Origin of the sequence: Trichocoleus sp. AS-A1, from assembly GCF_039962015.1 — a bacterium.
In the GTDB taxonomy this organism is placed as follows: Bacteria; Cyanobacteriota; Cyanobacteriia; order Cyanobacteriales; family FACHB-T130; genus FACHB-T130.
The window spans coordinates 1-113,324 of sequence record NZ_JAMPKG010000017.1 but is presented as its reverse complement, the minus strand read 5'-3'; the positions used below and the strand labels follow the sequence as shown (position 1 = coordinate 113,324).

The 113,324-nt window shown below is 45.7% G+C and carries 114 protein-coding genes, 20 tRNA genes and 7 pseudogenes (1 of these 141 running past the window's edge); 68 read left to right on the top strand and 73 right to left on the bottom strand.

Annotated elements, in window-relative coordinates; all coding sequences use genetic code 11:
- From NC994_RS15000 to NC994_RS14890, 23 genes are all read right to left on the bottom strand, one after another.
- Positions 1-452, bottom strand: the 5' portion of a protein-coding gene (locus tag NC994_RS15000; RefSeq protein ID WP_190433088.1) for a TIGR02452 family protein. 394 nt of this gene lie to the left of the window's left edge; only the first 452 of its 846 coding nucleotides appear in the window; it begins with the start codon at positions 450-452; its stop codon lies off the left edge, out of view.
- 181 nt (positions 453-633) lie between these two features.
- A tRNA-Thr gene (locus NC994_RS14995) sits at positions 634-705 on the bottom strand.
- 132 nt (positions 706-837) lie between these two features.
- A tRNA-Thr gene (locus tag NC994_RS14990) sits at positions 838-909 on the bottom strand.
- Positions 910-1,001: 92 nt separating this feature from the next.
- Positions 1,002-1,076: transfer RNA gene (locus tag NC994_RS14985), tRNA-Leu, on the bottom strand.
- A 117-nt stretch (positions 1,077-1,193) separates the two neighbouring features.
- A tRNA-Pro gene (locus NC994_RS14980) sits at positions 1,194-1,268 on the bottom strand.
- Positions 1,269-1,272: 4 nt separating this feature from the next.
- Positions 1,273-1,348, bottom strand: a tRNA-Leu gene (locus NC994_RS14975).
- A 9-nt stretch (positions 1,349-1,357) separates the two neighbouring features.
- A tRNA-Leu gene (locus tag NC994_RS14970) sits at positions 1,358-1,433 on the bottom strand.
- Between the two features lie 30 nt (positions 1,434-1,463).
- Positions 1,464-1,536: transfer RNA gene (locus NC994_RS14965), tRNA-Gln, on the bottom strand.
- 4 nt (positions 1,537-1,540) lie between these two features.
- Positions 1,541-1,612, bottom strand: a tRNA-Gln gene (locus NC994_RS14960).
- Positions 1,613-1,620: 8 nt separating this feature from the next.
- Positions 1,621-1,692 (bottom strand) — tRNA-Asn (locus tag NC994_RS14955).
- 7 nt (positions 1,693-1,699) lie between these two features.
- Positions 1,700-1,774: transfer RNA gene (locus NC994_RS14950), tRNA-Phe, on the bottom strand.
- Positions 1,775-1,783: 9 nt separating this feature from the next.
- Positions 1,784-1,869 (bottom strand) — tRNA-Ser (locus tag NC994_RS14945).
- A 7-nt stretch (positions 1,870-1,876) separates the two neighbouring features.
- A tRNA-Arg gene (locus NC994_RS14940) sits at positions 1,877-1,970 on the bottom strand.
- Positions 1,971-1,972: 2 nt separating this feature from the next.
- Positions 1,973-2,047: transfer RNA gene (locus tag NC994_RS14935), tRNA-Trp, on the bottom strand.
- A gap of 45 nt (positions 2,048-2,092) precedes the next feature.
- Positions 2,093-2,175: transfer RNA gene (locus NC994_RS14930), tRNA-Tyr, on the bottom strand.
- Positions 2,176-2,187: 12 nt separating this feature from the next.
- Positions 2,188-2,271: transfer RNA gene (locus NC994_RS14925), tRNA-Ser, on the bottom strand.
- Positions 2,272-2,374: 103 nt separating this feature from the next.
- Positions 2,375-2,447 (bottom strand) — tRNA-Met (locus tag NC994_RS14920).
- Between the two features lie 22 nt (positions 2,448-2,469).
- Positions 2,470-2,542, bottom strand: a tRNA-Lys gene (locus NC994_RS14915).
- Between the two features lie 6 nt (positions 2,543-2,548).
- Positions 2,549-2,622: transfer RNA gene (locus NC994_RS14910), tRNA-Cys, on the bottom strand.
- A 53-nt stretch (positions 2,623-2,675) separates the two neighbouring features.
- Positions 2,676-2,748 (bottom strand) — tRNA-Glu (locus NC994_RS14905).
- A gap of 44 nt (positions 2,749-2,792) precedes the next feature.
- Positions 2,793-2,866: transfer RNA gene (locus NC994_RS14900), tRNA-Asp, on the bottom strand.
- Between the two features lie 175 nt (positions 2,867-3,041).
- Positions 3,042-3,242 carry a hypothetical protein gene (locus NC994_RS14895; RefSeq protein ID WP_190433086.1) on the bottom strand — a complete coding sequence of 67 codons (201 nt, stop codon included), beginning with the start codon at positions 3,240-3,242 and terminating at the stop codon, positions 3,042-3,044.
- A gap of 324 nt (positions 3,243-3,566) precedes the next feature.
- The gene (locus NC994_RS14890) at positions 3,567-5,141 is read right to left on the bottom strand and encodes a metallophosphoesterase (protein WP_190433084.1); all 1,575 of its coding nucleotides are present in this window, start codon (positions 5,139-5,141) and stop codon (positions 3,567-3,569) included.
- Positions 5,142-5,334: 193 nt separating this feature from the next.
- Between NC994_RS14890 and NC994_RS14885 the strand changes: the two genes are divergently transcribed.
- A complete protein-coding gene (locus tag NC994_RS14885) occupies positions 5,335-6,666 on the top strand; it encodes a GTPase (protein WP_190433082.1) in 1,332 nt (443 codons plus the stop codon).
- Positions 6,667-6,738: 72 nt separating this feature from the next.
- On the opposite strand, the gene NC994_RS14880 is transcribed toward NC994_RS14885, so the two are convergent.
- Together NC994_RS14880 and NC994_RS14875 are read right to left on the bottom strand one after the other, a co-directional pair.
- Positions 6,739-7,254: a dihydrofolate reductase family protein gene (locus NC994_RS14880; RefSeq protein ID WP_190412520.1), complete on the bottom strand. Its 516-nt coding sequence runs from the start codon at positions 7,252-7,254 to the stop codon at positions 6,739-6,741.
- A gap of 11 nt (positions 7,255-7,265) precedes the next feature.
- Positions 7,266-8,498 (bottom strand): DUF4336 domain-containing protein, encoded by a 1,233-nt coding sequence (locus NC994_RS14875; protein ID WP_190433076.1) that lies wholly within the window; start codon positions 8,496-8,498, stop codon positions 7,266-7,268.
- 142 nt (positions 8,499-8,640) lie between these two features.
- Here NC994_RS14875 and NC994_RS14870 point away from each other — a divergent pair, with 142 nt between their 5' ends.
- Together NC994_RS14870 and NC994_RS14865 are read left to right on the top strand one after the other, a co-directional pair.
- Positions 8,641-8,778, top strand: a complete 138-nt coding sequence (locus tag NC994_RS14870) for a hypothetical protein (RefSeq protein ID WP_190433074.1) — start codon at positions 8,641-8,643, stop codon at positions 8,776-8,778.
- Between the two features lie 241 nt (positions 8,779-9,019).
- Positions 9,020-9,196 carry a hypothetical protein gene (locus NC994_RS14865; protein ID WP_190433072.1) on the top strand — a complete coding sequence of 59 codons (177 nt, stop codon included), beginning with the start codon at positions 9,020-9,022 and terminating at the stop codon, positions 9,194-9,196.
- Positions 9,197-9,353: 157 nt separating this feature from the next.
- Here NC994_RS14865 and NC994_RS14860 read toward each other — a convergent pair whose 3' ends face one another.
- Positions 9,354-10,226, bottom strand: coding sequence for a hypothetical protein (locus NC994_RS14860; RefSeq protein WP_190433070.1), 873 nt, complete (start codon positions 10,224-10,226; stop codon positions 9,354-9,356).
- Positions 10,227-10,804: 578 nt separating this feature from the next.
- Between NC994_RS14860 and NC994_RS14855 the strand changes: the two genes are divergently transcribed.
- Positions 10,805-10,993, top strand: a complete 189-nt coding sequence (locus tag NC994_RS14855; RefSeq protein ID WP_190412516.1) for a hypothetical protein — start codon at positions 10,805-10,807, stop codon at positions 10,991-10,993.
- A gap of 4 nt (positions 10,994-10,997) precedes the next feature.
- On the opposite strand, the gene NC994_RS14850 is transcribed toward NC994_RS14855, so the two are convergent.
- A complete protein-coding gene (locus tag NC994_RS14850; protein WP_190433068.1) occupies positions 10,998-11,534 on the bottom strand; it encodes a PadR family transcriptional regulator in 537 nt (178 codons plus the stop codon).
- Between the two features lie 306 nt (positions 11,535-11,840).
- Between NC994_RS14850 and NC994_RS14845 the strand changes: the two genes are divergently transcribed.
- The 3 genes from NC994_RS14845 (at position 11,841) to NC994_RS14835 (ending at position 14,156) form a co-directional block, all read left to right on the top strand.
- Positions 11,841-12,734 (top strand): pirin family protein, encoded by an 894-nt coding sequence (locus tag NC994_RS14845; protein ID WP_190433066.1) that lies wholly within the window; start codon positions 11,841-11,843, stop codon positions 12,732-12,734.
- Positions 12,724-13,137: a hypothetical protein gene (locus NC994_RS14840; RefSeq protein WP_199299475.1), complete on the top strand. Its 414-nt coding sequence runs from the start codon at positions 12,724-12,726 to the stop codon at positions 13,135-13,137. Before NC994_RS14845 ends, NC994_RS14840 begins: the two co-directional genes overlap by 11 nt.
- A 614-nt stretch (positions 13,138-13,751) precedes the next feature.
- Positions 13,752-14,156 carry a fasciclin domain-containing protein gene (locus tag NC994_RS14835; RefSeq protein WP_190433064.1) on the top strand — a complete coding sequence of 135 codons (405 nt, stop codon included), beginning with the start codon at positions 13,752-13,754 and terminating at the stop codon, positions 14,154-14,156.
- 264 nt (positions 14,157-14,420) lie between these two features.
- Here the strand turns inward: NC994_RS14835 and NC994_RS14830 are convergent, their stop codons facing one another.
- On the bottom strand, positions 14,421-15,059 hold the full coding sequence (locus NC994_RS14830) for a VTT domain-containing protein (protein WP_190433063.1): 639 nt from the start codon (positions 15,057-15,059) through the stop codon (positions 14,421-14,423).
- 20 nt (positions 15,060-15,079) lie between these two features.
- The gene (locus tag NC994_RS14825) at positions 15,080-15,259 is read right to left on the bottom strand and encodes a hypothetical protein (RefSeq protein WP_190433062.1); all 180 of its coding nucleotides are present in this window, start codon (positions 15,257-15,259) and stop codon (positions 15,080-15,082) included.
- A gap of 37 nt (positions 15,260-15,296) precedes the next feature.
- Here NC994_RS14825 and NC994_RS14820 point away from each other — a divergent pair, with 37 nt between their 5' ends.
- The 5 genes from NC994_RS14820 (at position 15,297) to NC994_RS14800 (ending at position 19,373) form a co-directional block, all read left to right on the top strand.
- Positions 15,297-15,737: a hypothetical protein gene (locus NC994_RS14820; RefSeq protein WP_190433061.1), complete on the top strand. Its 441-nt coding sequence runs from the start codon at positions 15,297-15,299 to the stop codon at positions 15,735-15,737.
- Positions 15,738-15,934: 197 nt separating this feature from the next.
- Entirely contained in the window at positions 15,935-16,378 is a 444-nt protein-coding gene (locus tag NC994_RS14815; protein ID WP_190433060.1) for a hypothetical protein, read from the top strand.
- A 164-nt stretch (positions 16,379-16,542) separates the two neighbouring features.
- Positions 16,543-17,007 carry a XisH family protein gene (locus NC994_RS14810; protein WP_190428882.1) on the top strand — a complete coding sequence of 155 codons (465 nt, stop codon included), beginning with the start codon at positions 16,543-16,545 and terminating at the stop codon, positions 17,005-17,007.
- Positions 16,974-17,297, top strand: a complete 324-nt coding sequence (locus NC994_RS14805; RefSeq protein ID WP_190433059.1) for a XisI protein — start codon at positions 16,974-16,976, stop codon at positions 17,295-17,297. The genes NC994_RS14810 and NC994_RS14805 overlap by 34 nt, the downstream gene beginning before the upstream one ends.
- 201 nt (positions 17,298-17,498) lie before the next feature.
- On the top strand, positions 17,499-19,373 hold the full coding sequence (locus NC994_RS14800; protein WP_190433058.1) for an ATP-binding protein: 1,875 nt from the start codon (positions 17,499-17,501) through the stop codon (positions 19,371-19,373).
- On the opposite strand, the gene NC994_RS14795 is transcribed toward NC994_RS14800, so the two are convergent.
- The 3 genes from NC994_RS14795 to NC994_RS14785 all read right to left on the bottom strand — a co-directional run bounded on the left by NC994_RS14795 (position 19,347) and on the right by NC994_RS14785 (position 20,297).
- Complete coding sequence (locus NC994_RS14795; RefSeq protein ID WP_190433056.1) at positions 19,347-19,517, bottom strand: hypothetical protein; 171 nt, start codon at positions 19,515-19,517, stop codon at positions 19,347-19,349. The two genes, NC994_RS14800 and NC994_RS14795, sit on opposite strands and share 27 nt — an antisense overlap.
- A gap of 61 nt (positions 19,518-19,578) precedes the next feature.
- Entirely contained in the window at positions 19,579-19,965 is a 387-nt protein-coding gene (locus tag NC994_RS14790) for a hypothetical protein (RefSeq protein WP_190433055.1), read from the bottom strand.
- Positions 19,962-20,297 carry a DUF5674 family protein gene (locus tag NC994_RS14785; RefSeq protein WP_190433053.1) on the bottom strand — a complete coding sequence of 112 codons (336 nt, stop codon included), beginning with the start codon at positions 20,295-20,297 and terminating at the stop codon, positions 19,962-19,964. Before NC994_RS14785 ends, NC994_RS14790 begins: the two co-directional genes overlap by 4 nt.
- Positions 20,298-20,506: 209 nt before the next feature.
- Here NC994_RS14785 and NC994_RS14780 point away from each other — a divergent pair, with 209 nt between their 5' ends.
- A complete protein-coding gene (locus tag NC994_RS14780; RefSeq protein WP_190433051.1) occupies positions 20,507-21,103 on the top strand; it encodes a Uma2 family endonuclease in 597 nt (198 codons plus the stop codon).
- 113 nt (positions 21,104-21,216) lie between these two features.
- On the opposite strand, the gene nudC is transcribed toward NC994_RS14780, so the two are convergent.
- Positions 21,217-22,035 carry an NAD(+) diphosphatase gene (gene nudC, locus NC994_RS14775; RefSeq protein WP_190433049.1) on the bottom strand — a complete coding sequence of 273 codons (819 nt, stop codon included), beginning with the start codon at positions 22,033-22,035 and terminating at the stop codon, positions 21,217-21,219.
- Positions 22,036-22,374: 339 nt separating this feature from the next.
- On the bottom strand, positions 22,375-24,075 hold the full coding sequence (gene leuA, locus NC994_RS14770; RefSeq protein WP_190433047.1) for a 2-isopropylmalate synthase: 1,701 nt from the start codon (positions 24,073-24,075) through the stop codon (positions 22,375-22,377).
- 568 nt (positions 24,076-24,643) lie between these two features.
- Here leuA and NC994_RS14765 point away from each other — a divergent pair.
- Positions 24,644-27,028, top strand: a complete 2,385-nt coding sequence (locus NC994_RS14765) for an MASE1 domain-containing protein (RefSeq protein WP_242030382.1) — start codon at positions 24,644-24,646, stop codon at positions 27,026-27,028.
- 58 nt (positions 27,029-27,086) lie between these two features.
- Positions 27,087-28,403, top strand: coding sequence for a response regulator (locus NC994_RS14760; RefSeq protein ID WP_190430561.1), 1,317 nt, complete (start codon positions 27,087-27,089; stop codon positions 28,401-28,403).
- Between the two features lie 280 nt (positions 28,404-28,683).
- On the opposite strand, the gene NC994_RS14755 is transcribed toward NC994_RS14760, so the two are convergent.
- Positions 28,684-29,826: an MFS transporter gene (locus tag NC994_RS14755; RefSeq protein ID WP_347276550.1), complete on the bottom strand. Its 1,143-nt coding sequence runs from the start codon at positions 29,824-29,826 to the stop codon at positions 28,684-28,686.
- 461 nt (positions 29,827-30,287) lie between these two features.
- Here NC994_RS14755 and NC994_RS14750 point away from each other — a divergent pair, with 461 nt between their 5' ends.
- The 4 genes from NC994_RS14750 (at position 30,288) to NC994_RS14735 (ending at position 34,247) form a co-directional block, all read left to right on the top strand.
- On the top strand, positions 30,288-32,771 hold the full coding sequence (locus NC994_RS14750; RefSeq protein WP_190433042.1) for a BsuBI/PstI family type II restriction endonuclease: 2,484 nt from the start codon (positions 30,288-30,290) through the stop codon (positions 32,769-32,771).
- A 115-nt stretch (positions 32,772-32,886) separates the two neighbouring features.
- Positions 32,887-33,237, top strand: coding sequence for a metalloregulator ArsR/SmtB family transcription factor (locus NC994_RS14745; protein WP_190433040.1), 351 nt, complete (start codon positions 32,887-32,889; stop codon positions 33,235-33,237).
- Positions 33,221-33,718 carry an SRPBCC domain-containing protein gene (locus tag NC994_RS14740; RefSeq protein WP_199299474.1) on the top strand — a complete coding sequence of 166 codons (498 nt, stop codon included), beginning with the start codon at positions 33,221-33,223 and terminating at the stop codon, positions 33,716-33,718. The genes NC994_RS14745 and NC994_RS14740 overlap by 17 nt, the downstream gene beginning before the upstream one ends.
- Before the next feature lie 121 nt (positions 33,719-33,839).
- Positions 33,840-34,247 carry a VOC family protein gene (locus NC994_RS14735; RefSeq protein ID WP_190427791.1) on the top strand — a complete coding sequence of 136 codons (408 nt, stop codon included), beginning with the start codon at positions 33,840-33,842 and terminating at the stop codon, positions 34,245-34,247.
- A gap of 23 nt (positions 34,248-34,270) precedes the next feature.
- Here the strand turns inward: NC994_RS14735 and NC994_RS14730 are convergent, their stop codons facing one another.
- Both NC994_RS14730 and NC994_RS14725 read right to left on the bottom strand, forming a co-directional pair.
- The gene (locus NC994_RS14730; RefSeq protein ID WP_277879692.1) at positions 34,271-34,399 is read right to left on the bottom strand and encodes a hypothetical protein; all 129 of its coding nucleotides are present in this window, start codon (positions 34,397-34,399) and stop codon (positions 34,271-34,273) included.
- An 86-nt stretch (positions 34,400-34,485) separates the two neighbouring features.
- Positions 34,486-35,103: a TetR/AcrR family transcriptional regulator gene (locus tag NC994_RS14725; RefSeq protein ID WP_190433038.1), complete on the bottom strand. Its 618-nt coding sequence runs from the start codon at positions 35,101-35,103 to the stop codon at positions 34,486-34,488.
- 169 nt (positions 35,104-35,272) lie between these two features.
- On the opposite strand from NC994_RS14725, the gene NC994_RS14720 reads away from it, so the two are divergent.
- The 4 genes from NC994_RS14720 (at position 35,273) to NC994_RS14705 (ending at position 40,210) form a co-directional block, all read left to right on the top strand.
- Complete coding sequence (locus NC994_RS14720; RefSeq protein WP_347276584.1) at positions 35,273-36,466, top strand: ABC exporter membrane fusion protein; 1,194 nt, start codon at positions 35,273-35,275, stop codon at positions 36,464-36,466.
- Positions 36,463-37,635 carry an ABC transporter permease DevC gene (gene devC / locus NC994_RS14715; RefSeq protein WP_190433034.1) on the top strand — a complete coding sequence of 391 codons (1,173 nt, stop codon included), beginning with the start codon at positions 36,463-36,465 and terminating at the stop codon, positions 37,633-37,635. Before NC994_RS14720 ends, devC begins: the two co-directional genes overlap by 4 nt.
- A 9-nt stretch (positions 37,636-37,644) precedes the next feature.
- Positions 37,645-38,352, top strand: coding sequence for a DevA family ABC transporter ATP-binding protein (locus NC994_RS14710; protein WP_190433031.1), 708 nt, complete (start codon positions 37,645-37,647; stop codon positions 38,350-38,352).
- A 142-nt stretch (positions 38,353-38,494) separates the two neighbouring features.
- On the top strand, positions 38,495-40,210 hold the full coding sequence (locus NC994_RS14705; RefSeq protein ID WP_190433029.1) for a pseudouridine synthase: 1,716 nt from the start codon (positions 38,495-38,497) through the stop codon (positions 40,208-40,210).
- Positions 40,211-40,255: 45 nt separating this feature from the next.
- On the opposite strand, the gene NC994_RS14700 is transcribed toward NC994_RS14705, so the two are convergent.
- Positions 40,256-41,350, bottom strand: coding sequence for a WD40 repeat domain-containing protein (locus tag NC994_RS14700; protein ID WP_190433027.1), 1,095 nt, complete (start codon positions 41,348-41,350; stop codon positions 40,256-40,258).
- A 368-nt stretch (positions 41,351-41,718) separates the two neighbouring features.
- On the opposite strand from NC994_RS14700, the gene NC994_RS14695 reads away from it, so the two are divergent.
- On the top strand, positions 41,719-43,599 hold the full coding sequence (locus NC994_RS14695) for an ABC transporter ATP-binding protein (RefSeq protein WP_242032501.1): 1,881 nt from the start codon (positions 41,719-41,721) through the stop codon (positions 43,597-43,599).
- Positions 43,600-43,810: 211 nt separating this feature from the next.
- The gene (locus NC994_RS14690; protein ID WP_190433026.1) at positions 43,811-44,470 is read left to right on the top strand and encodes an SDR family oxidoreductase; all 660 of its coding nucleotides are present in this window, start codon (positions 43,811-43,813) and stop codon (positions 44,468-44,470) included.
- An 11-nt stretch (positions 44,471-44,481) separates the two neighbouring features.
- Here NC994_RS14690 and NC994_RS14685 read toward each other — a convergent pair whose 3' ends face one another.
- Positions 44,482-45,642, bottom strand: a complete 1,161-nt coding sequence (locus tag NC994_RS14685) for a hypothetical protein (RefSeq protein ID WP_190433024.1) — start codon at positions 45,640-45,642, stop codon at positions 44,482-44,484.
- A 151-nt stretch (positions 45,643-45,793) separates the two neighbouring features.
- Between NC994_RS14685 and NC994_RS14680 the strand changes: the two are divergent.
- Both NC994_RS14680 and NC994_RS14675 read left to right on the top strand, forming a co-directional pair.
- Positions 45,794-46,033, top strand: a pseudogene (locus tag NC994_RS14680) (virulence-associated protein); the annotation flags it as partial.
- Positions 46,034-46,300: 267 nt separating this feature from the next.
- Entirely contained in the window at positions 46,301-48,127 is a 1,827-nt protein-coding gene (locus NC994_RS14675) for a DUF262 domain-containing protein (protein ID WP_190429563.1), read from the top strand.
- 40 nt (positions 48,128-48,167) lie between these two features.
- Here NC994_RS14675 and NC994_RS14670 read toward each other — a convergent pair whose 3' ends face one another.
- The gene (locus NC994_RS14670) at positions 48,168-48,434 is read right to left on the bottom strand and encodes a Precorrin-3B methylase (protein WP_190433020.1); all 267 of its coding nucleotides are present in this window, start codon (positions 48,432-48,434) and stop codon (positions 48,168-48,170) included.
- Positions 48,435-48,530: 96 nt separating this feature from the next.
- Between NC994_RS14670 and NC994_RS14665 the strand changes: the two genes are divergently transcribed.
- Both NC994_RS14665 and NC994_RS14660 read left to right on the top strand, forming a co-directional pair.
- Positions 48,531-48,794, top strand: a complete 264-nt coding sequence (locus NC994_RS14665; RefSeq protein WP_190433019.1) for an AbrB/MazE/SpoVT family DNA-binding domain-containing protein — start codon at positions 48,531-48,533, stop codon at positions 48,792-48,794.
- Positions 48,794-49,237, top strand: a complete 444-nt coding sequence (locus NC994_RS14660) for a type II toxin-antitoxin system VapC family toxin (RefSeq protein WP_190433016.1) — start codon at positions 48,794-48,796, stop codon at positions 49,235-49,237. Before NC994_RS14665 ends, NC994_RS14660 begins: the two co-directional genes overlap by 1 nt.
- A gap of 56 nt (positions 49,238-49,293) precedes the next feature.
- On the opposite strand, the gene NC994_RS14655 is transcribed toward NC994_RS14660, so the two are convergent.
- Both NC994_RS14655 and NC994_RS14650 read right to left on the bottom strand, forming a co-directional pair.
- On the bottom strand, positions 49,294-49,560 hold the full coding sequence (locus NC994_RS14655; protein WP_190433014.1) for a Precorrin-3B methylase: 267 nt from the start codon (positions 49,558-49,560) through the stop codon (positions 49,294-49,296).
- 147 nt (positions 49,561-49,707) lie between these two features.
- Positions 49,708-49,983 (bottom strand): UBP-type zinc finger domain-containing protein, encoded by a 276-nt coding sequence (locus tag NC994_RS14650; RefSeq protein ID WP_190433012.1) that lies wholly within the window; start codon positions 49,981-49,983, stop codon positions 49,708-49,710.
- Positions 49,984-50,024: 41 nt separating this feature from the next.
- Here NC994_RS14650 and NC994_RS14645 point away from each other — a divergent pair, with 41 nt between their 5' ends.
- The 3 genes from NC994_RS14645 (at position 50,025) to NC994_RS14635 (ending at position 51,909) form a co-directional block, all read left to right on the top strand.
- Complete coding sequence (locus tag NC994_RS14645) at positions 50,025-50,210, top strand: hypothetical protein (RefSeq protein WP_190433010.1); 186 nt, start codon at positions 50,025-50,027, stop codon at positions 50,208-50,210.
- Between the two features lie 118 nt (positions 50,211-50,328).
- The gene (locus NC994_RS14640) at positions 50,329-50,883 is read left to right on the top strand and encodes a DUF6438 domain-containing protein (protein WP_190433008.1); all 555 of its coding nucleotides are present in this window, start codon (positions 50,329-50,331) and stop codon (positions 50,881-50,883) included.
- Positions 50,884-51,222: 339 nt separating this feature from the next.
- Positions 51,223-51,909 (top strand): Coq4 family protein, encoded by a 687-nt coding sequence (locus tag NC994_RS14635; RefSeq protein WP_190433006.1) that lies wholly within the window; start codon positions 51,223-51,225, stop codon positions 51,907-51,909.
- A gap of 186 nt (positions 51,910-52,095) precedes the next feature.
- Here NC994_RS14635 and NC994_RS14630 read toward each other — a convergent pair whose 3' ends face one another.
- A complete protein-coding gene (locus NC994_RS14630; RefSeq protein ID WP_190433004.1) occupies positions 52,096-52,389 on the bottom strand; it encodes a hypothetical protein in 294 nt (97 codons plus the stop codon).
- Between the two features lie 173 nt (positions 52,390-52,562).
- Entirely contained in the window at positions 52,563-54,302 is a 1,740-nt protein-coding gene (locus NC994_RS14625) for an ABC transporter ATP-binding protein/permease (RefSeq protein WP_190433002.1), read from the bottom strand.
- 107 nt (positions 54,303-54,409) lie between these two features.
- Between NC994_RS14625 and NC994_RS14620 the strand changes: the two are divergent.
- Positions 54,410-54,517 (top strand): annotated as a pseudogene (locus NC994_RS14620) (aminoacyl-tRNA hydrolase); the annotation flags it as partial.
- 215 nt (positions 54,518-54,732) lie between these two features.
- Here the strand turns inward: NC994_RS14620 and NC994_RS14615 are convergent.
- Positions 54,733-55,350, bottom strand: a complete 618-nt coding sequence (locus tag NC994_RS14615) for a L,D-transpeptidase (protein ID WP_190432998.1) — start codon at positions 55,348-55,350, stop codon at positions 54,733-54,735.
- Between the two features lie 155 nt (positions 55,351-55,505).
- Positions 55,506-56,222 carry a class I SAM-dependent methyltransferase gene (locus NC994_RS14610; protein WP_190432995.1) on the bottom strand — a complete coding sequence of 239 codons (717 nt, stop codon included), beginning with the start codon at positions 56,220-56,222 and terminating at the stop codon, positions 55,506-55,508.
- Positions 56,223-56,492: 270 nt separating this feature from the next.
- Between NC994_RS14610 and arfB (NC994_RS14605) the strand changes: the two genes are divergently transcribed.
- Positions 56,493-56,909 (top strand): alternative ribosome rescue aminoacyl-tRNA hydrolase ArfB, encoded by a 417-nt coding sequence (arfB, locus tag NC994_RS14605; protein ID WP_190412468.1) that lies wholly within the window; start codon positions 56,493-56,495, stop codon positions 56,907-56,909.
- A 14-nt stretch (positions 56,910-56,923) separates the two neighbouring features.
- Here the strand turns inward: arfB (NC994_RS14605) and NC994_RS14600 are convergent, their stop codons facing one another.
- The 3 genes from NC994_RS14600 to NC994_RS14590 are packed head-to-tail and all read right to left on the bottom strand — an operon-like array spanning position 56,924 to position 59,579.
- A complete protein-coding gene (locus tag NC994_RS14600) occupies positions 56,924-57,517 on the bottom strand; it encodes a TetR/AcrR family transcriptional regulator (RefSeq protein ID WP_190432993.1) in 594 nt (197 codons plus the stop codon).
- A 5-nt stretch (positions 57,518-57,522) separates the two neighbouring features.
- Positions 57,523-58,272 (bottom strand): alpha/beta hydrolase, encoded by a 750-nt coding sequence (locus NC994_RS14595; protein WP_190432991.1) that lies wholly within the window; start codon positions 58,270-58,272, stop codon positions 57,523-57,525.
- Between the two features lie 41 nt (positions 58,273-58,313).
- On the bottom strand, positions 58,314-59,579 hold the full coding sequence (locus tag NC994_RS14590) for an IS701 family transposase (protein WP_190432989.1): 1,266 nt from the start codon (positions 59,577-59,579) through the stop codon (positions 58,314-58,316).
- A gap of 188 nt (positions 59,580-59,767) precedes the next feature.
- On the opposite strand from NC994_RS14590, the pseudogene arfB (NC994_RS14585) reads away from it, so the two are divergent.
- Positions 59,768-60,042 (top strand): annotated as a pseudogene (gene arfB, locus NC994_RS14585) (alternative ribosome rescue aminoacyl-tRNA hydrolase ArfB); the annotation flags it as partial.
- Positions 60,035-60,772: a class I SAM-dependent methyltransferase gene (locus tag NC994_RS14580; protein ID WP_190432987.1), complete on the top strand. Its 738-nt coding sequence runs from the start codon at positions 60,035-60,037 to the stop codon at positions 60,770-60,772. The pseudogene arfB (NC994_RS14585) and the gene NC994_RS14580, both read left to right, overlap by 8 nt.
- A gap of 102 nt (positions 60,773-60,874) precedes the next feature.
- Here the strand turns inward: NC994_RS14580 and NC994_RS14575 are convergent, their stop codons facing one another.
- Entirely contained in the window at positions 60,875-62,119 is a 1,245-nt protein-coding gene (locus NC994_RS14575) for a family 1 glycosylhydrolase (protein WP_190432985.1), read from the bottom strand.
- Between the two features lie 99 nt (positions 62,120-62,218).
- On the bottom strand, positions 62,219-63,052 hold the full coding sequence (locus tag NC994_RS14570; protein WP_190432983.1) for an aldo/keto reductase: 834 nt from the start codon (positions 63,050-63,052) through the stop codon (positions 62,219-62,221).
- A gap of 30 nt (positions 63,053-63,082) precedes the next feature.
- On the opposite strand from NC994_RS14570, the gene NC994_RS14565 reads away from it, so the two are divergent.
- Positions 63,083-63,271: a hypothetical protein gene (locus NC994_RS14565; protein ID WP_190412461.1), complete on the top strand. Its 189-nt coding sequence runs from the start codon at positions 63,083-63,085 to the stop codon at positions 63,269-63,271.
- A gap of 40 nt (positions 63,272-63,311) precedes the next feature.
- Here NC994_RS14565 and NC994_RS14560 read toward each other — a convergent pair.
- Positions 63,312-63,608 (bottom strand): annotated as a pseudogene (locus tag NC994_RS14560) (Uma2 family endonuclease); the annotation flags it as partial.
- 68 nt (positions 63,609-63,676) lie between these two features.
- On the opposite strand from NC994_RS14560, the gene NC994_RS14555 reads away from it, so the two are divergent.
- On the top strand, positions 63,677-63,868 hold the full coding sequence (locus NC994_RS14555; RefSeq protein WP_190432981.1) for a hypothetical protein: 192 nt from the start codon (positions 63,677-63,679) through the stop codon (positions 63,866-63,868).
- A 208-nt stretch (positions 63,869-64,076) separates the two neighbouring features.
- Positions 64,077-64,421: a hypothetical protein gene (locus NC994_RS14550; RefSeq protein ID WP_190432979.1), complete on the top strand. Its 345-nt coding sequence runs from the start codon at positions 64,077-64,079 to the stop codon at positions 64,419-64,421.
- Here NC994_RS14550 and NC994_RS14545 read toward each other — a convergent pair.
- Together NC994_RS14545 and NC994_RS14540 are read right to left on the bottom strand one after the other, a co-directional pair.
- Positions 64,358-64,939 carry a hypothetical protein gene (locus NC994_RS14545; protein ID WP_242030513.1) on the bottom strand — a complete coding sequence of 194 codons (582 nt, stop codon included), beginning with the start codon at positions 64,937-64,939 and terminating at the stop codon, positions 64,358-64,360. The genes NC994_RS14550 and NC994_RS14545 overlap by 64 nt on opposite strands.
- A gap of 131 nt (positions 64,940-65,070) precedes the next feature.
- Positions 65,071-68,058 carry an NACHT domain-containing protein gene (locus NC994_RS14540; RefSeq protein ID WP_190432977.1) on the bottom strand — a complete coding sequence of 996 codons (2,988 nt, stop codon included), beginning with the start codon at positions 68,056-68,058 and terminating at the stop codon, positions 65,071-65,073.
- Positions 68,059-68,214: 156 nt separating this feature from the next.
- Between NC994_RS14540 and NC994_RS14535 the strand changes: the two genes are divergently transcribed.
- From NC994_RS14535 to NC994_RS14525, 3 genes and pseudogenes are all read left to right on the top strand, one after another.
- Positions 68,215-68,457: a hypothetical protein gene (locus tag NC994_RS14535; RefSeq protein ID WP_199299473.1), complete on the top strand. Its 243-nt coding sequence runs from the start codon at positions 68,215-68,217 to the stop codon at positions 68,455-68,457.
- Between the two features lie 143 nt (positions 68,458-68,600).
- Positions 68,601-68,765, top strand: a pseudogene (locus tag NC994_RS14530) (TrpB-like pyridoxal-phosphate dependent enzyme); the annotation flags it as partial.
- Between the two features lie 46 nt (positions 68,766-68,811).
- Positions 68,812-69,396: an alpha-ketoglutarate-dependent dioxygenase AlkB gene (locus NC994_RS14525; RefSeq protein WP_190432975.1), complete on the top strand. Its 585-nt coding sequence runs from the start codon at positions 68,812-68,814 to the stop codon at positions 69,394-69,396.
- A 206-nt stretch (positions 69,397-69,602) separates the two neighbouring features.
- Here NC994_RS14525 and NC994_RS14520 read toward each other — a convergent pair whose 3' ends face one another.
- The 3 genes from NC994_RS14520 to NC994_RS14510 all read right to left on the bottom strand — a co-directional run bounded on the left by NC994_RS14520 (position 69,603) and on the right by NC994_RS14510 (position 71,697).
- Positions 69,603-70,796: a GUN4 domain-containing protein gene (locus tag NC994_RS14520; protein ID WP_190432973.1), complete on the bottom strand. Its 1,194-nt coding sequence runs from the start codon at positions 70,794-70,796 to the stop codon at positions 69,603-69,605.
- 206 nt (positions 70,797-71,002) lie between these two features.
- Positions 71,003-71,446, bottom strand: a complete 444-nt coding sequence (locus NC994_RS14515) for an ester cyclase (protein WP_242032499.1) — start codon at positions 71,444-71,446, stop codon at positions 71,003-71,005.
- An 83-nt stretch (positions 71,447-71,529) separates the two neighbouring features.
- Positions 71,530-71,697: a hypothetical protein gene (locus NC994_RS14510; RefSeq protein WP_190432972.1), complete on the bottom strand. Its 168-nt coding sequence runs from the start codon at positions 71,695-71,697 to the stop codon at positions 71,530-71,532.
- A 575-nt stretch (positions 71,698-72,272) separates the two neighbouring features.
- Between NC994_RS14510 and NC994_RS14505 the strand changes: the two genes are divergently transcribed.
- From NC994_RS14505 to NC994_RS14490, 4 genes are all read left to right on the top strand, one after another.
- Positions 72,273-72,863, top strand: a complete 591-nt coding sequence (locus NC994_RS14505) for a PadR family transcriptional regulator (RefSeq protein WP_190432970.1) — start codon at positions 72,273-72,275, stop codon at positions 72,861-72,863.
- 13 nt (positions 72,864-72,876) lie between these two features.
- A complete protein-coding gene (locus tag NC994_RS14500; protein WP_190432968.1) occupies positions 72,877-73,179 on the top strand; it encodes a hypothetical protein in 303 nt (100 codons plus the stop codon).
- A gap of 44 nt (positions 73,180-73,223) precedes the next feature.
- On the top strand, positions 73,224-73,703 hold the full coding sequence (locus tag NC994_RS14495) for a GNAT family N-acetyltransferase (RefSeq protein WP_190432966.1): 480 nt from the start codon (positions 73,224-73,226) through the stop codon (positions 73,701-73,703).
- 147 nt (positions 73,704-73,850) lie between these two features.
- A complete protein-coding gene (locus NC994_RS14490; protein ID WP_190432964.1) occupies positions 73,851-74,375 on the top strand; it encodes a hypothetical protein in 525 nt (174 codons plus the stop codon).
- A gap of 250 nt (positions 74,376-74,625) precedes the next feature.
- Here the strand turns inward: NC994_RS14490 and NC994_RS14485 are convergent, their stop codons facing one another.
- Positions 74,626-75,009 (bottom strand): profilin, encoded by a 384-nt coding sequence (locus NC994_RS14485; protein ID WP_190432962.1) that lies wholly within the window; start codon positions 75,007-75,009, stop codon positions 74,626-74,628.
- A 342-nt stretch (positions 75,010-75,351) separates the two neighbouring features.
- On the opposite strand from NC994_RS14485, the gene NC994_RS14480 reads away from it, so the two are divergent.
- The 4 genes from NC994_RS14480 to NC994_RS14465 all read left to right on the top strand — a co-directional run bounded on the left by NC994_RS14480 (position 75,352) and on the right by NC994_RS14465 (position 78,607).
- Positions 75,352-76,320, top strand: coding sequence for an alpha/beta hydrolase (locus NC994_RS14480; protein ID WP_190432961.1), 969 nt, complete (start codon positions 75,352-75,354; stop codon positions 76,318-76,320).
- Between the two features lie 209 nt (positions 76,321-76,529).
- Positions 76,530-76,829, top strand: coding sequence for a hypothetical protein (locus NC994_RS14475; protein ID WP_190432959.1), 300 nt, complete (start codon positions 76,530-76,532; stop codon positions 76,827-76,829).
- 173 nt (positions 76,830-77,002) lie between these two features.
- The gene (locus NC994_RS14470) at positions 77,003-77,473 is read left to right on the top strand and encodes a cupin domain-containing protein (RefSeq protein WP_190432957.1); all 471 of its coding nucleotides are present in this window, start codon (positions 77,003-77,005) and stop codon (positions 77,471-77,473) included.
- Positions 77,474-78,019: 546 nt separating this feature from the next.
- Complete coding sequence (locus NC994_RS14465) at positions 78,020-78,607, top strand: hypothetical protein (protein ID WP_190432955.1); 588 nt, start codon at positions 78,020-78,022, stop codon at positions 78,605-78,607.
- Between the two features lie 285 nt (positions 78,608-78,892).
- Here the strand turns inward: NC994_RS14465 and NC994_RS14460 are convergent, their stop codons facing one another.
- Complete coding sequence (locus NC994_RS14460) at positions 78,893-80,215, bottom strand: amino acid permease (RefSeq protein WP_190432952.1); 1,323 nt, start codon at positions 80,213-80,215, stop codon at positions 78,893-78,895.
- A gap of 192 nt (positions 80,216-80,407) precedes the next feature.
- Positions 80,408-81,631: an ROK family transcriptional regulator gene (locus NC994_RS14455; RefSeq protein WP_190432950.1), complete on the bottom strand. Its 1,224-nt coding sequence runs from the start codon at positions 81,629-81,631 to the stop codon at positions 80,408-80,410.
- A gap of 109 nt (positions 81,632-81,740) precedes the next feature.
- Between NC994_RS14455 and NC994_RS14450 the strand changes: the two genes are divergently transcribed.
- The 3 genes from NC994_RS14450 to NC994_RS14440 all read left to right on the top strand — a co-directional run bounded on the left by NC994_RS14450 (position 81,741) and on the right by NC994_RS14440 (position 84,581).
- A complete protein-coding gene (locus NC994_RS14450) occupies positions 81,741-82,043 on the top strand; it encodes a hypothetical protein (RefSeq protein ID WP_190432949.1) in 303 nt (100 codons plus the stop codon).
- A gap of 188 nt (positions 82,044-82,231) precedes the next feature.
- The gene (locus tag NC994_RS14445; protein ID WP_199299471.1) at positions 82,232-83,137 is read left to right on the top strand and encodes a type 1 glutamine amidotransferase domain-containing protein; all 906 of its coding nucleotides are present in this window, start codon (positions 82,232-82,234) and stop codon (positions 83,135-83,137) included.
- A 334-nt stretch (positions 83,138-83,471) separates the two neighbouring features.
- The gene (locus tag NC994_RS14440; protein ID WP_190432947.1) at positions 83,472-84,581 is read left to right on the top strand and encodes a vWA domain-containing protein; all 1,110 of its coding nucleotides are present in this window, start codon (positions 83,472-83,474) and stop codon (positions 84,579-84,581) included.
- 128 nt (positions 84,582-84,709) lie between these two features.
- Here the strand turns inward: NC994_RS14440 and ilvA are convergent, their stop codons facing one another.
- The gene (gene ilvA, locus NC994_RS14435; protein ID WP_190432945.1) at positions 84,710-86,254 is read right to left on the bottom strand and encodes a threonine ammonia-lyase, biosynthetic; all 1,545 of its coding nucleotides are present in this window, start codon (positions 86,252-86,254) and stop codon (positions 84,710-84,712) included.
- A 292-nt stretch (positions 86,255-86,546) separates the two neighbouring features.
- On the opposite strand from ilvA, the gene NC994_RS14430 reads away from it, so the two are divergent.
- The 6 genes from NC994_RS14430 (at position 86,547) to NC994_RS14405 (ending at position 93,014) form a co-directional block, all read left to right on the top strand.
- A complete protein-coding gene (locus NC994_RS14430; protein WP_242030510.1) occupies positions 86,547-88,535 on the top strand; it encodes a PAS domain-containing hybrid sensor histidine kinase/response regulator in 1,989 nt (662 codons plus the stop codon).
- Between the two features lie 8 nt (positions 88,536-88,543).
- Positions 88,544-89,875 carry a response regulator gene (locus NC994_RS14425; protein WP_190432943.1) on the top strand — a complete coding sequence of 444 codons (1,332 nt, stop codon included), beginning with the start codon at positions 88,544-88,546 and terminating at the stop codon, positions 89,873-89,875.
- A gap of 316 nt (positions 89,876-90,191) precedes the next feature.
- Positions 90,192-90,410 (top strand): hypothetical protein, encoded by a 219-nt coding sequence (locus NC994_RS14420; RefSeq protein WP_190432941.1) that lies wholly within the window; start codon positions 90,192-90,194, stop codon positions 90,408-90,410.
- Positions 90,407-90,676, top strand: a complete 270-nt coding sequence (locus NC994_RS14415) for a hypothetical protein (protein ID WP_190412439.1) — start codon at positions 90,407-90,409, stop codon at positions 90,674-90,676. The genes NC994_RS14420 and NC994_RS14415 overlap by 4 nt, the downstream gene beginning before the upstream one ends.
- Before the next feature lie 275 nt (positions 90,677-90,951).
- Complete coding sequence (locus tag NC994_RS14410) at positions 90,952-91,374, top strand: Spy/CpxP family protein refolding chaperone (RefSeq protein ID WP_190432940.1); 423 nt, start codon at positions 90,952-90,954, stop codon at positions 91,372-91,374.
- 335 nt (positions 91,375-91,709) lie between these two features.
- The gene (locus NC994_RS14405; RefSeq protein WP_190432938.1) at positions 91,710-93,014 is read left to right on the top strand and encodes an agenet domain-containing protein; all 1,305 of its coding nucleotides are present in this window, start codon (positions 91,710-91,712) and stop codon (positions 93,012-93,014) included.
- On the opposite strand, the gene NC994_RS14400 is transcribed toward NC994_RS14405, so the two are convergent.
- Positions 93,011-93,148 carry a hypothetical protein gene (locus tag NC994_RS14400; RefSeq protein ID WP_190432935.1) on the bottom strand — a complete coding sequence of 46 codons (138 nt, stop codon included), beginning with the start codon at positions 93,146-93,148 and terminating at the stop codon, positions 93,011-93,013. The genes NC994_RS14405 and NC994_RS14400 overlap by 4 nt on opposite strands.
- Before the next feature lie 43 nt (positions 93,149-93,191).
- Here NC994_RS14400 and NC994_RS14395 point away from each other — a divergent pair, with 43 nt between their 5' ends.
- From NC994_RS14395 to NC994_RS14375, 5 genes are all read left to right on the top strand, one after another.
- A complete protein-coding gene (locus NC994_RS14395) occupies positions 93,192-94,016 on the top strand; it encodes a M90 family metallopeptidase (RefSeq protein WP_190412436.1) in 825 nt (274 codons plus the stop codon).
- A 252-nt stretch (positions 94,017-94,268) separates the two neighbouring features.
- Complete coding sequence (locus NC994_RS14390) at positions 94,269-96,542, top strand: ATP-binding protein (RefSeq protein WP_190433111.1); 2,274 nt, start codon at positions 94,269-94,271, stop codon at positions 96,540-96,542.
- A 158-nt stretch (positions 96,543-96,700) separates the two neighbouring features.
- Complete coding sequence (locus tag NC994_RS14385) at positions 96,701-97,579, top strand: AraC family transcriptional regulator (RefSeq protein ID WP_190432933.1); 879 nt, start codon at positions 96,701-96,703, stop codon at positions 97,577-97,579.
- 126 nt (positions 97,580-97,705) lie between these two features.
- The gene (locus NC994_RS14380) at positions 97,706-98,359 is read left to right on the top strand and encodes an antibiotic biosynthesis monooxygenase (RefSeq protein WP_190432931.1); all 654 of its coding nucleotides are present in this window, start codon (positions 97,706-97,708) and stop codon (positions 98,357-98,359) included.
- 48 nt (positions 98,360-98,407) lie between these two features.
- A complete protein-coding gene (locus NC994_RS14375; RefSeq protein ID WP_190432930.1) occupies positions 98,408-99,031 on the top strand; it encodes an antibiotic biosynthesis monooxygenase in 624 nt (207 codons plus the stop codon).
- 125 nt (positions 99,032-99,156) lie between these two features.
- Here the strand turns inward: NC994_RS14375 and NC994_RS14370 are convergent, their stop codons facing one another.
- The 3 genes and pseudogenes from NC994_RS14370 to NC994_RS14360 form a co-directional block, all read right to left on the bottom strand.
- Positions 99,157-99,732 (bottom strand): hypothetical protein, encoded by a 576-nt coding sequence (locus NC994_RS14370; protein ID WP_190432929.1) that lies wholly within the window; start codon positions 99,730-99,732, stop codon positions 99,157-99,159.
- 257 nt (positions 99,733-99,989) lie between these two features.
- Positions 99,990-100,094: pseudogene (locus NC994_RS14365) on the bottom strand (TetR/AcrR family transcriptional regulator); the annotation flags it as partial.
- Between the two features lie 57 nt (positions 100,095-100,151).
- Positions 100,152-100,754: pseudogene (locus NC994_RS14360) on the bottom strand (TetR/AcrR family transcriptional regulator); the annotation flags it as partial.
- Positions 100,755-100,806: 52 nt separating this feature from the next.
- Here NC994_RS14360 and NC994_RS14355 point away from each other — a divergent pair.
- Positions 100,807-101,799 carry a Rieske 2Fe-2S domain-containing protein gene (locus NC994_RS14355; RefSeq protein ID WP_190432925.1) on the top strand — a complete coding sequence of 331 codons (993 nt, stop codon included), beginning with the start codon at positions 100,807-100,809 and terminating at the stop codon, positions 101,797-101,799.
- A gap of 151 nt (positions 101,800-101,950) precedes the next feature.
- On the opposite strand, the gene NC994_RS14350 is transcribed toward NC994_RS14355, so the two are convergent.
- The 4 genes from NC994_RS14350 to NC994_RS14335 form a co-directional block, all read right to left on the bottom strand.
- Positions 101,951-102,133, bottom strand: a complete 183-nt coding sequence (locus tag NC994_RS14350; protein WP_190432917.1) for a hypothetical protein — start codon at positions 102,131-102,133, stop codon at positions 101,951-101,953.
- Positions 102,103-102,966, bottom strand: coding sequence for a neutral zinc metallopeptidase (locus NC994_RS14345; protein WP_190432915.1), 864 nt, complete (start codon positions 102,964-102,966; stop codon positions 102,103-102,105). Before NC994_RS14345 ends, NC994_RS14350 begins: the two co-directional genes overlap by 31 nt.
- A gap of 294 nt (positions 102,967-103,260) precedes the next feature.
- Complete coding sequence (locus tag NC994_RS14340) at positions 103,261-103,854, bottom strand: HPP family protein (protein ID WP_190412428.1); 594 nt, start codon at positions 103,852-103,854, stop codon at positions 103,261-103,263.
- Positions 103,855-104,363: 509 nt separating this feature from the next.
- Positions 104,364-105,614 (bottom strand): glycoside hydrolase family 10 protein, encoded by a 1,251-nt coding sequence (locus NC994_RS14335; protein WP_190432914.1) that lies wholly within the window; start codon positions 105,612-105,614, stop codon positions 104,364-104,366.
- An 847-nt stretch (positions 105,615-106,461) separates the two neighbouring features.
- Here NC994_RS14335 and NC994_RS14330 point away from each other — a divergent pair.
- Positions 106,462-107,070: a DVUA0089 family protein gene (locus NC994_RS14330; RefSeq protein ID WP_190432913.1), complete on the top strand. Its 609-nt coding sequence runs from the start codon at positions 106,462-106,464 to the stop codon at positions 107,068-107,070.
- Between the two features lie 52 nt (positions 107,071-107,122).
- A complete protein-coding gene (locus tag NC994_RS14325; RefSeq protein ID WP_190667669.1) occupies positions 107,123-107,263 on the top strand; it encodes a hypothetical protein in 141 nt (46 codons plus the stop codon).
- Positions 107,264-107,361: 98 nt separating this feature from the next.
- Here NC994_RS14325 and NC994_RS14320 read toward each other — a convergent pair whose 3' ends face one another.
- Positions 107,362-108,561 (bottom strand): PEP-CTERM sorting domain-containing protein, encoded by a 1,200-nt coding sequence (locus NC994_RS14320; RefSeq protein WP_190432912.1) that lies wholly within the window; start codon positions 108,559-108,561, stop codon positions 107,362-107,364.
- A 633-nt stretch (positions 108,562-109,194) separates the two neighbouring features.
- Positions 109,195-109,383, bottom strand: a complete 189-nt coding sequence (locus NC994_RS14315; protein WP_190429758.1) for a hypothetical protein — start codon at positions 109,381-109,383, stop codon at positions 109,195-109,197.
- 49 nt (positions 109,384-109,432) lie between these two features.
- Here NC994_RS14315 and NC994_RS14310 point away from each other — a divergent pair, with 49 nt between their 5' ends.
- The gene (locus NC994_RS14310) at positions 109,433-110,836 is read left to right on the top strand and encodes a sugar porter family MFS transporter (protein ID WP_190432911.1); all 1,404 of its coding nucleotides are present in this window, start codon (positions 109,433-109,435) and stop codon (positions 110,834-110,836) included.
- 90 nt (positions 110,837-110,926) lie between these two features.
- On the opposite strand, the gene NC994_RS14305 is transcribed toward NC994_RS14310, so the two are convergent.
- Positions 110,927-112,711, bottom strand: a complete 1,785-nt coding sequence (locus tag NC994_RS14305) for an ABC transporter ATP-binding protein (RefSeq protein WP_190432910.1) — start codon at positions 112,709-112,711, stop codon at positions 110,927-110,929.
- Positions 112,712-112,817: 106 nt separating this feature from the next.
- A partial coding sequence (locus NC994_RS14300) for a transposase (protein ID WP_347276931.1) occupies positions 112,818-113,324 on the bottom strand: 507 nt, incomplete at its 5' end.

Sequence of the window (113,324 nt, the reverse complement as noted above, 5' to 3'; positions counted from 1 at the left end):
GAGTAGATGATGCGATCGGAGTATAGGAGCGATCGCTGAGAACGATGGAAATCGTAGTATTCGGGACATTTTAACAGGCTTTTATAAAGTGCCGAACTACGCGCCAGACTCTCTTCTTGGGCTTGAGCGCCTTTGAGAAATCCACCTCCAGGGTTTTTAGCAGAAGCAAAATTGAGAACGGCAATTTTTTGAAAGTTTTGCGATTGCGTTATGCGTTCTGCTCCCATCAGAGTTGTCTCATTCCTAACCTCAAATTCTATATTTGAGAATTGAGGAGAGCTAGAGAGAACGTTTTGTTTGATAGTTGAGAGGGTATCGGGTTCGTAGTATTTTGTCTGAGCAAGACAGGATACCAATCCTTGACCAATATCGACCTGTTTACCTTCAGGGGAGTAGTAGTAGCCTGCTTCGAGAATTTCTAGCGTGTCTTGAGCGATCGCAATCCGCCTCATGATTTCTGCTCTAATTCGTTAGCACAAAATTAACAGACGATTAGCCTCTGCATTTTAGCCATGCCATTCAGTTCAACAAGATATAGAGAAGAAGTGAGCTAAAGCATCTGTAACCGTCATCGTTGTCATATTTCCCTCCTCTTTAAACTCAAAAAATAGACTGTTAGCATAGCCACACCCAAGCAGATGGCGAGACTCGAACTCGCATAGGCAGTTTACAAGGCTGCTGTGTTGCCATTAACACCACACCTGCAATCAGAAAGCAGACGGCGGGGGTTGTTCGCGTCAGCGTTCCCGTTCGGCGTTAGCCGTTACCGAAGGCTAGGGTACACACATCAAGGGCTTACCATGCCCTTATGTTTCCGGTTACGCCACATCTGCTTGAAGCAGGCGGCGAGAGTCGAACTCGCATCAGAAGATTACGAAACTTCTATGCTTGCCATTGCACCACGCCTGCAATTTGGTGGCGGGGGCAGGAGTTGAACCTGCTGATAAGAGGCTTATGAGACCTCCAAGCCTACCCTGGCTACTTCACCCGCATCGCACCAATACCCCTGACTGGACTTGAACCAGTAACCTCTTCGTTCTAAGCGAAGCGCCTCGTGCCAATTGGGCTACAGGGGCAAAATGATTGGTCTATTCGTATTCGGGCTTTAACACCCAATATCCCTGGCTGGGAGCGAACCAGCATAAACTTTGCACTCAACAAAGTATGTCTACCTGTTGCATCACAGGGATAAATCGGGGTGGCAGGATTTGAACCTGCGACCTTCAGCTCCCAAAGCTGCCGCGCTAGCCAAGCTGCGCCACACCCCGTTAATGCTCCTGGTGGGATTTGAACCCACACATAGACTGTTTTTAAGACAGCCGCCTACTTCCAATTGGGCTACAGGAGCGAGTTTTGATGCTCCCGGTGAGACTCGAACTCACACATAGACTGTTTTTGAGACAGCCGCCTACTTCCAATTGGGCTACAGGAGCGTGATGAAAGCTGCCCTCTTAGGGACAGAACTGGGGAGGCAGGGCTTGAACCTGCATTTTTCCGCTTTCAAAGAGCGGTGCCATACCATTAGGCGACTCCCCAATAAATGCCGAGGTAGGATTCGCACCTACAACTTCATAATTCAGAGTTATGCGACTTGCTATTCGTCCACTCGGCAATGAAAGGCTGCCCTGGTAGGGATTGAACCTACGACCGTTCGCTTAACAGGCGACTGCTCTTCCACTGAGCTACAAGGCAATGACAGCCCCCCAGGTCAGAATCGAACTGACGACCTCCTGTGCTTCAAACAGGCGCTAACTACCAACTGAGCTACCGGGGGAAGTTTCAACGGAGAGGACAGGATTTGAACCTGCGTTAGGTAAAACCTAATCAGACTTTCCAAGTCTGCGCCTTAAGCCACTCGACCACCTCTCCAAGTTGACGAGAGCGGAGGAACTTGAACCCCCACGTCTACCCTCCGGGAAGCAAGCTACGGTTTCGTAGACCGATGTTTTATCCAGTTAAACTACGCTCTCAATGGCGAGGGGACTGAGATTTGAACTCAGATCATCGGTTTTGGAGACCGAGATGTTGCCAATTACACCATCCCCACATACGATTTGAACTTTGAATCTAAAATTAAAAATCCAAAGTCCAATGAGTCGGGCAGGATTCGCACCTGCAATGCATAAAAGCGGCGGTTTTACAGACCACTGCCCACGCTAATAGGCGAGCCGACCCAAATGAAAAAGGCGGAGAGGACAGGACTCGAACCTGCAATGGGTTGCCCCAAACTTCTTTAGCAGAAAAGCGCTTTTACCATTCAGCCACCTCTCCAGATAGCCCCAAAGGGATTTGTAGGCGAAGCCTTCTCGAAGGGTACCCTTGTACTCGCCTTGAGGGGGCGATGTCCTAAACCGCTAGACGATGAGGCTTTGAGTAGGAGTAGTAGGAATTGAACCTACGACGAGCCTCTTATGAGAAGGCTGCTCTACCACCTGAGCTATACTCCCTCGATTGCAGTCTTGAGGGCAGTGGGAGTAGCAGGACTCGAACCTGCAACCATACGGTTAAGAGCCGCCTGCTCTGCCAATTGAGCTATACTCCCTTTGAGAGGTCGAGGTGGGATTTGAACCCACGAATTTCTCTTTTGCAGAGAGACGCCTTAAGCCTCTTGGCGACTCGACCTCGGCGATTTGGGCAATTTACAATCTGAAAGAAACAGATACTAAATCGCCCCATAGTCCCAACGGGGTTTGAACCCGTATTCCAGTATTGAAAGCACTGTGTCCTAGCCGCTTAGACGATGGGACCTTGTAGCGAGATGAGATTAAGAATTTTTATCTCTATTTGCTGAACGAGGCTGACGGGACTTGAACCCGCGACATCTTGTTCGACAGACAAGCACTCTACGCAACTGAGTTACAGCCTCATCAATTCAGCAATCTTGCTACAAACGTGTTACATCTCCGGGCTGTGGGGGGCATTGCTTGCTAGGCTATCCCCCCACTTGAGATGTCTGTGCTTAATTAAAAATGCACAGTATCAATCGTTAAATAGGTGATTTCTTATTCAGTTTTCAAGGTTCAGAAAAAGATGGAAAATATTTACAGAAATAATCGCCTTTCTAGGTAATAAACCTGTTGGGTATTACGCCTAGATTCAGCAGTTTTGGTTTGAGTGAGGTGTGTATTATCCGCTTGTTCAGTATCTACTTCAGATTTTTGGGAAGTAGGCTGATGCTGCACCTCAAAGGATTCTGGCAGATGCCAGCCTTTATCGATTCGTTGGATGTAAAGTAACATCATGACTTTTTTGGGTTAGAGGTTTTTGTCTCTTTCCCTCTTTCAATATATTTATACTACATAAATACTACACAAGGTGTCAAGGGGTTGGAAAAAATATTTTTATAATTTTGGAAAGATGCAGGAAATCAACCTAAACTCCTGACTGAGCTTAAGTTTGATGCCTGACATTTTGCCAAGTCATCTATATATATAAGGAATTGCAGGCTGTAGTATGGGATGTGCGATCGCTCATCCCCTGGCGGATGGTTCCCTGGCAGATAGCACTGACGCAAGACAAAATCGAGGGTCACTGACCCTAGAGCGATCGCTCATCCCCACAAAAACTCAGATCGAAAACGCTTCAATCTCGCTATTACTCCACTCTCGTTTCGAGCGCTCAGCGATAAACGGTCGGACTTTGAACTTCGGAGGGCGACCGTCAAAGACATCAATTCGCAAAAATGAGTAAGGTCGTCGCTTCTGCAACCCCTGACCATGACGACCGACAAAAAGCAGCGATTTTGCTACCAAGCGGGTGTCATCGCCCTTGATACCCCCAAAATTCTCCGTCAATTCCGCTCCCTCAGACCGCTGACGGCGGAGACTGTGACCGCTGCCACCACAAACAATCCAATTGATATTGGAGTCCCCGTATCCGGTATCGCCAGTTTGGAGATATTCCAGGCAGTGAGCGTGACCGTTTAGAATCAGATCGACCAGCGGACGCCCCTCCGCCTGGTTTCCGACTGCTTGCTTCACCGCATCCAACACCCGGCGGAGGCGGTGGCGAACCGCTAAAGTTTGCGCCTGGTGCCACTTCGTCGCCTCCGTGACGTAGGGGGGATGGTGGAAATAAATGACCCGCCCGCGCACCTCGGCAGTATTCCAAGATTCGATCAGCCTTTGCCGCAGCCAGTCCAGCTGCTCAACGTCAGTGACTGTTGTTTCGTCCGCTGCCAGTTGCTTGTTGATGTCAATCAACAGTTCGTCGATTTGCTCTAGTTTGGCTTGATTGTCATCCAGCTGTTCAGCCTCTTCAGGTCGCCCCGAACTCAGTAGAGCGGAGGCTTCCATGATTTGAAGTTTCTGCCGTTCCAGGTCAGACCGACGATTTTCCAACTCGCTACGGTAGTCGTCCCCCTCTTTCGTTGTTGGCAGGGGTATTGGCGCATTGAAAGTATTTGAATCGAGCGCAAAGAAATCAATCCCACCGCTGCGAAACGTGTAATAGCGGTTAGGTAAGCGGGTGAAGCGTCCTGGTTGATAAGAAAGACAGCGACCTGTATCCGTCTTGGCAGTGTAATGACGATCTAGATGACGAGCCAGTTCGCTCTCGCTATTGAACGCTTTGAGGTAGTCAAGAAACGCTCGTGCATAGGCATTCCCTTGACCCGAACCATGCCAGCCAATGTCCAAATCTAACTGGGAGCGCAGCAGGCGGCGTAAGGGCAGCGAAGCCTGGGCAATTAAACCATAGATAAAGGGTAGGTCATAGTAATCGTGGTTCCCTGGCACCGGCAAGAACGGCATATTAAAGACCATTTGATCGTAGGCAATGCGTTCCGGGCGATCGCCTCCTACCAAAAACTCTCGGTAGGGAGAAATAAAGTTTTTTAGATAGTATTCGCTAGAGCCAACCAGATAGATCACGTCGCCGGTGTGCAACACGAAACGGCTCTGTTCGCGGTGGGCAAGCATGAGTTCTGCGATTTGTCGTTGGGGGTTGTATCCTCGATAGGAGCCAGAGCCACTATCCCCCACGACTAAAAATGAGAACTCCGGAGTGTCAGAAGCGCCATCGTCTAAAACCATCCGGGTTTGATCGATTCCTCGTTCCACAAGACTCGGTGCAAGCCATCGCACTCTTTCGTTCATCTTACGGATTTTGACCGAGATCGGTGGATCGGATACAAATTGCATAGCTGCTTTACTCCCAGATTTCTCTGTGCCCTCGTTGCTCGTCCCACTGCATGCTGATTGTACCTGCCTGCGTTCGCAGAAGGCTTCTATCGGTTTATATTAGTTTTCCGATCGGCGAGAGCGACGAGTAGCTTGCTTGTAGTCTAGAAGATAGACACGATGTAATCTGAATCTATCCGCCGTTTTAATCTCTATGACTGAGCAACGTGATGCTGATTCGTCGTCAATAGATTCTCAGCAACCTAGCGAACCAAAGGATGCTGTGACGACTGAGTCGGTCAATGATTCTCCCAAAAACCGCATTGCGGGTGTTTGGAACGACGCAACCGCACGCTTGAGGCAACTGCTACCTGTAGAACAAGTGGCACAAAAGACTGTTGGGTGGTTTAGTGTCAGCGAAGACCGAGTTGCAGAGATTTTGGAGACGGTTCGAGCCGAACTCCCAACTACGGAAGCCTTGTTGATTGGGAAACCTCAAGCTGGAAAAAGTTCGATTGTGCGGGGGCTGACGGGCGTTTCTGCTGAGATTGTCGGTCAGGGATTTCGCCCTCACACGCAACACACGGAACGGTATGCTTATCCTTCTAGCGACGTGCCGTTACTCATTTTTACAGATACGGTCGGGCTGGGAGATGTAAACCAGGACACTCAGGCGATCGTTAAGGAGTTGGTTGGCGATTTGCAACAGGAGAGCCGTTCTGCCAGAATTCTGATTCTGACGGTCAAAATTAATGATTTTGCAACCGACACACTGCGACAGATTACGACTCAGCTGCGTCAGCAGTATCCAGATATTCCTTGTCTGCTAGCTGTCACCTGCTTGCATGAGGTTTATCCTCCCGGTACTAACGATCATCCCGCTTATCCACCCGATTATGAGGAGGTTAACCGAGCTTTCGGTGCCATTCAACAAGCGTTTGCCGGAGTGTGCGATCGCTCCGTTATGATTGACTTCACCCTGGAAGAAGATGGTTACACGCCAGTATTTTATGGCTTAGAGGCGCTGCGAGATACCTTGGCAGACCTCCTACCAGAAGCGGAAGCGCGGGCGATTTATCAATTATTAGATAAGGGCGCTAGCGAACAAATTGGCAACCTCTACCGAGATGTTGGACGCCGTTATATGTTGGCATTTTCCATCATGGCAGCCGCGATTGAGGCGGTACCGTTGCCATTTGCCACCATGCCTGTCCTAACTGCCTTGCAAGTCTCAATGGTCGGTTTGTTAGGAAAATTGTACGGGCAAACCCTGAGTCCATCGCAGGCGGGGGGGGTCGTTAGCGCGATCGCGAGTGGTTTCCTAGCACGGGCAATCGGACGGGAGTTAATTAAATTCTTACCGGGTTTTGGGAGCGCGATCGCTGCTTCCTGGGCAGCTGCCTACACCTGGTCATTGGGCGAAGGTGCCTGCGTCTATTTCGGTGACTTAATGGGAGGTAAAAAACCCGATCCGCAGAAAATTCAATCTGTGATGCAAGAAGCGTTTAAAACAGCGCAAGAACGATTTAAAGGAATCAAGCATTGAGAAAACCTGTGCCAATTTGCATTGCAGCAAGAATTGAAACAGCGCATCGATCGCGATTGCCATTTACTCACTTTAATGCACTACATCATAAGACAGTTGCACAAGACCAGAATCATAAGTTTGACATTTAGTAAGATTCAAAGATTGAGAAATTGTTCCATTATCAAATAATGGAATTCCTTCACCCAATATCGTTGGATGTATTGAAAGAATTAGCTCATCTACTAGGTTCTGACTCATCAAGGCATGAGTCAGTTGAGATCCGCCAACTAACCAGATATTCTTTCCATCTACCTGACGCAATTGCTCTACAAATTCCGTGATGTCTTCCCTGATAACTTCAGCATTGCTATCTGCTGGAAAGAGAGGATTTTTTGTAAACACATAGCTTTTTACACCTTTGTAAGGATACTCACCGAAAGTCAGCACTTGCTCGTAAGTTTTCCTACCCATCAGAAGAGTATCAACACTGGCGAAGAATTCTGAATAGCCGTAATCTTGGTCTGTAAATAACCAGTCAATGTCGCCAGACTGCCGCGCAATATAACCGTCTAAACTGGATGCAATGAACAGGATAACTTTACGCATTGCTCTTTTTCCTATACCTTTTCCTTTGCTGGTGGTACGATGCCAAGCTTATTCAAACCTTTATCCAGTACCTTTAGTAACTGAAAATCTTGCTCTGGCAAGGGATAAGTGCTACTGGTGAACAATCCTGCACTTTGAGAAGGGCGCTTTTCTAGGAAGGAGAATGCTTGTCGAAACTGATGCGGTTCTGCTTGAATTGGCGAGTCAAAATGGCAGGGAATAATTCGCTGAAAGTCCCAACTTGCTACCTTATCTGCCCATTCGATAGTTTCTTTCGGTGCGCGGTTGAGAATCAAAGTTTGTAGAATTGGTGCCACAAACAGACGACCATCTCCTCGCAGCGCATCGAACGACCGCTTCCAATCTGGCTTCCATCTAAAGGGAAACAAACCGAAATAAGCTTTCTTAGAACGTTCCGGTGCTTTGAGAGCATTGCGAAACACTTCACCCCATTTGGGGACTTCTAGTACGCCTGGTTGGAAGTACAAAGTAAATAGGGAGATGCGCTGCCATCCCTTCCGACGATTTGCCTGAGTGTTGGCAACGATATCAGACGCTTGCTCCTTGGCATGGAACAGCAAAGGATAGGGGTCTAATTGGACAATTGCCGGCGGATCTTCTGGTATGGAAATTACCGAGTCGGTTACAAGTAGCGTGCGCGATCGCGCATGAAAAAATGCAACTTCCGCGAACTTACCCGGTCCCAGGTAGATGGGACCCAGTATCGCGTAGTCAAACTGGTTGGCAAAGGGGGTAGTGCTGCTGTCTTGTGGAAGTACCTGAGTGCGTTTGGAAGGCAAACCCAGCCAACTGAGGGGGAGATTGAGGGGAAAACTCCACTGAGAAGGAGCCACAAAAACCTGTGCAAGCGGAAAACATCTAGCAAAGGGACCCACGAAGACTTTGTGTTCTAGTCCAGAAATCGTGGGTAGGATGATGTACTTGACATCTCCGTGTTCTGCTACCAATTCTTTGACAAGCCGGATACACTCAGGAGTCGGCGCAACAGGCGCATAGACGAGCAAACCCCCTTCATCTAGCTTAACGACTGTCATGCGAATCGGCACGACAACGTAGAAGATGCCCTGAAGCTGGTCAAAAGTCCAGACTGTATCCTGAACAACTTCTTTGCGAATAGTCCGCCGACTGCCAAAAGGATAGAGAGGCAAAGTGAACCAGAAAGACCAGGAAAAGTCCCTCAGATGAATCTGTTCTTCGTTTAGTGTGCGTTCATCATCAGCCACTTCACGACCCCCTTCCGCATTCGCTCAATCTGTGTTTATTTGAACTTCAGAAGTTGGAGTGTAGCAAATTGTTGTCACAATAAACTACATTTTTGTTAAAACTCAGCCTGCTTATACCATTTTAGATTTTAGATTTCAAATTTTGGATGGTAGAAGACTGGCAGCGATCGCGTACAGCCCTTTGGGCATGAAAACAGCGAAGCGAGGCGTTAGCCTAGCGCTGACTTGTCAGTTCGCGTCCTTGCCAGTAGCCACTAACAACAATTTATTTGTACTCTAGCGCCCCTAAATGATTCCTGAAGGCGAGATACCCGAAAACTCTTACGGAGTCGGGTATCTGAAGGGTTAGCTCACCATTCAAATGCTAGGATTGCGACTACACGCTATTGAAGGCTGGACGAGGTTTCTGGCGATTGCACAAGAACCCCGGAATTTGGGATTTTACGGTTGAAGTCTTTGAGATGGTTTTTTAAAAAGAGCGATCGCGTCTATATGTCACGGCTAACGGAGTGTGGCTTGAGATGAACCCCATTTATTTAGTTACAGCCATTTTTCTCGTCTTTGTCACCTACACAAAACCTAGTTGGTTTTGGCAAACCCGAAAGACACTCCTCATTAGACGTAGAATTGGCGATCGCGCTACAGCTATTTTTTGTTACGCACTTGCAGTAGCGCTCATCATCAGCGCGATTATTTAATAATTGCTCCCACAAGCCTTTCCTTCTGCAAGGCTTGCTAGTATGCCAATGCCCTTGGTAAATCTTTGGCATACTAGCGCTTTCTCCTTGCGTTCTTTTCCCTAAAATTCAAGCTAGAAATAACAGTTTATAACTCAACTTTGTGTTGGGAGAATTGTTAGGGAGATACGGCTTTCAATCCTTTAGCTGTTAGGATTACCTCAGCTCCTTTCTTTACGGTTAAGGTTGTTGAAGAGTCAGATCCTTCAGGCTGATCGGGATTGCTGATTGGTGTCTCAAGAATGTAAAAATAATCCCCATTCGCCCACCCTGTGGTGCAACTTCCATCCCGGCAAGTGATTTTACCTCCAGTTAAATTGATGCATTTCCCATTAGCATCACAACCACGGTAGCTAAGGTTTCCCGTTCCATTGACCCCTGACCAAGATTTGGCATTACCAACCGTTATTGTCCACTCACCATTACTGAGAGTTTGTGAGTCAGTTGGAGCTTGAGAGTTTCCATCATCGATAATCTCCATTTTGGTAATGAGAGATTCTTGTTTGCTTTTGCCGCAAGGTTCGATGCTTTCACAATCATTAACGGAGAGGATTTCATAAGAGTTACGAACTTTCTTATTCAAGAAAGTTTTTTCTTGTTCGCAGACTTCAAATGATGCGCCAACATTCCTCTCGATTCTGTTTTCATCCACTAGGGTGACGTAGCATTTGAGGTCGCCTTGTACCATGCTTGTGACGGTACCAATGGTTGGCTGCTTGGTTGAAACTTGCTTATTTTTATCGCGTTTAACTTCGGTATTCGTTTGAGCTTTATTAGAAGAATTAGTGCTAATCTCGGTATTTGTTTGAGTCTTATTAGAAGAATTAGCTTGAACTTCGGTATCTGTTTCAACTTTATTAGAAGAATCCGCCTTCGTTTCTGGGGCGTTATTTGGTTGATTTTGCTGAGAAGCATTAGGAAGCGAGTTACCACAACTCACAAGCCAGACAGAGCAAATCGTGAATGCAATTGTCTTTGTCAACTTTTTCATGTTTGAGTTTTTTCCAAAATTGAGTGAGTGCATTCTTGATAACTACGCTTTTGGGTCAGTAATGGGTATCTTCACTTTAAATTCTGTGTTTCCCGAAGCGCTAGAAAGTCTATGTTTTCCCAATAAGTTCTAAAATCCATATAGACCAAGGGTTTTAGTTCGGAAAAAAGAAATTAATATTTGCTGTTTTTTGGCTAATCCCCTTCCATTTTGGTGAGGCTACACATACAGATACCCCCAAACTCTGCCAAGGGCGCGATCGCATTGCACAGGGATGACTGAGTGCATACGCCTATGCGATCGCTTGAAAAAAGAAGCTATTTTTTCTCTTTGCAAGGAGTATCGGGGAGAAATCAGGATTCTCACTACCGTTTTTAAAAAGAAGGATATTTTCTCCCTTTTTCAAGGGAGTTTAGGCAAGCTCGTACCTTATCCGAAAAGGATTAGAGTCTGCCTTTGATCAAGAAATTTAGCAATTTTGGGTGGACTTGTTTGGATAGTGTACTTACTAGAGTGATTTTTCCCGTTTAACTGATTCAAACCTGTAAGAAGAATCACAGTAAAGGGAATTCAGAGTTATGACCGATGCCCGTCAAATGAAGATTCAATGGATTACTGCTGAATTCAAGCGGTTAAATGCACAGCTTTCCGAGCTTTTGGAACAACAAAAGCAGATACCGAGGGAATCTTGCGATTGGTGGCAATTGCAGGATCTGATTAGCGAAGTGGAAGACGAGATAGAGGCGTTGGTTTTTACCTCTAGTTGATTCATTATGCGTTCCCGATCGCTTCTATAGCAGTCTTGAGCCAATCAATGTAAGTTTGTTCTCTGCGGATCGCTAATTCTAGTCCGAGCCGTTGCAGAATCTGCTCGCGGCTCGCAGAGCGATCGCTCAGGGTTGGCAAGTCAATACTTTCACACTCAGCTAGCTTTTGGCGGCGTCCAGTTAGTTGCTGTTCTAACAGTTGAAGGATGGCTTCATCCGGTAACTGCGCCGCAAAATGCAACTGCACGAGTAAGGGATCTCGCACGGTTGGCAAGGGCTGAGGACATTGCAGCCATCGGATTAATTCGGCTTGTCCTGCCTCAGTCACGCTGTAAACTTTGCGATTTGGGCGATCGCTCTGAATCTCTACAGTACAGGTAATCCACCCTTGCCCAACCAGTTTATCGAGGGTTCTGTAGATTTGTGCTTGGTCTGCGGGCCACAAGTGAGCAATACATCGATCGAAGCAGCTGGTTTTCAGGTCGTAACCCGTCCTCTCTTCTTGGTGAAGTAAACCCAGAATTGCGTGTGCTAGAGACATAGACGGTTTTCCGAAGAATGAAGTAGTGGAAGCTCTATTGGTTCCTTACGATCTTATGCTAATATATGATTAATCATATATAGGAGCAATCAAAGTAAATGAGACGAATGATGGTTTGCTCCGATGTTGGTTCTGATAAAGAACCTAACGGCTTGGTCTTGAGTTGAACCAGGCACCAGCTTCTTGCCGACTGGGGTTGATGACCCAATTTAGATAGACTTTCATACTCTGCAAGTGCTGGTTATCTGCATATTCTTCGCCAGGGTTCTGATTAAACTGATAACTAAGGCATCAAGGAGACAGTTGATGACGACTCAAATACGAACGATGCGAACGGTTGCAGGCATTATTAACAGTGTCGAAACGCTGGAAGGTGAAGGGATGCTTGTGCGCCGCCCATTCCCCAAAAGCACCTTTTCCCACTTCGACCCCTTCCTCCTCCTTGATGAATTAGGGCCGGTTGATATTGCGCCGGGTCAAGCAAAAGGAGCGCCAGATCATCCCCATCGGGGCTTTGAGACGGTTTCCTATGTTCTTGAAGGGCGCTTGGAACACAAAGATTCACAGGGTCATGCAGGACAGTTGGGTTCTGGTGATGTGCAGTGGATGACCGCAGGAGCCGGTGTTGTCCATTCAGAAATGCCAGAGCGGGAATTTGCTCGGACTGGTGGACGGCTTCACGGACTGCAACTTTGGGTCAATCTGCCTCGGCGGGACAAGATGATGAAACCTCGTTATCAGGAAATCTCGGCGGAGCAAATTCCCACTGCTCAGACTGATGATGGCTTGGTAAGGGTAAAAGCGATCGCTGGAGAAGCGCTGGGAGTCAAGTCAGCGATCGCAACGCAAACTCCGATAATGTACCTGCACTTCACGCTCCAACCGGGCGGAACAGTGGTTCAGCCTGTGCCAAAAGAATACAATGCCTTTACATACGTGCTAGATGGAGAAGGTTTGTTTGGTGCAGACAAGGAACGCGCAGGAGATGGGCAGATGGTGTTGTTTGCACAAGATGGTGAGGAAGTAGCAATTTCAAATCCATCGGATGCGCGATCGCCATTGGACGTGTTGCTCATTGCAGGTGTACCGCTAAACGAGCCAGTTGTCCGCTACGGGCCATTCGTAATGAATACCCAAGCAGAAATTGTTCAAGCAATTGAAGATTATCGTAACGGGAGGATGGGTTCCATTGACTTCTAACACACTGCTACAACGAATACATCAACATCAATATCTGCGCGATCTGCGGAACAAATTGCTGCACCTCCACCGGATGTTGCTTGACACAGAACGCATCACTTACGAACAGGTGCGCGGACGGGTATCCAACACAGAACTCCTGAAACTCGTGATTGAGCACGAACAATTTGCGTGGCTGCATCGCCTTTCTGAGCTGGTTGTGCAAATTGATGAAATGCTCTCTAGCGATGAACCTGTATCGCTGGATGATATCCAAAATCTGATTACCAATGCCCGCACGCTGCTGACGCCGTCAGAGCTAGGCAATGAATTTGCCCGGAAATACTACAATGCTTTCCAACGCGAACCGGGCGTTGTGTTAGCACACGCAGCGGTATCAGAGCTTCTTGCATCTGATAAATAAGGACAAGTGAAGGAAAAGCACCGCAAGTAACTTGCGGTGCTTTTCTATGTGTAGGGAAATCTTGGAGAGTCCTTTAGTGCAAGCAACGATCTAGGCTTCATTTGAGAGAAGTATGCGATCGCGCTTAGCAACTTTCGGCATCTCTTCAGACAGGTGCTGGGCTTTTCCCAATCACACTTACTCTTACAGAACAGAAAATACAGAACCGAAAATCTGCTTTCGCTGAATCGCTGCTTCAGGTTTCCAGCGTTTTACATTTGCTAAATGCAGCCGAGCAAGTTAGTCTAGCAAGAGTAGAATAAAACTACATGAATTTATATTAAAAATATGAGGGACTGGTGCCTCAACTGCATTTGCAGTAATGTAGGCTCTCTCAGTAATTATTGTTATAAAAACGCTCAGTAATCTTCTTAAATAAAGTTGAAGTTTATCCTATAACTTTTGCATAAACTCAACTTAACCTAAATCAAATCTATGACTTTGTTAGTATAAACGATATCTAGTATTTGTGTGGCTCTCGACTCAACAAATTGGGGATATGCCTAAAGGTACAGACAATTTATTAAAATAAACTTTATAGTTGTTAACAAGAGACAAAAAACTAGGTAAAAAACTTGGCTAATATCGTTGATACCGCCGTTCAGGCTGGTTCATTTAACACCCTAGTTGCTGCCGTCAAAGCTGCTGGTTTGGTTGATACACTACAAGGCGCTGGTCCCTTCACTGTGTTTGCGCCTACTGATGAAGCTTTCGCTAAACTTCCCGCAGGTACAGTAGATTCTTTGCTTCAAGATATTCCGAAGCTTAAGCAAATCCTGACCTATCATGTCGTTTCCGGCAAAGTGATGGCAGCTGACGTAGTTAAGCTGAAGTCAGCTACTACAGTTCAGGGTTCAGATGTGAAAATTGATGCTTCCAATGGTGGCGTCAAAGTGAATGATGCAACAGTTGCAACAGCGGATGTTACTGCTGATAATGGTGTCATCCACGTCATTGACACAGTATTGCTTCCTGCGTAAGTAACGCAAGAAATAGTGAATACTCTGTGTGGGGCAGCGATTATTTATAATCGCTGCCCCACAACTATTTAAATGTGTTTTCTCTATGGGAAAGTTGCGAGTACGGTTCTCAAATTATTACGGTTAATATGCGATCGCGTACAGCCCTTTGGGCATGAAAACAGCGAAGCGAGACGTTAGCTTAGCGCTGAGTTGTCAGTTTGCTCTGTTTGTGTGAAGTTGCGATCGCTTTTATCAGCTCGCCGCCATGCAGCACCTAGCCGATTATTGCTTCGACTGGCGTTGGACAATAGCGGTGACGATGCCGATGCCAAATGCTCCGAGGATCGCAAAGCCTAAGAGTAACTGACTGCCTTCAAAGATTCCAGCGCCAGCAGCGACCCAAAGCGGTTTGGCAATCAGAATGCTGACGACGAGAGCTAAGAAATAGCTTTGCCAACGCATTGTGGTCATTCCGGCAGCATAAGCGACAAAATCAAACAGTCCGGTCATCAAAAGACCCGTCATCAGGAAAAAGTTGCCTTCTAAATGTTGTTGAGCGAGGCGATCGACTTTTTCCATAAATTGCTGACCGACAAATCGCTCTACTAAACCCCGTCCGTAACGACGAGCAATATAGAAATTGAACGTACACGAGGCTAAATCTGCCAACGCAACGACTAGCAATCCTTGAGCGAACCCAAACAGACCTCCTGCTAAAATCGCGTAAGCAGTACCTGGAAGCACTGGCACAATGATACTGGTAAAGCGCAGCCCAAACACGATCGCGGGTGCCCAGATGCCAAACCGATCCACCTGTTCTCGAACTTGCTCAATCCCATATTTGTTGAGCAGCCAGATTGCTAAAGTAATGAGAACTCCAATCGCAAACCAGCGCAGAATTTTGATCCAGTTGTATTTCATGCGGCTCAACTACTCGAAACCTATTTGGTATGGTTGCATGAAATTGATGGCACCGTGATGGAGCGATCGCGTTGCGCTGACAAGTCAGTTCGCGCAAGTTTATTTGTAGGTTGCGATCGCAAGTGCGGGTGATGAATGCGATCGCTGTTGAAGGGAACTGAGAAGTCATGCTGAGTGTCATACAGGTTAAAGCATGGCACGCTCCAATCTTTTTTCTTTTATTAATAGAAACCGACCATGAAGACTCTGCTACTCGCCAGTGTATTCGCTTCTCTTTTGGCGTCCAATGCCTTGAATGTGTCCTCAACGAACACGCCTTCTCAAGCAGACTGGTTTCGTTTCATTGCTCAACCACGTACCTCAGGGCAAGCGTTAGAACGTCCTTTGGTGAGTGCAAAAGGTGGCGCGGGAAGTATTGTAATTCGTGCAGACCTATCTGCATCAGATCCTTGCCAGAAGCTCAGCGGTGCGGCGGAACGCAAAGGCAAGAAAGTAACAGTGCGCGTTACCATCCGTCAACCTGAGGGTGGATGTATCGCTACAATCGGCAATTTTCGCTATGAAGCGACTCTTAACAAGCTTACCCCTGGCAAGTACCAGGTTGAAGTAATCCACGATTATGTGAATAATGGTTGGCCAAGTGGAACAGTATTCAAGCGTAAGGTGAGCGTAAGATAAGACAGGAAATCTTCCACCAAGAGCGATCGCGTTGCGCTGACAAGTCAGTTCGCGCAAGTTTATTTGAAGTTGCGATCGCAAGTGCGGGTGATGAATGCGATCGCTGTTGAAGGGAACTGAGAAGTCATGCTGAGTGTCATAAAGGTTAAAGCATCGCACGCTCCAATCTTTTTTCCTTTTATTAATAGCAACCGACCATGAAGACTCTGCTACTCGCCAGTGTATTCGCTTCTTTTTTGGCGTCCAATCCCTTGAATGTATCCTCAACGAACACGCCTTCTCAAGCTGACTGGTTTCGTTTCATCGTTCAGCCGGGTACGCCTGGACAAGTGTTAGAACGTCCTTTGGTGAGTGCAAAAGGTGGTGCGGGAAATATTACGGTTCGTACAGACTTATCTGCCTCAACTCCTTGCCAGAAGCTCAGCGGTGCGGCGGAACGCAAAGGCAAGAAAGTAACAGTGCGCGTTACCATCCGTCCACGTGAGACTGGTGGATGTATCCTCATGGTCGGCAATTTCCGCTATGAAGCTAATCTTAACAAGCTTACCCCTGGCAAGTACCAGGTTGAAGTAATCCACGAATACCCGAATAGTGGTTGGTTAAGTGAGACGGTATTCAAGCGTCAGGTGAGCGTAAGATAAGACAGGAAATCTTCCACGAAGAGCGATCGCTTGCATTTGTTTGAGGATGCGATCGCGCTTCTACGTGCAGTCAAAATTTAGAAAGAATGCGATCGCGTTGCGCTGACAAGTCAGTTCGCGTAGCGTACCATAGGCTAGTCATGCGGCTTATGACCGATTAAGTCATGCCTCAACGAGATGCGATCCATAACATCATTAGGCAAGCTCTTATCAAAGAGGGTTGGGAAATCACGGACGATCCCTATGTCATATCCTATGGCGAGCGATTTCTGTTTATCGACTTAGCAGCAAGATTAGATGCCGTCAGCGGTATTGCAGGACGCTTTATCGGTGCGAGACGCGGTAGTAGTCGAATTGCAGTTGAAATCAAGGAGTTTCGAGGCAATTCGGCAATTGCTGATTTGGAGCAAGCGATTGGTCAATATGTTCTTTATCGACTTCTACTTGAACAGGTCGATCCAGATCGTGAATTGTATCTCGCTATTGCAGACACAACTTTTGACGAGATTTTCAGCGAACCGATTGGTGAGTTGGTGAGGCGTGAGTTACCGATAAAATTGCTTATTGTAGATGTAGCGGCGCAAGAGGTGAAGCAATGGATACCACCACTCAAGAACGGGACATTGTAAAGCAAGTAATTCAACGATACGCCCAGTTCAAACCTTCTCACGGCGATATTCGACTCGATACGGTATTTGACGACACGCAAAACCGCTATGCACTGATGCAAGTGGGTTGGGATAGAGGACGACGAGTGAGGGGAAATTTGATTTATGTGACTCTGCGTGAAGGTAAGGTTTGGGTGGAGTATGACGGGATGGAACAGGGAATCACTAAAGACCTAATCGCCGCAGGCATTCCAAGAGAGCGAATTGTTCTAGCATTTCTCCCTGAAGAGCAAACTGCCGCAACGGCTTAAACTCAAACTCTGACGATGATAGAAAGGTTTATTAACTCAGTTAACGAGGAAAATCTCGACTGCCTGCGGGAGTTGTATCAGAAGGTTAAAGACCAGATTTAGGGGGTAGAATAAGTTAAAAGGGTAAGCAGGATGCCCAAGCTTTTAGGTTTTCATACATTTTGAAAACTCATTTCATTTATTTTTTCTAAAAATATTAAAATGAATAATGTCTTAAAAGAAGAACTATCTAAACAAGAAGTAGGACAGATACGTTCTAATATTGAAAGGATTATATCTAGTTACAGACATGTGTGGGATATTTATACAGAGCTTTTGCAAAATAGTGCAGATGCAATCATTGAGTATTTTGGGGAAGATGATATTAGTCAAGGTAAAATACAACTAGAAATTGAGCCAAACGAAAGAAAAATTACAATTATAGATAACGGTGTTGGGATAGAAGAATCTGAAATATCAAAGATTCTTGTTACGGGCAAATCTCTGAAAAGAGAGCGAAATACTGGTAAATTTGGCTTTATGGGTTACGGATTTACCTTTGTAGCTTTTCAAAGTGACTATTTAAAAATAGAAAGCATTAAAAATGAAATAAAAGCATCAAGAACTTATAGAAACTTATATAAATTTGTTTACTCTGGTTCTGATATACCCAACTCAGAAGAAGAAGAAGCTGGTTATACAGCACAACAAACCAGCGAACCTAATAGTACAAAAATTACAGTGAGTTTCCCAAAACAATTTCCCAATGAGGTTGTAGAAGAAGCTCTTGCTGCTACATTCCGTATAGCGCAATCGGACGATACGATTAGATCTGTACTAAGAACTCGATCTATCGTTGGAATGTTAGAGCCAGTTTTTAATAATAGCGATTGTTTTAAATTTAAGCTAATAATTTCTAATAGAGAAGTCAATATTAAGACTGGTTACTTAGCGGTTAAAGAGATAGTAAACACTGTACTTAACAGCGACAGTCAATTTTATGATCGACCTACTCAGTATGAACTACTTGTAAAGGCAACAGCAGCTCTGCCTACAGTAGCACAAGATTTAGCTAGAAAAGCTATAGTGTTAGAAGAAAAAATAGATAATGTAAGAATTGGTGAAAGAAATCCATTAAATGTTCGCGTTTTTATTTCTGCAACAAGTAAGTCGCATATTAATGAATTTAATGAGCGCTTTAGGAATAAAGATGACATTTCATCAGACTTTAACTTAGAACACGGGCTATGGCTAGCAATTGGCGGTATGCCTATAGGTGTTTGTTTAGATCCATTTGAGCATAGTAACTATCTTCCCTATACTGTAATCGTTGATGTAAAAGATACATCAATAAGAAAAGAATTAGATGCAGGAAGAAAAGGAATTAGTGCTTATCGAATGAAGCAAATAACGGATAAAGTTTTAGAAATATTAAAAGAAAAGAACTTCATTAAATATCGTCGATATATTGTTGGGGGTGGTGATAGCAGAATTGGTAATCCGCTTTACGATCCTAAAAAGGAGCTTAGTGATAAGCTGGAAGATAAAAAGTGGTTTGATTCATATTTGACACAAAAATATTTTCCTCCTTTAGAAGAACAAGAGGTTATCAGTCTTTTTGTAGAATTAGTTGCGAAACAAATAATAAAAGGTTACTATCTCAAGGTACTTTCAGGTTATCAAGTATATGATGGATTGTATGACTACGATCTAGAGCAGACAGAAGAAGTAGAGTACTCTGAAAATAATAAGCTGGGGATTTATAGAAATATTTTTAATGCTAATGGAGGTAGGCTTAGGAAAGAAATTTTGATAGAGTTTAAAAAAGATTTGAAGAATATATACAACGATATAAATACTAATAAAAAAGACATAAGCCACATTGATGTTTTAGTATGTTGGGATGTTGATTTTGAAAACAAAGAAAAGTTGCAAAAAGAAAAAGGCGATGTTCTTGCTGAGAAAGGTGTGACTACTAACGTTTTCTATGGTTCTACACACCAGTTGATTGGAGCAGGACGACAACAAGCATTACCAATCATTGAACTCAAAAAGGTTCTAGAAATTACATTAAATTATAAAGGTGGAATACTCTAACGGTAGTGTAGTGTTGCCAATGTTGTAGAAAAAAACATCTACAGTTGTACCACTATCCACCAGCCCAACAACTTCTATGGCTTGGTCGTTGTTGCGAAGGATGAAGGGAATGTGAGGCAGGCTATCAAACTCGCGCGATCGCACACTCTGGATGTGGAGGATTAACAGTGCGATCGCAGATTTTGTAAGGTAGTTTAATAACTCATCACATAAAATTTCGGCTTTGACTTGCTGATGTCACTGGCTCAGACAGCAATCCTGACATTTCTAATATACGGTCTGACCAAACTTTAGCTTGTTGGGCAACCTTCATTCGTTGTGCATCATCTGCCCAAATGTTTGACCAGTTTAGTTGCCAACGAGCTAATTGCACTTGTAATTCAACTAACTCTCCTGCAATGTCTATTTCAGCATCGATGGCTGTCCACTCGATGAAAAACTTGCTTTCCTCTATCAAATGGGCAACTGCATCGCAGTTCAAGTCATTATTAGAAAATGACTGAATTCGAGCTAAGTTTCCAGCGAGTTCCCCTAAGCGAGTGGGTACAGATTCACGCAAATAACGCTCTCGCTTTGCCGTCCAATCTTTCATACACCTCCTAATAACTTCTGAGTAATTTGGGCAACTTGCTCTCGAATTGCTGGGTCAAGAATCTCCATCGAGCGATTATTTTGACGAGGGCGGATATTAATCAGCGATTCATAGAACACTTCCTGCGTCAATGGGTTCCAACTCGCTCCCCATATATTTTCCTGCCTACTCCCATCTTCTAGCAACACCGCTTCGCAATCCGCATGAAGCTCCCCACCACCTGCAAGAATGCCACGCTCGATATCTACTGCCAGTTTAATGTAGAAACCATGAGCCGACCGCATTTCATCAATTTGCGCCTTTGTAGCGCGATCGCGGATGATGAGAATCATTCAAAGTCCATCTGAGTAAATCGCTCCATAGTTTATCAGGGGTGGTGGCGTGGAAGCGATCGCACACTCTGGATGCGGAGAATTAACAGCGAGAGCGATCGCTCAAGATTGAAACTGGGATAATAACCAAACATTCAGTTTGTCATAATTTATTTACCGACTTAGCCAAAAGGTCTATCCCAATAGTGTAATTTGCGAAACTAGAAACAATGATTATACAAGCTGAAGATAAAAAAGTTTACACAGATGAAGAATATCTTGAGTTTGAGGTTAACTCAGAAGAACGGCATGAATATATCAATGGTGAAATTGCCCTGATGACTGGCGGAACCCCTAATCACAATCAAATTGCGCTTAACCTAAGTGGTGCGCTCAATTTTGCACTCAAGCGTCAACCTTATCGAGTATTCGTCACCGATCAGCGTCTCTGGATTCCTAGAAAACGCATCTATACTTATCCTGATGTCATGGTAGTTCAGGGTGAATTGCAATTACAAGAAGGACGGCGAGACACCATTACTAACCCCTTGATGATTGCTGAAGTGTTGTCAGCATCTACTAGAAGCTATGACAAAGACGCAAAATTTACCGCCTATCGTACCATTCCCAGTTTTCAAGAATATATCTTAATTGACCAATACACTATGCACATTGAGCAATACTTCAAAACTGAGCAAAAACGCTGGACATTTACTGAGTATGACGATGCCAATGAATTAGTATCTCTAAATTCCCTTTCTTTTCAAATATCGCTTGCCGATATATATGACAAGGTTGAGTTTGAGTCAGTAGAAGTAAGCACCTGAAGCTATTATTGCTAAAATTATTTCAACGTCTTGATTTTTGCCAATCGCGATCGCATCAACGAATGCAGAGAATAAACAGTGCGATCGCTTCTTTTATTACAGACTCGAATCGCTTAATCCGTAGAAACAAACCAGTCGAGAAGTTTTCGAGCGATGCTCAGTTTAGGAGGAATCAACGGTAGGTTGTCTCGACTAAACCAAGCAGCATCCTCCAATTCTTGCGGGTCGATGATAATGTCGCCACTGGCATAGATGGCGGTGAATCCAATCATCAGCGAGTTCGGAAAAGGCCAAGGTTGCGAACCAAAATAGCAAATATCCTTGACTGCTATCCCAACTTCCTCCCGGACTTCGCGCACGATTGTTTCTTCGAGTGATTCTCCCGGTTCGACAAATCCAGCAATCAAACCGTACATTCCTGCGGGAAACCGAGAAGCGCGAGCTAATAATATCTCCTCACCACGCGAGATGAGTACAATCACCGCAGGCGAGAGGCGAGGATAATTGACTAACCCACACTTAAGACAACGCTTGGCACGTTCGTTGGGTAATTGGGTTGTCGGAGCCGCACACTGTCCGCAATACTGATGGGTGCGATCCCATTCCATAATCTGAATCGCACGACTGCTGAGCGCATACAAGTCTTCGTCTAAGGTGCCGTACAATTCGCGCAGTCCTTGCAAAGTCATGCCATCGGCTATCACGGCATCTTTCCCTAGTTCCGCCGAGTAACAAGGTCTATCGTCCAGGGTGCCAAGAAATTGCGATCGCACGGGCACCAAGCCAATCTCTGCCAAACTGATGAGGGTGGGAATTGTGCTGAGTGTCCCTTCCCGTCGAACCAACAGCTGATTCCCGACAAAGGCGAACCACCACGCAGGTTCAGATTGTACTGGAGGTGGAGCAATGCCAGGGATGAAAGTTCGATACATATCCGAGTAGAGTGCGATCGCGTAGCCTGCCGGAGGCAGTCGCCTTCATCGTATCATTGCGATCGCATACAGCATCATACAAAAAGCCGCCCGATCGGGGCGGGACTTTATACCCAGTTTTCGATAATACGATGTGTAATTCGTAGCCGTGCGGGGCAAGTTTTAGCCAAAAAACGCTAAAAAGCCCAAGGGCGTCTTTCCGTGTTTCGACTCCAAGGGCTTTTCGCTATAACTTTCACTCCTCACACTTACATCATGTTGCTAAAGACATAATTTTGCTATACACCTTCTGACATATATTGAAGTGGATCGGCGATCGCTCTTACTCAAGAATCAGGTTCAAACCGACTCACAGCCTTGTAATATCTGGGTTTGAGTTTCTGGATCGACTTGCTGCCAAGCACGGTTAACCGCACCCAGAACAGCGAGTAACGATGCCGTGACGATATTGGAGTGGATGCCAACGCCATAGAAAGAACCTGGGAAGCGATCGCCAGCCACCTCAACATAAGCGATCGCAGACGCATTGCTTCCCTGACTGAGTGAGTGTTCGTCATAACGATCGATGCGAATGCCAAGATTTAGCGCCTTTAGGAATGCATCAATAGGGCCGTTGCCTTTTCCGGTTAGAGCGATGCGTTTCCCGTTCATCTCTAGCGATACTGCGATCGCTTGTTCATCGCCGTCTGTTTCCGACAAGTGGTGAGAGAGGTACTTAAACGGGGATACTGCGTGCAAATACTCTTGCTCGAATAGCTTCCACAGATCCGTTGCAGACATTTCCTGCCCGGAAGCATCCATTGCCTTTTGCACCACTTGGCTAAACTCGATTTGCAACCTGCGGGGCAATACCAGGCTGTAATCCCGTTCTAGCAAGAAAGTAATGCCACCCTTACCCGATTGGCTATTCACCCGAATCACAGATTCGTAGCTGCGTCCCACTTCGGTTGGATCGAGTGGCAGATACGGAACTTCCCAGATTCCATCCGATTCCTGTACCGCCAAGCCTTTCTTGATCGCATCTTGGTGAGAACCAGAAAAGGCAGTAAATACCAAATCCCCAACATACGGATGGCGGGGATGAATTGGCAATTGCGTGCAATCTTCCACCGTTCTCGCCACCATGTTTATATCAGAAAAATCCAAACCGGGATGGATGCCTTGGGTGTAGAGGTTCAGCGCCAGCGTCACCAGATCCACATTTCCAGTGCGTTCGCCATTGCCAAACAGACAGCCTTCAACTCGATCCGCACCTGCCATCTGCGCCAGTTCTGCTGCTGCAACGCCGCACCCGCGATCGTTATGGGGATGGACGCACAAAATTACGCTATCCCGTCGCGCCAAGTTACGATGCATCCACTCGACTTGATCTGCGAATACATTAGGCGTTGCCACTTCAACAGTTGCAGGCAAATTGATAATGGCTTTGTGCTGCGGTGTGGGTTGCCAAACATCCAGAACGGCATCGCAAATATCTTTAGCAAAATCCAGTTCCGTTGCGGTAAAGGTTTCCGGCGAATATTGGAAATACCAATCAGTCTCCGGTTGCGCTGCGGCAAGTTCGTTCATCAGTTGCGCTGCTGATGTTGCCATCTCGATAGTGCCCGCGCGATCGAGATTAAAGACAGTGCGGCGGAAGACTGGAGAGGTGGCGTTGTAAAGATGCACGATCGCTCGTTTTGCACCTTGCAATGCTTCAAAGGTACGACGAATTAGATGTTCGCGGGCAGGGGTTAAAACCTGAATTGTGACGTTATCGGGTATTAATTGCTGCTCGATCAGGCGGCGGACGAAATCAAAGTCAGTTTGTGAAGCGGAGGGGAATGCAACTTCGATTTCTTGAAACCCGATCTCGACTAAAAGCTTAAACAGACGTAACTTGCGTTCAACGTGCATCGGCTCGATTAGTGCCTGATTGCCATCGCGCAAATCGGTACTCAGCCAGATGGGAGGATGGGTAATGGTTTTCGAGGGCCAAGTGCGGTCTGGTAAGTTAATTGGCGCAAATGAACGATATTTGGTTCCGGGATGCTTCAACACGATCGATATTTCCTATATTTTTGGTGTTTGTGAGATGCTGTGGCGATCGCAATCGAGTTAAACAAGGAGTTGCCAGGTTGCGACGCAGACCAATCCTGACAACCCATCAACAGTCGCAGTAACATCTCAAGTGCTGTATGAACTCGCATAAAAATCTCCAAAAAAATTGGTGAATCAATGGCAATGCCGCACTTGCCCGCGTAGGCAAGGAGGTTTAGGCTTGGAATGGAAAAACTTGGTTTAAGTGGTAAAAAATTATTTGCGCCCAAGGCGCAGCAGCAGCCCTAGCCCTAGTAGTTGGCTAGTGGAGTGGTGTAGAGATTGCTGCCGTGGAAGCATGAGATTGAGACAATAAACTATGGATATATTAGCCCTAGACCTTACAGGGGTCAATATTCAGATGGACATACTTTGGTAACATAACGCCAATCAACTTGCGATCGCACGGGCACCAACTCAATCTCACCCGCTGTTAACTTCAAATTCAATTTGGGAACTATAAGGGTAGCAGCCTTCCTAGAAGTTTGCTGCTTTTATGCTCTGTGCGCGGAGACAGGAAATGCAGCCGATGGCGATAACGCAGAAATTCCCAATTAAACTCGATCGCACTTTTTTGATAGCAGCGCTGGTAATTCCGATTGTTCACCTCTATTTAGGATACGTAGGATTATCCACGACCTTTGTAAATGGTGCCTCCGTATTTTGGCCTTCACTCGGTGTCTTTTTGGCAGCGATGCTGCTACTAGGCTATCGCGTCTGGCCTATTTTATTTGTGAGTGATTTCATTGTTAGTCATATTCTTTTTTTCCCAAACAATCTTTTAATCAGTCTGATTATTCCCGCTGTCAACCTGATTACTCCATTCAGCGGGACTTTTTTAATTAATCGTTATATCAAACGCCACAATTTTTTAGAGCGATCGCAAGATGTTTTTAAATTTATCATCCTGACTATCCCCACCCCCCTGATTAGTTCCCTCTTGGCTGCCGTCACGCTTTGCACCAGTGGGATTGCGCCCTGGACAGCATTTGCAGAAGTGTGTCGAACCTGGTTGGCATCAGACACCACGGGAATTTTGGTTGTCACACCTCTATTACTAGCATGGTTGCAAAAATCTGAACGTTTCAGAAAATTTGACAAGCAACAAATTCTCGAATTTGTATTTGTATTGGTCTGGGTAATCGCGCTCGATCATATTGCCTTTTCGGGAGGATACCCAATCGAATACATGGTAATCCCCCCCCTGATTTGGGCGGCATTTCGGTTTGAAGCGCGGGTATCAACGCTACTCGTGCTAATTGTGTCAGCGATCGCAGTTTTTGGAACCGTTCGCGGCTTCGGCTCGTTCGCCAAACAAGCCACTCCCAACGAATCGCTGATCCTGCTGCAATCGTTTATTTGTGTCATTGCTATCACCACATTTGTCATCTCTGCGGTGACGAATGAAAACCGCAAGGCAGAAAGAAAACTTCGGCAAGCGAATGATGAATTAGAGCAACGAGTTGAAGAACGGACGACTGAACTCAATGAGGCGAAAAATTCTGCCGAAGTTGCCAACCAAGCTAAAAGTGAATTTCTTGCCAACATGAGCCACGAACTACGCACCCCTCTCAATGGTGTCCTGGGGTATGCTCAAGTTCTTTCTGCCGCCCCCAATCTTACCGAACAGCAACAACACGGCATCGAAATTATCTATAACTGCGGCTCTCATTTACTCACGCTGATCGAAGACGTACTCGATCTCTCTAAAATCGAAGCGCGTAAGATGGAACTGCATTTGAGCGATTTACATCTACCTGGCTTCCTGCAAGGAGTCGAGGAAATTTGCCGCATTCGCGCCGAGCAAAAAGGCATTCAGTTCATTTATCAGCCACCCGATAATTTGCCCATAGCGATCGCAACTGACGAGAAACGCTTGCGGCAAGTGTTGCTGAACCTCTTGGGCAATGCGATTAAATTCACCGACGCCGGTAGCGTGACATTCCGAGTGGAGGTGACTGAAAATCCGCAGCAACCAGCGTTCGCGAAGCTTCGCTTTGCGGTTGAAGACACGGGTATTGGGATGTTACCCGAACAACTAGAGCAAATTTTCCTCCCCTTTGAGCAGGTTGGCGATACCAAGCGACAAGCGGAGGGGACGGGATTGGGACTTGCGATCGCCAAAAAAATTGTCGAACTCATGGGAGGGGACATCTACGTTAAGAGCTTACCGAAGGTCGGTAGTACCTTTGAGTTTGAGATCGAGTGTGCTTTCTCGACGAACTCAATAGTAAGCAACATTTCCAGGGGGCGAATTTCTGGTTATTCGGGCGATCGCAAAAGCATTTTGATTGTGGACGATCGATGGGAAAATCGCTCGGTCATGGTTAACTTGCTGCAACCGTTGGGATTCACCGTCATTGAAGCCAGCAACGGACGGGAGGGGTTGGAGAAGGCGCATCAAGTTCAACCAGATTTAATCATTACTGACCTAATCATGCCTACCCTGAATGGTTGGGATTTGCTCGCGCTGCTGCGCCAGTCAGAAACGTTAAAAGATTTGCCAGTCCTTGTGTCATCGGCAAGCGTGTATGATGCCGATCGCCGTAAAAGCCTTGCAGCAGGCGGCAACGATTTTCTGGCTAAACCCGTGCAAGTCGAGGAACTATATCGCCTCTTGGCAAAACATCTGCACCTGGACTGGATCTATGCCGATGCAAAATCTGTTGAACGTGCGATCGCAACGCCCTTCGCAAACGCAACCCCAACCGAACTCGCTGTGCCACCCCTATCTGAACTGTCGAGCCTACTGGAATATGCCAAGCGAGGACAAATCAAAGGCATCCAACAAGAACTGGAAAGACTTGCCCAACTAGATGAAAGTTATCAGCCGTTTGCCAACAAATTAAGTTTGTTAGTGAAAGAATTTAATATTCACAAAATTCGCAAATTTCTTCTAGAAACTGTAGGTTAATTGCCCCGTATTTTATCTTCATGAATAAACCAATAGTCAAAAAAGGAGCAGTTATAAAATGTTATTTAATTCCGATCGCGAAATCGTTTTAGTGGTTGATGATAATCCAACTAATCTAGAATTATTATATAACGCCTTGGGTTCATCTGGCTATGAAGTTTTGGTAGAAATGGATGGTTTTAGTGGAATTGAGCAAGCTAAGAACTATCCGCCAGACTTGATTTTGCTAGATGTCCAGATGCCAGGAATTGATGGGTTTGAAACCTGCCGTAAATTGCAGCTCGATCCGTCTACAAAAAACATTCCAGTAATTTTTATGACGGCGCTGACAGATACCACAGACAAAGTGAAGGGATTACATTTAGGAGCAGTAGATTATATTACAAAACCCTTCCGTCATGAAGAAGCACTTGCTCGGATTCAAACCCATTTAAAAATTCGCCGTTTGAGCTTAGAACTTGAACAACAAAAGCAAGAACTTGAGGAAATTGTTCAAAAACGCACAGCCGAACTAACCTGCACGTTACAAGAACTAAAAAAAACGCAATTGCAGTTAATTCAGAATGAAAAGCTGTCTACAATTGGTCAGTTAGTTTCTGGTATTGCTCATGAGATTAATAATCCAGTTGGTTGTATTTCTGGCAATTTAGAGCAAGCGAGTCTTGCTGTTAAAGATGCGGTTGATTATATACGTCTTTATCAAGCCAAGTTTCCAAATCCTGGCATAGAAATTGAACAAAAAGCGGAAGAGATTGATCTTGAATATCTTCTAGAAGATTTACCAAAAATGTTCTTATCTATGCATACAGGAATCGATAGAATTCGCAACATTAGTACATCCCTTAGAACATTCTCCCGTGCTGATGTAGATTACAAGGTATCAGTTGACATCCATGAGGGACTTGAGAGTACCTTGATGATTTTGCAACATCGTTTGAAAGCTCAGAATTATCGTCCAGCAATTCAAATCATTAAAAATTATGGTGAAATTCCTAAAGTTGAGTGTTATTTAGGACAACTCAATCAGGTATTTATGAATATTTTGGCAAATGCAATCGACGCAGTGGAAGAAGCGAACTTGGGTCACACCTATGAAGCGATTAAAGAAAATCCCAACCATATTATTATTCAAACCGAAATGAAAGATGAACATCAGGTTGCAGTCCGAATTGCAGATAATGGCATGGGGATGACGAAAGATATCAAGCAACGCATTTTTGACCATCTATTCACGACTAAACCTGTTGGAAAAGGAACAGGTTTAGGATTAACGATTGCTCATCAAATTATTGTTGAAAAGCACGGAGGAACGCTCGAAGTCAATTCTGAATGGGGACGAGGCACAGAGTTTGTGGTAACGCTTCCGATTGTGTAATCTAGTCTTTAAAACTAGATTAGATGAATCAATCCCTCAATCAGCTCTAGTTTTGACTGTAAAATTATTAGTGAAACTGCTGCTGTAAGGTGGCAATAATTTTGAGAGCAGCTTGTAGTTCTTGGATAGCGATCGCCCGATCAACGATCGTGTTAACCAGTTGAGCTGTGGGTAACGGGAACATCCCCTAAATTGCAAATACACGCCCGTTGGTACAATCCTATTCTTTACCAGTGGCAAGAGTGCGAAATGGATGCAACGCCTGCCAGTGGTAAAGGATTTAAAAAAGCGCAATTAGTAAGGCAATGGGTGCTGCAAGTAATATCCACATCGTCGGCTGCAAACCATACTGTTGAGCAACCAAACCCAGTGCAAACGGAGCTAACCCCCCCACAAAACCTGCCAGGTTGTTGAGCGTCATGACGGTTCCGCTCTGCCCCGGCATCGCTGTGTACAATTGCCCCTGGAGAATAGAGTACCATCCGGAATTAAGGAGGCCCAGAAAGCAAAGAATGACCAGCTTGAGATTGATATTGGGTACAAGCAAAAAAGCTGGATAAAGACACAAAACAAGGATAGCGCTAACCTTCAAATAAGCAAGTCCTTGCACTCGTTCGAGTAAGGGAATCAGGAGAAAATCTCCCAATAAGCCAAACCCCAACCAGGCTGTGAGAGCGAAACTCGCTTGTGTGTTGTTTACACCCACGACATCAACGAAATACAGTGCTAAAAAGCCACTCAAAACATCCAGCATTAAATCGGAAAATTGCAACAACGTTAACCAACGCAACACGTTACCTCGTTTTAAGCTTTGGATAGCATAACGGATGCCATCTTTGAAGCTGTGCGTGGGTTGATCAATATCAGAGGATGCCGTTGGAGTTGCGATTGGATACTGCCACAACATTCCGACAAGTAATCCCGTCAATACCGCCAATAGTAAAAACACACTCCGCCAACTTTGATGGAATGCGATCGCACCCGCTAAAGCCAAAGGCCCAAGGACATTGCCAACAGAACCCGCCAATGCCCAGCGTGCCATATTTTGCTCGTGGCGAGTCGGTTCCATGTCCATCAGCGTTGCCTGGGAAAGACTGACAAAGGCACCGGATGCTGGATAAAACAGCACAAAGGCTGCTAACAGCCAGGAAAAGTTATAGCTAAGGGAGATGAGGAGTAATGCGATCGCAAACCCAACGCCTCCCCCCAAAATCAATTGCCGTCGCTGACCGATATCTGCCCAAATTCCCAAAATTGGCTCTATCAAACTGCTGATCGTATTAGGTATCGTCAGCAACAGCCCCACTTGCACATAGGAAAGATGCAAGTCATTGCGAATCAACGGATAAGCAGCACCCCGCACTCCATCCACCAGCTCGTCTAATAGCTCAATGACCAGGAAGATAATCGTTAATAGAATCACGGTCCTGGTCGTTTTGTTTTTCCTATCCAATGACATCGTAAAATTCTCCCATCCTCAAAATTTGAACACCAGCGCAACATCTTCACGGCATTGGCGATCGGAGGGGGAATCCACGAACAGACTCTCCGCCTTAGTTGTAAGGCGAATCGTGCGTTGGATTGGGTTCTAGAAGCTTACCAGGGAGGAAAAATCATAGAAGCGAAGGGCAAAGAAAAGGACTTGCAAATATGTCTGTAGCCTATTGTAGGCATACCAGAAGAGATTGTCTTTTTTACGAGTTGAATAAGACTCAAAATTTGTAACAACACACATATACTGTCGAGGCGGTTGGAATGCTATATGGACAGAATCTATACAACATCCCAATTTGGAGAATTAGACAGGAGCTGTCGAATCACGAGTTAAGTGTACTACAAGACAAATATATGGTATGTCTTCATATCGAACACTAAATTGAGAGCATGACGACGTTCCTTACAGACTCGGCTGACATCGCCAGGATTCATTTCTCTTCAAAGCTGAATTTGAAGCAGCGTAGTGAATTGGGACAGTTTATGACTCCTGCTCCGGTTGCTCGTTTTATGGCGAGACAATTTAGCAGTTTATCCGGTCACGTCAACCTTCTAGATCCCGGAGCCGGAGTTGGGGCATTAACGGCTGCCTTTGTAGAGCGACTATTAGCAAATCCTAACAAGGTTGAGAGCTGCTTCATAACAGCATATGAAGTTGAATCAACTTTTATATCATCTTTGAGAGAATGCCTCATACAGTGTTGTGTAGCTTTAGAGAGCAGAGGTATTCAAGCGAATTACTGTTTACATGAAGAAAGCTTCATCAAGTCCTTTACTGAAATAAATTTGCCGCTTTTTAGTAATTCCTCTATTCGTTTTACTCACGCGATTCTGAATCCGCCTTATAAGAAAGTTAACAGGCAATCAATCGAAAATAAAATTCTTTCAAAATTTGGGATTGAAACTGTAAATCTATATAGTGCGTTTGTTTGGCTTACTGTATTACAGCTTGCTAAGGACGGAGAGATAGTTGCAATTACGCCTAGAAGTTTCTGTAATGGAGCTTATTATCGTCCTTTCCGTAAAGCTTTCCTTGAAAAAATTGAACTTAAAAAAGTTCATGTTTTTGAGAGCCGCTCGACCGCCTTTTGCGAAGATGGCGTATTGCAAGAAAATATTATATTTCATGCTTTAAAGTCCGGCGAAAAGTCTAATTATATAGAAATAAGTAGTAGCTCTGGAACCAATGCAATTGATTTTTTAGAATCAAGAGTTATTCCTTATAACCAAGTTGTTAAAACAAATGATTCAGAAAGCTTTATTCATCTCGTTACAAACCCTCTTGAAGATGCTTTAAAAGTGCAGATGGATAAATTTTCATCTACTTTGGATGAAATTGGGTTAGAAGTTTCAACAGGCCCAGTTGTTGATTTTCGTCTCAAATCAGCTTTGAAAAATTATTTAGATGAGCAAAGCGTTCCACTACTTTACCCAGAAGCTATGAAAGCAGGGAGAGTTTTATTTCCACCCTACAATCCTCGCAAGTCGATCGCAATTGAACAAAACCAAGAAACAGAAAAATGGTTAGTTCAATCGGGTTGGTACGTTTTAACAAAGCGTTTTTCTGCTAAGGAAGAAAAGCGTCGTATTGTTGCTGCTGTGTGCCCTCCCGTAGATGCGCCAGCACTAGGCATAGAGAATCATCTTAATTATTACCATGCTAGAGGTAAGGGAATGAATCCCGACCTTGCACGAGGATTAGCTGCATTTCTCAATTCAACTTTATTTGACAGTTACTTCCGACAGTTTAGTGGACACACACAAGTCAATGCAACGGATTTGCGTAAGATTAAATACCCTTGTCAAGATGATCTAATACAACTAGGAAGACAAATTAGTGATTCTCACCTTGAGCAAAAGCAACTTGATACCGTTGTGCACAAAACTCTGTCAATTATGAGTGAAGCCATAAATGCAGTTCAGGCTGGCAAACGAATTGAGGAAGCACTTGCAATTCTCAAAGATATTTCTGCTCCTAGAGAGCAACAGAACGAACGATCAGCACTTTGCTTACTTGCATTAGCAGACATTCGACCTGAAACCTCTTGGAATCAAGCGACAACACCAAGACGCGGAATTACAGAAATGATGGATTGGTTTCGTGATTACTACGGGAAACAATACGCACCTAATACACGCGAAACAGTTCGACGGCAGACAATGCACCAGTTTGTGCAGATGGGGATAGTTGTTGAGAATCCAGATCGACCTGATCGACCAATTAACAGCCCCAAATGGTGTTATCAACTTCATCAACAAGCATTGTCACTTCTTAAAGCCTATGGCTCTGAGCAATGGGAAGAAGCCCGTCGAAATTATGCTGTTTCAGTCACAAATCTATTGCAGTCTAAGAAGCGAAATATCCCGACAATTCCCGTAAGTTTGCCTAATGGTCAAGCCATTCAGCTATCATCAGGTGGACAAAATATATTGATAAAAGATATTTTGGAAAGCTTCTGTCCTAGATTTACACCTGGAGGTTTAGTTCTGTATGTTGGCGATGCCGGAAATAAGTTCATCATCAATGAAACTCAGAAATTCCGAGAAATAGGGATTGAATTAGATCCTCACGGTAAAATGCCAGACATTGTAGTTCACTATGAGCGGCAAGATTGGCTTGTATTGATAGAGGCTGTGATTAGTCATGGTCCAGTCAACTTGAAACGTCACAATGAATTAAAGCGGCTCTTTCAGTCGAGTCGTAAAGGATTGGTTTTTGTTACGGCTTTCCCAAGCCGTAAGGAAATGACTCGGTATCTTGCTGAGATTTCTTGGGAAACAGAAGTTTGGGTAGCAGATCAACCAGATCACATGATTCATTTCAACGGGGAGAGATTTCTTGGACCCTATGAAGATCCAGAGAATTGTTCTTAAATATCTGGCACAGTACACCTAACACGACACAACAAGCGATCGCTTAAATCAGCACTTGACATTCTTGGATAGGTTATTTAACCTTGTAGTTAATTAACAGCATAGTTAAATAAAAGTGTCTTCCGATCAACTGAGCGTCACCTTTGCCGCCCTTGCCGATCCCACCCGGCGTGCAATCCTGGCTCACCTTGCCAAGGGTGAGGCATCGGTTACTGAGTTAGCAGAACCTTTTGAGATGAGCCTTCCTGCCATTTCCAAGCATCTCAAGGTGCTGGAGCGTGCCGGACTGATCGCGCGGGGTCGGGAGGCTCAATGGCGACCCTGCCAGATCAAAGCGGAGCCACTCAAGGACGCAATGGATTGGATCGAGCAATATCGCCAATTTTGGGAAGAGAGACTTGATCGGCTGGATGATTACCTGCACGAGTTACAAACCCAGGAGAAACAAGATGACCAACAAAAATGATTCCACCGATGCTCAAAGCGATCGCGAGATCGTCATCACCCGCGTCTTCAACGCACCCCGTGAACTCGTATTCAAAGCGTGGACTGACCCGGAACACGTAGCGCAGTGGTGGGGACCGAAAGGTTTCACGACCAAGGTGACTGAGCTGGATCTGTGTCCAGGCGGTAAATCGCGCTACGTCATGATTGGCCCAGACGGCACAGAGTACCCAGGCAAAGGTGTCTTCCGCGAAGTTGTGCCTCTTGAACGGATTGTTACCACTGATGAATTTGATGAAGGCTTTGAAACGGTCGTGAACGCCGATCTGCCAAAGGGAATGGTGATGACGGTGCTTTTCGAGGATTTGGACGGCAAGACCAAGCTCACACTCTGCATTGTGCATGAGTCTGCCGAAGACCGCCGGAAGCATGAAGAGATGGGGGTTATTGGCGGGTGGAACTCCAGCTTTGACTGCCTTGATGAGTTCTTGGCGACGGCTTAAGTCTCTTTTACCACCCATGAGACGGTCAACTGGTGGTCTTTTGTGAAACGACTCAAGGGGAACATTAGTATCGTCTTGCCGATACTTCCATATATGCAATGAACTCTCAAAAGGAGAAAACATGGCTACTAAAATTTTCGTGAATCTGCCCGTAAAAGACCTGAATCAGTCTGTCGAGTTTTTTACGAAACTTGGCTTCAGTTTTAACGCTCAATTTACTGATGAAACGGCGACTTGCATGATTGTCAGCGATGACATCTTCGTGATGCTATTAACTCACGACAAATTTAAGACGTTTACTCCGAAAGAAATTTGTGATGCAACCAAAAGCACAGAAGTGCTGGTTTGCTTATCTTCTGACAGCCGAGAACAAGTCGATGAAATGGTTCGCAAGGCAGTCGCCGCTGGTGGATCAACTTACAATGAACCACAAGACCACGGTTTTATGTACGGACATGGGTTTCAAGATTTAGATAGCCACATTTGGGAACTTGTCTACATGGAACCTAGTGCAATAAATCAAGGTTGAAAATGGAATCAGAGGAATGCTATTCAAGGGTCGATCGTTGTGGTGGTGACAGGAATTTCGGGTTGAGCGATCGCTAATGCGGATTGCAACGCCTGGAAGCGGTTTTCCAGTTGGTAAATTTGTGGCGATCGCATATCTAGATATTTGCCCACAACTCAATCGGTAGTCCCCGAACTGTCATCAACTGTTCGGGGTGTGGTGACAAGGATGTGCAAACCGTTGCTAATCTGCACTCCGCTCAAGCCTCGGAGTCCTTGAGAAGATTCATTAAGCTATCGATCAGGCGATCGCTCTCCATCGGCAGAATATCCTGACCGTGAAGCATTTTCTGTACCATCATGAAATGAACTAATGCACCTAAAAAAATACGTGCGGTTGCTTCGGGATCGGCAATCTTTAAGTTTGGACTTGATGCCAGATACTGGCTTAATGTTTCAACGCCCGGTTTTACCAACGTGCGAACAAAGATTTGCGCCAGTTCGGGAAAGCGTCCAGACTCGCCAATAATTAGCCGCAACAGGGCAATTTCTTCACCATCGCAAATGATCTCATTCAGTGCCTTCGTTAATAGCTGCCGCAGCACCACGAAAGCATCTCCTTCCGACGGCAGAAAACGTTGGATGATGGAAAACTTTCTTTGAGCAAACCTTTGGACGAGGGCAGTAAACAGTCCTTCTTTATCTTGAAAGTAAGTGTAAACCGTTGGTTTGGATACGCCAGCTGTCTTCGCCACCCGATCCATGCTAGTCGCGGCATACCCATGCACCAGAAACTCTTGCATTGCGCCTGTCAATATCTGTTCGGCTTTCTCTGCTAACCCATCCTGCTTCGGTTCCGTCATCTTCGTCCGTCTCATTCATTCCTGATCTGATTGTCACAGTCATTCTAGGGGTATTCGCTTTGAGGAGTTCTAGAGAATTTTCAGGACTCCCTTGACGTTATTGTACTAAACCGTTTAGTTTAGTTGTATGAAAACTAAACCGTTTAGTTTAGTCCCTTCCTAGAACTGGGGAATCTGACAGATGATGCAAGAAGTGGCAGCAGGTAATCCATCCTCTAAACGTCTTTCTCGACCACTGACTCTGCTGGCGATCGCTGCAACGCTGGCAACAGGTGGAGTGATGGCATATACCGTTTGGGCGGGGCGTATGCCGCAATCCAGTACGACCCCATCCACAGTTATCAGTACGCCCCAAATCAAAACCGTGACGGCGTTGGGACGACTAGAGCCAGAGGGTGAAGCGATCGCGCTTTCTGCACCAACATCTGCTGAGGGGAATCGAGTCGAGCAACTGTTAGTCAAAGAAGGCGATCGCGTTGCTAAAGGACAAGCAATTGCGATACTCAACAGTCGCGATCGCCTCCAGGCATCTGTGATGCAGGCACAAGAACAGGTTCGAGTTGCCCAAGCCAAACTGGATCAGGTGCGTGCGGGAGCAAAGACGGGCGAAATCCAGGCGCAACGCTCCCAGATTGCCCAACTGGAAGCTGAACGGGTTGGGGACTTGAACGCGCAAGCCGCTACCGTTGCCCGTCTGGAAGCGGAAGTGCAAAATGCACAGGTGGAGTATCAGCGCTACGCATTGCTTTACCAGAACGGAGCGGTTTCGGCATCCCAGCGCGATAGTAAGCGACTGACACTGACAACTGCCCAAAAGCAACTCCAAGAAGCGCAAGCCGCCCGCGATCGCACTCGGAATTCTCGCCAACAGCAACTGAATGAAGCCCGCGCCACCTTGGATCAAATTGCAGAGGTGCGTCCAGTAGACGTGCAGGTAGCCCAAGCCGATGTCAGGCAAGCCCTAGCAGCCGTTGAGCAAGCCAAGGCAAACTTAGAGCAGGCATCCGTGCGATCGCCTCAAGATGGTCAAATCCTCAAAATTTATACCCGTCCTGGCGAACTAATTAGCAACGACGGGATTGCGGAAATTGGGCGAACTCAGCAGATGTTTGCGATTGCAGAAGTTTATCAGAGTGACATCAAGAACATCCGTCCAGGGCAAATGGCGCGGGTGAGTAGTGACTCCATTGACAGCGAACTCAGCGGTACTGTCGAACAGGTTGGCTACAAGGTGCTGCGCCAAGACATTGTAAATAGCGATCCGTCCGCCAATATTGATGGGCGCATTGTAGAAGTGAAAATCCGTCTGGATGCAGGCTCCAGTGGCAAGGCTGCCCGACTAACGAATCAGCAAGTTAAGGTGGTCATTGAATTATGATTGGCTTCCAACAACTCCAACGCCGGACACCTTTAGGATGGCTGCAACTGAGTCATCAAAAAGGAAAACTGGTCGTAGCGTGTGCGGGTGTTGTGTTTGCAGATGTCTTGATGTTGATGCAGTTGGGGTTTCAGAGTGCGCTATTCAACAGTGCGGTTCTTGTCCACAATAGCGTTCGCGCCGATGTCGTTCTGCTCAGCCCTCAAGCTCGCAATCTATCAAATATGTCGTCCTTCCCGCGACGGCGTTTGTACCAGTCGATGGATATTCCCGGCGTTCAGTCTGCGGAAGCGCTCTACGCCAACATGGTGAACTGGAAGCATCCGACCACCCAGCGCGAAACGAGTATGCTGATGTTGGGATTTGACCCTAACAGCTCAGTCTTTGAGCAACCAGACATTAACCAACAATTAAACCTGATTAAGCTGCCTAACACAGTTTTGTTTGACAGCGGTAGCCGTGGAGACTACAAAGCAGCGATCGCGCAACTCGAACAAAACCAGCCACTAAAGACAGAAATTGAGCGCCATAGTGTTACCGTTGCTGGCAAAATTCGCATCGGATCTTCCTTTGGTGCAGACGGACACCTGATTACCAGCGACCAAAACTTTCTGCGGCTGTTTCCCCGCAGACAGGCAAGCAGTGTCAGTGTCGGCTTGCTGCAACTGCAACCCGGAACCGATGCAGTGCAAACGGTACAAGCTTTGAAAGCACACTTGCCGAATGATGTTCAGGTTCTGACTCGGCAGGAATTTATCGAATTTGAAAGAAGCTACTGGGCAAGGAATACACCGATTGGATTTATTTTTAACTTGGGCGTGACAATGGGCTTCATTGTTGGCGTCATTATTGTCTACCAAGTTCTCTCAACAGATGTGAACGCTCACATGGGAGAATACGCCACTTTCAAGGCAATGGGCTATCGCAATCGCTACCTACTCATGGTGGTGTTTGAAGAAGCCGTTATCTTAGCAATCATCGGCTTTATCCCTAGTATTGCCATTTCCGCAGGACTGTACCGCCTGACTCGTAATGCGACGAATTTGCCTCTTTACATGACTGTGGCACGAGGGATTTTCGTGCTGATGTTAACGATGGTGATGTGTACCTTGTCTGGCGCGATCGCTACCCGCAAATTGCAATCAGCTGACCCGGCTGATATGTTTTAGGTTTATATTATGTCTCCTCAACCTGTCATCTCTATTCACAACCTCGATCACTACTTTGGTCAAGGTCAACTCCGCAAACAAGTTTTATTTGACATTAGTTTAGAAATCAATGCGGGTGAGATTATCATCATGACCGGGCCTTCTGGTTCCGGCAAAACCACGCTGCTAACTTTAGTTGGTGGATTGCGATCTGCCCAATCGGGTAGTCTCAAGGTGTTAGGACAAGAACTGTGTGGTGCAAATCCGACAGCACTGGTACAAGCGCGACGGCACAATGGTTATATCTTTCAGGCGCACAACTTGCACGGTAGCTTAACGGCACTCCAGAACGTCAAGATGGGCTTAGAGTTGCACAGGGATATTTCTCCACACCAGATGCGCCAGCGCTCAGCCGAAATGCTAGAACAGGTAGGATTGGGAAATCGGATCAATTATTATCCCGCCGATCTATCGGGTGGGCAAAAGCAACGAGTAGCGATCGCCCGCGCCTTGGTAAGCCATCCCAAACTAATTCTTGCTGACGAACCGACTGCTGCTCTCGATAGCAAATCCGGTCGTGAAGTCGTTAGCCTGATGCAAACACTAGCAAAAGAACAAGGTTGCACCATTCTACTGGTGACTCATGACAACCGCATTTTGGATATTGCCGATCGCATTGTTCACATGGAAGATGGACACTTAATAAGTGATACTGCCAAGGTTGCAGCGGTCACTTAGGAACTGCTTTTAAATAGATGACTAGAGGCAATGTGCAACTTTTTAATTTGTAACAAAGCCATTAAACTGCAAAAGCTCCCAACCGCATGGCAGATTCTTATTGTGGGTCTTTTTGTTGTCGGCGTTGCTGGAGTAATCATCGGTGCATGAGAAAATAGATACCCGCGAGAGACTATCTACAGAGGTTGAGAAAAGTATTCAAAACTATTGGTATGAAGGGCGCTGTCCTCAAAGTGGTGAACTGCTGAGACTACCCCGCACCCCGGAAGCAGAAGCGATCGCTAGAGAGTTAATGCAGCATCTTGCCAATAATGACTTTTATTCCGATGAAGGCAAGATGTATGGAATCCTGTTGGTTGAACTGCCGAATGGCGAACAACAGATACTTAAAGCCTTCTCTGGTCTTCTCAATGGTAATAGTACAATCGAGGGCTGGGTGCCGCCAATTCCGGGACGAGACGAAGTTGCCCTACAAGAAGCCCGCACCTTAGCCCAACTGGAGGCGATTAAACAGGAACTGATTACCTTAAAGCAACTTCCAGAATGGCAGCAGTACGAAACCCTGTCTCGCCAGTTTGAACAGCAGTTGCAAGAAATGAGCGATCGCCATCGAGATTGCAAGCAGCAACGACACCAAAAACGTCAGCGACTCTGCGAAACGCTGACTGGAGAAGCTCTAACGATTGCCCTTGAAGAACTTGACGAAGAAAGTCGTCAGCATGGAATTGAGCGAAGAATACTCAAACGTCAGCAGAATGAAGTGTTACAGCCACTTAAAGCGAAGATTGACGCAACTCAAGCGCGGATGCGCGAACTCAAACAACAGCGTAAAGAACTATCCCGCCAATTGCAGACTCAGATGCACGCGGCGTATAGCCTGACAAATTTTTCAGGGCAATCTCTATCGTTGCAAGAATTGATGCCAGGAGGCTCTATGCCTACTGGAACCGGGGACTGTTGTGCCCCCAAGCTACTGCACTATGCGGCAACGCATGGGCTTAAACCGCTGGCAATGGCAGAGTTTTGGTGGGGGTCATCTTCTGCGGATCGAGACAAAATTCAGGGAGAATTTTATGGAGCCTGTGCAGAACGCTGTCAGCCATTAATGGGATTTCTGCTTTCGGGATTGGAAGCTAACCCCCCCTTCGATCCCCCCCTGCCCCCCCTAAAAAAGGGGGGGAGGGAAGAGGGCGTAAGAAGCCCCTCCCCTATTAGGGGAGGGGTGTGGGGAGAGGTTCCCATTGTTTATGAAGATGAATGGCTGATTGCGGTGAACAAACCCGCAGGGTTCCTATCAGTACCTGGTCGTTATCACCACACCTTTGATAGTGTCGTCAGTCGCTTGCGTCATCTGTTACCGGATGGCATGGCGATCGCATCTGTGCATCGTCTGGATCAAGAAACATCTGGTATTCTCTTGCTGGCACGCGATCGCCAAACCCATCGCCAGATGAGTCAGCAGTTTCAACAGCGGCAAGTTCGCAAGGTTTACGAAGCCTTACTTTCCGGTTCTGTGACAATTGAGCAAGGTGAGATCGCACTCCCTTTATGGGGAGATCCAGAAAATCGTCCTTATCAGAAAGTCGATGAACGCGGTAAACCTAGCTTGACTCGCTTCCAAGTTATTGCCAGGGAAGGCGATTGGACTCGCATAGAGTTTATCCCCCTAACCGGACGCACCCATCAGCTACGGGTTCACGCAGCCGATTCGCGAGGACTTGGGGTAACGATATTAGGCGATCGCCTTTACGGATGTCGTGCAACTGTCAGTCGGTTACATCTGCACGCTAGGGAACTTCGCTTTGTGCATCCGCAATCTGGACAACCTTTGCATTTACGAACCAAGACACCGTTTTGAAGAATTGCTCTGATGACGGTAACTGATTAAAAAGCGATCGGCACTTCAAAAAGACCCCCGCAAAACATTGATTCCAAAAGTGGACAAAACACCCCCAGAACCGATGGCAATCATTTTACCATCCGGACTAAAGGCAATGCTGGTTGTGTATATGCGACCAAGATTTTGGTCGTTAATAGAAGGCTCAAACAGTGTTTTAAGTAGAGTTCCAGTCCGCAAATTCCACAATTTGACTGAGTGATCCCAAGCAGCCGTAACCAGTTTCTGCCCATCAGGGCTAATTGAAATGGAAGCGGAACCTCCGGGTAATGTGTGGAGAAGCTGCTTTGTTCTTAGGTTCCATATCTTGATGGAATCTGCAACACTGACCAGAGTCTGCCCATCGGGAGCGATCGCAATGGAACTGATTGGGCTAGTCTGTCCTTCGAGAGTACCCAGCAGTTTTCCTGTCTTGATATCCCAGAGCTGAATGCTAGTGTCCTTACTGGTATTTTGATCCACATATTCTCCACCGCCAGTCGCAAGTATCTGACTGTTTGGGCTGAGGGCAATCGACCGAATCGGGGTTGATTGTGGATTGATAGTCTGTAGCCGTTTGCCTGTTTTCAGGTTCCACACCAACACTTTCTTGTCATTACTGGCACTGACTAAAGTTTGCCCATCGGCACTGATTTCAAGGTGATTGACTGGTTGTGAATGACCGTTCAAGGTGCGGAGAAGTTTATTCGTTTTCAGATTCCACACCTTAATCGTTTTGTCATTATCCTGTGCCTTACGGTCAACAGTCACCAAGGTTTGGGCATCGGGAGTAACCGCAACGACACCGGCGGCATATACTTTTTCATTCAGGGTCCGCAGCAACTTACCTGTTTTGAGGTTCCACAGCTTGATTGCCGTACCAGGGCTATGGCTGACCAGGATTTGACTATTCGTATTGAAGGTTAGAAAAGTAACATCGCTGTTATGCCCGCTTAAATTGTAGATTGGCTCAAAGTCTCTTTTGGAGTTAGAGGTTGTTGAACTGGGTTGGGTTGAGGATTGGGCTGTTGACGGGAGTTTAGCGATCGCGCCAGTGGCAATTGTTGCCATAACAGCCAGAGCGAGCGCGTTTTTCCAAGACAATTGCTTGAGATTTTTCATATAGATAGGTATATAGCTCAGGTAGGACAAAAACTTTATGACTCGCCGATACAATCCAATAAGACGGCAGTTGTATATGCAAATGTTGCCGTCATAACAGCTACAACAGCCCGACCTTAACAAAGCAATTTGCGATCGCACATCACCCAGTTGATTCACCCAACTGATTGATGCTTTTTTGAACTGGCAAGTCTTACGGCATGAACGCGCCTACGCTTACGTCCTACCTAACCTAGAATTTTTCAAGGGTTTCAGGAGTTTTGAATCGTCTTTCAAGGGGTTAAAAACCAAAGTTGATTTCTGACCCCCGGCTCTCTGAAATTGTCCAATTGGTGTCATTGTTCTGCTTAGAGTCACCCAGCACATCCATGACTTTTCCACTCAAAGCATCTTTAAAAAGCCGGGAAAATCCGCCAAAAATGGTGAAGCGGTCAATATACCAACATTGGTTGGTGCGGATCGTCCTCCGGTCTATTTCTTACTTTCGCAGGGACATCTGGCTGATCGTCACGCTCTTGCTTCTGATTGGGGCATCGGTGCTTTGTAACCTTCTCAACGCTTGGCCTATGGCGATTCTAGTCGATACGGTTCTCTCCCCAACCCCAAAACCTAACTGGATTCATCGGCTGTTTCTTGCCCCGTTTGGGGAAGGCAAGCTGAACCAAATTTTCGGAATGGCGTTCGTGGCAATGCTCATCAGAATCCTGAGCGATACCGTCATCATGCTCCGCAAGATGTTGAACTACCGCATCCAGTACAACGGAACCTTGCGGGTTCGCACCGAACTCTACGACAAAATGCAGGCGCTGAGTCTCGGCTGGCACGGTTCGCGATCGCAAGGCGATGCCATCTATCGGTTAAGCTACGATAGCCTCGGCCCTTGGGGAGTGATCGATACGCTGATCGGCTCTACCGCTGCATCGGTGACGCTGACGGCGATGATCTGGATTATGCTGTCGCGCCATGTCCTTCTCACCGTGTTTGCACTTTCGTTCACGCCGCTTCTAATACTGGCGAATTGGTACTTCGAGGGAAGGATTCGGCGTCGGGCGTTCGAGTCGAAGCAGACGGATGCAGTCATGACCTCAACCATGCAGCAAGCGATAGAGTTGATCGGACTCATCCAGTCTTTTGGTCGGGAAGCAACCGAGTCGCGGCGCTTCACGCGGGTGGTCGATCGCAGCGTCGCTGCCTCCATGCGGCTCCATTGGCAGGAAAACCTCTATCCGCTCGCGGTTCAGGTAGTCTTCGCTCTGGGAAGCGGGGTAATCTTCGGCTATGGCGGGTATCTGGTCTATCGCGACCAGTTTTTGCGCCAGGTGCCGAACGGCCTGACTCTCGGCGATCTGATCGTATTCTTGGCGTACCTCAATCAGTTCTGGGACCCAATCGGTTGGGTGTTGGGGTTCACGACCAAGATCCAGACATTCGTAGCTTCCTGCGATCGCGTGTTTACGGTCATTGACGAGCCACCCACCATCAAGGACGAGCCTGATGCGCGATCGTTTCCCGTCCATCCCCGCACCCTAACCCTTTCCAACGTGAGCTTTGAATACATCCCTGAGCGACCCGTGTTACGGGAGATCGATGCAACTATCGAACCGGGTCAGATGGTAGCGTTTTTGGGTCCAAGCGGGACGGGAAAAAGCACGTTGCTCAATCTCTTGCCGCGCTTCTACGACCCAACAAACGGGAGCGTTCAACTGGACGGTTTCGATATCCGCATCCTTAAGGTTGCCGATGTCCGCAAACACATGGCGCTGGTTACGCAAGGCAGCCCACTTTTCCCCGGAACGATCGCGGAGAATATTACCTATGGCTGCGAGGAAGCGACCTTACAAGAGATTCGGGAGGCGGCGGTGGAATCCGGGGCGGCTGAGTTCATCGAAGCCTTGCCGGAGCGGTACGATACGATGCTCAGCGAGGGCGGACAGAACCTTTCCGGCGGACAGCGGCAGCGTTTAGCGATCGCGCGGGCGCTAGCTACGAAGGCTCCGATACTCATCCTCGACGAACCCACGAGTTCGCTAGATTTGAAGCACGAGCAATGGGTGATAGAAACCCTCCAGCGTCTGCGTCGCAAAAGAACCATTGTCTTGGTGACGCACCGACTCGAAACTGCCGTAGACTGCGATCGCATTTTTGTAATGCAGGAGGGCGAGATCGTCGAGGAAGGCACTCATGACAAACTTCTATCCCAACAAGGACTCTACTTCCGAATGCTGGGCTACAAGCCATCCTCGACCTGACGACGCTAGAAAATTGAAACACTTTAAGCTCATTCCCCGCCTGAAGGTCGGAGGATCAGCGCTAAAGCAGTCAATTCCAAATACTTCACCTGAGATTTTGTTCGGATAATTATCGCACCCGGCAACATTCTGGAACACGATGGTAAGCGACAGTTTCAGATAGGCTATGAGTGTCTAGAAATGTCCCTCTAATCAAGACATTGGAGTTCGCATGGCAACTTATCTGGTTACGGGTGCTAATCGCGGAATTGGTTACGAATATTGCCGCCAACTGCAAGCGCGGGGCGATCGCGCGATCACTGTCTGTCGCAGTGCTTCTGAGGAATTGAAGCGGCTAGGGGTGCAGGTTGAGGAGGGAATTGATATTACCTCTGATGCTTCGGTTGCCGATTTACGCGATCGCCTGGGTGACACGACGATTGATGTTCTAATTAATAATGCCGGAATCATCAAGCGCGTGACGCTGGAAAACTTGGATTTTGAGAGCATTCGAGAGCAGTTTGAAGTGAATGCGCTGGGGCCTTTACGAGTGACTCACGCCCTATTGCCACTGCTTAAAGCAGGTTCCAAGATTGCGCTGATGACAAGTCGGATGGGTTCAATTGCAGATAATACCTCTGGCAGTTCTTATGGCTATCGGATGTCGAAGGTGGCGTTATCGATGGCTGGCAAATCGCTATCTCTCGACCTCAAACCGCGTGCGATCGCAGTGGCAATTCTGCATCCAGGGTTAGTTCAAAGTCGTATGACGAACTTTACTGGCATTACGCCGGAAGAGTCTGTAAAGGGGTTGTTGGCGCGGATTGATGAGTTGACGCTGGAGAATACAGGCACTTTTTGGCACGCCAATGGAGAAGTGCTGCCTTGGTAAGTAACCAATTACTAATTACCAGAAGCTTGCCAAATCGGAATTCCTGCTACCGTTGGAACAGCCAACATCTGACCATCTGGGCTAAATAATCCTGTACTAGCACCACTACTCACATCAAAACCACGAAGAGGCCATTCCTTGCGAATTTCGACATTAATAATACGTGAACCAGCTACCTGACCAGCAACCAGATAGGTTTTAGCATCAGGACTGAGTGATAACTGATCATCCGTTCTGTCTACCGAAGCCGAAACAGTATGCACAGTTGCACCCGTTTTCACGTCCCAAGTGCGGAGGTGAGCTTCATATATCGCGTCTTTTGACAGACTGGTTAACATTTGACCATCCGGGCTAAAGGCTATGCTCTGGGGAAGTAACTCATTTTTTTCTTTTAGGGTATGGAGGAGTTGACCTGTGTTAGGATTCCAAAGTTGAATCAAGCCTTGCCAGTGATAAGTTCCTCCCTTGAGGATAGATTGACTGGAACCGAGGCTGGCTAACACTTGGCTATCAGGGCTAAAACTCATCCTTCGTAAAGATTTGATATTACTCCTGAGTACAAAACGCTTTTCGCCGGTTGCTACATCCCATAGCTGAATCTGGGGATTTTCGGAACCAAAATATTTTCGGGCGCTACTGGCAATAGATTGTCCGTTTGGGCTAAATTCCAAGCTGGAAATAATGCTAGCCGGGAAATTTTCCCCAGAATCAATAGGCGAGCGAAACTCTGCGCTATTGGTAACAATTGGTTTTTTCCAGATCGCTTCTCCGGTTTTGCTATTCCACAGACCAACTGCTATTGATTTATCAATTTGCGAGTAGATGATGCTGGCAACAAACTGTCCATCAGCGCTGATGGCAACATCGCCAAAGGAAGTGGTATCGTCGGCTTTGATAGATGAGAATAATTCCCCTTTCCTTACATCCCACAACTGAATGGCTTTACCCTGTTCACCATTACAGACGAGTAGAAGTCCATTAGAGCTAAACTTGGCATAGTTTGCGACAGTGGGCAACTTGTGAACTAGCTTGGAGTTTTCCCAAGATGGTTTAGCTTGAGCTACGGAAGGGGTTGGTGCTTGAGCGAAGAAGCCAGCAGAATGTGCCACAGATGTCCCCACAAGTGTAGCGATCGCGAGGACTGTCACTGTTAAGGCAGTTGTTTTCTTCATACTCAAGGCAAAAGTAGTAGTGATTCACTACTAACTAATGACTCTAGATGAATAGTTCTGTTTCCCTTAGCTTGGCAACACTTCGCCCAATCTAGAGGCATGAATAGATGAGGCTTCGTTTGCGATCGCCTTCTTTTAGAATTGCTTGTAAGTTGGACGGTTTGCCTCGCTTCCTTTTGAACATGAGGCTGCGATCGCGTGTGGTCAAATTCGTGCGTGTCTTGCCAGTGCGGTAATTCCGATTGGTGCCTATGATTTACAAATTGCAGCGTTAGAGAAGCTTTCTGAAGGAATCGCTCTTGCAAATAATTTAACTCTGGTGACACATAATACAAGAGAGTATGGGCGGATTGAGGGGTTGCAGATTGAGGATTGGGAAATTGAGGCGTAAAGACAGTGCAATGTGCTTGTAGCTGCTTGAATTGAGGGTTGCGCGAACGTACAAAATCAACCTTCAAGAAACACTCTAAAGTCTTAATAGAGGTTTGATGTGCAGAGCTACTCCTTGCATTGATTCATGTATATTCTGGAATACTGTAGTTTCTTTAGTAAATTAGGCAGCTTTTTTAGCTGGATGAGGTGCTTCATTGCCGAATGCGAAAATATTGAACATAATATTATAGTAAGCCCCATAAAGACAAGGATAAAGTCGAGCCATATGTCTTCTTATACGCTTGATACTGGAAAAAAATATATTAAAGATATCTTCTCTGCTGATAGCTTTTACAATGTACCTGAGTATCAACGCCCATATGTTTGGGGTAAGTACCAGGTAGTTGCTTTACTTGATGATATCCGCAAAGCTATGGAGAGGGACAAAGATAAGGAGTATTTCTTGGGCTGCATGGTTTGGAATACTAAGCAATCTAAGGAGGGAGATTTCGTTTATATTTCTCAAGATATACTAGATGGTCAACAAAGATTTATAACCCTTTACCTCTTACAGGCAGTATTAAGAGACTTATCAAAAAGCAAGGAGTTACAAAACAAAATTCGGACTCGGATGAGGCAGGAAAGGGATGAGTTTGACGGCATTCCCGAAAGAAATAGAATAGAGTTTGAAATAAGGAAAGACAAAGAATTTTTAGAAGAATATGTACTCAAAAATAATGGAACAAAAGATTTCGATAGTCTTAGATCAATTTCTCAGGATAAGAACAATGATGTTTCTGTCAAAAATATGGCAGCGGCGATTTTAGAACTGCACGCTTGGTTTCAAGAGCTGTCTAATGAGGGATTGGAGGTAGAACAGTATTTAAAAGATTTTTATGCTTATCTTTGCACGAAAGTTTTGATTATATACTTGTCAACTCCTAACAACCTTGATGATGCATACAATTTATTCACAGTACTAAATAGCCGAGGCCTTCAACTACAGGCAAGTGATATTTTGAGAGCACAAAATTTAAGGCACATAAAAGACCAGGAAGACAGAAAAGAATTTGCTGAGAAATGGGAGAAATATGAAAGTGCTATTGATGAACCATATAACTCATTCGATGAATTTCTATGGGCTGTTGTTTTCATAACAATGAAGTATAGAAGCGATGACAACCAAAGCCTTAACAAAGCATTCGAGTTTATGTATAAAAGAAATATGCTAACTAGAGGGGAGGGTACTTTTGAGGTCATTGGTCGTTATGCTAAACATTTGCAAGCCATTACTAGCAATGATATTTGTTGTAAGGAGGCTGGAAACTTTTTTGTAAACCTTAACTATATACTGACAAAAACTTACGGAAACGCCTATATTGCTCCTTTGATGCATTACAGAGAGTGTTTTAAGGAGTTTAGAATATATGATTTCCTAATAAAGTTAGATAACCTTTGCTCAGTCTACTGGTTGACGGGTAAAGGTAATTTTCAGTCAAGAATTTTTATTATTTTAAGGAAAATGGAGGAAATATCGAAGCAAGATGGCGATTTAAAAGAATTAGCCTCACAGTTTCTTGATTCTCCTGTCCTAAAATATGAATATCAAGATGAAAAAGCTTCTACTGCTGTTAATATTGAATATTTTCTGGATTTTCTTGATAATGAAAAATGGGGTGAATATTCAGGGCAGAGAATTAGCAAAACTCGCTATTTGCTATTGAAAATTGATCTTTTAACTAGCAGCCTAAATTCTCAACTCTATTTCGATAGACTTACTTCATCAGTAGAGCATTTAATGCCTAGAAGCTTAAGTAAAGCATTATCTAATATTTCAGACCTTGATCATAAAAAATGGGTTCATAGGCTGGGAAATATAGTTCTTGTAGATAGAAAAAAGAATTCATCATTAAGTAACAAAGAATTTCATGACAAAAAAACTAAATATAAAGGATCTATAGAGAATAGAGCAAATACTAACTATATTTTTATGTCGTATAACGATTGGAATATAGAAACAATTCGAGATAATCATTATCGAGTCTTTGATTTGCTAAAGACATACTACTTAGGTAATTCTTTTGAGACAGTCAAGAATTTATTAAAAAATTAAACAGTACAAAAGTCTAGCTCAAAGCGATGCTCCGAAAGTGCTATTTCGACTTTCGTTTCGACTTGGGAAGCGTTCGGTGTGCCCCAAAGTATTTTTCACTGCGGTAGCGAAGCCACACCCGCAACTGCTGCGGAATCTGGTCTTTTTGTTCTTTCGTCAGCGTGTTGTAAAGGGCTAAAGCATGCTCTCGTTCTCCCCGACAAGCAGCATTATTGTGAGCATCCCAGTAGCTACGGGCAACCCGAATCCGCCGACAGACTTCCTTGATGAGTGCAACTCCCGTGAGGGGATTTTCCTGCTTTGACATAATTCAATTTTGCTGACTGGTGCGATCGTAGCTTATTGAAGAATCAGTAAAATAGCTCTAAACAGACACCTTATTGATGCCTTGGAGGCGATCGCAATGTCTTTGATCGTTGAAGTGAGTGAATCAGGCACCTTACAGCTACCTGCCGAAATTTTACAGGTAATTCAGCCCAATAGCCGCTTTGTAGTAGAGGTGGAAAGCGATCGCTTAATCCTGTCCCCCGTTCCCCCAGCGCAACCCTTTTGGGCAACCGCCACGCCTGAAGAACGGGCAGAACGATTAATGCAGTGGGTACAAAGCCATCAGAATGGTGTCAACCTACCTGATGAAGCGTTACATCGGGAAAACATCTACGACTAATGACCGACTATCTCCTCGATACCAATGTTTTACTTCGCATGAGCGATAGCACTTCACCAGTGAACTTACTAGCTGGTAGAGCAACAGCTACTCTTCTAAGGCAACGAGATCGCGTTTTCATCACCAGTCAGAACATTATTGAGTTCTGGGTTGTTGCAACTCGTCCAGCACAAGTGAATGGATTGGGATGGAGTGTCGAACAAACTCGTACTGAAATCGAGCTGATTCTAAATCAGTTCCCGCAGCTTGAGGAAACGCCACAAATATTCCCCCACTGGTTCAATCTGGTGACAAGCTACCAACTTCAGGGTAAGCGTGTACATGATGCCCGGTTGGTTGCCGTGATGTTGGCGCATGGTGTAACGCATTTACTGACGTTTAATCCAAATGATTTCCGGGGCATCAATGCAATTGTAGTTGTTCATCCCCAAGCGTTAGCGTAGCGGCGACGCAGTCGCATCGCGAACCCAGAGACGGAAGGCTAGATGCAAGGAAAATACTACTTCGACTTTCGTTTCGACTTGGGCGGCGTTCGGTGTGCGCCAAAGTATTTTTCACTGCGGTAGCGAAGCCACACCCGCAACTGCTGCGGAATCTGGTCTTTTTGTTCTTTGGTCAGCGTGTTGTAGAGGGCTAAAGCGCGATCGCGTTCTCCCCGACAAGCAGCATTATTGTGAGCATCCCAGTAGCTACGGGCAACCCGAATCCGCCGACAGACTTCCTTAACTAGCGCTTCTCCCGTAAGGGGATTTTCCTGCTTTGCCATACTTCAATCAGAACGCTCTACCCTAAATCCTAACCCGTAGCATTAAGGCGATCGCTCCTTCTTCGATTTAGTGTTTGGAAGGATTATGCGATCGCCTTTCTTTAAAATTACTTGTAAGTTGAGGAGATGCCCCAATTGAGTGCATCTTCAATAATTCTTCTGCTGCTCATCCACAAAACACCACAGCCATTGCTCTCCTAACTCTGCTGAGCTGATTACAGTGTGTCCGGTTTCCTCATAGTGACGACGAGCATGCTGATGTTCTGACGAGTCGCAACACAGCATCTTACCGCACGTCTGACAAATGCGAAGATGCACCCAACGACCATTGATCCGCATGCACTCTTCACAGCGAAACACCGGGTAGTTAGCTTTATGGATTAGGTTTTGCAGAGTCACTTCATCGAGGTGTTTGCAGGACATAGGGTTTCCTAATCAATGTATGAGTTGGAGTCGCTCATTGGATGCTTCCAATTCTAGACGCTAAACAAGCGATCGCTTGCTTTCTGCACCTCTTGAAGATATTGCTGTACGTTCAGTTGTCAAAGCTGAGTTGTTCTAGGGTGCGCTGCGGTGTAACCACCCAACTCGTCTACGGAGAACACCAATTATTTCACCCAATAGCATCAACAGCCGATAACTTAGCCTAAAAATAGAAAATTCCTACATCGTCTTCCGGTTTCTGAATTAGAAACCGGGAACTGAGAGCTGAAACAGCCGAATAAACTCGAAGTTAAGTCAATCTTTCTGATTTAGAGCCTAACGATAATGCGATCGCCACTTCTTCTAAGTCTAATAATCGGTGTAGCCAGTAGTGTTCTAAGCGTCTCTATTCCTAACTCCCCGTTCCTGGCGGCTGAAACCACTACTCCGAATCAAAGGCTACTCAATCAACCTCGACAAGTCTCACCACAAGTTGCGCTGACACTCGAACGGACAGCCTGTTTTGGCTTTTGCCCCATTTATAAACTCACTGTTTATGGCAATGGCAAGGTGGTTTACGAGGGCAAACGGTTTGTGAAAGTGACTGGCACCCGAACAACAACTATCAGTAAAACAGCAGCGAGAAAGCTCATTGCAGACTTTCAAAAGCTCAATTACTTCAAGCTTCAAGACAGCTATACAGGTGGACACACCGATGCACCTTCTGCTATTACCTCATTAACGATCGGCAAGAAACAAAAAACAGTACACCATTACCTTCCTTCACCTGATGCACCGACCCAACTAACAGAATTGGAAAATAAAATTGATACCGTCGTGAATTCTAAGCAGTGGATTGGAACAGATGCTGAACGCGCCCCACGGGGAACTAGGAAGTAATTGGATTGGCATCCCGCGCAACTTGCCGGAGGCATCCCGCGCAACCTGCCGGAGGCATCTCGCTCCTGCTCAATTGCTACAAAACTTTGCCCCGTAGATAGTCGCAATCAGGCAATTCAAGAATCCCTAAAATAGTCCTAAACAGACGGTGGCTGCGCTAGTATGATGCACAAGGAAGTTGCGTGTTAACTGAGGTAGAAGCCGAACGCAACAGAGCGATCGCAGCTAGAGTATAGGGCAGCACAACTGGCAGAGCGGCTAAGAGCTGCGGGTCTCGATCCAGATACGTGAAATTATCCCGCCAAGGGTTCGTTCATTTTGATTACCGAAGGTTTCCCGATGTCAAAATCCCCCTCGATTATCAATGCTGATAGGAGTCGCTCGGTTACTCCAGAACTTCTGAAAGGTTTGGAAGGTTTCCTTGCCTTTATCGATAACGGAACAGATATCGAGGCAGTTTTTGATATTGCTGCTGCCTTAGCCAACCATAAAGTTTCTGCTGCCGCGATTACCTATCTCAAGTCCCATCCTGAAATCGCTCAACTTTTTGAAGAACAATATATTGCACCGACTCCCAATTTAGAAGCGTTACTCAAGCTGCCTGAAGATTCGTTAGGCTTTGCCTATGCCTCTCATATGCGAGCAGCCAACCTCGATCCAGAGTTTTATCGCCAAGTCGAGCTTCAAGATGACACAAGCTATTTAGCACTGCGTATGCGACAAACTCATGATATTTGGCATACCGTGACAGGATTTGGCACCGATCCTGTTGGAGAGATTGGGCTGCAAGCATTTACGCTCGCGCAAAATCGCTCTCCGCTTGCAGTGATGTTGATTGCCGCAATCACCCTGAATACGATCAAGATGAACAGCGATTTAAACCCGCTTGTACGTCTCATTCAGCAGAGCTACGATTTGGGGGATCGGGCAAAACCCTTTCTAGGGCAGAAGTGGGAAGAGGCTTGGGAAAAACCACTAGCAGACTGGAGATCGGATTTAAATGTCACTCCTTTTCGCCATGTTTGAGCAGAGCTAGCGGTTGTTTAATCTGCCACGTTTGAGCCTGGGATTCCAGCAAAGACTGATGGTAATTTGTCCACGTAGAGTGATGCCCAACACTCAAAAAAGTCGTCCCTTTCGCGTGTAAATTTAGAGTACACGCGAATCAGTGGCTGCGGCTATCAAGCGATCGCGCTAGGTGAATCGCCACTGCTAATCCTTATCTTCTCCATCCTTCTCCTCTTGTCCATCCTTCTCCTCATCGTCATTTTGATCGGATGAGCCAGTGGTCTCTTGCCCCTCGTTATCGTCATCATCAGCCTGATTACCCTGGTTGGATTCTTTTTCCGATTCTTGTACAGGTTCGGAATTTTTAGCGGCTTCACCACAACCAATCAGAACGATATTCCCTGCGAACATCACAAGCAGACTCAAGCAAAAAGCACTAAAAGATTTATTCCACAGCGGTATCATTTGGGATTTAGATTCTCCATCAATACGATTCATATCTTTTTAAACTTTAGCGAACTGCACGGGATTTAAACCTTAGATTTGATATGTCTATGGTCATGGATTGGCTTATCTCCGGACTTGAGCTTGCCAGCTTCCATTGCATTGGCTATTTCAATCAGCAGGTATTTTTGCACAAATGGGATGCTTCCGCCGAGCGCTCTAAAATATCAGGTAGTCGATGGAAGTTCCAACAACTCCGGTTGTTCTTCGACAAGAGCTAGGGGTTGTTTAAGCTGCCAAGTCCTATCCTGGGAGAGTTCCAGCAATGACTGATGATAATTTGCCAACGTAGCACGATGTCCCACACTTAAGAAAGTAGTCCCTTTTGCCTGCAAATGTTGATACAACCGTTCCTCGTTATCCAAATCTAGGGCGCTAGTTGCTTCATCTAGGATGGCGTAGTTGGGTTTGTTCAGCAGCAACCGGGCGAAAGTTAGCCGTTGTTGTTCGCCCAAAGAGAGGACATCTGCCCAATCCTCCTGGGCATCAAAACCGCCAAATCTTTCCTCTAAACCTGCTAAATTAACCTGTTCCAGCACTTGCTTTAAGTGTTCGTCGTCAACCTCAAGATGCGTGTTGGGATACAGCAATTGATCGCGCAGAGTACCAAGCACCATGTAGGGACGTTGCGGCAAAAATAGGATCTCGTCGGATTCAGGACGAACAATTTTCCCTGTACCAGAATCCCACAAACCTGCGATCGCTCTCAGCAGCGAACTCTTACCACAACCACTTGGTCCCATCACCAAAAGTCCCTCTCCCGCAGGTAACTCTAGCGACAAATCTTCGACTAATGTGCGCTGATAGTTAGGCGTTTGCAGGCTGAGATGTTCGACTGCCAGCCGATCTGCTGATACCGTCTGAATCCTGGGTTGCTCATCGGATGCCCGATCTGCCTCTGCCTGTTCTAAAAACTGGGCAAAGGTATAAAGACGATTAATCCCAGCGCCAAAAGTGGTCAATTGCTGGAAGCGGGCAACGACAACATTGAGCGAGAAAAAGACGCGGACAAAAGCCCCCTGTGCCTCAGAAACTTTACCCACCTCCATTTCCCCGGCAAAAATCGCGGGTGCGACAACTAGGGCAGGCAGGACGAAGGGGATGAACTCATAAGCGTTGGTGAGAACATTTAAGTTTAATTCCCAAACCAGCAGGCGTTTGACGTTCTCAAACACATCGAGGAACCGATGCTTAACTTGGTTTGACTCCTGTTCTTCCCCTCGATAGAATGCGATCGCTTCCGCATTCTCCCGAATCCGCACCAAACCAAAGCGGAGATTCGCTTCTCTCTTCAATTGTTCAAAGTTGAGTCGGACAAGCGGCTTACCAAATACAAAAGTTGTTACTACTGTCCCAATTAGGGCATATAACACCAGAAACAACACCAGGGGTTTAGAAATGCCCCAAAGTACGCTGCTGAAGGCGATCGTTGACAACACAGACTGCACCAACACCAGTACAAAGGTGAGAGATTCCTGGGTAAAACTGCGAACATCTTCCGAAATCCGCTGATCTGGGTTATCGATTTCAGTGCCTGAGATATGCAGATTGTAATAGGCGCGATCGCGAAAGTAGTTATCCACAAACCGATGAGTCAGCCATTTCCGCCATTGCAAACTGAGGCGATCGCGCAGATAGGTATAGCCTGCGAGCAATGGTGCATAGATCACCAACACAGCGATGAAAATGATGACAGTTTCCCAGAAGCGTGGCTCATCACGGGCTGAGAGGGCTGAAATCAGCACTCCTCGCTTGTTGTTGAGAACTACACTCAATCCCGTATACGCCAGCAGTAACAGCACTACGCCCAGCAATAACCCTCTGGCTTGCCATTTTTCATCCCCTGACCAATAGGACTTAGCGATCGTCCAGAACTGCTGGACTACATTGAAATTCAATCGATCCATCGGCTTATTTTCCTTACTTTGTCTGTCAGGAGATAATGAATAAAGGCGAATCAGAGCGAAATCTGCTCAACGACTGGTGCGACTCATCTCTGGACAATTGTTAAATTATGCTACAAATTTTTAACACGGTGAGTATCCCAGAGTATGAGATTGAGATGATTGCAATGCCCTCTCAAGGGGCAGGCGGGCAAAACGTCAATAAGGTACCAAATTCTGAGCGCAGTTGCAGCCAATCAATACAAACTTCTGTCAAATCTTCAGGTATAAAAGTGCGGAGTGCGATGCCAATTGCAGAAGCTAACTATACAAAGGCGCGAATCATAAGTTATGAAGGGGCAAGTTTAGCGGAAAACTAGCTTATTTATAGTCAGCTTGATTTGTGAATAAAGAGCATTACCGCGATCGCAGAAAACACAACCACGTCAATACATTAATCAACAATCGTTACTTTGGTACCTAACTTCACCCAACCCTTCTCAATTAACTGCTGCAAAGTGTTTGAGTCCAGATGGATGCAGCCACCTGAGTTAGCTTGACCAATATTGTCAGGATCGGGTGTACCATGAAGTGCGATTGAAAACCAGTAAGGCGTTCCCTGAAATGTACTCATTTTGGGACCCGTGATGCTTGTCGTTGAAGTGAGTCCGATATAGCCATTTCCATAAGCTCTGTCTGGGCTACCGTTCCCATCAAAGTCAAGATGGTTCATGTTCTTGAATAGCTGAACTAATCCTTGCTGAGGGTTAACTAAGTTGCGATACTGAGTAACTTTGACAAAACGCTTAACGTTATTTTGGGAAATCTGGTTGTACTCAGACTTTTTGTAGAGAATCAAGTCTACGCTCATCTCGCCTGTGGGAGTAACAAAGTCATTCATGTTTTGTTTGTCTTTGAGTCCACCCTTACCAATGCCGATAGTTGCTTTGTAAATCGGAACGCTTTGGTTATTGAGTACCTCCAAGCGCTTGTCTACTCGATGAATGAGCAGCGAGTAACGTTCTTCTTGAATGCTGTTGAGTTTCTCAGCATTATTTACGGATGGTGGCAAGGATTGTGGCTTGGCTTCAATTACGTTTTTTGGAGTTGAAACGACAGCATCAGATGATGCACAAGCGCATAGGGCTATTGGTAGTGCAACTAAGAGCCAGTTTGAGATGAGACGAGATGTTGTAAACACAACTAACCTAACTGGGGCTTGCTCAACTATTTCTCATCATATAAGGCAGATCCTCTGAATTGTTCTTCTACGCAGGACACGAGAATAAGCGATAGAGGATGCTGCGTTGTTGGCTCAAGTGGTTCAATACATTGGCGTATCTGCAACTTTGTTTGGTTAAAAGCTGTCAGCCACGAACTGATAGTCCGAAAATACCAAGGCATTGGCTCCCACTCGTCCTCGCCAAAGCTCGTGAAGCACTCGGTTCGCCAGCCCTCCTTGTAGGCGGTGTCGCCACAGGCACTCCACGGGTGAACCGTCTGCACAACTAGGTGCCCATTAGGTACTAGAACTGTACCCAGCGCAGCCAGCAGCGGTACAATGGTTTCCCCTAACAGCGAGAAGTTACAGACTACGAGATCGTATAGTCCATCGAGTTGATTTGGGTCGTTGACGATCCGATCGTAAGAGAGGGTGCGAAACCTACCACCACCTGCTGCGTGAGCTTGTTGAACTAAAGCAGGACTCCCATCTACCCCAAAGGCTTGGATACCGCGTTCGTTTAATGCGCGTACCAGCCAACCTTCACCGCATCCAACATCTAGCACGCGGCGAGGTTGCAGCGCCACCAAAACCTCCACAATGGCGGCATCAGTCACAACGCGGCGACTAGATATTAGTTGCTCGCGGACTGCTTTTGTCCAAGCACGAGCATTCGCATTCCAACTTAAATGCAAGCGGTATTCCAAATCAGATTGGGACATAAAAGCCTCCAGTTGTGCAAATTATACGTGCAGCGATCGCCAATGGCATGAACAGTATGAAAGCACTCAAGCGTTGTCGAGGAAATACTTGCAGTACAAAGTGAACGTTTCTAGGCATAGTGAAAGAAAAACTCCGTGTTTGATATATTGCAGCTAGAGAGGGAGCTAGAGGCGAGGCTGCTACTTTATGCTGGAATCAGCACCAATAGAGCGAAACTGGGCAACAATTTCTGTGCAATGCTGCACTGTCTATAATCAAGCGAATCAATCATGCTGCAAATTTCTAACACCGTAAGTATTCCAGAGCATGAGATTGAGATGAGTGCGGTGCGATCGCAAGGGGCAGGGGGACAAAATGTAAATAAGGTGGCGACTGCCATTCACCTGCGCTTTGACATCATCGCTTCCTCACTACCTGAACGCTACAAAGAGCGGCTGTTGAAGCTTTCCGACCAACGCATCACTAAAGAAGGTGTCATTGTCATCAAAGCACAGGAACACCGTAGCCAAGAGCAAAATCGAGAAGAAGCATTGCAACGATTGCAAGACTTGATCAAGAGTGCGATCGCAGTCGTCAAACCACGCAAAAGGAGCAAACCAACTCGGAGTTCTCAAAGAAAGCGTCTGGATAGCAAAACTAAGCGAAGTCAGATTAAAACGATGCGTGGAAAGGTTACGGATGAATGAGATGGTGCGAACACTCAGTCTTCCTCCCCACAAAACTCCGCAATCACCTGTGCCTTGACCGCATCTAACGGATAGGTGTTGGGATAAGTTGAAAACATCAGCATAATGCCCTGAAGCGTCGAGTAAAAATAGAGCGATCGCTGTCGTGGGTTAGCAACTCCCAACTCGCTGAACATCTGCGTCTGGATCTCAAACTGCTTTGCCTGCTCATCCATCAACTTCTGGCTATATTTCGCCACAATTGGGTCGAGCCGGGGTTGGGTAAACAGATTGAGATAAAATCGGAAAACCTCCGGTTGCCGTCGCACATCATCTAACGCACCCTCGGCAATATGGCGAATTTGCTCAGCAGGCGTTGACTTTGCAACGGCAGCATTCATGACGACCAGCAGATCGTTGAGCCGCACATCGACCATTGCTGCCAAAACGTCTTCTTTACCCTTGAAGTAGTGGTAAAGCAGTCCCTTTGAAATCTGCGCTTGTTTGGCGATATCTTCAATCGAGGTTGCATGATAGCCTTTCGTGAAGAACAAATCCATCGCCGTTTTCAAGATTTGCTCCCGCGTTGCCTGACGGATGCGCTCGTTTTCTGCTGGGGTACGGGGCATGGCTTCTACTGACTGAGAAATTGAACGATCCGACTCGAAACCTCATCAGCATGAGTAAATGTAGGCATATGATCGGCTCCTTCAAGGTAGGCAAAGTGAATGTCGGGTACCTGTTGAAATAATTCGGCAATCTTGAAAAGGTCAGGCATATCCTTTTTGCCGATGATAAATAGCGTTTTAGTTTGAAGCTCACTTAAGCGATCGATTGTCGGTGGCTGTGCCCAGCGCATCTCAAAGGTTTTCCGTTCAAAAGACCGTTTCGTGTTGTGCGTCGTCATCTCAATCATGCGATCGCGCTGTGGACTGGACATCACGACGCTGTACACAGGATGGTTCAACAACACCTCAACCATTTTTTCCAAATCTGGAGCTACCACATTGATTTGCGCGTACCATTGTTGAACATCGGGTGAGAACTGGAAGCCCGATAATCCCGGAGCCACCAGCACCAGCCTGGTTACTCTATCAGGATAAGCCAGGGCAAAATCGGTTGCAATTTGACCGCCGATCGAATGTCCAACTAGAATCACGCGATCGAGATTGAGATGGTCAAGCAACTGCCGCAAATCCTCAACATAGTGGGCAGGTTCGAGCAGTGGGGGTGACTGTCCGGCACCGCGTCCGTCAAAAGTGATGACCTGATAAGTCTGGGCTAGTTGCGGGGCAATGAACTCCCAATCCCGCAAATCTGCCATTGCGTTATGAATCAGCACAACCGCCTCACCCTTACCTTGAACTTCGTAATGCAAATCCATGTCTGTCTCCTTTCAGGTTTGTAGCGGGACTTAAACAGATTTCAAGCCCAAATAAAACCCAAAGCAGCTTTATAGGCTGAGAATACATCTCGATTAGCGTTCACCCACTCCATAAAACGGAAAGACATCGCTGTCCGAAACGCCTCTAATGCTTCAGGAAAGGTATTTAAAGGTTTGTTAGCCCAGCGCCTTCTTAAGCCTCCGGTTAAGGTGTGCCATAAAATAAATGTATAGGCACAAAACACAAGAATGAAATGACGCATTAAGCTACGAAAATCTCGGACTTGATATTCAGATAACCCTAACCATCCCTTTGCTTCGCGATAAAAAACTTCTACCACTATCCTTTGAGCATAGGTGGTTACTATCCACTCGGCTGTAGCAATGGATGAGCCAACATTTGTAATAAAATAGTCAATGTCGCTGGCTTCACAGAAGGTTGAGGCATTCATGACGATAGCAATTGTTCTCGTTCCTTCGTGTCTTGATAGTTCAACTTCAAGAGTCGCCACCCAAACGGTTTTCGGTTTATCTAGATTGAGTTTAATAGGGATAAAAGCATCACTAGGCAATGATTCAGCTAAATAGCTCAAGCAAAGCTCTTCTCGACTATTTGCCTGTGTCTCAATTATTACCTTACGATTTTTGGCTAATCCACCTAAATACTTTAATTTCCTTTTTTCCAGTTCCAGCAGAAACGTTGTGTTATTTCCATAGCCAGCATCAATTAGCACGATACCGGGTCGATATCCTCGAACCAAGCTACGGTCAATTAAATTTAAGGCTAATTCCGGCTTCTTCTTAAACTCTTTGTCTTTTTTTCCTTCAGGTAAAGAACTAGCGTGTTGATATAACTCTATATCTAAAGGCAGGCTTTTTTTGCCATCATATAGATGAGTTGTTACCACCACTATCCCATTATCGGTTTTCCCGATTTCTCCAATGTATTGCCGCCCCACTCCTGCTGTAAAATTGCCACTTTTTCTATGTCCTGAGTCATCAACAATTAGGGTAAATCCACGACTAATCTTCGTTTGAGAACACTGATTCATTACCTCTAAGCGACGCTGATTCACCTGTTGGGCATCCCAAGGCGCTTCCGTCAAAAAATGGTGTAATCGGTGGTAAGTCACTCCCACCGCGTTATCCGCCATTTGAGACAGGTTTTTTCGTTCACTTTCCCCCAATAATCCGCTTATATAGTTCCTAAACTCCCGTTTTTGGGCTTGATGCGTCAATATATCATCAAAGCGTTTGCACCATCTATTGAAGCAAGGGGGCATGGCGGCGGGAGTTGTCTCTTTCATTTATCACACCATAACGTGAAATGGTTGCCATGCCTGTATTATACCTTTTTAGAGTCTTGTTTTTCGTTTAAGAACCGGTAGGACAGTCACAATGAACGTTTCAGCCTGATTTTCCAGCAACAGCCTGGGCTGATAGGATCGATTGTTTCATCTCTAGAATAATTTATGGCTGAATAATCAGTCAATAGAAAAAGCGGCTATTGAAGCTTTCCGACCAGCGCATTACCAAAGAAGGGGTGATTGTCATCAAGGCTCAAGAACACCGCAGCCAGGAGCAGAACCGAGAAGAGGCATTGCAACGATTGCAAGACTTGATTAAAAGTGCGATCTGCGCTTCGCTATCGCGTTACCCAAACCCCGTAAACCCAGCAAACCGACTCGTAGTTCTCAAAGAAAGCGTCTGGATAGTAAAACTAAGCGAAGTCAGATTAAGACGATGCGAGGAAAAGTTACGGATGAGTGAGTGGTACAGAAAAGACCTTGCTTATATTCACGATGTCGGCTTCAGGAGTTACGTTCTGCAAGCAATGCCAGAAATTCTGGCAATTCTCAAACAGCATGGCATTCAGGATGGACTGATTGTAGATTTGGGGTGTGGTAGTGGTCTGTCAGCTGAGGAGTTGGTTAGGACAGGCTACCAAGTATTGGGAGTTGATATCTCAGCTGACATGATTGAGATTGCCCGTTGTCGAGTTCCTCTGGCTAAATTTCAGGTAGGCTCATTGTTCAAGGTCGAAATTCCTGACTGTAATGCGGTGATTTCGATTAGTGAATGTTTTAATTACCTGTTTGACCCCGACCACCAAACACTTACCCAGGTGTTCCAACGCATCTATGATGCTCTCGCGCCGGGAGGCGTTTTTATCTTTGATATTGCAGAACCCGGACAGCTGACTTCTGCAACTCCAGTCAAAAGCTTTACTGAAGGCGAAGATTGGATTGTTTTGGTGGAAAAACAGGAAGACCTAGATCGGCACATCCTGACTCGGCGAATCATTACCTTTCGGCAAGTAGGAAACGATTATCGTCGAGATGACGAGGTTCATCGCCAGCAACTATATGTAGCAGCAGAAATTGCCACGATGTTGCAACAAGTGGGCTACCAAGTCGAAATTCAGCGTTGTTATGGTCAGTTTGCTTTACCCAACGCCCATGCTGCATTGATTGCCAGAAAGTCTATGAGCAACCCTTGACTATTCCCGGTTGTTCCGGCAGCCATCAGGACTTTAAGCGATCGCAGATTAAGTCGATGCGAGGGAAGGTTACGGATGAATGAGCGGGCGGGAATAGAATCTCTAACTCCAATTTCGATCGGCTTCTGGCTGCAATCGTTTAGCTGCGTCAATCACATCTTGCAGTTCTACTGGATCGCTCAAGGGGTCAGCATCAAGTGCCGTAACCCGATTGAATTCTTTCTGCCAGCGTCGTAGCTCTGCAATGTATGGCTCGCAAGGCACCCACTTCAGATTATCCCCTTCTTCCACTAAATCGTAAATCCCGTTGTGCAGCCACTTTCCGGTATGCCAATCCGGCATATCAACAGCAGGGAATAAACAAATGCCATGCAAATCCATCCCAGAATTAACCGCTGCTAGAGACTCTTCTACTACGTCCTTTAGCCACTCATCTCTGCCTGCTTCCATCCCACTGGTTTCGCCAACGATCATCGGTCTACGATAACGTTCCCACACCCACTGCATTAAGTCATGGAGCGGTTTGATGCGATCGTCGTGGGGTTCTAGCGCCTGATGGGGGCCGTGTTCTCGGTATTCCATCTGACCGAAAGAGTAGTGATTTGCGCCAACGATATCGAGAATTTCCGGGGAACCGCCGAGTTCAGGATGCTCTTTCCCGTAGAGAATATCCCACGCCAAAAACGTATCCACATAGGTTTCGTGATGTGCTGCCTCGATCTGATCCGGGCGATCGCGCGGTGCGACCACCTGAACCAAGGGATCGATCTGGATCATCCTGGCAGAGAGTTCTACTTCCCGAATTGCCTTAACTCCTGCGATCGCTGCCTTACACAACGCCAATCGCAAGCGAAAACGGTCTTCTTTTGTGGTTTTATAAGGAGCCACCCAACCCCACTCGCCGCCGCAGAACGAGAAAAACGTAATTTCATTTATCGGCGTGAAAAAATAGGGGCCACGCAAGCGGGGAATCACATACTCCGCTGCTGCGCGACAGTAATTAGCATAGCGATCGCTAAACTCATCAGAAAATGGATCGAGATCGTCTGGATATCCGTAGTGGCAGAGATCCCAGATGGGAACGATCTGCGTCTGCTGCATTGCTTTGATCGTGGTGTCAAGGCTAGAGAAGTCGTAGCAGCCATTACGATCGACTAGAGGCCAAGGAATCCCTTCCCGCACCACATCAATTCCCAGCGATCGCAAGATGTTGTAATCTTCCTGTGCGTGGCGATCGTGCTGTGTTTCTGCAATCAGATTCCGCCGTCCCTTGTCCTTCCAGAGAAACGTCGAACACTCAAAGCCAGAGATGAAGAAGGTGGGGAAGATTCCAGGTCGTTGAGCCATGCGTTTGCTCTGTAAGTTAACTCGTCATGGTAGGCACTCTTGCTCATTTGAGACACTATCCAACGCGAGATAAATCCGTTGAGTTCTTTGGAGAAGTGTTTACAGCATTTCTAAGGAAACAGGTTTAGTGGGTGCTGGAAAGGCAGCATCTAAGGAAGCCAATTCATCAGCACTCAATTTCAAATTCAGGGCAGCATAATTCTGCTCTACATGGTCAATGCGGCTGGATTTGGGGATTACAATTACATTTTCCTGATGCAACAACCAGGCGATCGCAACTTGAGCCGCAGTGACTTCTCGCTGTTGAGCGATCGCCTTGAGTGCTTGATTGTTCAGCAAACGCCCTTGCTCAATTGGGGAATACGCCATGATTGGGATACCTTGTTGCCGACACCAGGGCAGTAAATTCCACTCAATTCCCCGTCGCATCAGGTTGTAGAGGACTTGATTGGTAGCAATTCCTTTCCCATCCTTCAACCCAATGGCTTCCTCCATATCCTTGGCATCAAAATTACTCACTCCATAGCTGCGAATTTTGCCGGATTGTTGAAGCGTCGCCAATGCTTCCAGCGTCTCTCCCAGCGGTACAGAACCGCGCCAGTGCAGCAGGTAAAGGTCAAGATAGTCGGTTTTCAAGCGTTGGAGACTTCTTTCGCAGGCAGCAATTGTCCCTCGTTTCGAGGCGTTATGAGGGTAGACCTTGCTGACTAGAAAGACTTCCGCCCGACGAGAAGCGATCGCTTCTGCTATTACTTCCTCTGCACCGCCTTCGCCATACATTTCGGCAGTGTCAATCAAAGATAAACCCAAATCGAGTCCGTGACGTAAGGCATCAATTTCGCTTTGGCGATTCCTGGCATTCTCCCCCATCTGCCAGGTGCCCATACCAAGAATCGGAATTAATTGTCCAGAAGGTAGTTTAAGGGTTCGCATAGCAGTTTCCATCTATTCAAGCTATTGCCCTTGAGCGCTTTTTGGCTGACGCATGGGCATGGCATCAATTGTAGAGAAAAGCGCTGTTGTGGGAAACGCAATGAGCTTGTAGTTCTGCTTGCACTTGTTCTCATCGCAATGCGGCGATCGCCTTCTCTATCAACTGCTGGCAAGCTTCTAGTTGAGTCACATCAGTGGGAATTGCGATCGCCGTTATAGTGAAATACCGAAGATCAGAGCCGCGATCGCCTTTGACCAGCTATTTCTGGAGTGCCTGTTGAAAGGTCTTGATGGCATCAACGTGATTCACCATATTGATGCAACGTAACAACAAATCCAGATCGATCCCTTTCATTTCCTCACTACTGGAAATTTTTTCGTAGTCCAGAGTGTTGCCCTCTCCCCGCAGGTGATAAATCTCTAGCACTCCGTCTTCCCAGAACCACACTTCAGGAATCTTCAGGCGCTTGTATACCTCTAGTTTGTTAATGCCGCCACTGGTAAACACCACTTCGATCGCCAGATCGGGACGCACTCGACCAGGGGTAAGTTTATAGAACCCATTTGACATCTCAACAAAAGACTTTCAGCCTCTTGTTGAGATGTCAAATGGGTTCTATAGGCATGGCAAAGCTTATCTCTGTACTACCCTCTTGTGCTGGGATGCTGTTTAGGCGATCGCTTCCTGACCCCTTGAAAATGACCTACAAGCATTTGACCTTGGTGTTCCTGCCTACCCCTTCCCGTGGCTCTCGTAGGTTGCTAGAACAGAATCCGGAAACTTCTCAACGTCTCCCCTCTATCAGGTTTCTGTGATGCGATCTCTTATAGCAGCAACGCTTCGCGATCGCTTTCAGCCTCTACTCATCCCTACTCAATCTTCCAATTAGGCGTTAAACCCGAAGTAACTTGGCTATACATTTGCAAGACCGATGCAGAAATACGTCCTGAGAGTTTTGCGATCGCCCATAGCGCTCTTGTAAAATCATTTTCAATTGTTGAGAATTCACCCAGGAAAAAGTTTATGGCAGATATGTCCGGTCAAGACCCCTCGGAAATCATAATGGCAACGGTTGATGAAGAACGAAAAGGCACAACTTTCAGCGGTCAGGTCATCCTTGGTATACATCCTGAGGGTGGGCAAGTCGTTTTATTTAGCGACTTTTTAATTGAAGATTATAAAGGCGAACTTACCGCTTATCTGGCAACAGATGGCGATATAACGAAAAGCATTGATTTAGGCGAACTCGATCATAAAAACCCCAGTTTTTGGCTGCCAATTCCGCCGGGAACGGATACATCACCCTACAATACAGTCGTGTTGAGCGACAAAAAAAGCAAGAAAAAAATCCTGACGATCAATCTATAAAATTTGTAACTTAGCTCGTAGTTCAGCCAAATTCGATTGCCCTCTTGTATAGAACCCATTTGAGATCTATTCCTGAAACTAAAAGCCTTGCAGCTAGCTGGTTTTATCCCTGTTCTTGCAAAAAACAGTCTTGTTAAGCAGGCTCTATCATTGATCGCAAAGTAACGGCTTACTTCAAAGCCAAGCACCCCAGCAAAAGATGTCAAATGGGTTCTATAGGATTCATCCGCCTCTCGCTTGACGGCTCCAGCTTCACTTTCTAGGATCATGGAGCCAGTTGGGGTGAAGTCAAACCCTGCTATAAGCAGGTAAAGCTCCACCAATGCACCGATCCTCTTCTTAACTGTTTCGTGGGGTTCCCCTGGCATCCGTCGAATCTCCAGTACTCCATCCAGGAAGGAAAGCCGATATCCTGGACGGTCTAACAATTGCTCGACTGCTTTGAACTCTCTCCAGGTCAATCCCTCAAACAGGAGGGGTTCTTCCCTTTGGGGTGTTGCTATCGTTGCCGTGGTCATAAGAGTCTCTGGTCTGTTTCCAGATTAGGAGTGATGGGGTTTGGATGGCGATCGCTTTAACGTAACTTCTTTTATAGTATTTGCTTAAATCTGAACAGCTTCTAAACGATACATATTATCTACAGGGTATCTTAAGTAAGATTATTCCATGCTCGATAAAACTCTAAATAGCTCATATTTTGAGTACAATGCCAAATCAATTGATAACAATCTACATAAAACCAAGGATTAATTTCTATAGTCCGATCTACTAGATATTTTTTAAAAACTCTAATTATTTTTGAATAATCCTCTTTAGTAATAATCTTTTTTATTTTGTGAAGCACATCTGTACCATCAGATAAACCTTGACTTGTTTGAGCTAGATCCAGTAGGGTTTGGAGAGCAAAAGATTTACCAGACTTTATTTTCGCCAGTTCCTCTGAAGCTAACATACAAAAAGATGCGGTATGAGAATTTTCTATAATCATTTTTCTTAACAGCTCTTCAATAGGTGTTTGTATATTTTTATCTGGTAGTAATTGCATTAATACTACAGCACCATTTAAACGCTCCCAATAAGCTAGCTCATCTCCATAAAACACGATCTTCATTAATTCAGAAATATTTTCTGGATTATTAGGTTCGATTTTGCTCAAATTAATTATTGCTTCGTACCTTAAAAATTCATCATCTTCATCGATTCTAGTCTTAATTAAAGCTCTTAAAGTGTTCACAGCCTCTTTGTTTGCTGTTTGTTCCAGTATATCTCCTAGTATATCAATTAACAATCTACAAAAAGATTCATTTTCTATCTTTGGAATCGTTCGTATCAAAGTATTTACAGCAAAAATATTTCCAGGGTCGATTTTATTTAATGTGCTAGCTAAAAGGTAAGTATTTAAATTTTCTTGTTCGAATTTCTCAATCTTACTCTCTAATATTTTTATTACTTCTCTCTTATCTGTAAGAATTTCCTTCAAAGCCAAAGCAGACATTCTATAATCATTTCCTTTAAGTAAACCTAAGAGTTTCTGAATTGACATTGAATTATTAGGAACGATTTTATATAAAACTTTAGCTGCTTCTATAGATGTACTACTAAAATAACTTGTATCAATTATGTATTCTAAAACTTGTATCGCTATTGATCTACCTCCAACAAAATTTGCTAATGAAATAGCAATCTCTATAAGTATTTTTTCATTATTACAAGTGCTTATTAAGTTACTCAATTTCTTGGTTATTTTTTCATTGCTAATCCTTCCTAAGGATTCCTTTGCCTGAGACGAAATCGGGTTAATAAAAGTTTTCCACTCTTTTTCCTTTGAATCAAAATATCCGAAACTCCATTCAATGATTCTATCTATAATGCTGTCCAGATATTTTAGAGAAGCAAATTCCGACATACATTCAGCCGCCAAACAAAAAGCTTTGTACCAATAAAAACTTTCTTTGCTGTCAAAATAGATTAATTGTTTAATAAACATATCCTTGAGATGAGGGGATATTTCCTCTCTTCCAGCCCACAATAAAATTACCTCTTTCCAATTAAATTCAAAAATTCGATAAGTTCCTTCCTCCGGATTGTGAGAAGTGTGATTTAGAAAATCATGCCAATCATCGATCGATAACGCAGCAAAATATTCCTGAAAGGTTGGATGAAAGAATGTGTATACTTTGTCTGACGGTTTATCTGAATCTCTAGCAACTTGAAGCCAGCCAAGATTAAGAGCTAACCAAAAATAAGAACCGTCTTCATCGGGATCGCCCAGTTCATCAAAAACTAAATTGTGTGGCAATCGAAATGGTGATGATTCCTCATCTAATGCACGACACGCTAAACGCCCAAGAGCTTTATTGAGTTTTTCTTGTTTAGCTACTGTATTTGGAAAGAATGCATAATTCAGGTCTTTCTTCTTCCACTTGCTTCTATTCCACTTGTAAAACTCACTGACAAATCGCTTGTATAACTCAGCCTTAGTTGCTGGCAAGCTCTCTTGCTCATGCCATGTCGTACAAAGCATCATCAACTGTAATGGGTTTCTGACGAGTTGTTGAAGCCGAGTACGTTCAGTGTTGGCTAACTCGGTTTTAAGACGTTCACCGCTTTGTTGATTGCTTTTACGAAATCCACTTTCAATGAATTGTTCTACTTGAGTTGGATAATGAAACTCCTTTGTGCGATAGGTTTGGAAATCTCTAAGAGCATTGCTATCTACTTCCCAAACATTGATGCGGCAGGTCAGAATAATGCACGACTGACTTATCCAACCGCGAAGCTGATTATTAATTTCGCGTAGTGCAATGCCAGACGACGCAACAATTTCATCGGCTCCATCCAGCAACAGCCACACTCGTTGTTCATTTAACTGTTTCAAAAAATCAGATTTAACGTCCTGAGTAACATCTCGCACGGCATTATCCAACCACACCTGAGTTAAGTAATCCTTTAGACGTTGCAAATCACCGTTTTTAATCAAGTCACCCAAAGAGATCCAAATTGGTAGACCAAGCTCTTTGTCTAGAATCCAGAAGGCGATGTGCTGTAAAAGTGTTGTCTTTCCGGCTCCGGGTTCACCAATGATGGCAATGCGATCGCTATTTCCCTGTCGCAATATCTGTTCCCGAAACTGCTCATACTCAATCGGCGGCTTTTCCTCATACTGCTCTATAGGTCTTGCCGGATGAACATTCTGGCTTAATTGCTCTGGCTCCTTCCGCTCAACCAACGCCAGCGAGATAAAGATTTCATCATCCAGTAAATCAAACTGCATCGCTTCTGAAGCAATAACTTCATTGGTGCTGAGCTTCTTCTGGCGATCGAGCATGGTTCGGCAAACGTACTGCCAATCAATGCTTGTAGAAGCCTGAGATTTTGCGCGTTTAGAACGTCGATACCATCTATCTGACTCGACAAGTTCCGTAGGCTGAATCTTTAAAGTCTTTGCGATCGCTTCAACTGTACTCCTGTCAACCTTTCTTCCTGAAAAAAGCTTCTTGTGAATAACGTCTGAGCTTAAATTTGCTGCTTTTGCCAAGGCTTCACGGCTCTCAATCCCCATCTCACGCATTTTCTGCTCGATAAATGCGAGTCGTTCGGGTGTAACTGCAAAGCCACGCTCTCGGCTGGAACCCATAGCATTAAATCTGCTTGTAGCAATTAGCTCTACTTTAACCAGGTAAAGAGATGGACGTTTAGGTTCGTTAAGGGATGTTTGTTATCGTCACCTAGCATCCCTGGTTTGGGCTGATCCTAGTCAGTAAGTTGGATTTATCGAGTTCAACAGAAATCAATGACAACCTTAACTTCCAATCCTTCTATGCCCAACACTCAGCCTGCCCAAGTCGTGATGACGAATTCTACTCCCGTTGAACCCCCTTCTGCTTGGATGCAATATGGCACCAGCCCGACTGAAATTATTTTGGCAACAGCGGTAGTGATTGGGGCGATCGCTGGTGTGATTGGGTCAATTGCCCTTCTCCTCAAGGTTCTCGTGCCCGTGATGCAATCCAACCCATTGCAGAAAAAGGAATAGTCAGTTTTTGATACTGAACCATAACACTTCCTTGCTCAAGGTTTTGCGCGAGAGGATCGATCGCATAGCGTCCGCTTCGTGGAGTCGGCGACAATAGAAACCTCAACTCAAGAAAGCCGCTACTTTCTCTGGAACCCCGAATGTGCAAAGAGTCGGGAGAAAGTAAGGTCATTTTGTTTAACCTTTGCGGTCATGGACACTTTAATATGCAGACGTACATGGACTATCAGACAGGGAAACTGGTAGATACTGAGTACAGTGCAGAGGAAGTAGCGATGGCTCTGGCAGAATTACCTGTTGTCGGTTAGGGTTCTGGAGAGCTGATTTCTTGCCGCCCTCAGTTTTGTTTGTGTTATGCTCAGTGTCCCTCTCCAACTGCCTGACGCAGATATCGTATTCTACCCGTCTCTGCTGGATGGGCAGGAAAGCGATCGCTTGCTCACACAACTAACTCAAACAATCGACTGGCGACAGGACTGGATTACTATCTACGGGCGTTCAATGCCTCAACCCAGGCTAACGGCTTGGTATGGCGATCCTGGTAAATCCTACACTTACTCTGGCATCACGATGCACCCCTCTCCCTGGACGCATACACTACTTGACCTCAAGGCAAAGGCTGAAGCCGTTTCTGGTGTGGTGTTCAACAGTGTGTTGCTCAATCTCTACCGAGATGGCAACGACAGTATGGGGTGGCACAGCGATGATGAACCTGAGTTAGGGCAAAATCCCGTCATTGGTTCTCTGAGTTTGGGCGGAACACGGCGGTTCAGGCTCCGGCATCGCTCCGAGAAAGGCTTGAAGCATCAATTAGACTTAACTTCTGGTAGTTTCTTGTTGATGCAAGGAACAACGCAGCACTACTGGCAGCATCAAATTCCTAAAACTAAACGTCCGGTTCTTTCCCGGATTAATTTGACCTTTCGAGTAATTGGCTGATTAACGAGCATAAGCCTCACTGATTCACTTCGATAGGTTGATGCTGAATTTCAGTTGTTGTGGGAAATGCCATGAGCTTGTAGTTCTGCTGGCAGAGGAAGGGGCGATCAGTAAGCTGAAACGGCGATAGCGTAGCGTACAACCCTTTGGGCATGAAAACAGCGAAGCGAGGCGTTAGCCTCGCGCTGACTTGTCACTTCGGCTCACTAGCGAACTTGACACTGATTGAGCTTTGTAAACAAAGCAGGCACGTAGTCGTAATAGCGATCGCTAGCAAGATAAATGGCATCCGTGGTACAACTGCCACAACCGGGTTCGCTGAGTATGTCACTCAATAAGTTAGAGGAAATTCCTGCCCAGGGAAACTGTCCGATTGGTGCGGTAGCAGTAGAATTCAGTTCTGAATCCAACCGCCATTTGGTTCCAGCTAACACTACCCCAAAAGGATGTTTTTCTGGTAATGGTTGGCTTCTGCGCCATCCCACTGCCTGACCAAACTGCTCAACTCGTGCTTTCGGATTTTTTGTCTGGGAGGCAGTTTGCTGCCAGATGCGCTTTTGAGCGCTGTACCCAAAGCGTCCCTTACTGGCTTGCAACCAGAGGGTATCTATGGTACGAAAGTCTTCGCAGGGAAGACTATTGAGCAGAGTTTTGCTGCCGTAGAGTAAGTCTGCACCCTGTCCTTGGAGTTTCTGCAATCGCTGGAAGATGGCGCGAGTCTCCACATCCGCACCCCGCCAGTCACCGGCGGCTAAAAGGCTTTTGAGGCGGCTGTAGTTGATGCGCCATTTATTAGGAGAAGTGCTAGCGCTCGCATCGAAGGTAAAGCTTTTAACGGTGTCCTGATATACCTGCCGGATGGAATCGTTCTTTTGCAGGTAGGCTCCTTGTAGGCGAAATACATAGCGACCATCGGGACTGCTGAATAGCACGTTATCAGACTCGTAGAGTCCAGTCGAAGTGTAAGCGATCGCTTTCTGTCCAGCAACGGTGAGGGGACGATCGTCATTTTGGCTGAGTTCGCCTTTCCAACTGGTTAGGGGCAACCGCTTGGAGTTGTCGTAAACAGTGATGCTGACGATCGGAGGAGTTTCAGGTAAATTTTCCCGGTTCAAAAAATCTTTCTGCTGCCAGACTTCTAGGACTTCCAGCGGGGGACTTGGCTTCGTTGATTGAGTCGTTTCCGTAGGCGTGATGACATAGCCACGCGGGGAAACGAAGCGAAACCCAAAGCGATCGCTTAGATAAAACACATCCCGACTTTGGACGGTTGAGGAGTTGGCAGCAGGTTTGGCAGCAATTGCTACAGGTGCGGGAGATTGAGTGGAGGATGTTGGAAGATTGGTGCTACAGCCAATAGCCAGAAATGTCAGTAGTCCAACTGCAATAGAGCGCTTCATATCGCTAGCTTAAGTATTCTTTAATCTCGATGTCGTCTCCAGTCTGGCAAGTTTGCGATTGAATCGGTTGCTTTGTTTCAGTTTGAGATACAAAAGCGATCTCTCTATTTGTCCGCACCGATAAACTCAGAAGACGAAAGGCAAAGTTAAGCCGCCTTTGCTGCCGACACTCGGATGAGCTTCGTTGTTGTGCAACACTTACAAGCCTATGAGACTGGTAAACCAATTTGCGTGAACCAAGTGTACTTGTCTATGTAGCCACGCTGGAAACGAATTTTGCCATCAATGACCTGAAAGAAGCCACACCCGCGTAGTGTAAAACTCTTGCCGGTTGGTGGGTTGCCGCCAAGCTCACCCAAGAATGTACCGCCACCGCTCCACTCAATGATGACCCACTCACCATCCTCGAAGATATTTTCAGGATGCGTGTAGTTGTCTGGAAAGGCATTGAAGAAGGCGATGAAACTCTCAAGCAGTACCTCGCGCCCTTGAAGTGGGGCACCAAAAGCAACCTGATGGTTGATGGCATCATCGTGATAAAGCTCGATGAGTGCGTAAGGATCGCGAGCGTTATAGGCCGCAACCCAGTCGTGTAGAACTTCTTTGGGCGATTTCATATCGCTAATCATACCAAAGACAATTACAACCAATTATTATTTGCTGCACAACGGTGATGCTAAGTGCTGGCAAACAACCGCAATGCTGCCAAATGAATCACATAAATAATGAGATGTTAGTTTTCCAAAGCCCAATTCAACCTACGGTGATGAGCGATCGCACTATCAACAGATGCAGCGTGGACTAACACCATACTGTACGGACTGCTGGTTTGATCGGCGGTGGTGCAAAGGTGATCTACTACGAGCAAAGACACCTTTTGGAGGATACGGATTGCACTCACCCAACACTAAACAAGCGCGATCGCTGCCAGATGTCCGTGTTACTTTTGAACATTGAATACTAGGTCGTGGTTTTGTGCAGGGGGTTTGACTGTAGCCCAATGTGTTGCCTCTGGCTCTGATATGCCTACGCCAAGGGGTGTAATGTATGCTGCCTTGTACCTCCGGAAGCAACAGTTCTACGATTTGCTTTAGGCAAAGCCCGATCGAGCGCTAACGAAACCATGAGGGGTTGAGACGTGCTACTAATATACTACAAGCTTCTGCTTTAGGGGTAAGCACCGTTCCTGACAATTGAGTACCACAACGTCTGAAATCTTTTCCCGGCAAGCAACCAAGGCTGTGAGCTTTCCTGTTTTTGTCAACGTCGATGAACAAAAGGGAGATGCGAGAGCGTTGAGAGGTTGAGTCTAACTCAACCTCTCTTGACCTTTTTACCCTAACTCAAATTTTTAGTGGGCAATTGACAACTGAGCAGATATGTAGAACTTGTGATTGTCAAATCCGATATATCGCGATAGATTAATTTTAAGGTTAACGATATATCGCGATAACTCACAATCACAAGGAGCAAAGTATGTTCAGACACAGACAATTTCATCCCGGTTTTTTCGTGCCAGCATGGGCAGGAGAAGGACAAGGACTTAGCAATCCATTCTTCATGAGTGGGCGACATGGACGCAGAGGTTCGTCGGGTGGCGGATGGGGAGATGAGCCTCGCACTCGTCGCGGTGACATTAAGTTCATTCTGCTTGGGCTTCTATCTGAGCGTCCCCAGCATGGTTATGAATTGATGAAAGAGCTAGAAGCACGTCGTGGTGGCTTTCGCCGCCCTAGTCCAGGCTCTGTTTATCCCACGCTTCAGATGTTGGAAGAAGGCGGTTATTTGACCAGTGAGGAGGTCGAGGGCAAGCGGGTTTATACGATTACCGAGAGTGGCAGACAATTCTTGAGCGATCGCAACCAGCACTCCCATTCAAGAAATGCTCACGATAGTTTTACAGAAAATAAGCCTTCTGAATTGATTGAATTGCGGCATACTTTAACCCAGTTAAATGATGCTGTCACCCAAGTTGCTCGAAGTGGCAATGTGGAGCAAGCCAATCGAGTACGCGATCTGCTTGTTCAGGTAAAGCGTGAGATTTACAAGCTGCTTGCAGAGCAGTAAGCGGGAGGTTGTTATGTTAGAGGTAACGAACTGCCCAACTTGCGTTGCTGTCTGTCGTACTCCGGGTCAAGATGCTGAGGGTTTACCACAGCTGAGAGCCTTTCAAAACACTGATGCACAGCAGAAAATTGAACAGTTGAAAAAATCTCTACACTATCTTCAGGAAACGCTTCACAAGGAACAGGCGACTGCAAAAGCCAAGATTCTCAGTCTAGAAGCGGAACTCTCAAAGCAAGCGAAAACCGCTTGGCGTCGATTGAGGCAAGTTGCTGTAAGCATTCAAAACCAAGCTATCAGAGCTTGTACTATATTGTAGTATGTTCGATAAAGCTTGCAGAATTAACTGGAGTTCATGTGGGAATGCAAATTGAACCATACGACCCTCGCCACCTTGATGCTGTTATTCGTCTTTCGCTTCGGGCATGGGCTCCGGTCTTTGATTCGATTCAGAACGCGATGAACGCTGATGTGTACCAGGCATTCTATCCCAATCATTGGCGTGTGAGCCAGCAAAAAGCTGTTGAGGATGTCTGTGCTGCGGAAGACACGAACGTATGGGTTGCTATCGATGCAGGTTCTACTGTGGGATTTGTAGCCGTGAAACTACACTCAGACGACAGCATGGGTGAAATCTACATGGTTGCTGTCGATCCAGACTTTCAAGGTCATGGCATTGGTAGTGCTCTGATAGAATTCGCTCTGGCTTGGATGAAAGATGCTGGGATGTCTATTGCTATGGTTGAGACTGGAGGTGATCCTGGTCATGCCCCAGCGCGTCACACCTATGAAAAGGTGGGCTTTGAGCTATTCCCAGTTGCCAGATACTTCAAGAAGCTCTAAGTGCAGATGTATTGATTTCGCGATCGCATTGTATCCTTCAACTTAATGCGATCGCCCGATCTTGTAGTTCGGGTTGAAGTATGAAACCCGACACTCATCACTGCTTCTCCACCTGAACCCTGGTGCGATCGCCCAATCGAGTCATGTTTGTCACGTTACCTACTGATTCATACGCAAGGACTTGACACTACTCAACCCAACCTACAGCGAGAGGCGATCACACCCCAATCAACTAAAGCACAGCCGTCCGACTTCACCCAAGCCGTAAAACAGACCGCGCAACGACTGAACACCAAAGCCGAATATCTCCTAGGGGTGATGTTGTTTGAGACGGGTGGCGCTCTTGATCCGTGCCAGAAGGGTGCGATCGCGCTCGATGGAACCAGAGCCACTGGCTTGATTCAATTTATGCCGGATACTGCGAAGGAACTGGGGACAAACTCAGAGGAACTGTGCCGCATGAGTCAGGTTGAACAGATGCAATCGGTTGAGAAGTATCTAGTGCAGCGCGGTTTTAGTAGTGGTGGGATTGAAAAACTTTACAGCACTGCGTTTGCGGGGCATCCAAGCGATGACTCAAGCATCGGCGATGGATACCACACACTCAGCGGCGCTGTGAAAAGGATTGAACGCGAACACTTACCCCTAGCAAAGAATGTGTTAGGAAAATGAGCAGCTAAAGGCACTTGAGGGGTTTGAGTAGCAATCGTGCAGAAACTTACGCGCTTGGCTGAAACTTTAGACCACACCAAGAACGGCAAGACTTCCACAGGTAAGCAAAAGTTCAAGTGTAAACAATGTTCTAAAACTTTCAGCATCTAATTTATTCAGCCTAGTAATTGCGTAAGCGGGTTTTCGCTTCCCGCCTAGGCAACCTACAAAGGGGAAATCAAGACTATACAAGATTAACTACTATGCGAAATTAGTAACCATAGGATATCAAGTAATCTGCAATATTTGCAACGACAGGAAAAGCCTCAGCCATTTGTATGGGTGCAAGGATGATTGTAATTAAAATTGTTTGTTTAGTTTGTGCTGTGATAGCTCCATTAGCTCCTAGCTTTGCCAAAATCAAGTTTTCCTCAATATTTAGAAGCATATATTTTTTTCCATCAAGAGTAATACCGTCCTCATAGGCTTTCTGAGGATTATTGTATATATCAGCTAATGCCTTCCTTTCATTTGCTGAGGGTTCAAATCCTTTACTATGCGCCCATATACTATTACCATCTTTGCTAAGAATAGCGGCTTGAGATATCTTCCCTGTCCCAATAAGGTTAGTATCAATGTAATCTTGCCAGCTCATAGCTATGATTTTCTATGTGTATATACAAACATTTAGAAAATTAGCACGACTGAGAAAAGGAATGCAAGGACAGTTAAAACAGTTAAAAATATTTAATAAAAATTTTAGATTTCGAGAGCATAGATTCTCATTCTCATACGATTAACTCCCAGTCTCCCGGTGCGATCGCCCGCTCTTGTAGGTCGGATTGAAGGATGAAACCCGAAACCGATCGCTACTTCTCCACCTCAACCTTGGTGCGATCGCCCCATCGAGTCAGAAAAGCTATCTGTGGGACAATTGCAAACGTACTTAAGCTTGGGGATCAACTGAATGCTATGGCTTGTTGTACCCCTTGGGGTATTGATTGGAGTAGTCGGGCTTGGAGCAATTTATCAAGCATTTGCCACAAGTCGTGATCGCCTTATGTTTCTGCCACCTGGAAAATTAATTCAAATCAATGGTAAAAATTGGCACTGTCAAATTATGGGTAAAGGTTACCCAACAGTCATTGTAGATAGTGGAACCGGAGGGACTCACCTAGACTGGGAATTAGTGCAGCCTGAAGTTGCAAAATTTACAAAAATCTTGACCTACGATAGAGCAGGCTATGGCTGGAGTGCTATAAGTTCAGAACCACGCACAGCTGAGCAAATTGTTAGTGAGTTGCGGCAACTTTTGAGAGAGGTTGAAATTGAGCCGCCTTATGTCTTAGTGGGGATGTCTTTAGGTGGTTTATTCAGTCGCTTATCTGCCTATCACTATCCAGAAGAAGTCGCTGGGATGGTTTTAGTGGATGTTGCTCATGAAAGAATGTATGAGGACACACCAGTCCAATGGGTTGAATTAAACAAACGACTGGAAGGACTGTTAACTCATCTAGTGCCCATTATGGGACGTATCGGTCTGCTTCGTTTGCTTGTCGCTTTTGATTCTGTGCCTATGGCGGCTGGTTTATTCCAAAAATTTCCACCTTCACTTCAACCTCTGGCTAAAGCACTCTATTCTCAAACTCAGTTTGGGAAAACTTTTGCTCAGGAATCGGCAGCGGTATCAATCAGCATGAACCAGGTTGAACAAGCACGGCAAACAAAGCCGTTTCCTGATATTCCTCTGATTGTTTTGTCGGCTGGAAAGCCAGACTTCGACATAACACAAGATGTGCTTGAGAAACTGCAAGAATTACACGCAGAGCTAGCCAATGAGTCGCCTCAAGGCGTTCACATTATTGCTCATGAAAGTGGACATGCAATCCAACTTGATAAACCAGAATTAGTCATTGATGCAATTCGTCAAGTTGTTGAAAAAGTGCGTTGCAGTAGTGATCCTTAACAACCCTATTGGAGCGGAATGTCGATAGATGCTAGTCATGTTGCAAAGGTTAGTTGATTTCGCGATCGCATTGTATCTTTCAACTTAATGCGATCGCCTTTTCGTTCTTGTAAATCCTTGTTTAGAATCGGTGTCTAGTGCAGTTTTGGCTCAATTAGTGTTTGTTTAGGCAATAGTACAACTCAAATACGATAAGAGCATGGAATGTAATGATAGAGGAAAATACGCGGACAGACTTGCAACAACGGCAATGGATTTTTGATGTCAAAGATATAAATCTGATACCACAAGGAGCTTCATTTGTTAGCTTGTGGAAACAGTATACAAATGGCGTTGCGATCGCGCTGTCTATTCACTCTGAGAACGGTCAGTTTGCGTTGTATCAAGATGTGGGTCATGCGGCATCTGGAACAAAAAGAACTAATTGCGGTACATTTTCAACCGCAGATGCTGCGGTACATCAACTGATTCAAGAGTGCGATAGCTGGGATAATACGTGGGGTATCTAATAGCAAGCTGAGGGAAATAACGGGTGGATAAATGAGCATTGTGTAGATAGCATCACGCTTTATTACCGAGAGCATCAGAGTATGGTGACTGAAGTGCTATGGTTTGACGATACTGGAAAAGTAAAGAAAGCTTTGGTTTGTTACGCCATTAATATAACAAGGAAAGGTGAGTTATGAAGCAATCGCCAATTTCATCTGAATCGATTTCAGCACCGAGCGGTAAGACGATATATCCAGAACCTTATGCTTCCCTTGTGAAGGGACGACAAAAGCGAAAACTGGGTGACTATTTTGGGTTGACTCATTTTGGAGTTAATTTAACCCATCTTTCACCTGGGGCAATTTCTGCTCTTGCTCACAGCCACTCAAAGCAAGAAGAATTTATCCTGGTATTGGAAGGTAGCCCAACGCTGGTACTCGGCGAAGAGGAATTCGTTTTGCATCCCGGTGACTGCTACGGATTTCAGGCAGGCACAGGTATCGCCCATCAACTGATTAATCGCTCCCAAGAAAACGTAACCTATCTTGAAGTTGGCGATCGCACTGAGGGAGATGAGGTTGTATTCCCAAATGACGATCTCAAAGCAACACAATTGCCGAATGGCGAATGGGCTTTAACGCACAAAGATGGTCGCGCATATTAATAGCACTGCCTAACAACCGCGCTGCATCGAAACGTTGGGCGATCGCATTCTATCTTTCAACTGAATGCGATCACTCGATCGAGTTATGTTTGGTTTCACGTTACCTACTGATTCACAAGTAAGGATGTGATAAGTTCAACCTGGCTTACAGCAAAGGGCGATCGCATTTGTTCCAATACTCCGCCTTGGCATACTCCGCGAAGGCTCGGCCTCCAGCCAGCGGCAAAGCCGCATCGGAGCGGTAGGTTACGACATAGGTTAATGTTGGATAAGACCGATATAGGGGGTTTTATCCAACAGATCTGACAGTGAATACATAGTTAGGCTTCACTCTTCTGTAGGGCTGTTCTTGCTCCCGATTCTTGCTAACCTTTTCTTGGGAGCATCTAATTACCTTTTGGTTCAGCGATAAGTTGTCTAGTAGTTAGTGCTTGTGACGGTAATTAAGCTAAAGTGTGTGAGAACTGAAAGCATCCGCCGATCTGTTCTTTTTGAAAGAATATATGTAGGTTCTAGAAGTGTCCGCTAGTTTGTTAATTAGCCGTTATGAATGAGTCAGTGGATATTGAAGCAGTTAGAGCTGAAGCATTAAGAAAACTGGGGAGGAATATAGTTAATTTTTCAAAAATCGAAGCAGCATTCAAATACTTGCTTTCAGTGAGCCAATTAGAGGGGGATGGAAAAACAATCTCAGCTCAGTTACGTAGGAACCAGACTAGACTCCGAAAACAAACCTTTGGTAAGTTAGTTCAGGAATTTAATAACAATATTTTGGGAGATGCGAGTCAATCTGAGCCTATATCCGACTTTTCTGGGGCAGGGATTTCTTTGTCATTTAAGGTTAATTGTAACAATCCAGATTTCTTAAAAGTACAAAAACGCAAACTTTCTAGCATTGTAGCTGAGCGAAACAAATTAATTCATCAAGAACTAGCGTTTATTGATACCAGTTCTGTAGAAGATTACCACAATTTAATTACCCTTTTAGACGAACAAAATCCCCGACTATTAGCTCAACTTGAAGAACTGAAGTGGATGATAGAGACCCTGAGAGAGAGTTTGAAAGTCTTTGAGGATTTGTCTAAATCACCAGATTTTCTTCAAAGCATACAATCTAACCAATCTAACGCCTAAGCCTAACACTGCATGGCAGTGGACGGTCGAAAGCCGCTGGTCTTTAGTTCGAGGTTATCTGCCGCTGCATTTTGCCGTTAGACCGTTATGTATGCGACATAAGCTACAGGTTTTAATCAAATAAAGGCTAATCGTTGGAGGTTCTAATTGGAACTTCTAGAGATTGCAGGTACGACCAATGCTTGGATCGTGAAGTGTGACTGCTAGATTCACTGTTTGAAATCTAATTTTGCGATCGCATTCCATCCTTCAACTGAATGCGATCAAGCTGTATCGCAGATAAAGTTAAGCGCTGGGCAATCGCCTGCTAAGAGCATTGCGAATTAAAATGATCAGAATTCCTAAACCTGTAAACACTAACGCCAAAATGTGACTTTCACGAGAGGCAAAGGCAATCAGAACTAAGTTGGAGATTAGCGCTAAAGCTGGAATCGCAGCAGGAACCTGAAACCCGGTGGTTTGGGGTTCTTGCCTTTTAATGACCAGCAGTGAGAGGTTGACAAGAGAGAACATTGCCAAAATTAAGGTTGCGGTTGTTCCAGCGAGGAATTGAAGTGTACCTGAAAGCGCCAGAAAAATCACGAGCGGCAGAATGACCAGCAGCGTTCGGTAAGGAGTTGCGCGGCGTGGATGTAATTTTCCTAACCAAGATGGAAGCAGCCCTTCGCGGGACATTCCGTAAAGCAGGCGCGATGCTGTGACAAAATTCAGCAAAGCAGTATTGAGAACGGCGAACAGCGCAATCAGTGAAAAGATGACTGCTGGAAAATTTGGCTGCGATCGCTGAACGACTTCGAGAAGAGGAGCTTTCGAGGCGGCAAGTTCTGCCGAACTGATTACCTGAACGGCAAGCCAGGAAACGAGAACATAAATGATACCGGCAATCCCCAGGGAAAGCAGAATCGCTCTCGGAACATTGCGCTGGGCATCTTTCACTTCCTCGGAAACATTGACAATATCCTCAAACCCAATGAAGGCGTAGAAGGCGAGTGCTGCTCCCTGAACCACGGCTATCCAACCAATCGGTGGTGCGTTGGGGACGGGAATGGGAACCGGATTCGCTGCGCCTGCTGGGTTCCCGATGAGGAAAAGGGTGGCGACAAAGATAACAATCACAAGACCTGAAACTTCAAGAGACGTGCAAAAAATATTTAAGGCTGAGGACTCCTGCATTCCCCTAAAATTGACAAATGCAAGACCCGCAAATAGCGCCAGGATAATCAACCAATCTGGAATCGCTGGAGCAAAAGCATTGAGATAGCCTGCAAACGCTTTTGAGAGCGTCGCCATTGAAACAAGACAGGTACAAAACATCAACCAGCCTACCAAGATTGAGAGCCAATCCCGGCGAAATGCTCTGTGGATGAAACTAGCGACTCCTCCGCTTTGGGGAACTCGATTACCGAGTTCTGCATAACTTAATGCAGTGAGTGCCGCAACAGTCATGGATACCAGGAAAGAAACCCAAACCAAAGAGCCGGAAAGTCCGGCAATTTTTCCAACCACTGCATATATTCCGGCACCGAGAATATCTCCAACCCCATAAATCACCAGCGTCGGCAATCCAAACACTCGTTTGAGTGAATCCGCTTCTGCATTCGGTTCCATAAAATTTCTTTTATCCTTGTATTTTCCCAATCTTGTAATCTTTATGCTCGTCAGTATAGGGGGTACGGGGTGGAAGTGCGATCGCAAATTGCTAAGACACAAGCCACGATTAAACAAGGCTTGCAAATAAGGACTGTTTCACCCCATTTAGGCGATCGAGAATGGCTTGGGTAGCAGCTTCATCCAGAATAATTAGTGCAGCAGCAGCAGATCCGGCATCTGAAATAATGATTCATAAACCAGTACTGCACCACCAATCGCCGCCGAATCTTCTCCAAATTGGGAAATCTCTAACCGGAATCGAGCTGCACTGTCAAAGCCATATCCGCTTCTATCGGGCAGACAATTTTGCAACATCTCATCCAATTGCTCTTGCACGTAGGGCACCAGCACCGCCAGCGATCCTCCAAAGACAATCCGTTCCGGGTTGAGTACACCCACTAACCCTCGTACACCCCAACTCAGATACATTCCCCACTGTTTCACAACCGCTTGCGCGATCGCATCCGCTTGTTCCAACCGAGACAGTAGCGTATTCAGGTCGCTCGTCTCTCCACTTTGTTGATGATAGGCACTCAATAGCCCAACCTTGCTGCATAAAGCTTCTAGCGTCCCCGCACGCCCTCCTACGGATGTCTGAGAACTATGCGGGTCAATCATCAGTTCGCGAACTTCGCTCGCAGTGCCCCCCGCCCCCCGTAACAAACGATTATTCAGTACCATTCCCGCCCCCACCCCGACACCCAGAAACAGGTAGAGCAAGCTATGGCTGGGCATCGAGCCACTCAAATACGTCTCGACAAGCGCACCTGCATTCGCATCATTCTCGATAAACAACGGCACATCCAGATGAGGATTCAAATAAGGTCGCAAGTCCACATTCTGCCAATGCAATCTAGGGGCACGAAGGATAATTCCTTCCCGATTTAAGGAGCCTGGAACCGTGATGCCAATTCCCCGATATTTCGCTTCGCCGTCTGGATTTGCCTGCCAGACTTGTTGAATCAACTCGACTAATTGCCGGGTAACGGTTGCTGGATCGGTGTCTGCGGTCATGGATGCTTCTACTCGACGAGTCACTTGTGCTGCCAGGTTGAGTTCAATGACGCGGATATTTTCATCCCCAAGGGCAACTCCGATAAAAAAGGCTCCCTCTGGATCGAGTTCTAACTCCACCCCAGGACGCCCTCCTTCTGTTCCAGATGCAGTTTCCTTTCCTTCTCGCAGGAGTCCAGTTGCAATCAGTTCTGCCGTAATTACGGTGACGGTTGAACGAGTTAAGCCCGTTCGTCGTGCAATCTCGGCGCGGCTGAGGCGCGGGTGATAGCGTAGCAAACTGAGAATCCGAGCGAAGTTGATTTGCTTGAGCAGGCTGGCGTCAGTCGTGAGTTTTTTCTGGTTGGCATTTGTCTTCATAAGAAACTATCCGCCCTGTTGTTTGTTGTAATGACAAACTATCATAAGTTAGTTTGTTCGTTAAACAAACAATCTAGGATGAAATTATTGAAGTTAATCGGTCTCAGTTATGCGAACCTTCCAACAAAAACGGAATTACAACCAGCTTGAACAACTTTCTCCCCAGGTAGGTGAGTTAGTCGGTTTAAATCTAAAGGGGATGTGGCAGGCTTTTGTCAATTACTGGTACACACCGGCTGGCGAACCGCGAATCCAGCAAAAAAGCGATCGCGCTGGCAACAAATACTGGCGAGTTTGCGATCCGGCAAGCGATCGCACTATCCGCTTTGACGACAGGCAAGAATTGACGATCTGGCTGGATGAACGACATTATCGCAGATCGCAACCGAATCTCTGGAACATCAGCGACTAAGCCCATACGGTAAGCGATGTTCTTGAGAACATGAAAACTCAATTTTGCTGTGTCAAGGTTATTACCCCATCATCTCAACCCCGATTGCACTGTGCTAACCCCTGTGTAACTTCCCGCGCAAGCAGGATAGGGGTTCTAGATTTCAACCTGTGCAGCACTCGACAAACCCACTGATGAAGGAAATATCCATGAACTCCACAAAGAATATGATGACCTCTCTGTTCTCAAAAGCTCTCACCAGCCTACCGGAGCAACCCTCCTCGGCAAAAAGCCTAGGTCGCGTGCTACTGGTGGCTTCTAGCACGAACACACTGCAACTGAAAAATTATCGCGTCGTTCCCACAGGGTACTCCCTAGAAGACCTTACCGTGCCAGTCCAGCAGTTCATTGAAGCTGGCTACGAGGTGGTCATTGCCACACCCGATGGCAAAAAACCCGTCATTCTTGCTCATGCCAACGACTCCCGCTTCGACAACGATCCAGAAGCGCTACAACGCGCGATCGCATTCCTTGACAGCTACCCCAGTATGCAGAACCTGAAGACATTAAAAGCGGTTTTGTCAGAGGGATTGGATCGCTACATCGGTGTCTACGTTCCCGGTGGTTATGCACCGATGAATGACTTAATGCAAGATCCGGATCTCGGACAGATACTGCGCTACTTCCATAAAACGTCGAAGCCAAGCGCCTTCTTGTCCCACGGCTCAGTGGCAATGCTAGCCGCTTTGCCGGACACCACCGCCTACCGGAAGGCTCTCGTAGATGGCGATCGAGAGGCGGCGAAGACGGCGGCTGCGGATTGGCAATATGCTGGCTACCGCATGACCAGCTTCTCGAACGAAGAAGAGTATCCGATTGAACGGGAGATCCTCGACGGTCAGGTGCCGTTCTACGTCGCCGATGCGCTAGCCAGCGCTGGCGGTCGGGTTGAGCATGGTTCGAGCGACCAAAGCTTTGTTGTGCAGGACAGAGAGCTGATCTCCGGTCAGAATCTTGCCTCGGATCGCGCGATCGCCCAAGAGTTCGTCGAAGCGCTCGACGAGGCGCGAGTTATCCCCATCTGGGTCAGAAAGCATTTTTTGGGAAAGGCTTAATGTAAATTTGCCAAGACACTGACGCTTGTCCCTTGCACCCCAACCCGTTTCGCAATCGTCTTTGTCTGTAACCCTCATCTCACAGGAGCATAATGGCTGTTCGTTTTAAGATCCGAGCAGCCATTCTTGCCTTTGGTCGTGATGTCCAATAACGGTTGACGTTGCTTGTGGTTGATGTCCCTAATCGCTACTCAGCGCTTTAACTTTCCAGAAAGGTTTGATCGCTAGATTTTGCGTGTACTTGTTGTTACATTTTTGGCAACGGAGATATCAATAAGCTAAATTTAGCTGAGATTAGCAGAAAATACTCTTTTATCCAGCAATTAAAAAATATATGCAGAAAATAACTCGGATTTTATTCGCTACAGCTCTAACCTTGAGCATTTTAGGTTTTCCCACCAAAGCATTTGCTAAAGCTAAGATTCAGATCGCCATCCTTTTAGATTCTAGTAATAGTATGGATGGACTCATAGACCAAACTCGTACCCAACTTTGGCAAATTGTCAACTCTTTAACTAAAGTAACCAAAGATGGCGAAGTCCCAGAATTAGAAGTTGCTTTATACCATTATGGAAATGATAATTTACCCTCAGAAGAAGGTTTTGTCAGACTTTTAACTGGATTTACTCCAGAATTAGATTTAGTTTCAGAAAAGCTATTTAGTATCCAAACCAACGGCGGTCAAGAATATGCTGGCTGGGTAATCCGCTCAGCCGTAAAAGAATTAAACTGGAGTAAAGATAAAGCAGATTTTCGGGTTATTTTTATTGCGGGTAATGAATCATTCGATCAAGGCCCGATAGTTTGGCGCGAAGCAGTCGATCTCGCTGCTAAGGGAAATACTTTAGTGAATACTATCTACTGTGGTTTATCAGAAGATCGGGAGCGACAACTTTGGGCTTCAGGAGCTTATTTAGCACAAGGTAGCCACTTCAATATTAATCAAGACGAAAAAACTGAATTTATTAAGTCTCCTTACGATGAGCAAATTGCTACTTGGAATGATAAGCTCAATCAAACTTACATTCCCTATGGTGCAGAAGGAGAAGTTGGACAACAGCGTCAGACGATTGAAGATAGTAACTCCGGCATGAATTTGGCTATGCGTGGGAACTCCAAAGCTTCTGCCTATTACAACAATGCTTCTTGGGATTTGATTGATGCTCTCGATAAGGGAATCGTTAGCCTTGAGAAATTACCGAATAATGCTTTGCCGAAAGCTATGCAAGGGATGACTTTAGCTCAAAAGCAAGAATATGTAGCAGCGAAGAAGGCCGAAAGGGAGACAATTCAAAAAACGATCCGCGACTTATATCAAAAGCGTAGCGAATATGTTGAAAAACAGCGCCAGGTTAGTGCTAGTAGTAGCAAAAATACCCTTGATTCTGTAATTATTCAAAGTCTCCGCAAGCAATTAGCAGCTAAAGGATTTAAGCTTCAATAATTCCTGGGCTACTCTAGAGTTAATTCAAACTTGGTTTGAGATATTCAGGACTTACGCAGAAGCCGAAAAGGAAACAAAGATGCAACCGTAACGGGTTGGTGCGTAAGCCCTATTGTGTATTAGGTGTATTAGCGATAGGGCGAGAGCGGGATACAATTTTCCTGTCCCAAAAACAGCTTGTAGGCGGGATTCTTGCTTTCATCCCAATAGCGATAACCGAGGGTATCGAGGAATGCTTGCCACTCTTCCATCTCGCGGGGAGGCACTTGCATCCCTACGACAATTCGCCCGTAGTCTGCGCCATTGTTGCGATAGTGGAACATACTAATATTCCAGTTGGGACTCATAGAACCGACGAACTTCATTAATGCGCCGGGACGTTCGGGAAACTCGAAGCGATAAAGCAATTCATCGCAAGCGAGGGGAGAACGTCCGCCAACCATGTGACGTAAGTGCAATTTGGTCAGTTCGTCGTCGGTTAAATCAAGAGTTTTGAACCCGCAAGCTTCAAAACTTTCTGCCATCTTTGCAGCATCGGCACGGTTTTGAATTTGCACGCCGACAAAAATCTGGGCTTCGTTTTCATCAGCAATGCGATAGCTAAACTCAGTAAGATTGCGTCTGCCAAGACATTCGCAAAACTTGCGGAGACTGCCCGGTTGTTCGGGAATTGTGACGGCATAAATGGCTTCCCGGCGTTCGCCAAACTCTGCTCGTTCTGCGACAAACCGGAGGCGATCGAAGTTCATGTTAGCACCGCAGGCAACAGCAACTAGCGTTTGTCCTTCGATTTGCTCCCGTTCGGCGTAGGCTTTCGCACCTGCGATCGCTAATGCACCCGCTGGTTCTAAAATCGATCGCGTATCCTCAAATACGTCTTTAATTGCAGCGCAAGTGTCATCCGTATCCACCAAAATGATCTCATCGACGTACTCTTGACACAGCCGGAAGGTTTCTTCCCCGACTTCCCGCACTGCAACCCCATCGGCAAATAAGCCTACATTCGATAAGCGCACCCGTTTCCCAGCTTTTAGGGATTGATGCATCGCATCGGCATCAACGGGTTCAACGCCAATAATCTTTATATCGGGACGCAACCTTTTTACATACGCCGCAATACCAGCGATTAATCCACCACCGCCAATCGCCACAAAAATAGCATGAATGGGTTGCTGACATTGCCGCAGAATTTCCATCCCAATTGTCCCCTGTCCGGCAATTACGTGCGGATCGTCAAAGGGGTGAATAAAGGTTAAGCCTTTTTCGGCTTCCATCTGACGGGCAAAAGCATAAGCATCGTCGTAAGTATCTCCATGCAATACAACTTCTCCCCCACGCGCTTTGACGGCATCCACCTTCACTTGCGGCGTGGTGACTGGCATAACGATAAGCGATCGCGTTCCTAGCTGACGTGCAGCCAGGGCGACTCCTTGGGCATGGTTCCCCGCTGATGCAGCAATGACACCCTGCGCCAGCATATCCGGCGACAGGTGCGCCATCTTGTTGTAAGCACCCCGCAACTTGAAGGAAAAGACTGATTGCATATCCTCCCGTTTGAGCAGGAGTTTATTATTCAGCCGTGCGGAGAGATTTGGGGCGTATTCTAGGGGCGTTTCTTGGGCGACATCATAGACACGAGCCGTCAGGATTTGTACCAGGTAGTCGCAAAGCATGGGGTGAAGGGGGTTACAGATGGCGGATGGAAGACAATTTTACTTCACTGGTGATCCTGTGGTGTGGAAGTGAGAAGCGATCGCACTTCATGACTCAACAGAGCGATCGCTCTGTTGAGTTCTAGCTGTAAGTGCGAAGTGCGATCGCTCACTTTCATGCAGATGATCAAGTAGCTCTACCATTAGTGGTACACACCTGATAAGGAGCGAAGAAGATTTCATAATCATAAATTCAGTCAAGTTTTAGGGAACCCTAGAACTAGCTCCTAAGCAGTTGAGGGATGATATAGCCATGCAACCACTTTCTGAAGAACAACTCCGCCATCAATACGAAAAACTGACTGATTTTGTTGAAAATGGTGCAATCTGCCTGCATTGGGTTGGCTCGGATGGCACAATTTTGTGGGCAAATAAATCTGAGTTGCAATCTCTGGGCTACTCTCCTGAAGACTATATCGGTCAACACATCGCCGAGTTCCATGCTGATGAAGATATCATCAACGACATCCTCTGTCGGTTGACTGCAAACGAAACCCTCCATAATTACGAAGCCAAAATGGTGTGCAAGGACGGATCGATCAAGCACGTCCTGATTGATTCCAGCGTCTATCGAGATGAGAAAGGTCAGTTTATTCACACGCGCTGCTTTACTAGAGACAATACAGCCCGCAAGCTGGCAGAAGAAGCATTAAAACAAAAAACTCAACAGCTAGAACAAATTCTGCAAGCTCTGCAACAAACCCAATCGCAACTCGAACAAACCAACAAAGACTTGGAATACCGAGTTGAGGAGCGCACAATTGAACTGCAACAAGCCAAAGAACTTGCTGATAGCGCCAACAAAGCCAAAAGTGAATTTTTGGCAAACATGAGCCACGAACTCCGCACCCCGTTAAACGGCATTCTGGGCTATGCTCAAATTCTTCTGCGCGATAAAGCGACAAACCCCAAACAAAAAGATGGTGTCGGCATCATTCACCAGTGCGGCTCCCATCTCCTGACGTTAATTAACGATATTCTGGATCTCTCCAAAATAGAAGCCCGCAAGCTAGAATTTTTCTCCAAAAATTTCCACCTTGACTCCTTCCTAAATAGCATTGTGGAAATGTGCCGCATCAAAGCCGAACAGAAGGAAATTCACTTTACCTACGAAGCTCTCAACCATCTGCCTAATGCCATTTTTGCTGATGAAAAACGACTGCGGCAAGTGCTGATTAACCTGCTAGGCAATGCGATTAAATTCACTGACCGAGGAGGCGTGACCTTTAAAGTTGGCATTATTGCACAGTCTCCTGCTATAGAGGCGCAACCATCCGCCGTTGCGACAAACTCACCCCTCACCAAGATTCGTTTCCAAATCGAAGACACTGGCGTAGGCATGACCTCAGAGCAGGTCGAGAAGATATTCATGCCGTTTGAACAGGTTGGGGACAAAGAACGGATGGCAGAAGGAACTGGCTTGGGACTGGCGATTAGCCTGCAAATTGTCCAGATGATGGGCAGCGAAATCAAGGTTGAAAGTCTTCCTGGCAAAGGCAGCAAGTTTTGGTTTGATGTAGAACTGCCAGAATCCAAGGAGTGGATAGAGTCAAACAATGGTAATGCAGCGAATCTGATCGTTGGCTATGAGGGCAAGAAACGCAAAGTCCTGATGGTCGATGACCGTTGGGAAAATCGTGCTGTTATTGTCAACCTGCTGGAACCATTGGGATTTGAACTGATGGAAGCGGTGAACGGACAAGAGGGCTACGAAAAAGCGGTGGAGTGGCAGCCTGACTTGATTATTACTGACTTGGTGATGCCTGTTCTGGGTGGGCTGGAGATGACCCAAAAGGTGCGATCGCTCCCGGAATTCCAAAACACTGCGATTATTGCCTCTTCTGCTAGCGTGTTCAACTTTGATCGCCAGCAAAGTCAGCAAGCAGGCTGCAACGATTTTCTCCCCAAACCCGTACAATCCAATGAATTGCTTGAACAATGCCGCCAATATCTGGGTTTAACTTGGATTTACGAGATGAATCATACGCAAGCACAACGATCGGGGAACACTCCAGCCTCTGCTTCGTCTGCGCTGATTGCACCGACCTTTGAGGAACTGAAAGCATTGTACGCAGCAGCTCGCATCGGCGACATCGACAGCGTTGAGCAGGAAGCTCACCGACTCGCACAACTCAACGTTCAATATCAGCCCTTCGCCCAGCAGTTGCTTCAGTTTGTGCAAGCAATGGATGATGAAGCCATATTTAAATTTGTGAAGCAACACGTTGAACCAGCTGAGTAATTCTAACTATGAGTGCTCATCAAACCAGTCTAATTATGATTGTCGATGACAATCCGAACAATACAAAGGTCTTGTTTGAGTTGCTCAAAGAGGCAGGGTATCGAGTGTTAGTCGCTAAGAGTGGAGAAAGCGCGCTGGAGAGGTTGCAATCAGTCTCTCCAGACCTGATCCTGCTAGATGTGATGATGCCGGGAATCGATGGCTTTGAAACTTGTCGTCGTCTCAAAGCCTCGCCAGCTACTCAAGAAATTCCGGTAATCTTTATGACCGCTCTTTCTGACACCTTAGATAAGGTGAAAGGATTGACACTAGGGGCAGTAGATTACATTACTAAACCTTTTCAACAGGAGGAAGTGCTTGCGCGTGTGAAAATTCACCTCAAGCTCTATCACCTCAACCAAGAACTAGAGAATCGAGTATTGGAGAGAACAGCAGCGCTATCAACTGCACTAACCCAACTGCAACAGTCGCAATTGCTGTTGGTGCAAAATGAAAAAATGTCTGCACTGGGTCAGCTTGTGGCAGGAATTGCCCACGAAATTCACAACCCGATTAATTTTGTGGATGGTAATGTAGTCCACGTTGATAAATATATGCAAGATATCCTGAGTTTACTTCAGGTTTATCAGCAACACTATCCCAATCCTGTGCCAGCAGTGCAAGCGAAAGCACAAGAAATCGATCTCGAATTTCTTCTATCCGATCTGCCGAAAAGTTTATCTTCTATAAAAGTAGGAACGCGCAGAATTTTTGAGATTGTCCAAGGCTTACGCAATTTTTCTCGACTCGACGAAGCTAGCGTGAAAACCGTAGATATCCATGCAGGCATTGAGAGTACTCTTCTGATTCTGCAACATCGCTTGAAACCAAATCCAGAGCATACGGGTATTCAGGTAATAAAGGAGTATAGTGTTTTGCCTGAAATTGAGTGTTATCCAGCTCAACTGAACCAAGTGTTTATGAACTTAATTGTTAATGCCATTGATGCCTTAGAGGAGTCAATGCTGAATAGTTCGCTTTCGGAGGATAATAGCCAAAAAAACAACGGTGCCACAATCCGGATTCGCACTGAAATGTTAGATCAACGTCATGTTTGTATCCGAATTAGTGACAACGGAACGGGAGTTAAGGAGGAAGTCAAACATAAGGTGTTCGATCCATTCTTTACGACCAAGCCTATTGGCAAAGGTACAGGTTTGGGGTTGCCGATTAGCTATCAAATTATTACCGAGAAACATGGCGGTCAACTTGAGTGCATTTCAGCACCAGGTCAGGGTACAGAGTTTAAGATCGCCATACCAATCCGGCTAGCCACTCTAGCAGCAGCTAGGGTCACGTAGAACTCACTGCTGCTATTAAATACCTCATACGGTGAAAGTTCTGAGTTGAGCAATGAAGCTATTTAGGGTGTGTCTAACCCTGCCATAAGAGCGCGATCGCAAGCAGGAATGAAGAAAGCGATCGCACACATTAGTTTTGGCTGTATATAGAAGTGCGATCGCAGTTGCAACCGTGTCAAGTTACCGCCAGGTTATCTGTGGAACGACCAAGATTACATTGCCTCGTCAAGTTCGGTTGTAAGTGAGTTTCAGGCTCTTGGATTAGAACAGAACAGTACAATGATTACAGAGTATTTTCTGCAACAATGCAACAACCATGACCAAGCTACTTGAACAGGCGATCGCAAGAGTCATGCAGCTTCCTGAAACCGAACAAGATGCAATCGCAGCATTTATCCTTGAAGAGCTTGAAGATGAAGCTTCTTGGGATAGAGGGTTTTCACAGTCTCAGGATATGCTTGCCAAACTTGCAGCAGAGGCATTAGCTGAAGATCGGGCAGGCAAAACCCAAGAGTTAGATCCAGAAACCCTGTGAAATCTAGAACAACATCTCAGTTTCGCAAAGCATTTGCCACTATTCCTCAGCAGGTTCAGCAACAAGCACGCGACGCATATCGGCAGTTCAAGCAAGATCCTTGGCATCCTAGTCTTCGCTTCAAGCAAGTCCATCCTACCCTTCCTATCTATTCTGCTCGTGTTAGTAAAAGTTATCGTGCTGTCGGCGTGAGAAACGAGAATGGTATTGTGTGGTTTTGGATTGGTACACATACAGACTACGACAAGTTGCTCTCCCAGTTATAGCGATCGCTCAGATTAGTTTTGGCTGTAAGTGCGAAGTGCGCTCGCCTTTGGGACGCTACGCGATCGCATTTCATAAGCGAACAATTCTGTGAATCTCTCAACCGCTTATTCCTTTGCTTAGTAAAGGCTATAGGCAATGCATCTGAGAGATGGGGCGAATAGGAGACAATGATTTTTAACCAAGACTGAACCATCTTTACTCTTGCCCGGTCTAAGGTAATACAACAATCAAATGCATTGTTGCTACACATTAATAACCCGGAATTTGCACAGTTATGAAGATGAAATCTTTGTTCTTCTTGCCAGGAGCGATCGCGTTGATGCTTGCCGCTTCCCCAATGATTCCCCCTTTCACCAATGTTGCCTTTGCAGGTCCTGGTCGTGGTGGCGCAGGAATGAAGTATGACCAGCTGAATTTGACTGATGCTCAAAAAGCCCAAATGCAGCAAATTAAAGAGTCTACGCGGCAGCAAATGGATGCTATTTTCACCGCAGAGCAAAAGGAACAAATGCGCCTTGCTAAAGAGCAACGGCAAAGACCGAATCTAAACCTGACTGAAGACCAGAAAACAAGACTCCAAGCGGTTCGCCAAAGTAGCAAGAGCCAGATGGAAGCAGTGTTGACTGCTGAGCAAAAACAACAACTTGAGCAATTGCGCCAGCAATGGCGTCAACGCCGTCAACAACCACAGTCTTAACGGGGGCGTTGCTATTGCTTTGTAAGAAAAAGTAGCTCGAAAAGAGTTTACCTAGCAAGTACACAGCATCAAGAGGGCATGGGAATAATCACTTCCCATGCCCTCTTGTTTTCATCAAACGCAGACTGCATTTGGTCTAGCAAAACATCTGTTTCAATTTCCAATAATATTGAAAAATAATTTTATAAATATTCTTTCATAGCTATTAATTATAGGCTTGTTTTGCCTCTAAAAGTTAATTAATCCAAAAGAGTTATGAAATATAAATAAATCCAAGACTCAAAATTTTATCGAGTACAATTCAAGAAAAACCTTAGTTTTCAAGGAAGCAACGTATGGAAAAATCAATTATTCAGTTGGTTGATGAACTACCAACTGATAATATCACGGTTAAAGTTTTAAAGGCTCTTGATTATGTAGTGCCAAGTCAGTGGAATAACTTAGTAGGGTTTGATAATAGTATCCGTAGTATTACTGGAGAAACTGATGCCAAGGTAATTCAAAAAATCAGCGATCGCGCTGTTGCTTTATATCACGATCCTCAACAAGGCTATCAGACCGCAATCAAACTTTATCAAACAATTGATAAAGCAGATACAGCGATGGCAGCGGCGGCTTTAGCCAATAAAGTTAGTGAAAAAATAAGCTTTCTCTCTTTTTTGGGCAACATCACTCCCAAAGCAGACGTAACTCAAAGTATTGACCTTGTTCTAAAAATCGCTATCGAAATTATCGCCTTCTGTAAACTGAATGGCATTCCCCAACCGAATCCACAAGAATTTGCTAATTCTCTCGCTAACAAGTATAAAGATGCATCCCTAACGCGGATGATGGCTTTAGTTTGTATAGATGGAATTCTGCCATTGGGTCCTGACTTTCTCAACAAGATTCAGGGAGTGATTAGTAATGCTGATACTGGCGTATTAGCTCAAAATCCGGTTTTTTCAGCCGTCCAGAATTTTCTACCAGGAAATAATCCCTCTGATAAACTTGGTTTTCTCACTCAGGGTTTCAATTCTGTGCAAGGCTGGATGCAGAATTTAGTATCCAAAACAGGCGTCACGCCGCAATCTATTTCTAATAGTTTGGGTAATTTTATCCAGATTGCTGATGATAACTTAGACTTCGTCGCAGCTTTTTTGGATCAAACCACCAATTACTACGAGCATACAGGAGTTCAAAGTGTGGCTCGCAATCTAATTTTAAAAGCCCATACTTTGGTAAAAGAGGAAGTTACGGAAGAGGAGCCAAAGCTCCATCAAGATGTTTCCTCAACTGTAATATCAGATACCTATCAGTATGCAGTAGGTCAAACAGTAGAAGTCTGGGATAGTGAGGAAGAAGATTGGTATCAAGCAACGCTTCAGAAAATTAAAGATAACCAATACTTTGTTCATTACATCGGTTACGGTTCATCCCATGATGAGTGGATTGACGAAGATGACATTCGTATTCCCAATAGTGGCTCATCCGATGACAACGGATATACGGTGGGTCAAAAGGTAAAAGGTTGGGATGATGAAGAAGAAGATTGGTATTCTGCAACGATTGAGAAGATCCAAGGCCAGCAATACTTTATTCATTACATTGGTTACGATTCATCTTATGACAAGTGGGTCGATCTGGACGAGATTTGCTAACTGCTGAATGAGCAAGGAGCCGAATCAGCGATCGCTCTCATGGTCAGTCGTCCACCATTAGAGCGATCGCTCTGTTTTTCAGGCAGGCAACAAAGGCGTAATCCTATAATGTAATTCAGAGATATTTCATCCACAAGCTTATCTGTGAATCAGAAAGCATAAAAGTCTTAAAAGTCAATGGTTGAAACAATTATTGTTTTTCTGATCGTTGGACTGATTATCACTGGGATTTTAGTCAATCCTGTCCTAGTTAAACGACGACGGAACCGCCTGCAACAGCGTCCTTTTTTACCCTTATGGAATGCGATTGTTGAGAATAATCTTCCTGTTTACCTTTTTCTTTCTCCCGCTGAACGAAAACGGCTTCAGGGGCACATTCAAGTGTTTTTAGCAGAAAAACAATTTATTGGTTGTGGAGGATTAGCGGTAACGGAAGAAATGAAGGTGATTATTGCGGCTGTCGCCTGCTTACTCTTACTCAACGAGCGAGAAACCTACTTTCCTAAACTTCGTTCGATTCTGGTTTACCCTAGCACATATCTTGTTAATGAAACCGCTTACACCGGGAATTATATTGTTGAAGAAAGACGTGTAGCCAGATTGGGGGAATCGTGGACAAATGACCAACTGGTACTGTCTTGGGAACAGGTGAAACAAGACACCTACAATTGGCGGGATGGACATAACGTGGTGCTTCATGAATTTGCCCATCAGTTAGATCAAGAAGATGGTAAAGCTGAGGGTGTTCCTATTTTGCAGCGAGATTCAGACTATGACCTTTGGGCAAAGGTGATGACAGAAGAATATCAACAACTCTGCAATGATATTCAACGAGGCGTAAAAACCGTAATGGATAGTTATGGTGCAACGAATCCCGCCGAATTTTTTGCTGTAGCAACAGAGACTTTTTTTGAAAAGCCCCGCCAATTGCTGAAGCAGCATCCAGCACTTTATGACCAACTGCAACGCTACTATCAACTAGATCCAGTGCAGTGGGTTTGAATAGTTTCAATTTCATCGAAGGTTAGCGCGATCGCCCAACTACACCGATCGCAAGCGAGGCTGTTTAATCGCAGACTGCAACGAAACCACGCAATTCTCCCAAAGGCTTAAGCTGCGATCGCTCTCATTTAAGCCTTTCTACGGAAACTTAAGCTCAAATGATGTTTCTAAAGTAGATTCGGGAACTATAAGGTAAGATTCCATACTTTTGTGTACTTCCTTGAAACCTTCTGCTGAGCGACCCCCTTGAATATCAAAACAGCTCGTCCTGCTAAGTCTACGCACCAGTTTCCCTTGCGTCTGATTCTTATCGTTCCCTTTGTATTACAAATATTTGCAGCGGTAGGGTTAGTCGGCTATCTGTCATTTAGAAACGGGCAGAAAGCAGTCAATGACCTAGCCAATCAACTGATTGACAAAGCGAGTCAACAGGTTGATGAACACTTGGATACATATCTGGCGCTGCCACAGCAATTAAACCAAGTCAATGCGGATGCGATCGCTTCTGGACGATTGAATCTGAATGACCCTAAAGCTAGCGAACAGTATTTCTGGAGTCAAGCTAGAGCATTTGAAACAATCAGCTACATTGGCTATGCTCTACCGAATGGTGGGGAATCAGGTGCTGGGCGTTGGGTAAATGGCGTGAATCTCCTGGTTTTTGAAAATCTCCCTGGAAACGGTGTGGCATCGGATTACATCGCCGATCAACGCGGCAACCGGAAAAGCCTTTTGCAGAGTTATCAGGCCGATCCTTTTTTACCACCAGGAGTGAAAGACATCATTAAAGCAGGTAAGCCAGCCTGGGCTGGTATCTACACATACGCATTTGAGAACACGGTACAGATTACTGAAGCAGGTAAGGCAATAAAAAGCCACAGCGGCACTTCTGACATTGGTCTTAATTACTATGTTGCAGTCCCTGCTAGATACCCAATTTATGACCAGAAGGGCAAGCTACGCAGCCTTCTGATGGTAGATTTGCTACTCACGAATGTGAGTGAATTCTTGAGGAACTTGAAAGTTAGCCCTTCCGGACAAGTCTTTATCATGGAACGGGATGGCTTGCTGATTGGCAGTTCCAGCACTCAACCCGTTGTACACAAAGTCAAGGATGAGACAAAACGCCACAGTGCCCTAGACAGCCCAGATCCCTTGATTCGCACCGTAGCAGAAAAACTCAAACAACAATTCCAGAATTTCACAACCCTTCAAAATACTCAAGAACTTGAGGTGACTTTCAACCGACAGCGTCAGTTTATTCAAGTCACGCCCTGGCGCGATCGCTTTGGCTTAGACTGGCTGGTGGTTGTCACCGTGCCGGAATCGGATTTCACTTCTCAAATTAATGCCAACACTCGCACAACTATCCTCCTGTGTCTGGGAGCATTGGCAGCGGCAACGATTTTAGGAATCTATACATCACGCTGGATTACTCGTCCGATCTTAAAGTTGAGCCAAGCATCCGAAGCGATCGCGACTGGACAGTTAGACCAAACCGTTGAAACGACCAACATCAAAGAACTAGATGCCGTGGCACAGTCCTTCAATCACATGGCTTCTCAGTTACAAGATTCCTTTAACGAACTGGCGCAGACGAACGCCGAATTGGAAAATCGAGTCGAAGTCAGGACAGCAGAACTCTCACAAACCCTGGTTGATTTACGGCGCACTCAAGCACAAGTGATCCAGACCGAAAAAATGTCCAGTTTGGGACAATTGGTTGCAGGAGTAGCGCATGAAATTAATAATCCGGTCAACTTTATTCATGGCAATGTCACCTTTGTCGATGAATATGCTCAAAATCTTCTAGAGTTAGTGCAGCTTTACCAGCAAGAATATCCCCTTCCCACGCCTGCAATTCAAGCCAAAATTGATGAGATAGATTTAGAGTTTCTCAACCAAGATATGTTGAAGTTGCTCTCATCCATGAAATTGGGGACTGAACGGATTCGAGAAATTGTTAAATCGTTAAGGACGTTCTCTCGATTGGATGAAGCGGACATGAAGGAAGTAGATATCCATGAAGGAATTGAAAGTACGCTGCTAATCTTGCAACATCGCCTGAAACCCAAACCAGACCGCCCAGCGATCGCAGTGATTAGAGACTATGGAAAGTTGCCTCTTGTGGAGTGTTATCCGGGACAACTCAACCAAGTCTTAATGAATATCGTGGTAAACGCGATTGATGCACTCGAAGAAACCAAAGCCAATTGCACGTATCAGGAGAAAAAAGACCATCCCGATCAAATCACTATCTCCACTTCAGTGATTGATTCGCAATGGGTGCAAATAGCGATCGCGGATAATGGCGTTGGTATTCCCAAAGACATTCAGCAACGGATATTCAATCCCTTCTTCACAACTAAGCCGGTTGGGAAAGGAACGGGGATGGGGATGTCCATCAGCTATCAAATTGTCACAGAAAAGCATGGCGGTAAATTGGAATGCTTCTCCACTCCTGGTGAGGGAACCGAGTTTGTGATTCAGATTCCCATCCGTCAACAACTCAGCGCTGCTATCTAACGGTATTCAGGGGATGCGAGGCGGACTGAGCAAGCTGAGCGGTATAACATATGAGTAAATGCGAATGCGATCGCAAGCTTTCCAACAACGATCTAGCCGATGCGATCGCCTATACTAAAATTTAGACAATGAAAGTACGGCACAAGTGCTAGAAGAGAGTGCATAAACTAAGACTCTACCAAAAAAATGCTGTCTTACAGGTTGTGCCGCGATCGCCAATTTTGCGAAGTCAAGACATTGTCTCAGATATTCTTCAGGTTGAACACCATCATCAACCCGCTAATCAGGAGTCTGAGTGTTGCCTTCCGAATTATCTCCTCAGTATTCATCTTGGTCAACCGATTCAGTTAGAACGAACGATAGATGGGCGACGCAGCAGCAATCGTCTGGCTGAAGGTGACATTATGATTACACCTCCCTATCTACATCGCAAACTGTTTTGGGATACTGATGCGGAATTCTTGTTACTTCGCCTTGAACCGAAGCTGTTTACTTCTGCCCTATACGAATCGGTTGATGCAGACGATGCTCAAGTTGCGCCACAGCTTAAGATTTGCGATCCTTTGATCCAGCAAATTGGTTTGGCACTCAAAACCGAACTAGAAATAGACGGGTTAAGCGATCGCCTTTATGCAGAATCGATGGCAAATGCATTAGCTGTTCATCTATTACGGCACTATTCAACTCGAAGGCGAGAAATACGATCTTACTCAGGTCGTTTGCCTAGCCATAAATTGCAACAGGCGATCGACTATATCCAGGCTCATCTAGCTGAAGATGTTTCCTTAGAAGCGATCGCCACAGAACTCGGTATGAGTCAGTATTACTTTGCCCGACTGTTCAAACAATCTACAGGTTACTCCCCCTACCAATATGTGATTAAACGCCGGATCGAACGCGCTCAGGAATTAATGATGCAGGAGCAGCAGAGTATTGTAAATGTTGCCCTGCAAGTTGGTTTTACTAGCCAAAGCCAATTTGGCAGACACTTTAAGCGCCTTACTGGAGTTACACCAAAACGATTTTTAAAAAAGTAGCAAGAATCTTCTAAAACCGCAAAAAACGACTATACGTCAGTAAGCAGACTCTGTATTATTGGTTGGACAATTCGCTGCGTTTTGGTTTGACCAATCAGCCTTAGTCAGTACAGAGGAATCATCTAAATGCTTACCGTATTCAAGGACAACCCAGTTCTGGCAGAACTAGATATTTTTGTTACCCAGCCCGACCAACAATGGTTATTGATAGATAGTTTGATAGCCTACACTCACGACATCCTTAAACAGCAACCTGGATACATTGCAAATGCAATTCATCGCAGCTTGGATGGGTTGCGTGTTGTCAATTATGTGCAGTGGCAAAATCTAGCTAGTTATGAAGCCTATATCAATAACCGCGATATCGCTCTGGCGACTAAGATTACTGGTTTCTTTGCTCCAGACTCTCATCTTTATGACATTTTTATGAGTGAGCCAGCAGACAGTCAAATGCAAATCACAGCGAACATGGGGGAACTCATCAACTTTGGTATGTTTAGATTGAAAGATCCTGCTAATCAGCCCCGCTTTTTAGAAGCGACCGCAGAAGCAATACGGCAAATCTCAGGACAAGCAGGATTAATCACCACACACTTTCATCGAAGTCTTGATGGTGCCCGCGCTATCAATTATGGGCTGTGGAGTTCCCAACAATTGTATGCCAAGATGAACGCGAATCCTCCGATGGCTGAGCCTCTCATGGTGATGCGCTCGCTTGCCAACAATGAGTTTCAAATGTCGCTTCACGAGGTAGTCTTCACCGAATCAACTAACTCATAGCAGTGAAGCAAAATCATCATGTAATGAATGGTTTAAGAGCATAGAACTATGGTGCAGATTGACCGGACTAATACTGCGATCGTTGGGCTAGACCTGTACACTGTTGCAGAGCGCCATCAGTCAACCTTGATTGAGGCAGTTATCCAAGAGCAAATCAAATCTTGGATTGACAATCCTTACTTCGTATCAGCCAGCGTGCATCGTAGTTTAGATGGAGTGCGGGTTTTTACTTATAGCCAATGGAATCCCAAATTTGATTACCGCAGCTTGCCTCGTCCAACAGTGTTCAGTGAATTCTTCCCGCCTGATTCACGCTTACTGGAAGTAACTGCTAGTCGATCTCTATCGGCAGAAGTTGAAATTGCTGAAGGCAAACGAGTGACGCACCTTGCTGAATTTCGGATGATGCCAATTAATCAACCTGAGATGGTTAGACGAACCTCTGCTGAATTAGAACGTGCGATGAGTAACTCAGTGGGGTTACTCTCAGCTACCTTTCATCGAAGTCTAGATGGTACTCGAATGTTTAACTACGGTCAATGGGAGAGCAGGGAAGCGTTTGAAGCAATTCTCAAGCAACCTGGTTTCAACCCAGAGCAACCGTATTGGGAAGGTTTAGCCCGAAACGAATTTCATCTGTACAATGTCGTACACACCCAGACTACAGCCTAATAGATAGCTGCTGTAGGTTGGTTATTAGCTGCACGTAGGCACCAGCGCGATCGCTCTTCGGAATGAACAAAGCGATCGCAAACTTTTCTTGCCATCACAGTTTGAGAATTTAGATCCCCCAACCTCTAGTCGGGTAATGCCAGCCCAGTTCGAGGATCGCGGATATAAAGCCCTAGCACTAACGATTCCATAACCGTATCCCAGACAGGAATTAGGCGATCTGCATCGTCCACCCAGTAGTCAAAAGTAATCAGACACTGAACACCAGAACCTAGCCCAATACAGGTTCGGGAATAAGCTTCGCGGTGTTCTTCTGGGTCAATAAATTTGAACTGAGTCCAAACAATGCGGGCAGTTTGACGCTTGAGTTGAATAATTTCCCCTTGCTCGATCGGCTGACGTTCATCATCTTTAACTACCTTCTTTAATAAGGGAACCAAGGGAAAATCTTTCCAGTTTCCAGGCGGGAGTAAATTAAAAGAAGCTTCTAAGCGAGCATCATCGTTGGGTGGCTTTTTGTCTAAAAACCGGAATGACTTCTCATCCGGTTCAAAATGCCAATCCTCAGGGACATCGAAGCGCAAGGCTCCTCGTCCTGCTACGAAGATCCGAGTTCCTGGCTTTGATTTCCAGTTATGGTCTTCTTTTAGCTCTAAGGTTTCTTTGAGCCATTTGAGATTGTGCTTTTTGCTTTTAGACATAGCCGCGACCGTATTAACCTCCCTCTTATTTTGCCGTAGGTTGCTTTTAATAGTAGGTGTCTGTTAGTGCGATCGCCCATATTGATGCATTCATCACGCATCAATCTACTTTAAGCCATCCACAGACCTGCTCAACGGTGAGGAATTTGGGGATTGGTGGCGATTCGCAACCATGAATAAAGAAAGCGATCGCTTTTTTTGGGTGTGAAGTCAGGGCGATTGATACTGCTAGCGAACGGGGGTCAGAAACGCTGAGAATTCTCCACAAACTGTTTCCCACATTCCTTACAGCGATAGCACTGCTTCCCCCTTCGATACCCGTTTTTAGATAGCTGCTCCGATTGACAATGGAGACACTTCATTACTTTCATTACATTGTCCAACTGAGCGTTCCCTACATACGGCTCTAAATATGACACCAACAAGTCCTCAATCTGCTGCACCAACTCTTGACGATGTTGTTGATCTGGGTTCCGAAGTGCCGACAGAATGACAGCATTACTGCTGTGGACGCAAACCTCTGCCAATAGACTACATTGCGCCTTACTTAATGCCGAATTTCTTTGCTTTAAGAGACCAGCCATAAAGTCAATTGCTTCCTGGGTCATGCTTTCATCGATCGACTGGAAAATTTCGCGGGATATAAAAAACTGCACAAACACCACCCGTGAAACAGGCTGTTCAAACATCTCTGCGATCGCGCTGACCAATCCCTTGATCATCTGTCGGAGTGGTAATCGAACCATCTCTGGTGTATCTGCGCTTGACCACAAGGCCTTAACCCGCTCGGTATGGCGTAATTCCATCGCCTTAAAAATGGCAGCTTTATCGGGAAAAAACTGATACAAAGACCCAATTGCCGTCCCCGCTTTGGCTGCAATCAGATGGGTGGTTGCCGCTTCATAGCCCACTTCGTCAAACACTGCCGCTGCTGCATCCAAGATTTTTTCGACCCGTTCTTTACCTCGCTGCTGTTTGGGTTGACGGCGCAGACTTCTTGACGAATGTGAATATTCTGTCATATTCTGAAAACACGACGGATTATTCACAATTTTATCTCTACCGGAGAACATTATGCAGTCTATGCTTTTCGGTGCGCCTTGGTTGTTGGCGCACAAGTCGATGTTGGTAGTGAACCAACCTCGGAAGATTTCTCTGTATGGTAATGATTATGTGATGTGGAAAGACGCTGCTGGAGGAATCCATGCCCTGCCCAATGCCTGTCCTCACATGGGAGCAATGTTGTCAGAAGGATGGTGCGAAGCACACACGGATGGTACGAGTACTGTCGTCTGCCCGTTTCATGCCTTGCCGTTTGATTCAGAAGGATGCACCGTTTTGCCGGGAACAGAAAAGAAAACGTTGCCTCAACTGAAACCGTTAGAGTTAACAATTCAAGGAGATTTCATCTGGTCTTACGGCGGATACGAGCCAAAAGTGCCGATTCCCGCAGTCCTGAATGACATTGCAGATACCTACTACTTTGTCGGGCATACCGCAGATACAAGTGTAGAGACCGATTTGCTGACTATGTTGCTGAATATGCACGACTATAATCACCAAAACGGTACTCACCAGGAATTATTCCGAGTTACCAATGTGGAATTTCATCAATTTATTGACAATGGGCATCATTCCCATGCGTTTTATGATCTGCCTACCGCCCCTTACAGCTTGGCAGAAAAGCTGAGAAAACTCGATTTATTCCTACTCCCGACCACTATCAAAGCCCACCTGGAAAACCACTTCCCATCTCTCGTGATTTTTCATGGTGAAATGCCATTAGGTAAAGCAGTCCAGTGTCACATCTTTGTCCCAGAAGCCGAGAACCGCACAAGGACTTACATTTTGCTATTTGGTCAAGCCAAGTACCCTGCTTTTAAGCTATTTGGCAGGACATATCTCAAGTTTGGCAAGGTAGTAGTCGATCAAGATGCTGAGATTTTGGGTAAGATTTATCCAAATACGCCTCAGAAAATTAAACTCAATAATGAGGTGGGTATGGACTGGGTGCGGCGCAATTTTCAAAGTTTCCCAAATGTTGTAGAACCTAATCTTTCAAAGTAGACGGCGGATACTTCTTCAATATTATGGTAACTTTTCGTTTGAGCATCACCCCATTGCGATCGCAAGTGGAGGTGAAGACGCAATCGCATTTATCTTGTGTTTGTTGAGTGCGATCGCACATATTAACGCATTCATCACTTATCAACCGACTCTAAGCCATCCAAAGACCCGAGCAACGGTTAAATCCAATATGAGAAATTTTGGGATTGGCAGGCGATCGCAACCATGAATAAAATATAGCGATCGCTCTAGCTTCATCAAGAATGCGATCGCTTCCTACTATACTTCCAACACCATATTTTGCTAGGGATTTGCTGCTGCAAAGGTATTGCATTGTGCAGGTTCGCCTGTCTGAATCCCCCGCTTGAACCAGCGGACTCGCTGCGCTGAACTACCGTGAGTAAAAGAATCCGGGACAACATGCCCTTTAGACTGACTCTGCAAGCGATCGTCGCCAATACTGCTAGCAGCATTCAGCGCTTCCTCAACGTCGCCTTCCTCCAGAATTTGTCGGGAACGATTGGCATGATGCGCCCAGATGCCAGCAAAACAGTCTGCTTGTAACTCCAACCTGACTGAAAGTTGATTCGCCTCAGCGCGACTAGCTTGACGCTGTAATGTACGAACTTTACTCGAAATTCCCATTAAATTCTGCACATGATGCCCAACCTCGTGAGCAATTACATACGCTTGGGCAAAGTCTCCGGGTGCGTTGAGCTTATACTTCAAATCCTGATAGAAACTTAAGTCAATGTAGACTTTTTGATCGGCGGGGCAATAAAATGGCCCAACTGCCGAACTTGCAGAACCACAAGCCGACTGTACCGAATTTGAGAAGAGAACTAACTTCGGCTCGACATAGTTTTCTCCGTTTTGGCGAAACAGCGTACCCCATGTATCTTCCGTATCCGCCAAGACAACCGAAACGAAATCAGCCATGCGATCGTTCGCAGCAGATGATTGTGTTCGAGGAGACTGGGAAGAAGTGCGATCGCTTGGCGCTGGTTCTTGTCCTTGTTGCAACACTGCACCGGGATCGCCCCCCAAGAGAGCAACAATCACTGCCAGAAGGATTGTCCCAATCCCGCCCCCTACCACAGGCCCAGAAACCCCACCCCCGCGTCTGTCCTCAACGTTGCTGCTTTTACGACCGAATTCCCAGCGCATAGCTTCAAGTCTCCAAACTACTCAACCCAGCAGAAGTAAGTAAAGTGCTATTTCACCTAACCCAGACTTTCCACAACCCACTACAAATATTAGCGATCGCCTTCATCTAGATCCTCTGCCAGAGGGACGGCGCTGATTTATAGACGATCCTTCTTAGGGAAGGCTATCTTAGGGTCAAACAGTAGAAGAATGGCACAAGAAAAGCCCCTACGCAAAAAATCGGAGGTTAATCAACCTCCGATCCTTACTTAACCCGACCCTTCCTACCACTACTCATGTAGAGATTCAGACTGCTCAAAACCAGTGCTTAGGATACGTCCTGTCTTGAGCAAGATTGTTAAAAACTACTGCACAGAGTACCAAAATAATAGAACCTTCAAGTGCCGGGGTTAGCAGAAACTGCCACTGTGCCTTCGTCATCATTACGACTAATGCAACAGCTCCCGAAGGTGGATGCAATGTCCCTGTGAACTGCATCATGCCAATAGCAGTTGCCACAGCCATTCCCATCGCCCAGGGTTCCGCACCAAAAAGATGCAAAATCGTCAAGCTAACTAGAGCCGCGATAAAATTACCGCCGATTACATTACGCGGTTGTGCTAAGGGACTATCAGGTACACCAAAAATCAAGACGCTGGTAGCACCAAAGGGAGCCATTAGTAGAGGAGCGCCAGTTTTCACCGATAAATAAGCTGTGGCTGCAATGCCGATGAAACTACCCAGCGAACTCCACAGAATATGCCTATGATCGGGTCTCTCTAAAGGAACTGCACGTTTACTACCGCGTATTTTTAAGCAGTAATTGTCTACTCTCAAACGAATACTTTTGTAATTTAACTGAGGCAGAATGGTGCGATAATTTCGCCCTTTAGGCAGATAACTTCTCATCGTTATTTTTGTTTTAAAAAGAAAGTAAATTCAGTAAAATTAGTCATGAAAAAGCACTCCGAGTGGCTTGCAAATTTATCTAAAATTTGCAAGCTATGATTCAGATAAATATATAAATTATGCAATTTAACTGTATTGCTATAGCAAACTTAAATGCTGTTATTCAATCTACGGAAAGAGGCTATTGATGCCATAATTCGCTTTCATAGGAGCAGAAGCATGACAAAAAACCTCATCTAACATGAAAAATATTCTCCTGCGTTAACAAATGTCATGAAATTTTAACATTACATCAACCTTATCTTTTCCGCGATCAAAATGGAACCTCTAATTCATAAGAATAAGCAATTTAAGTAATCAGTTTTATTGATACGTTGACAGCAAAAAACGATCGCTTGCTTCATTCACGCAGGCGATCGCTCGGATAGATGAATTTTTAGTGCATAGAGGAGAAGCACGCGTTCGCCCTTGGCGCAAGCGAAGCTATCGCTTAGTTAAGGATCCCCAAGTTATCTGATCGCAAAGCGGGAAGCCGGGAAGTTGAAGAGATTTTGAAAATTAGATTGCCGTTCTGCTCTGGGTTCTGGTGCATCGTCCCAAAGGCTTTCATAATAGAAGAAAGTTACGCCTAAGCCGCGATCGCGAGCTGCCCGTACTTTAGATTGAATCAGTCGCATCGAAACAGGCTTATTTCTCAAGCCTGTGAGAACACCAACTCCAGTTGGAATTTTTTGTTGCACTTCTTGAATTTCCGGGCGGGTCAGCTGGTCGAGAAAACTTTGCAGATTGGGACGATAAACTTGCACAATTAACTCGTCCACAATATCTTTTCGCACCCAATTCAACCAATCTTGCAGATAAGTATTGTAAGCAGTGACGTAGGGATTAGGAGCAACGGAGAAAATTGCGTTGGTTTTTCTCTCTTTTACAGCTTTATTGAGTTGTGTCATGAATGCCGTAATTTTATCTGCACGCCAGCGCACCCATGCAGGATCTTTGGGATTGGAAGGCGCATCTTTCTTAGTTTCCTGTTTGTACAAGGCAAGCGTGTAGCGATCGTAGCCAAATTCATTGGGCAAACTGGTGTGATCGTCAAACTGAATACCATCGGCATCATATTTAGTGACGACTTCCAGCACCAGATCGGTGATAAATTGCTGCACCTCTGGATGGAAGGGATTAAGCCACACAACCTCACCCGCAGCGCCAATCCAAGTTTGGCTACCATCCCGCCGTTGCGTAATCCAATTAGGATGATTTGATGTCAGTTCCGAGAGCGGGGGAGCCATGAAACCGAACTCAAACCAGGGAATCACTAGCAAGCCTTGGCGATGGGCTTGGGCAATTAAGTCAGCGATGATATCTTGTCCCTGTAGACCTTTGCTGACAGAAGATTGAATGCCTTCCCGTTCTGCTATGGCACTCTCGTAAAGCGTATAGCCAGAATTCCACACTACAGGATAGATCGTGTTGAAGTTTAGCTGCGCCAGTTGACTGACAGCATTTTGCAGCTTGGGGCGATCTCTGAGGATTTTATTGTCATTGTTGGTCATCCAAACCCCGCGAATTTCCTGAAAACGTTTCTGAGGGGTGGCTTCTGGTGTTGGGATTTGCTCGATTGCTTCTGGTGGCATTGGGCTTTGCGCGATCGCAGAGATGGGGTTGCCAGCCAGCAATACTGTGATGAATGATGCCAGAAACAGTAACAAGAGATACTTGAGCGATCGCCACCAACCTCTAGGGATGAAATGCAATTTCATAAGTTTGAATGATAAGTTAGCTATCCGATCGCTTAGCCTAGTGATGAAATGAACGATTAATAGTTTACAGGTATTTATATCTACTGAAAAATTGATTGTTAACAGGAATCATTCAATCAGTAATCTTGAATTGTTGTATTAGCAAAGCTGAAGCGTCAGGATATCCTAAGTAGAATTACGGACTACGCTCTATCAAACATTATTATTAGCGATCGCCTTCATCTAAATCCTTTCCCAGAGGCAGTTGGAGCTATCGTTTTTGTTCCAACTCGCTCCGTAAGTGCGATCGCGCCTGCTGTTTACATCATCCTTGTCTTACACGATCCCGCTAGAAAGGCGAGTGAGGGTTTATGTGCGGTCGCCCCGCTCAGTAAATACATTAAAGTGCGCTTGCCTAAACTACGAGTTTTTACTGAGACTTCACATAAACTTTAAATTTTCCTATCAAAGTCCTAAATATTAACACGCATAAAAGCCTTGTGGAGCTTGCCATTGGGCTAAATAATTCGCGTGTGTATAGTCAAAACCTATATGCAAGTATGTAATTTTTCGGTAAAGATGCGCGAAAAACATTGCAGCTGTTAGGGAAAGTACGCCATAGTTTACTCAACAAGCAATCAAGCAAAAACTCAATATTCAAGAGCAAGTTAAAGCTCTACTTAAATAACTTTCATCGGCTATAGACAGATACGAAAATTCAGGCGATCGCCCTTACCCTTCAACAACTTTTTGGAGGTAAGGAAAGAGTTCGCATGGATTGCTGCAAGCGGAATGAAGCGATCGCCCCAGTAAATTTCACATCAATATCTACACTATCAACTTCAATTTTTTTGAAGTAACGAATTTTATGAATACCTCAACTTTGCTGAATAAATTATCGATAACTACCGTCGGAGCCGCACTTATTGTGGGAATAGGGGGAACGGCACAGGCTGCGACTTTTTTTGAATCCGGCGATGCAGGTCAGACTTTAAATACTGCCCAAAATGTTGGCGAGGGCATTAATGTCATCCAAGGAACTATCTCTCCATCCAATGATGCCGACCTTTTCTCTTTCTCTTGGAGCGGCGGGTTATTCAACGCTACAACAGTTGGTGGTGCAATCTTCGATACCATACTGCAACTGTTTGATTCGTCAGGCACACTACTCGCTCAGAACGACGATACTTTTTTTGCGCCGATTTATCCGTCATTTTTGTTCCAGTCCACTCTCAACGAGGTTCTGGATGCTGGTAACTACTTCTTAGGAATATCATCCTTTTCCAACTTTGCCAGCTCTGGCCCTACTTATAACAATAATGGGGAAAGCAGTGGCAGTTACTCTATCAGTCTAAACCAGCCAACTAGCTCTGTCCCTGAACCTGGTTCTGTCTTGGGTCTATTAGTGCTTAGTGGATTAGGTGCTGGTTCTGTACTGAAGCGCAAACACCAACAGAAAGCTACAGTCAAAGGATAGAATAACAATCTCTACTGATTACAAACCTATTTTTTTCACTGCTTTGTCTTCCATGATGAAGGTACGGCAGTTTTTTACTTTGACTTTACACAAAGCGCGATCGCTAACTTCCCAACACCTATCTGCAATTGCCGAATTGCTCAAAGATGCTCGAAACGAAGTTCCATTGGGTGCAAATGCAAATCATTTTTAACCCAACAGCATCCATAAAGGCGATCGCGTAAAATGAAGGCACTTGAATTCGCCCGTGAAGACATCAGTTGTCATACCTTCACGAGTGCTACTATCTCGTTAATTGATAACTGTATCTTCTGCGTGCAAGCAGTGGTTTTTCCGCTTGGACTTCCGGAGAAAGATCGCGCAGAATGTACCAAATGCAAAGAAACTTATCGTAGCTGTTGGTTCTGGTACAGATGCAATTGATGTAATGCCAATTGGACGCTGAAGATTACTGTTAGTTGAGACAAAGACTGCACCTTGATTACCTGCCGAAGGTTGAGCATTCCCTGTTACGCTGTCATATCGTAGAATCGCTCCATAATCGTTTTTGGTAAAGTCAAAACCAACAGTAAAGAGGGTATTTCCAATGAAAGTCAGATTGCCAATAAAGTTATTGCTAAAACCTCCAGGGATTGAAGTATAGTCAGTTGGAATGGTCGCTTTTAATGCTCCTGAATTAATGTCATAAGCCCGAAGTCCATTTGCAAAGTCAGTTGCGAACAAATCTCCCTTGGGGCTAAGTGCTAGACCCAAAAAACTGACGAAGTTAAAACTGTTGGGAAGTGGAGTAGCTGAATCTACTAGAACAGTAGACTGTTTTGTTTTAATGTCATAACTCAATATTTGACTGGGAAGTCCCTGGCTAAAGTCAGGAACAAACTCTCCAGGTGAAATGATGCCATCTGTGTTAGCATCACCAGGAATGGCAACGCTACCCTGAGTAGAAACGAGCAACTTACCATCAGGTGTAAACAACAAATCATTTGGGCCGTTTAAACCACCAGGTAAGCCATTTCCTGAAGCAAATACATCTACAAATGCGCCTGTCGTAGCGTTATAGCGTAGGATTGTGTCTGTAAGAAAGCTACTCACATAAAGATAGCCATCAGGCCCAAATACCATACCATAGGGACGAGTGAGATTTCCCCCTGAAGCAAATATATCGATGAATGCACCTGTCTTGCCGTTGTAGCGCAATATCTGTCCTGTAGAACTACTACCACTGCTGATATAGAGATTTCCATCAGGACCAAATACTAAATCATCTGGGTTAGATAAGCCACCACTACCAGGGGCAATAAAATCACCCAAAAACTTTCCTGTCTTATCGTCATAACGCACTACATTGTTGGTTTTAGTATTACCAATTAATAAGGCAGCATCTGCTCCAGAAGCTCCAAGGTCTAAAATGGCAGCGGTACTTAAAGTGATTAAAGCTGACAGGTTCAGTAGCTTGATGAATGGTTTAAATGTAAAAGTTTTAATTTTCATAAGGCTCCTCCCATAGATTTAGACTTGTATCTGTTAGACAAAAAATACCCCAAATTTGTCAGTGAAAGCGTAGCTTTACGCAAGATTTACCGTATTTTTGTGTAAGCTTCACTGAAAAAGGTTATTAATTAAACTTGGGATACTGGCGTAAGGTGGAGGAACACCCTTCAGCCCAGCAAACGGATTTTGGAGCGATTAGGGATGAAATGAAACTGAAATCAACGATATCAGCAATCTAGGGAGTGCTTAATGTTACCGCAAAACGCACTGGTGAGCGGACTGATGGTGAAGAGAAATTTGATTCGGTGACACTTGCGATCGCATCCGGTACATGAATGTGTTTTCACAGGTCGTGTAGTCTGTCAATTTGCTTCTAGATAACTCTCCTTGCGATCGCTCTTAAATACTATTTACAACCTGACGCTCCTATATTTTGGGATATTTACTCTTAATCAGGCATTTATGTTAAGTTTATTTGCTAAATCTTACAGTTTCTTACGTTTTCGTAGGTTTAATCCTAAAGATTGATGCTAGTCAGAAGGTAGGATCAAACAATGTTCTCATGGTGAGAAATAAATTTACATCTTTCTGATAACCCGGTTTATCCCATTTCTCACATTAAACACAGACTAGCTATCGAAGCTGAACCAGGAGAACAATCCGATCGTTGTCTCCGGAGTTCACAAAAGTAGAAATTGCCGTAGTACATAAGCGATCGCGCAACGTACTGGAGGTAATCGCCAAGCGATAGACAGCTACCACGATAGGTTGCTGGCTATCGCTTGGCAGGCTTTGCGTTTCAAAGTTTGTATGGATGAGCAAATCGAAATCAATTTAGCTTTGCATTTGCGTTTGACTTAGAGATTAACAAATGACTATTCACAACAAACCTGTTATGCCTAAAGCCAGCACATCCTATGTGCTGATGCTGGCGCTGGTAGCTGCGATTGGCGGCTTTTTATTTGGTTTTGATACTGCCGTAATTAATGGTGCGGTAGCCGCTTTAGGAAAAGATTTTCAAGCCGGTAGTGTGGCAACGGGATTTGCCGTTTCCTCCGCACTTTTGGGTTCGGCGGTGGGAGCCTTCTTTGCCGGACAGATCGCCGATCGTTACGGGCGGGTAAAAACGATGATCGTCGCATCTATTCTGTTTTTGATCAGCGCCGTGGGTTCTGGTATTGCCTTTAATATTTGGGATTTCATGGTTTGGCGATTGGTGGGCGGGGTAGCAGTTGGTGCTGCGAGCGTTATCGCCCCCGCCTACATTGCTGAAGTCTCCCCTGCACACCTGCGCGGACGCCTGGGTTCTCTGCAACAACTTGCGATCGTGACCGGGATCTTCATCGCCTTGCTGTGCGACTACTTCATCGCTGTCGCTGCGGGTTCCGCCGAAGCGCCCTTCTGGTTCGGGATACCTGCTTGGCGTTGGATGTTCTGGACTGAGATCCCACCTGCCATTGCCTATGGAATAGGCGCACTGAGGATTCCAGAATCACCCCGCTACTTGGTGGCTCAAGGACGGGACGCAGAAGCGGCTTCGGTTTTGGCAAAGGTTTTGGGTGGAGATGTTGAGGCTAAAGTACAGGAGATTCGGCAGACGGTATCGCGGGAGCGCAAACCTCAACTGTCCGATCTCATGGGTCGGCATGGCTTACTCACGATAGTCTGGGTTGGTATTGGGTTATCTATTCTGCAACAGTTGGTAGGAATTAACGTGATTTTCTACTACAGCAGCGTCCTGTGGCAGGCGGTAGGCTTTTCCGAGAAGGATTCGCTGTGGATTACGGTGATTACCAGTATCACCAATATTGTGACAACGCTAGTCGCGATCGCTTTCGTGGACAAGTTTGGACGCAAACCTCTGCTGATCCTGGGTTCTCTGGGCATGACTCTTACCCTAGGAACGCTGGCGGCAACTTTTGGCAGTGCGCCCCTAGATGCCGCCGGGAACCCCTCCCTAACCGGAAACTCTGGCATCATTGCCTTGCTAGCTGCTAACCTCTACGTCTTCTGCTTCGGCTTCTCTTGGGGACCCGTCGTTTGGGTGATGCTAGGGGAGATGTTTAACAATCGGATTCGCGGGGCGGCACTATCCGTCGCTGCTGCGGCTCAGTGGATTGCCAACTTTGCGGTGTCCACGACCTTTCCCCCTCTCAAGGATGTGGGTTTAGGCTTTGCCTATGGCTTGTATGCGACTGCTGCGGCGATTTCCTTGTTCTTCGTGCTGCTGCTGATTAAAGAAACCAAGGGTAAAGAACTAGAGGAAATGGTGTAGTATCGACTTTCACCGCAGGTTCTTTGGTTATCGGCGGTAATTGAGCAGAGTGCGATCGCGCTAAGTTTTAACCAGCATCCTTGCACCACCCTATTGAGTAGAATTTGCACCCAGTTGAAGTGCATAGAGATTGGCATAGACACCTTGTTGAGCGATGAGTTCTGCGTGAGTACCTCGTTCCACAATTTGTCCTTGCTGAATCACTAACACTTGATCGGCTTGCGTTACTGTACTGAGGCGGTGGGCAATCACAAAGCTGGTGCGACTTTGGAGTAGACGCGCGATCGCATCCTGCACCAGCGCTTCTGTGCGAGTATCAATACTACTGGTAGCTTCATCCAGAATCAAAATTCGGGGGTTAATTAATACAGCACGCGCAATACTTACCAGCTGGCGCTGTCCTTGGCTCAGAGGCGCACCCCGTTCTCCCAATTGAGTCGCGTATCCTTGCGGCAAGGAAATGATAAATTCATGCACATTGGCTAATTGCGCCGCTGCTTCAATATCGGCTTGCGTGGCGTGGGGACAGCCGAAAGCAATATTTTCTGCAACTGTACCGCTAAACAAAATATTGTCTTGTAAAACAATGCCAATTTGACGGCGCAAACTCGCCTGCGTCACGCTCCGCACATCAATCCCATCAATTTTAACTGCGCCGCCAGACACATCGTAGAAGCGCAGAATCAAGTTAATAATCGTACTTTTACCCGCTCCAGTTGGTCCCACCAATGCAATCATCTGTCCCGGTTGAGCGTGCAGATTCACCCCTTTGAGTACGAGTTGAGTAGGGGTATAGCCAAATGTCACCGCTTCAAATCGCACCTCACCCTGAATAGGCGGCATCTCAGTCGCATTCGGTGCATCATTCAGTTGCGAAGGTTCATCTAATAGCAGAAAAATCCGCTCCAAACCTGCCATCGCCGATTGAGCTTGGGTGTAAAACTGGCTGAGAATTTGGATAGGGCGAAAGAACTGCTGAACGTAGAGTAAAAAGGAAGTCACCACCCCCACAGTTGCGGCTCCTGTTACCGCCAGATAGCCTCCATACGCCAGCACTGCGGCGGTAGCTAATGTATTGAGAAAGTCAATCGACGGCAAAAATGCAGCCGTAATTGCCACTGCTTCAACGTTGGCATCGCGATTGGCTGCGTTGACAACATCAAACTCTTCAATATTGAGTTGGATGCGATTAAATGCTTGTGCTTCCCGGACACTGCTGATCCCTTCTTCTAGCTTGGCGGAAAGATCGCCGATTGTCTGCCGCGTGACGCGAAATCTCGCTCTTGCCCAGCGGGAAAACAAGCCAGTCGTGAAAATCATCAATGGCACCGCTAAATTGCTCAGCAAACCAAGTTTCAGATCGATTGAGAGCATGGCAATAATAATGCCAATTAAGCTGAACGTGTTGCCCAACATTTGGGCAATCGTCTGTCCAAATGCTTGATTCACTGTATTCACATCATTCAGCAAGCGGCTCATCAAATCACCCGCTTCGCTGCGATCGAAAAAGCTGATCGGAAGGCTTTGGATTTTGATAAAAATATCTTGCCGCAGTTGAGCCAGTACGCGCTGCACGATCGAACCCACGCGCATAATCTGTCCTCGAATTGCCCAAACACCGAGGATGTAGATCAGTCCCAGTACCCCCAACATCAATAACAATCCCCGCAGATTTCCCCGCGTAATCAGATTGTCAATAGACCAACCAATCAAGAAGGGGCCAATGGATTGCGTTGCAGCCCCAATCGCTACTAAGGTTAAGGCAATGGGAATTTCTTTCCGATAGGGTCTGAGATATCGTAAAAAGCGCCGCAGGGTTGAGAGTTGGTGAGTTGCTTTTTGCTCGGATGCGACAACGGGACCTGGGACTCTCATTACTACTCCTTACAACTAACTTCTTAACGATACACTTCGTCAACTTTTCTGTTCTTTTATCCCTTTTCTGTCACTTTCCGGGGAAGCAAGTAGTAAATCAGTTAAATTATCCAGAAGCCAAACCGGGTTTAAATTGATTCATTGCAGCAATTAAATGATTAAATCCCAGCAATAACTTAGAATTGGGTAAAATATCTAGCCAGGGATAAATCAACCAAAATAGCAAAAGTGGTTGGATAATTAGACGGAGATTATTTAAAGTATTCTTCCATCCACATTGATGATTCCATTGTTGATGATTAGAAAAATTAATCTTCTGATTTTCTTGTACCTCAGTCTCAATTTGACGAGATTGTTTTAATCTTAAAAATGCTGGAGAGTTGAAGCTAATCATTGTATAAACACAAAAAATAATTTCCCACCACCTCTCAATATGTTGAAAATTCGTGAACCGATAATCTGTCCAACCTAGTTCCTGTTTACACTGTCGGAAACCATATTCTACCCAGGTTCTTAATCCATATAAGTCGCCTAAAGTTTTCTTGAGATTACCTTGAAGATTTGTCATTACGAAAGAAGTAGAATTCTCCGGCATAGTTTCTGGGTCAGTTGT

Coding starts and splice junctions, on each gene's coding strand:
- NC994_RS14785 (WP_190433053.1), bottom strand. CDS start 20,297: ATGATTCTCATCATCCGCGATCGCGCTACAAAGGCGCAAATTGATGAA.
- NC994_RS14495 (WP_190432966.1), top strand. CDS start 73,224: ATGCAAATTGAACCATACGACCCTCGCCACCTTGATGCTGTTATTCGT.
- NC994_RS14355 (WP_190432925.1), top strand. CDS start 100,807: ATGCAGTCTATGCTTTTCGGTGCGCCTTGGTTGTTGGCGCACAAGTCG.
- NC994_RS14860 (WP_190433070.1), bottom strand. CDS start 10,226: ATGAAAAAGTTGACAAAGACAATTGCATTCACGATTTGCTCTGTCTGG.
- NC994_RS14450 (WP_190432949.1), top strand. CDS start 81,741: ATGCGAACCTTCCAACAAAAACGGAATTACAACCAGCTTGAACAACTT.
- NC994_RS14865 (WP_190433072.1), top strand. CDS start 9,020: ATGAACCCCATTTATTTAGTTACAGCCATTTTTCTCGTCTTTGTCACC.
- nudC (WP_190433049.1), bottom strand. CDS start 22,035: ATGTATCGAACTTTCATCCCTGGCATTGCTCCACCTCCAGTACAATCT.
- NC994_RS14485 (WP_190432962.1), bottom strand. CDS start 75,009: ATGAGCTGGCAAGATTACATTGATACTAACCTTATTGGGACAGGGAAG.
- NC994_RS14320 (WP_190432912.1), bottom strand. CDS start 108,561: ATGAAAATTAAAACTTTTACATTTAAACCATTCATCAAGCTACTGAAC.
- NC994_RS14445 (WP_199299471.1), top strand. CDS start 82,232: ATGAACTCCACAAAGAATATGATGACCTCTCTGTTCTCAAAAGCTCTC.
- NC994_RS14580 (WP_190432987.1), top strand. CDS start 60,035: ATGAGTGAGTGGTACAGAAAAGACCTTGCTTATATTCACGATGTCGGC.
- NC994_RS14780 (WP_190433051.1), top strand. CDS start 20,507: ATGATTATACAAGCTGAAGATAAAAAAGTTTACACAGATGAAGAATAT.
- ilvA (WP_190432945.1), bottom strand. CDS start 86,254: ATGCTTTGCGACTACCTGGTACAAATCCTGACGGCTCGTGTCTATGAT.
- NC994_RS14305 (WP_190432910.1), bottom strand. CDS start 112,711: ATGAGAGTCCCAGGTCCCGTTGTCGCATCCGAGCAAAAAGCAACTCAC.
- NC994_RS14505 (WP_190432970.1), top strand. CDS start 72,273: ATGTTCAGACACAGACAATTTCATCCCGGTTTTTTCGTGCCAGCATGG.
- NC994_RS14455 (WP_190432950.1), bottom strand. CDS start 81,631: ATGAAGACAAATGCCAACCAGAAAAAACTCACGACTGACGCCAGCCTG.
- NC994_RS14440 (WP_190432947.1), top strand. CDS start 83,472: ATGCAGAAAATAACTCGGATTTTATTCGCTACAGCTCTAACCTTGAGC.
- NC994_RS14830 (WP_190433063.1), bottom strand. CDS start 15,059: ATGAAATACAACTGGATCAAAATTCTGCGCTGGTTTGCGATTGGAGTT.
- NC994_RS14790 (WP_190433055.1), bottom strand. CDS start 19,965: ATGAAAGATTGGACGGCAAAGCGAGAGCGTTATTTGCGTGAATCTGTA.
- NC994_RS14500 (WP_190432968.1), top strand. CDS start 72,877: ATGTTAGAGGTAACGAACTGCCCAACTTGCGTTGCTGTCTGTCGTACT.
- NC994_RS14425 (WP_190432943.1), top strand. CDS start 88,544: ATGAGTGCTCATCAAACCAGTCTAATTATGATTGTCGATGACAATCCG.
- NC994_RS14635 (WP_190433006.1), top strand. CDS start 51,223: ATGTCAAAATCCCCCTCGATTATCAATGCTGATAGGAGTCGCTCGGTT.
- NC994_RS14800 (WP_190433058.1), top strand. CDS start 17,499: ATGAATAATGTCTTAAAAGAAGAACTATCTAAACAAGAAGTAGGACAG.
- NC994_RS14850 (WP_190433068.1), bottom strand. CDS start 11,534: ATGTCTCTAGCACACGCAATTCTGGGTTTACTTCACCAAGAAGAGAGG.
- NC994_RS14340 (WP_190412428.1), bottom strand. CDS start 103,854: ATGAGAAGTTATCTGCCTAAAGGGCGAAATTATCGCACCATTCTGCCT.
- NC994_RS14810 (WP_190428882.1), top strand. CDS start 16,543: ATGCCTCAACGAGATGCGATCCATAACATCATTAGGCAAGCTCTTATC.
- NC994_RS14570 (WP_190432983.1), bottom strand. CDS start 63,052: ATGCGAACCCTTAAACTACCTTCTGGACAATTAATTCCGATTCTTGGT.
- NC994_RS14345 (WP_190432915.1), bottom strand. CDS start 102,966: ATGCGCTGGGAATTCGGTCGTAAAAGCAGCAACGTTGAGGACAGACGC.
- NC994_RS14695 (WP_242032501.1), top strand. CDS start 41,719: ATGACTTTTCCACTCAAAGCATCTTTAAAAAGCCGGGAAAATCCGCCA.
- NC994_RS14725 (WP_190433038.1), bottom strand. CDS start 35,103: ATGAGACGGACGAAGATGACGGAACCGAAGCAGGATGGGTTAGCAGAG.
- arfB (WP_190412468.1), top strand. CDS start 56,493: ATGCTGCAAATTTCTAACACCGTAAGTATTCCAGAGCATGAGATTGAG.
- NC994_RS14350 (WP_190432917.1), bottom strand. CDS start 102,133: ATGCAATACCTTTGCAGCAGCAAATCCCTAGCAAAATATGGTGTTGGA.
- NC994_RS14760 (WP_190430561.1), top strand. CDS start 27,087: ATGTTATTTAATTCCGATCGCGAAATCGTTTTAGTGGTTGATGATAAT.
- NC994_RS14595 (WP_190432991.1), bottom strand. CDS start 58,272: ATGGATTTGCATTACGAAGTTCAAGGTAAGGGTGAGGCGGTTGTGCTG.
- NC994_RS14740 (WP_199299474.1), top strand. CDS start 33,221: ATGACCAACAAAAATGATTCCACCGATGCTCAAAGCGATCGCGAGATC.
- NC994_RS14660 (WP_190433016.1), top strand. CDS start 48,794: ATGACCGACTATCTCCTCGATACCAATGTTTTACTTCGCATGAGCGAT.
- NC994_RS14545 (WP_242030513.1), bottom strand. CDS start 64,939: ATGACCACGGCAACGATAGCAACACCCCAAAGGGAAGAACCCCTCCTG.
- NC994_RS14640 (WP_190433008.1), top strand. CDS start 50,329: ATGCGATCGCCACTTCTTCTAAGTCTAATAATCGGTGTAGCCAGTAGT.
- NC994_RS14420 (WP_190432941.1), top strand. CDS start 90,192: ATGACCAAGCTACTTGAACAGGCGATCGCAAGAGTCATGCAGCTTCCT.
- NC994_RS14645 (WP_190433010.1), top strand. CDS start 50,025: ATGCTTCCAATTCTAGACGCTAAACAAGCGATCGCTTGCTTTCTGCAC.
- NC994_RS14710 (WP_190433031.1), top strand. CDS start 37,645: ATGTCTCCTCAACCTGTCATCTCTATTCACAACCTCGATCACTACTTT.
- NC994_RS14630 (WP_190433004.1), bottom strand. CDS start 52,389: ATGAATCGTATTGATGGAGAATCTAAATCCCAAATGATACCGCTGTGG.
- NC994_RS14845 (WP_190433066.1), top strand. CDS start 11,841: ATGACGACTCAAATACGAACGATGCGAACGGTTGCAGGCATTATTAAC.
- NC994_RS14335 (WP_190432914.1), bottom strand. CDS start 105,614: ATGAAATTGCATTTCATCCCTAGAGGTTGGTGGCGATCGCTCAAGTAT.
- NC994_RS14855 (WP_190412516.1), top strand. CDS start 10,805: ATGACCGATGCCCGTCAAATGAAGATTCAATGGATTACTGCTGAATTC.
- NC994_RS14750 (WP_190433042.1), top strand. CDS start 30,288: ATGACGACGTTCCTTACAGACTCGGCTGACATCGCCAGGATTCATTTC.
- NC994_RS14380 (WP_190432931.1), top strand. CDS start 97,706: ATGCTTACCGTATTCAAGGACAACCCAGTTCTGGCAGAACTAGATATT.
- NC994_RS14805 (WP_190433059.1), top strand. CDS start 16,974: ATGGATACCACCACTCAAGAACGGGACATTGTAAAGCAAGTAATTCAA.
- NC994_RS14310 (WP_190432911.1), top strand. CDS start 109,433: ATGACTATTCACAACAAACCTGTTATGCCTAAAGCCAGCACATCCTAT.
- NC994_RS14670 (WP_190433020.1), bottom strand. CDS start 48,434: ATGTCAAAGCAGGAAAATCCCCTCACGGGAGTTGCACTCATCAAGGAA.
- NC994_RS14665 (WP_190433019.1), top strand. CDS start 48,531: ATGTCTTTGATCGTTGAAGTGAGTGAATCAGGCACCTTACAGCTACCT.
- NC994_RS14625 (WP_190433002.1), bottom strand. CDS start 54,302: ATGGATCGATTGAATTTCAATGTAGTCCAGCAGTTCTGGACGATCGCT.
- NC994_RS14690 (WP_190433026.1), top strand. CDS start 43,811: ATGGCAACTTATCTGGTTACGGGTGCTAATCGCGGAATTGGTTACGAA.
- NC994_RS14735 (WP_190427791.1), top strand. CDS start 33,840: ATGGCTACTAAAATTTTCGTGAATCTGCCCGTAAAAGACCTGAATCAG.
- NC994_RS14555 (WP_190432981.1), top strand. CDS start 63,677: ATGGCAAAGCTTATCTCTGTACTACCCTCTTGTGCTGGGATGCTGTTT.
- NC994_RS14410 (WP_190432940.1), top strand. CDS start 90,952: ATGAAGATGAAATCTTTGTTCTTCTTGCCAGGAGCGATCGCGTTGATG.
- NC994_RS14460 (WP_190432952.1), bottom strand. CDS start 80,215: ATGGAACCGAATGCAGAAGCGGATTCACTCAAACGAGTGTTTGGATTG.
- NC994_RS14540 (WP_190432977.1), bottom strand. CDS start 68,058: ATGGGTTCCAGCCGAGAGCGTGGCTTTGCAGTTACACCCGAACGACTC.
- NC994_RS14885 (WP_190433082.1), top strand. CDS start 5,335: ATGACTGAGCAACGTGATGCTGATTCGTCGTCAATAGATTCTCAGCAA.
- NC994_RS14895 (WP_190433086.1), bottom strand. CDS start 3,242: ATGATGTTACTTTACATCCAACGAATCGATAAAGGCTGGCATCTGCCA.
- NC994_RS14610 (WP_190432995.1), bottom strand. CDS start 56,222: ATGTCCCAATCTGATTTGGAATACCGCTTGCATTTAAGTTGGAATGCG.
- NC994_RS14815 (WP_190433060.1), top strand. CDS start 15,935: ATGAAGACTCTGCTACTCGCCAGTGTATTCGCTTCTTTTTTGGCGTCC.
- NC994_RS14675 (WP_190429563.1), top strand. CDS start 46,301: ATGTCTTCTTATACGCTTGATACTGGAAAAAAATATATTAAAGATATC.
- NC994_RS14890 (WP_190433084.1), bottom strand. CDS start 5,141: ATGCAATTTGTATCCGATCCACCGATCTCGGTCAAAATCCGTAAGATG.
- NC994_RS14465 (WP_190432955.1), top strand. CDS start 78,020: ATGAATGAGTCAGTGGATATTGAAGCAGTTAGAGCTGAAGCATTAAGA.
- NC994_RS14550 (WP_190432979.1), top strand. CDS start 64,077: ATGGCAGATATGTCCGGTCAAGACCCCTCGGAAATCATAATGGCAACG.
- NC994_RS14720 (WP_347276584.1), top strand. CDS start 35,273: ATGCAAGAAGTGGCAGCAGGTAATCCATCCTCTAAACGTCTTTCTCGA.
- NC994_RS14880 (WP_190412520.1), bottom strand. CDS start 7,254: ATGCGTAAAGTTATCCTGTTCATTGCATCCAGTTTAGACGGTTATATT.
- NC994_RS14700 (WP_190433027.1), bottom strand. CDS start 41,350: ATGAAAAATCTCAAGCAATTGTCTTGGAAAAACGCGCTCGCTCTGGCT.
- NC994_RS14655 (WP_190433014.1), bottom strand. CDS start 49,560: ATGGCAAAGCAGGAAAATCCCCTTACGGGAGAAGCGCTAGTTAAGGAA.
- NC994_RS14685 (WP_190433024.1), bottom strand. CDS start 45,642: ATGAAGAAAACAACTGCCTTAACAGTGACAGTCCTCGCGATCGCTACA.
- NC994_RS14590 (WP_190432989.1), bottom strand. CDS start 59,579: ATGAAAGAGACAACTCCCGCCGCCATGCCCCCTTGCTTCAATAGATGG.
- NC994_RS14650 (WP_190433012.1), bottom strand. CDS start 49,983: ATGTCCTGCAAACACCTCGATGAAGTGACTCTGCAAAACCTAATCCAT.
- NC994_RS14375 (WP_190432930.1), top strand. CDS start 98,408: ATGGTGCAGATTGACCGGACTAATACTGCGATCGTTGGGCTAGACCTG.
- NC994_RS14765 (WP_242030382.1), top strand. CDS start 24,644: ATGGCGATAACGCAGAAATTCCCAATTAAACTCGATCGCACTTTTTTG.
- NC994_RS14575 (WP_190432985.1), bottom strand. CDS start 62,119: ATGGCTCAACGACCTGGAATCTTCCCCACCTTCTTCATCTCTGGCTTT.
- NC994_RS14535 (WP_199299473.1), top strand. CDS start 68,215: ATGACAACCTTAACTTCCAATCCTTCTATGCCCAACACTCAGCCTGCC.
- NC994_RS14330 (WP_190432913.1), top strand. CDS start 106,462: ATGAATACCTCAACTTTGCTGAATAAATTATCGATAACTACCGTCGGA.
- NC994_RS14430 (WP_242030510.1), top strand. CDS start 86,547: ATGCAACCACTTTCTGAAGAACAACTCCGCCATCAATACGAAAAACTG.
- NC994_RS14520 (WP_190432973.1), bottom strand. CDS start 70,796: ATGAAGCGCTCTATTGCAGTTGGACTACTGACATTTCTGGCTATTGGC.
- NC994_RS14470 (WP_190432957.1), top strand. CDS start 77,003: ATGAAGCAATCGCCAATTTCATCTGAATCGATTTCAGCACCGAGCGGT.
- NC994_RS14525 (WP_190432975.1), top strand. CDS start 68,812: ATGCTCAGTGTCCCTCTCCAACTGCCTGACGCAGATATCGTATTCTAC.
- NC994_RS14475 (WP_190432959.1), top strand. CDS start 76,530: ATGATAGAGGAAAATACGCGGACAGACTTGCAACAACGGCAATGGATT.
- devC (WP_190433034.1), top strand. CDS start 36,463: ATGATTGGCTTCCAACAACTCCAACGCCGGACACCTTTAGGATGGCTG.
- NC994_RS14325 (WP_190667669.1), top strand. CDS start 107,123: ATGATGAAGGTACGGCAGTTTTTTACTTTGACTTTACACAAAGCGCGA.
- NC994_RS14600 (WP_190432993.1), bottom strand. CDS start 57,517: ATGCCCCGTACCCCAGCAGAAAACGAGCGCATCCGTCAGGCAACGCGG.
- NC994_RS14395 (WP_190412436.1), top strand. CDS start 93,192: ATGGTTGAAACAATTATTGTTTTTCTGATCGTTGGACTGATTATCACT.
- NC994_RS14370 (WP_190432929.1), bottom strand. CDS start 99,732: ATGTCTAAAAGCAAAAAGCACAATCTCAAATGGCTCAAAGAAACCTTA.
- NC994_RS14405 (WP_190432938.1), top strand. CDS start 91,710: ATGGAAAAATCAATTATTCAGTTGGTTGATGAACTACCAACTGATAAT.
- NC994_RS14820 (WP_190433061.1), top strand. CDS start 15,297: ATGAAGACTCTGCTACTCGCCAGTGTATTCGCTTCTCTTTTGGCGTCC.